The 82,141-nt window shown below is 70.3% G+C and carries 66 protein-coding genes and 1 riboswitch (1 of these 67 only partly in view); of the genes, 36 read left to right on the forward strand and 30 right to left on the reverse strand.

The features are described 5' to 3' along the window. A protein-coding gene (locus ABZ707_RS15260) for a response regulator (protein WP_360173596.1) crosses the window boundary here: on the reverse strand, positions 1-66 show its beginning. It extends 627 nt beyond the left edge of the window; the window shows 66 of its 693 coding nt (coding positions 1-66); its start codon is at positions 64-66; its stop codon lies off the left edge, out of view. Further along, positions 63-1,667: a sensor histidine kinase gene (locus ABZ707_RS15265; protein WP_360173599.1), complete on the reverse strand. Its 1,605-nt coding sequence runs from the start codon at positions 1,665-1,667 to the stop codon at positions 63-65. Before ABZ707_RS15265 ends, ABZ707_RS15260 begins: the two co-directional genes overlap by 4 nt. Before the next feature lie 130 nt (positions 1,668-1,797). Here ABZ707_RS15265 and ABZ707_RS15270 point away from each other — a divergent pair, with 130 nt between their 5' ends. After that, positions 1,798-3,168, forward strand: a complete 1,371-nt coding sequence (locus ABZ707_RS15270) for a cation:dicarboxylase symporter family transporter (protein WP_360173602.1) — start codon at positions 1,798-1,800, stop codon at positions 3,166-3,168. Between the two features lie 126 nt (positions 3,169-3,294). Here ABZ707_RS15270 and ABZ707_RS15275 read toward each other — a convergent pair whose 3' ends face one another. The 6 genes from ABZ707_RS15275 to ABZ707_RS15300 form a co-directional block, all read right to left on the reverse strand. Further along, a complete protein-coding gene (locus tag ABZ707_RS15275) occupies positions 3,295-4,500 on the reverse strand; it encodes a cytochrome P450 (RefSeq protein WP_360173605.1) in 1,206 nt (401 codons plus the stop codon). A gap of 232 nt (positions 4,501-4,732) precedes the next feature. Further along, positions 4,733-6,142: a glycoside hydrolase family 16 protein gene (locus tag ABZ707_RS15280; RefSeq protein ID WP_360173882.1), complete on the reverse strand. Its 1,410-nt coding sequence runs from the start codon at positions 6,140-6,142 to the stop codon at positions 4,733-4,735. A 336-nt stretch (positions 6,143-6,478) separates the two neighbouring features. After that, positions 6,479-7,306 carry an alpha/beta hydrolase gene (locus ABZ707_RS15285; protein WP_360173608.1) on the reverse strand — a complete coding sequence of 276 codons (828 nt, stop codon included), beginning with the start codon at positions 7,304-7,306 and terminating at the stop codon, positions 6,479-6,481. A gap of 193 nt (positions 7,307-7,499) precedes the next feature. Continuing rightward, the gene (locus tag ABZ707_RS15290; RefSeq protein WP_360173611.1) at positions 7,500-8,411 is read right to left on the reverse strand and encodes a hypothetical protein; all 912 of its coding nucleotides are present in this window, start codon (positions 8,409-8,411) and stop codon (positions 7,500-7,502) included. 274 nt (positions 8,412-8,685) lie between these two features. After that, a complete protein-coding gene (locus tag ABZ707_RS15295; RefSeq protein ID WP_360173614.1) occupies positions 8,686-9,351 on the reverse strand; it encodes a hypothetical protein in 666 nt (221 codons plus the stop codon). Next, entirely contained in the window at positions 9,348-9,743 is a 396-nt protein-coding gene (locus ABZ707_RS15300; protein WP_360173885.1) for an ATP-binding protein, read from the reverse strand. Before ABZ707_RS15300 ends, ABZ707_RS15295 begins: the two co-directional genes overlap by 4 nt. A 352-nt stretch (positions 9,744-10,095) precedes the next feature. Here ABZ707_RS15300 and ABZ707_RS15305 point away from each other — a divergent pair, with 352 nt between their 5' ends. The 3 genes from ABZ707_RS15305 to ABZ707_RS15315 are packed head-to-tail and all read left to right on the forward strand — an operon-like array spanning position 10,096 to position 11,391. After that, a complete protein-coding gene (locus tag ABZ707_RS15305; RefSeq protein ID WP_360173888.1) occupies positions 10,096-10,974 on the forward strand; it encodes a helix-turn-helix transcriptional regulator in 879 nt (292 codons plus the stop codon). 4 nt (positions 10,975-10,978) lie between these two features. Next, complete coding sequence (locus tag ABZ707_RS15310; RefSeq protein WP_360173617.1) at positions 10,979-11,191, forward strand: DUF397 domain-containing protein; 213 nt, start codon at positions 10,979-10,981, stop codon at positions 11,189-11,191. Further along, positions 11,188-11,391, forward strand: a complete 204-nt coding sequence (locus ABZ707_RS15315; RefSeq protein WP_360173620.1) for a DUF397 domain-containing protein — start codon at positions 11,188-11,190, stop codon at positions 11,389-11,391. Before ABZ707_RS15310 ends, ABZ707_RS15315 begins: the two co-directional genes overlap by 4 nt. Before the next feature lie 67 nt (positions 11,392-11,458). Here ABZ707_RS15315 and ABZ707_RS15320 read toward each other — a convergent pair whose 3' ends face one another. The 3 genes from ABZ707_RS15320 to ABZ707_RS15330 all read right to left on the reverse strand — a co-directional run bounded on the left by ABZ707_RS15320 (position 11,459) and on the right by ABZ707_RS15330 (position 14,184). Next, positions 11,459-12,298: a helix-turn-helix transcriptional regulator gene (locus tag ABZ707_RS15320; RefSeq protein WP_360173623.1), complete on the reverse strand. Its 840-nt coding sequence runs from the start codon at positions 12,296-12,298 to the stop codon at positions 11,459-11,461. Positions 12,299-12,385: 87 nt separating this feature from the next. Then, positions 12,386-13,336, reverse strand: a complete 951-nt coding sequence (locus tag ABZ707_RS15325) for an SDR family oxidoreductase (RefSeq protein ID WP_360173626.1) — start codon at positions 13,334-13,336, stop codon at positions 12,386-12,388. Positions 13,337-13,419: 83 nt separating this feature from the next. Continuing rightward, complete coding sequence (locus ABZ707_RS15330) at positions 13,420-14,184, reverse strand: SDR family oxidoreductase (protein ID WP_360173629.1); 765 nt, start codon at positions 14,182-14,184, stop codon at positions 13,420-13,422. Positions 14,185-14,590: 406 nt separating this feature from the next. On the opposite strand from ABZ707_RS15330, the gene ABZ707_RS15335 reads away from it, so the two are divergent. Beyond that, on the forward strand, positions 14,591-15,541 hold the full coding sequence (locus ABZ707_RS15335; RefSeq protein ID WP_360173632.1) for a helix-turn-helix domain-containing protein: 951 nt from the start codon (positions 14,591-14,593) through the stop codon (positions 15,539-15,541). A gap of 66 nt (positions 15,542-15,607) precedes the next feature. Here ABZ707_RS15335 and ABZ707_RS15340 read toward each other — a convergent pair whose 3' ends face one another. Next, a complete protein-coding gene (locus ABZ707_RS15340) occupies positions 15,608-17,134 on the reverse strand; it encodes a GMC family oxidoreductase N-terminal domain-containing protein (RefSeq protein ID WP_360173635.1) in 1,527 nt (508 codons plus the stop codon). 177 nt (positions 17,135-17,311) lie between these two features. On the opposite strand from ABZ707_RS15340, the gene ABZ707_RS15345 reads away from it, so the two are divergent. Together ABZ707_RS15345 and ABZ707_RS15350 are read left to right on the forward strand one after the other, a co-directional pair. Beyond that, positions 17,312-17,776, forward strand: a complete 465-nt coding sequence (locus ABZ707_RS15345; RefSeq protein WP_360173638.1) for a MerR family transcriptional regulator — start codon at positions 17,312-17,314, stop codon at positions 17,774-17,776. A gap of 22 nt (positions 17,777-17,798) precedes the next feature. After that, on the forward strand, positions 17,799-18,161 hold the full coding sequence (locus ABZ707_RS15350) for a thioredoxin domain-containing protein (RefSeq protein ID WP_360173641.1): 363 nt from the start codon (positions 17,799-17,801) through the stop codon (positions 18,159-18,161). Between the two features lie 262 nt (positions 18,162-18,423). On the opposite strand, the gene ABZ707_RS15355 is transcribed toward ABZ707_RS15350, so the two are convergent. Next, the gene (locus ABZ707_RS15355; RefSeq protein WP_360173643.1) at positions 18,424-18,801 is read right to left on the reverse strand and encodes a hypothetical protein; all 378 of its coding nucleotides are present in this window, start codon (positions 18,799-18,801) and stop codon (positions 18,424-18,426) included. Between the two features lie 99 nt (positions 18,802-18,900). Continuing rightward, positions 18,901-19,254 carry a hypothetical protein gene (locus tag ABZ707_RS15360; protein ID WP_360173646.1) on the reverse strand — a complete coding sequence of 118 codons (354 nt, stop codon included), beginning with the start codon at positions 19,252-19,254 and terminating at the stop codon, positions 18,901-18,903. 349 nt (positions 19,255-19,603) lie between these two features. Here ABZ707_RS15360 and ABZ707_RS15365 point away from each other — a divergent pair, with 349 nt between their 5' ends. The 3 genes from ABZ707_RS15365 (at position 19,604) to ABZ707_RS15375 (ending at position 23,815) form a co-directional block, all read left to right on the forward strand. Further along, complete coding sequence (locus ABZ707_RS15365) at positions 19,604-21,919, forward strand: UvrD-helicase domain-containing protein (RefSeq protein WP_360173649.1); 2,316 nt, start codon at positions 19,604-19,606, stop codon at positions 21,917-21,919. A 227-nt stretch (positions 21,920-22,146) separates the two neighbouring features. Continuing rightward, complete coding sequence (locus ABZ707_RS15370) at positions 22,147-22,659, forward strand: hypothetical protein (protein WP_360173652.1); 513 nt, start codon at positions 22,147-22,149, stop codon at positions 22,657-22,659. Further along, complete coding sequence (locus ABZ707_RS15375; protein WP_360173891.1) at positions 22,652-23,815, forward strand: nitric oxide synthase oxygenase; 1,164 nt, start codon at positions 22,652-22,654, stop codon at positions 23,813-23,815. Before ABZ707_RS15370 ends, ABZ707_RS15375 begins: the two co-directional genes overlap by 8 nt. Before the next feature lie 136 nt (positions 23,816-23,951). On the opposite strand, the gene glgB is transcribed toward ABZ707_RS15375, so the two are convergent. From glgB to ABZ707_RS15395, 4 genes are all read right to left on the reverse strand, one after another. Continuing rightward, a complete protein-coding gene (gene glgB / locus ABZ707_RS15380; RefSeq protein WP_360173894.1) occupies positions 23,952-26,180 on the reverse strand; it encodes a 1,4-alpha-glucan branching enzyme in 2,229 nt (742 codons plus the stop codon). A gap of 315 nt (positions 26,181-26,495) precedes the next feature. After that, positions 26,496-27,962, reverse strand: coding sequence for a maltokinase (locus ABZ707_RS15385; RefSeq protein ID WP_360173655.1), 1,467 nt, complete (start codon positions 27,960-27,962; stop codon positions 26,496-26,498). 207 nt (positions 27,963-28,169) lie between these two features. Continuing rightward, positions 28,170-29,897 (reverse strand): maltose alpha-D-glucosyltransferase, encoded by a 1,728-nt coding sequence (gene treS / locus ABZ707_RS15390; protein WP_360173658.1) that lies wholly within the window; start codon positions 29,895-29,897, stop codon positions 28,170-28,172. Then, positions 29,894-31,891, reverse strand: a complete 1,998-nt coding sequence (locus ABZ707_RS15395) for an alpha-1,4-glucan--maltose-1-phosphate maltosyltransferase (protein WP_360173897.1) — start codon at positions 31,889-31,891, stop codon at positions 29,894-29,896. Before ABZ707_RS15395 ends, treS begins: the two co-directional genes overlap by 4 nt. 523 nt (positions 31,892-32,414) lie before the next feature. On the opposite strand from ABZ707_RS15395, the gene glgP reads away from it, so the two are divergent. From glgP to ABZ707_RS15415, 4 genes are all read left to right on the forward strand, one after another. Then, positions 32,415-35,063: an alpha-glucan family phosphorylase gene (gene glgP, locus ABZ707_RS15400; RefSeq protein ID WP_360173661.1), complete on the forward strand. Its 2,649-nt coding sequence runs from the start codon at positions 32,415-32,417 to the stop codon at positions 35,061-35,063. A gap of 239 nt (positions 35,064-35,302) precedes the next feature. Continuing rightward, the gene (locus ABZ707_RS15405; RefSeq protein ID WP_360173664.1) at positions 35,303-36,535 is read left to right on the forward strand and encodes an alginate lyase family protein; all 1,233 of its coding nucleotides are present in this window, start codon (positions 35,303-35,305) and stop codon (positions 36,533-36,535) included. Positions 36,536-36,902: 367 nt separating this feature from the next. Next, a complete protein-coding gene (ctaD, locus tag ABZ707_RS15410) occupies positions 36,903-38,624 on the forward strand; it encodes a cytochrome c oxidase subunit I (protein WP_360173899.1) in 1,722 nt (573 codons plus the stop codon). A 51-nt stretch (positions 38,625-38,675) separates the two neighbouring features. Continuing rightward, positions 38,676-39,017: a hypothetical protein gene (locus tag ABZ707_RS15415; protein ID WP_360173667.1), complete on the forward strand. Its 342-nt coding sequence runs from the start codon at positions 38,676-38,678 to the stop codon at positions 39,015-39,017. Positions 39,018-39,072: 55 nt separating this feature from the next. On the opposite strand, the gene ABZ707_RS15420 is transcribed toward ABZ707_RS15415, so the two are convergent. The 5 genes from ABZ707_RS15420 to glgX all read right to left on the reverse strand — a co-directional run bounded on the left by ABZ707_RS15420 (position 39,073) and on the right by glgX (position 48,553). Then, entirely contained in the window at positions 39,073-39,708 is a 636-nt protein-coding gene (locus tag ABZ707_RS15420; RefSeq protein WP_360173670.1) for a hypothetical protein, read from the reverse strand. A 160-nt stretch (positions 39,709-39,868) separates the two neighbouring features. Then, positions 39,869-41,896 carry a M4 family metallopeptidase gene (locus ABZ707_RS15425; RefSeq protein ID WP_360173673.1) on the reverse strand — a complete coding sequence of 676 codons (2,028 nt, stop codon included), beginning with the start codon at positions 41,894-41,896 and terminating at the stop codon, positions 39,869-39,871. A 558-nt stretch (positions 41,897-42,454) separates the two neighbouring features. Then, on the reverse strand, positions 42,455-44,335 hold the full coding sequence (locus ABZ707_RS15430) for an ABC transporter ATP-binding protein (protein ID WP_360173676.1): 1,881 nt from the start codon (positions 44,333-44,335) through the stop codon (positions 42,455-42,457). Continuing rightward, positions 44,332-46,131: an ABC transporter ATP-binding protein gene (locus tag ABZ707_RS15435; protein ID WP_360173679.1), complete on the reverse strand. Its 1,800-nt coding sequence runs from the start codon at positions 46,129-46,131 to the stop codon at positions 44,332-44,334. The genes ABZ707_RS15430 and ABZ707_RS15435 overlap by 4 nt, the downstream gene beginning before the upstream one ends. 151 nt (positions 46,132-46,282) lie before the next feature. Beyond that, positions 46,283-48,553: a glycogen debranching protein GlgX gene (glgX, locus tag ABZ707_RS15440; RefSeq protein ID WP_360173902.1), complete on the reverse strand. Its 2,271-nt coding sequence runs from the start codon at positions 48,551-48,553 to the stop codon at positions 46,283-46,285. Between the two features lie 277 nt (positions 48,554-48,830). Between glgX and ABZ707_RS15445 the strand changes: the two genes are divergently transcribed. From ABZ707_RS15445 to ABZ707_RS15490, 10 genes are all read left to right on the forward strand, one after another. Then, positions 48,831-50,051 (forward strand): Ig-like domain-containing protein, encoded by a 1,221-nt coding sequence (locus tag ABZ707_RS15445; protein ID WP_360173682.1) that lies wholly within the window; start codon positions 48,831-48,833, stop codon positions 50,049-50,051. A gap of 332 nt (positions 50,052-50,383) precedes the next feature. Beyond that, complete coding sequence (locus ABZ707_RS15450; protein WP_360173905.1) at positions 50,384-51,574, forward strand: Ig-like domain-containing protein; 1,191 nt, start codon at positions 50,384-50,386, stop codon at positions 51,572-51,574. Between the two features lie 112 nt (positions 51,575-51,686). Beyond that, positions 51,687-52,457: an enoyl-CoA hydratase-related protein gene (locus tag ABZ707_RS15455; protein ID WP_360173685.1), complete on the forward strand. Its 771-nt coding sequence runs from the start codon at positions 51,687-51,689 to the stop codon at positions 52,455-52,457. A 210-nt stretch (positions 52,458-52,667) separates the two neighbouring features. Then, positions 52,668-53,234, forward strand: a complete 567-nt coding sequence (locus tag ABZ707_RS15460; RefSeq protein WP_360173688.1) for an ATP-binding protein — start codon at positions 52,668-52,670, stop codon at positions 53,232-53,234. Between the two features lie 352 nt (positions 53,235-53,586). Beyond that, positions 53,587-54,399 (forward strand): polysaccharide deacetylase family protein, encoded by an 813-nt coding sequence (locus ABZ707_RS15465; RefSeq protein WP_360173691.1) that lies wholly within the window; start codon positions 53,587-53,589, stop codon positions 54,397-54,399. 8 nt (positions 54,400-54,407) lie between these two features. Then, positions 54,408-55,589: a YncE family protein gene (locus ABZ707_RS15470; RefSeq protein ID WP_360173908.1), complete on the forward strand. Its 1,182-nt coding sequence runs from the start codon at positions 54,408-54,410 to the stop codon at positions 55,587-55,589. Positions 55,590-55,747: 158 nt separating this feature from the next. Next, a complete protein-coding gene (locus tag ABZ707_RS15475; protein WP_360173694.1) occupies positions 55,748-55,963 on the forward strand; it encodes an EF-hand domain-containing protein in 216 nt (71 codons plus the stop codon). Between the two features lie 249 nt (positions 55,964-56,212). Further along, entirely contained in the window at positions 56,213-57,262 is a 1,050-nt protein-coding gene (locus ABZ707_RS15480) for an ABC transporter permease (RefSeq protein WP_360173697.1), read from the forward strand. A 161-nt stretch (positions 57,263-57,423) separates the two neighbouring features. Beyond that, positions 57,424-59,568, forward strand: a complete 2,145-nt coding sequence (locus ABZ707_RS15485) for a protein kinase (RefSeq protein WP_360173700.1) — start codon at positions 57,424-57,426, stop codon at positions 59,566-59,568. A 132-nt stretch (positions 59,569-59,700) separates the two neighbouring features. Beyond that, complete coding sequence (locus tag ABZ707_RS15490; RefSeq protein WP_360173703.1) at positions 59,701-59,841, forward strand: hypothetical protein; 141 nt, start codon at positions 59,701-59,703, stop codon at positions 59,839-59,841. A gap of 60 nt (positions 59,842-59,901) precedes the next feature. Here the strand turns inward: ABZ707_RS15490 and ABZ707_RS15495 are convergent, their stop codons facing one another. Then, on the reverse strand, positions 59,902-60,672 hold the full coding sequence (locus ABZ707_RS15495) for a TetR/AcrR family transcriptional regulator (RefSeq protein WP_360173706.1): 771 nt from the start codon (positions 60,670-60,672) through the stop codon (positions 59,902-59,904). Positions 60,673-60,750: 78 nt separating this feature from the next. Here ABZ707_RS15495 and ABZ707_RS15500 point away from each other — a divergent pair, with 78 nt between their 5' ends. The 3 genes from ABZ707_RS15500 (at position 60,751) to gap (ending at position 63,451) form a co-directional block, all read left to right on the forward strand. Continuing rightward, positions 60,751-61,065: a DUF1330 domain-containing protein gene (locus tag ABZ707_RS15500; RefSeq protein WP_360173708.1), complete on the forward strand. Its 315-nt coding sequence runs from the start codon at positions 60,751-60,753 to the stop codon at positions 61,063-61,065. 297 nt (positions 61,066-61,362) lie between these two features. Next, positions 61,363-62,319, forward strand: coding sequence for a helix-turn-helix domain-containing protein (locus ABZ707_RS15505; protein ID WP_360173711.1), 957 nt, complete (start codon positions 61,363-61,365; stop codon positions 62,317-62,319). 133 nt (positions 62,320-62,452) lie between these two features. Continuing rightward, complete coding sequence (gene gap, locus ABZ707_RS15510) at positions 62,453-63,451, forward strand: type I glyceraldehyde-3-phosphate dehydrogenase (protein WP_360173714.1); 999 nt, start codon at positions 62,453-62,455, stop codon at positions 63,449-63,451. A gap of 84 nt (positions 63,452-63,535) precedes the next feature. On the opposite strand, the gene ABZ707_RS15515 is transcribed toward gap, so the two are convergent. Together ABZ707_RS15515 and ABZ707_RS15520 are read right to left on the reverse strand one after the other, a co-directional pair. Next, complete coding sequence (locus ABZ707_RS15515; protein ID WP_360173717.1) at positions 63,536-64,786, reverse strand: NAD(P)/FAD-dependent oxidoreductase; 1,251 nt, start codon at positions 64,784-64,786, stop codon at positions 63,536-63,538. Continuing rightward, positions 64,776-65,345, reverse strand: coding sequence for a helix-turn-helix domain-containing protein (locus ABZ707_RS15520; protein ID WP_360173720.1), 570 nt, complete (start codon positions 65,343-65,345; stop codon positions 64,776-64,778). The genes ABZ707_RS15515 and ABZ707_RS15520 overlap by 11 nt, the downstream gene beginning before the upstream one ends. Positions 65,346-65,542: 197 nt before the next feature. Between ABZ707_RS15520 and ABZ707_RS15525 the strand changes: the two genes are divergently transcribed. Then, positions 65,543-67,177 (forward strand): MFS transporter, encoded by a 1,635-nt coding sequence (locus ABZ707_RS15525; protein WP_360173723.1) that lies wholly within the window; start codon positions 65,543-65,545, stop codon positions 67,175-67,177. A 291-nt stretch (positions 67,178-67,468) separates the two neighbouring features. Here the strand turns inward: ABZ707_RS15525 and ABZ707_RS15530 are convergent, their stop codons facing one another. From ABZ707_RS15530 to gcvT, 4 genes are all read right to left on the reverse strand, one after another. Next, a complete protein-coding gene (locus tag ABZ707_RS15530) occupies positions 67,469-68,851 on the reverse strand; it encodes an L-serine ammonia-lyase (RefSeq protein WP_360173726.1) in 1,383 nt (460 codons plus the stop codon). Positions 68,852-69,144: 293 nt separating this feature from the next. Continuing rightward, the gene (gene glyA, locus ABZ707_RS15535; RefSeq protein WP_360173729.1) at positions 69,145-70,413 is read right to left on the reverse strand and encodes a serine hydroxymethyltransferase; all 1,269 of its coding nucleotides are present in this window, start codon (positions 70,411-70,413) and stop codon (positions 69,145-69,147) included. A 52-nt stretch (positions 70,414-70,465) separates the two neighbouring features. After that, the gene (gcvH, locus tag ABZ707_RS15540; protein ID WP_360173732.1) at positions 70,466-70,843 is read right to left on the reverse strand and encodes a glycine cleavage system protein GcvH; all 378 of its coding nucleotides are present in this window, start codon (positions 70,841-70,843) and stop codon (positions 70,466-70,468) included. Positions 70,844-70,931: 88 nt separating this feature from the next. After that, on the reverse strand, positions 70,932-72,080 hold the full coding sequence (gene gcvT / locus ABZ707_RS15545; protein ID WP_360173911.1) for a glycine cleavage system aminomethyltransferase GcvT: 1,149 nt from the start codon (positions 72,078-72,080) through the stop codon (positions 70,932-70,934). A gap of 148 nt (positions 72,081-72,228) precedes the next feature. Beyond that, a riboswitch (glycine riboswitch) is annotated at positions 72,229-72,326 on the reverse strand. Between the two features lie 218 nt (positions 72,327-72,544). Between gcvT and ABZ707_RS15550 the strand changes: the two genes are divergently transcribed. From ABZ707_RS15550 to ABZ707_RS15585, 8 genes are all read left to right on the forward strand, one after another. Beyond that, entirely contained in the window at positions 72,545-73,216 is a 672-nt protein-coding gene (locus tag ABZ707_RS15550) for an AAA family ATPase (RefSeq protein WP_360173735.1), read from the forward strand. 105 nt (positions 73,217-73,321) lie between these two features. Further along, positions 73,322-74,062, forward strand: coding sequence for an enhanced serine sensitivity protein SseB (locus tag ABZ707_RS15555; RefSeq protein WP_360173738.1), 741 nt, complete (start codon positions 73,322-73,324; stop codon positions 74,060-74,062). A gap of 285 nt (positions 74,063-74,347) precedes the next feature. Beyond that, positions 74,348-75,133: an enhanced serine sensitivity protein SseB C-terminal domain-containing protein gene (locus tag ABZ707_RS15560; protein ID WP_360173741.1), complete on the forward strand. Its 786-nt coding sequence runs from the start codon at positions 74,348-74,350 to the stop codon at positions 75,131-75,133. 540 nt (positions 75,134-75,673) lie between these two features. Further along, positions 75,674-76,672, forward strand: a complete 999-nt coding sequence (locus ABZ707_RS15565; RefSeq protein WP_360173744.1) for an ABC transporter permease — start codon at positions 75,674-75,676, stop codon at positions 76,670-76,672. Positions 76,673-76,729: 57 nt separating this feature from the next. After that, positions 76,730-78,487: an ABC transporter substrate-binding protein gene (locus ABZ707_RS15570; protein WP_360173747.1), complete on the forward strand. Its 1,758-nt coding sequence runs from the start codon at positions 76,730-76,732 to the stop codon at positions 78,485-78,487. Between the two features lie 72 nt (positions 78,488-78,559). Continuing rightward, entirely contained in the window at positions 78,560-79,567 is a 1,008-nt protein-coding gene (locus ABZ707_RS15575; protein ID WP_319680640.1) for an ABC transporter permease, read from the forward strand. Continuing rightward, positions 79,564-80,658, forward strand: a complete 1,095-nt coding sequence (locus ABZ707_RS15580; RefSeq protein ID WP_360173750.1) for an ABC transporter ATP-binding protein — start codon at positions 79,564-79,566, stop codon at positions 80,656-80,658. Before ABZ707_RS15575 ends, ABZ707_RS15580 begins: the two co-directional genes overlap by 4 nt. Next, positions 80,655-82,022, forward strand: a complete 1,368-nt coding sequence (locus ABZ707_RS15585; protein WP_360173753.1) for a dipeptide ABC transporter ATP-binding protein — start codon at positions 80,655-80,657, stop codon at positions 82,020-82,022. Before ABZ707_RS15580 ends, ABZ707_RS15585 begins: the two co-directional genes overlap by 4 nt. Positions 82,023-82,141 lie beyond the last annotated feature (119 nt).

The following is an 82,141-nucleotide window of genomic DNA, read 5'->3' on the forward strand; positions in this document are numbered from 1 at the left end:
GGCGTCGGCCGCCACCGGATCGTCCTCGACGACCAGGACCCGGATCGCCGGACTCGCCCCCGTCATGGTCTCGCCCCCGCGCCGGCCAGCGGCAGCCGTACGGTGAAGTCCGCGCCGCCCTCCGGCCCGCGCGTCAGCACCACCGTCCCGCGCGCGCGGTGCACGGTCTGCTGGACGAGCGCCAGACCGAGCCCGCGCCCGGGGCCCCGCGTCGACCAGCCGCGCCGGAACACCGCGTCCATGTCGCCAGGATCGACCCCGGCCCCCGTGTCCCGCACGCCCAGCAGCAGCTCGCTGCCGTCGGCCCCGGCCTCGACGAGCGCGGTCACGGTGACCCGCGCTCCCTCGCCGCCCTGCGCCGCGTCCATGGCGTTGTCGATCAGATTGCCCAGGATGGTCACCAGGTCGCGGGCCGGCAGTGTGGCGGGCAGGACACCGTCGTCGATACGGCTGTCCTCGGCGAGGACCAGCTCGACGCCCCGTTCGTTCGCCTGGGCGGCCTTTCCCAGCAGCAGCGCCGCGAGCACCGGCTCGCCGACCGATCCGACCACCCGGTCGGTGAGCGTCTGGGCCAGCTCCAGCTCCGCCGTGGCGAAGTCCACCGCCTGCTCGATCCGGCCCAGCTCGATCAGCGAGACCACCGTGTGCAACCGGTTGGCCGCCTCGTGCGCCTGCGAGCGCAGGGCCTGGGTGAAGCCGCGCTCGGAGTCCAGCTCGCCCGACAATGCCTGAAGCTCGGTGTGATCGCGCAGCGTGATGACCGTCCCGCGCTGCTCGCCGCCGACCACCGGGCGGGTGTTGACGACCACGACCCGCTCACCGGTCATATGCACCTCGTCGATCCGTGGCTCGGAGGCGAGCAGCGCGCCCGTCAGCGGAGCGGGCAGGCCCAGTGCGGCGACGGGGCGGCCGACCGCCGAGTCGTCCAGGCCGAGCAGCTCCCGGCCGCCGTCGTTCATCAGCGCGATCCTTCGCCGTCCGTCGAGCATCAGCAGCCCTTCGTGCACGGCGTGCAGCGTGGCCTCGTGATAGTCGTGGATCCGGCTCAACTCCACCGCGTTCATGCCATGGGTGTGCCGCCGGAGTCTCGCGTTGATCACAAAGGTCCCGAGACCGCCGAGCACCAGCGCCGCGCCCGCCGCCGTCGCCAGCGCCTTGACCTGCCGTGTCACCTGGGAGGAGATCCGGTCGACGGTGATGCCGACGCTGATCAGCCCGGTGATCCGGCCGTTGTCGCGGACCGGGGTGACGACGCGCACGGAGGGGCCGAGGGTGCCGGTGTAGGTCTCGATGAACGTGTGGCCGTGCACCGCGGGCGCGGTGCGGCCCAGGAAGGGCATGCCTATCTGGCGCGGGTCGGGATGCGTCCAGCGGATCCCCTTCGGTGTCATGATCGTGACAAAGTCCACCCCTGTGTCGTGTCGCACCCGCTCCGCGTACGGCTGGAGCGTGGCCGTCGGGTCCGGCTTGCGGATCGCTTCCCGTACAGAGGGCGAGTCGGCCATGGCCCGCGCGATGGCCGAAACCTGTGTGCGTGCGGTCTCGTCCGGGTGGGCACGACCTGTGACGTACGCGAAAATCGCGCAGCCCGCCACCACGGCCGCGATGAGCACGACCTGCATGGCGAAAAGCTGACCGGCGAGACTGCGCGGACGGGGCAGGTGCATGGCCCAAGTCTGCCTGGCCGAATTCTTATGAACGAAATGAACGCAAGGGTGACCGGCGTCACATCGTGATGGATAGTCGCCGGGACCCCTCGGGACGAGGGGCATTGCAGGGACGAGTCAAGGAGGACCCGTGGCCGCAGCAAGGCGGGACCGTACCCACTATCTGTACATCGCGGTGATCGTGGCCGTGGCGCTCGGCATCCTGGTGGGCTTTGTCGCCCCGGGTGTGGCCGTCGAGCTGAAGCCCATCGGCACCGGCTTTGTGAACCTGATCAAGATGATGATCTCGCCGGTCATCTTCTGCACGATCGTGCTGGGTGTCGGGTCGGTCCGGAAAGCGGCCAAGGTCGGTGCGGTCGGTGGGCTCGCTCTCGGCTACTTCCTGGTGATGTCGACGGTCGCGCTGGCGATCGGCCTGGTCGTGGGCAACATCCTGCACCCGGGCTCGGGCCTGCACCTCACCGACGCCGGCCGCGAGGCCGGAGCGGCCCAGGCCGAGGGCGCGAGCGAGTCCACTGCGGACTTCCTGCTCGGCATCATCCCCAAGACCATGGTGTCGGCCTTCACCGAGGGCCAGGTCCTCCAGACGCTGCTGGTCGCGCTGCTCGCGGGCTTCGCGCTCCAGGCGATGGGCAAGGCGGGCGAGCCGATCCTGCGCGGTGTCGGGCACATCCAGCGCCTTGTCTTCCGCATCCTCGCCATGATCATGTGGGCCGCCCCGGTCGGCGCCTTCGGTGCCATGGCCGCCGTGGTCGGCGAGACGGGCCTGGACGCGCTGAAGTCGCTCGCGATCATCATGATCGGCTTCTATGTCACCTGCGCGCTGTTCGTCTTCGTCGTGCTCGGCACGCTGCTGCGGGTCATCGCGGGTGTCAGCCTGTTCCCGCTGCTGAAGTACCTGGGCCGCGAGTTCCTGCTGATCCTCTCCACCTCCTCGTCCGAGTCGGCGCTGCCGCGTCTGATCGCGAAGATGGAGCACCTGGGTGTCAGCAAGCCCGTCGTCGGTATCACCGTGCCGACCGGCTACTCCTTCAACCTCGACGGCACCGCCATCTATCTGACGATGGCCTCGCTCTTCATCGCCGAGGGCATGGGCGACCCGCTGTCGCTCGGCGAGCAGATCTCGCTCCTCGTCTTCATGATCATCGCTTCCAAGGGCGCGGCGGGTGTCACTGGCGCCGGTCTCGCGACGCTGGCCGGCGGCCTCCAGTCGCACCGTCCCGAGCTGGTCGACGGCGTCGGCCTGATCGTCGGCATCGACCGCTTCATGAGCGAGGCGCGCGCCCTGACGAACTTCGCGGGCAACGCGGTCGCCACGGTCCTCGTCGGCACCTGGACGAAGGAGATCGACAAGGCGCGGGTGGACGAGGTGCTGGCCGGCCGGATCCCGTTCGACGAGAAGACGCTGCTGGACGACGGCGACGAGCCGCTCGGTGACGTCCCGCTGCCGCGTCAGGCGCCGGAGGCGCACGGCGCCGACAAGACCCAGGCCGGGGTCTGACCCCCCTCCTGCTCCCGGCCTCCCGAAGGACCGGCCCGTACGGACGCACCCGTACGGGCCGGTCTGTTGTCCCGCCCGTGTGACGGCCCGGCCCGCGCCGCCCGTACCGTCCGGCGGATCCGCCCGCTACCAGGCCACCGGCAGCTCGCGGGGAAAGCGCCGGATGGTCTCCGTGTCCCAGCGCAGCTCCTCGGCGGGGACCGCGAGCCGCAGCCCGGGGAAGCGGGCCAGCAGGCCGCCGATGGCGGCCTCCAGCTCCGCCATGGCCAGCGGAGCGGCGATACAGCGGTGTCCGCCCCAGCCGAAGGTCATGTGCGGTGTGGGCGGCCGGTTCAGATCGATGGTGTCGGGATCGGTGAACCGCTCCGGATCGCGGTTGGCCGTCAGATACGAGACATGCACGAAGTCGCCCGCGCGGATCTTCACACCGCAGATCTCCACGTTCTCGGTGGCGACGCGGGGGATGCCGACCCCCTTGCGGAACGGGATGTAGCGCAGCAGCTCGTCCAGCACCCGGGTGAGCGTCCCGGGGTGGCTTCTGAGGTGGTCCATCAGCTCGGGCCGGGTGAGCAGCAGATAGGCGATGTCGCTGATCTGGCAGGTCGCCGTGTCGTGGCCGCTCAGCATGAGGGTCAGCGCCATGACGGCCAGGTCCTGGTCGTCGAGGGTGTCGTGCTCGTGCTCGGCGGCGGCCAGCAGCGAGATCAGGTCGCCGCCGGGAGCGCGCCGCCGCTCCACCACCAGCTCGCCGAAGTACTCGCGCAGCTCCGCCTTGGCCACGGCGGCGGCCTCCCGGGTGTCCGGGGCCATGGAGAGCATCTGGTGCGCGTACCGCTGCATGCTGTGCTGGTCGGCCGCCGGGATGCCCAGCAGCTCGCAGATGGTCTGCTCGGGCAGCGGCAGGGACAGATGGGCGGCGAGGTCGGCCGGCGGGCCGTGCTCCTCCATGGCGTCCAGCAGGGTGCCGACGATGCCCTCGATGGCGGGCCGCATCCGGTCCACATGCCGCTTGGTGAACGCCTGCGAGGCGAGCTGCCGCAGACGGCTGCTGCGCGGCGGGTCCATCACATTGATCGACTCCGGGGAGACGATCGGTTCCGGGGTCAGGCGCGGATAGTCCCGGTCGATGATGCCCGCGCGGCTGAGCCGGTGATCGGTGGTCACCTGCCGCACGCCCTCGAATCCGGTCACCAGCCAGGCGTCCGCGTCGCCGTAGGGCAGCCGGATACGGGTGACGGGCCCCCGGGACATGAGCTCCGCCAGGGAGGGATCGAATTCCAGGCCCTCACTGAAGTCGAACGGGCAGGTGGTCGTTTCGCTGACATCGGTCATCGCGTACTCCAGGACGGGCGCGTACGGTCATCCGGCCCGGACAGGGCTGCGTGAGGGGCGGACGGTGCTGGCGAGAGATAGGTACCTCCGCCATTTCGGGGATATGCCTCGAACAAGGCAAATGGGCCCGTTCCGCGGGGGTGGCGCCCGTGTGGCGGTGCGACGGCCGTACGGACGGCCGGGCCGGTACGGACAGTCCCGTACCGGCCCGGCCGCGGGTCACCCCGGCGGATCAGCCGAAGGGGATGCGCACCACCGACTGATTGCCGATGCCGAGGGTGCCGGAGCCATTGCCGATGGCGTTCCACACCTCGATCCGCACCTTGCCGTTCACCAGGTTCCCGTGTGATCCGGTGGCCGATTGAAGACCTCTGGCCTGTGTGTAGTGCTCATAGCCGGGCACAGGGTCGGTCGCGAAGTACAGATAGGTCTCCGTGCGGTCCCAGGTCCCGTCGCCCGTACGGTCGTAACTCACCCTGACCTGCTGGCCGTTGCCCACGGTCGTGCCCGAGTCCACGAACAGGTCGAACTGCGTGGCGCCGCCGTTGTACGTCCGCGTGATCCCGCTCGACGTGAAGACCTGCGGGCTGTTCGGCGTCCCGTCGTGATTGGCGCCGCCGGCCGAGGTGATCGTGGCCGTCGCCGCCGATCCCGTGGAGTCGCCGAGTCCGGCGCCGGTCCGCGCGTAGAGCTGCGACGAGCCGGCCGGCGGGTCGGTGGGCGGGTCCGTCGGCGGCGGGGTCGAGCCGCCGCCACGGGTCCAGACCGCGACGTAATCCACCAGCATGGGCCGCCCGGGTACGGTCTCGGCGGTCGGTGTCCGGCCCGCCAGGGCGTCCGGGAAGGCGCCGCCGATCGCCACATTGAGCAGCAGGAAGTATCCGGCGTGGTCGGTCATGTTCGACCAGGTTGTGGCGTCGAACCGGTCCTGCCGCAGGCTGTGGAAGAGCTGGTCGTCCACATACCACCGCAGCTCGTTGGGGGCGACCGAGCGGTCCCACTCGAAGCGGTAGGTGTGGAAGGCGGACTGGCAACTCGACCCGGGGCAGGCGCGGTTGGCGCCGAGACCGGTGGTCTCGTTGCAGGGGCCGCCCGGATTCACACCGCAGTGCAGCACGCCCCAGACGGAGTTGATGCCGTTGACGTTCTCCATGATGTCGAACTCGCCGGTGCCCGGCCAGTTCCAGTAGTTGCCCCGGTACGGCGAGCCGAGCGCCCAGAAGGCGGGCCAGTAGCCGAGCGCGGCGTTGCCGGTGACGTTCGGCATCTGGATGCGGCCCTCGATGCGCAGCGTGCCGCCCGCCGGGGCCTTGAAGTCGGCGCGCCGGGTCTCGATCCGCGCCGAGGTCCAGTTGCCCGCGCCGTCCCTGAGCGGGGTGATACGGAGATTGCCGTTGCCGTCCAGGCTCAGATTGTCGGGGCTCGCGGTGTAGTTCTGGATCTCGCCGGTGCCCCAGTTGCCGGGTCCGCCGGGGTAGCCGTGTCCGGTGTCCGTCTGCCAGTTGGTGGCCGAGGGCGGTGTGCGGTCGGCGCCGTTGAAGTCGTCGCTCCACTGTAAATTCCAGCCGGGCGCGGGCGGTACGGCGCCGCGTGCGGTACCGGCGCCGGTGACGCCGACGAAACCGGCCAGCGCGACGGTCATGGCCAGGATCGCGGTGAGCAGCGGTGTACGTCTGATGCGGCTCGTGCTCAAGGAAACACCTCCGGTGCGGATGGTGCCGAGGGGGGTGGTGAGAGCGCTCTCAGTACGTCTTCTAGTGCGGCTCGGAGACCCCGTCAATGCTTTACGTCCCCTTGACTTTCCGAAGGCGGTGACGGCAGGGCGGTGTGCGAGGAGGGTGAGCGGGCGCGGTCGGCGCAACGGCGGCCGGGCGGCCGGGGCGCGGACGCGCGCTCGGCCGCCCGGCCGGTGGGGGACAGCGTCCCGGGTCGTACGGCTCGACGGCCTCGCCGTCGGCCGCTGATGAACGCCGGTGTGTCAGCTCTTGATGAAGGCGAGCAGATCGGCGTTGAACTTGTCCTTGTACGCGATGCTCTGCGCCATACCGTGCGGGGCGCCGGGATACACCTTGAGCGTGGCGTCCTTGACCAGCTCCGCCGACTTGGGGCCGGCCGCGACGATGGGCACGATCTGGTCGTCGTCGCCATGGATGATCAGCGTCGGCACGTCGAAGCGCTTGAGATCCTCGGTGAAGTCCGTCTCGGAGAACGCCTTGACGCAGTCGTACGCCCCCTTGTATCCGACCTGCATGCTCCACATCCAGAAGCTGTCGCGCAGCCCCTGCGAGATGTTCGAGCCCTTCCGGTTGGCGCCGTAGAAGGGCCCGCTGAGGTCCTGGTAGTACTGCGAGCGGTCGCTTCGCAGCCCGGCCCTGATGTCGTCGAACGCCTTCATCGGCAGCCCCTCCGGGTTGGCGTCGGTCTTGAGCATCAGCGGGGGTACCGCGCTGAGCAGCACGGCCTTGGAGACCCGGCTGGTGCCATGGCGGCCGATGTAGCGGGCGACCTCGCCGCCGCCCGTCGAGTGGCCGACGAGCACGGCGTCACGCAGATCCAGCGCTTCGAACAACTGCGCGAGGTCGTCGGCGTAGGTGTTCATCTCGTTGCCGTCCCACGTCTGGCCGGAGCGGCCGTGTCCACGGCGGTCGTGGGCCACCCCCCGGTAGCCGTTGTCGGCGACGAGATGGAGCTGCTCGTCCCAGACGTCCGCGTTCAGTGGCCAGCCGTGGCAGAACACGACCGGCTGCCCGCTGCCCCAGTCCTTGTAGAAGATGCTGGTGGAGTCGGTGGTGGTGATCGTAGGCATGGCTCGGCCTCCCAGGCGCGACAATGGGCTATAAGCGACGATAGGCCAGTTTTGTCCCCTTCGAGAGGTCGGGCGGACACCACCCGCGCACGTGCCGAACCGCCTCGCGGGGTCGACATTCCGCGCCTACCGCGCGTCGGTCAACGGCGTACCCGGGCCAGCGATCGGACCGGTCGGGGAGCCATTACCGGCGTCATGTCGTGTCCGGCCCGGTGTCGCCGCCGATGTCGCCGCCGACGTCGGTTCCGGACGACCCACCGGGCGCCGCATCGCGCCGTGATCTCTCTCTGACCGCCTGGAGTGCCGCTCGACGCTGCCGGACACCTGCGGCGGCTACGGCGTGACGACGCGAGCGGACGACCGAGACCAGCAGGATCGGCCACCACACTGCCGAGGCGACGAAGGACAGAAGGCTCGCGAGTACCGAAAGGACCAGGACGACGAGCATCTCGTCGCTCGAATCGGTGGAATCCATGAAACGGATGATGCTGAGGGAGAGGAAGGCGGACAGCGCGATCACCACGGGCAATACCACGAGCATGATGCGCTGGAATGTGCTCGGCTTCCCGTGCGGAACGGCGTCGGGACATCGCGCCAACAGCGTCCTGGCGACCACATGGCCATCGGCCACGCACCCGTCCACCCTCACCCGGGCACCGTCGGTGAACCGCACCGCGCACCGGACATGCCATCCCAGCCGCTGGAGGTAGCCATCCAGCGGAACAGCGGGGCGCGTGGAGGACGGCATGTCGACAGTGGCGCGCAGGACGGCGACCTCGTCCCAGGTCCAGCGGCGGACGACGCCCGACGCGCGGTGTCCGAGACCGTTCTCGTACAACTCGTAGGTCTCGCCCGGACTGCTCCGGACCGCACGGGTCAACTGCACCACGGCGACGGGCAGTCCGACGAGCGTGGGCAGCACCCCCAGGATCAGGAGCCGCTCGTCGAGGAAAAACGGGTGGGAGACGAGAAGCACCATGACGATTCCGCCGCCCACGACGCACGCGAGGGCGGCGGACCCGGTGCTGACGTACCGCCGACGGTTCACCGGGTGCGTACCGAGCAGGGCGCCGAGACGTTCGTCCGGCGATGTGTCACGTGACATGGCTCCCCCGATCCGGCACGCGGTGCGACCGTGCCCAGTCTGGCACTCCCTTTGCGGTGGGTCAGGACCTGTGGTGAGGATCGGGCGGTATCCGTCAGCGGGGTCCGTTGCCGTGCCCCACCGGGCGGCGGGGAGAGCCGACGCGGCCCCGGAACCACTGGGATGAGAATGGACAGCGGCGGCGCGGGTCACCAGCCGCGCCACACCGCCAGCACGATCGAGCCGCCCACCGCGCTCACCGCCGTCACATAGATGGCCTGCGCCAGGAAAGGGCTCACTGGCCGGCCTCCTCGGGACGCGGCTCCAACTCGCAGACCGCCCGGCGCAGTCGGTAGAGACCGGCGGCCGAACGGGTGACCGATGCCAGGGCCCGCATGTGGTCGTAGGCATAGCCGGGTGGAGTGTGCGCGGTGGGCCGGTTGTGCTGGTCGAGGAGCCGGTCGGCGTCCTCCCGCATCTCCCGGTACAGCGGTGTGCCGGGGTCACCGAGATCCTGGCGCAGCAGCAGTTCGAGATGGCCGCGGAGCTTCTTTGTGGTGATGTCCACCCAGGACCGTTCGGGAAGCGCGAGGCGACGGGCGAGGGCGCCCGCGACCGTGTGGGAGATCGTCAGGAGATCGATGGCATAGGCGGTTTGCTGAGGAGATTCTTCGATGCCTGCACTTCCGGCCTGCCGGCCGGTGGCTCTGGGCTCTTCTCCCGCTGCGTTCACCTGGTTCACCCGGCTGTCGCCTTTCTGGTCGGTGCTGCCCGGAGGAGTGGCGTGCCGCTCCGCGAGGTACCGGCGGCGCAGGCGGTGCAAGGCCGCCAGAAGCCGGCGGAGCGTCTCCGTGTCCGTGGCGAAGGGGGAGTGTTTTCGGGTCTCGGTCGCGGGCGGCGGCTGCCGGTCGCAGTGGGTACCGGGGAGACGGCGCTCGGGGCGGCTTCTCTGTGGTGTCATGAGGCACTCGCCGCCGCTGCCGTACTGACGGTGCACCAGGTGCAGGTCCCGCGTCGGCCCCAGTCGCGGGCGAGCGAGGCGACGAGGAACATGCCGCGTCCGTTCTCCTCCTCAGGACCGGGCCGCCGGACCTCCACCCGGCCGCGCGCGTAGTCGTCCACCTCGATCAGCACATCGCCGGACCGGTCGCACGAGAGTGAGAACCGGACACGGGGTCCGTGGCCGTGCAGCACGGCGTTGGTGACGATCTCGCTGACCAGAAGCTGTACGGTCGCCACCGCCTCCTCGTGCACACCGCACTGCTGGAGGAGCGTGCCGGTGATGCGGCGCATGTGCTCGACGCGACGGGGGCGGGGCTGGAAGGACAGGCTCAGCCGCAGGGTGTCTCGTATCTCAACACGAGCCGTAGAGGCTGGAGTTGCGCTCTGTGTGAGGGGAGACATGGCGAGTCCTTCCGTCGATCGCGTGGGAGTGCCGGGGCTGCCCACCGACCAACGCCCAGCAGTGCAGGCTCACTTAAAGTGCGGATTCGGTAGCGCTGCGTGAGTTGCAGGTATAGCCTCGCATCGGCGCGGCAGGCCCTGGAAGGGTTCTCGTGGAATTCCACCAACAAGTTCTGTCGTGAAATGCCGCCGGTTCAGGCGGAATTCGCGAGGAACCTCAGTAGCTACTGCTGGAACGCAGAACGTCTCGCGTGGAGACGGAAGGAACGCCGACATGCGCAGCACACCGGGAGGACAGCAGATGATCACAGACATGGAGTCGGCAACACCCGCTCTGTGCCGCTTGCAGTTGGGCAGTGAACTGCGGCAACTCCGGATAAGGGCTGGGCTGACATCCAGTCAGGTAGTCAGGAAGCTTCTCTGGAGCCCGTCTAAGCTGACCCGTCTGGAGACGGGAGAGAACTCGGCTGTGGAGCCGTCCGACATCATGGCGCTGTGCCAGATCTTCGAGGCGGACCCGGAAATGTGCGAGTTGCTGAAGGGCTACGCGGTCGTCACCAAGACGAAGCGTGAGTGGTGGCAGTCGGCGGTGTATCGGCCGGTCATCAGCCCTGGTTTCAAGGCGTTTCTGGGTCTGGAGGCGACAGCCTCATCCCTGCACAGCTATGAGTCCGACTATGTCCCCGGCCTGCTCCAGACAACCGATTATGTGCGAGCGATTCATCGGCGCGCGTACGAGGGCCTCACGGAAGAAGAGGTCGACCGTATGGTCGCCTTGCGGATGACACGGCAGGAAGTTCTGCGCCGTGATCCTCCACTGAAATTCGTGGCGATCCTCAGTGAGGCCGTCCTTCTTCGGCAGGTGGGAGGTCCGGCGGTGATGCGGGCACAGCTCGCCCACATTGTTGAGGCCGCTGCGGCGCCCAACGTCCGGATCCAGGTGATCCCCTTCAAGGCCGGTGCCCATCGGGGGATGAACGGGTCCTTCTCGACTTTCCAGTTCCGCGATCCGGCCGCACTCAGGCCCATCGTCTACCTGGAAAATATGGCCGACCACTGGGTGACGCGGCGTGAGGCGGATGTGGAGCTTTACGAGGACGCATTTGCCGATCTTCAAGCCCTTGCTCCGGGTCCAGAAGAGTCCCTGAGCATGATCAGGAAAGCAATGAAGGAGCACTGATTCGATGATGATCACCGACGCCCTGGCCGGAGCCGACTGGTTCAAGTCCAGCTACAGCAACGACCACGGTGGCAACTGCCTTGAGGGCGCCCGTCTCGCGGGTGGCGCGATGGCCGTACGTGACTCCAAGGACCCGCAGGGTCCTGCCTTCGTTCTTGCCGGTGGCGCGTGGACGACCTTTGTCGCCGCTCTCAACGGCGGTGAGTTCGGGGTATGACCGACGCCGACTGGTTCAAGTCCAGCTACAGCAACGCCCAAGGCGGCGAGTGCGTCGAAGGCGCCCGCCTCTCCGGCGGTGTGATGGCCGTACGTGACTCCAAAGTCCCGGACGGTCCCGCCTTTGTCCTCCCGGGCGGCGTCTGGACGGCCTTCCTCGACGCTCTCACCTGCGGAAAGCTCGACGGGGCTCGCTCGTAGACCGAGGCCGTCCCCGTACCTGCCTGTGGGCTGTTCCCTGCCGGGAGCAGCCCACTGGTGTGAGATCTCAGACGTGTGGCTGCCGGTCTCCCGTGACGGACAGGAGCTGGAGCTTCTCGTGGCTCTCGGTGCCGGGGGTGGCGGTGTAGACGAGGAGCGCCTGTGCCTGGTCGTCGTCGTAGAGGACCTGGCAGTGCAGTTCGAGAACGCCCAGGTCCGGATGGTGGATGCGCTTGGTTCCCTGGCGTTCGAGCCCGACCTCATGGGCGCTCCAGAGCTGCCGGAACTCCTCGCTCTGCTCCAGGAGCGCGTCGACGATCCGGCCCGCGCGGGAATCGGCGCCCTGGCGCGAGTAGGTGGCACGCAGTTGGGAGGTGAAGATCCGGCTGTGCGTCGGATGATCGGCCTCGGGATAGATACGGCGGGCGCGCGGGTCGGTGAACCAGCGGTACACCAGACTGCGGGACAGACCGGTGAAGTCGGTCTCGTTGCCGACGAGCGCGACCGCGAGCCTCGTCTGGACCAGTGTTTCCGCGAGAAGGGTGATGACCTGCGCGGGAGTGTCGTCGAGGCGGTCCAGGATCCGCATGATGCCCGGGTTGACGTGGTCGGAGCGCTGAGCCCGGCCCGGTGTGTTGTGTCCGGCCATCCGGAAGAGATGGTCGCGTTCCTCCAGCGACAGATGCAGACCCCGTGCGATGGCGGCGAGCATCGGCTCGGAGGGCTGCGGGCCGCGTTGCTGTTCGAGGCGGCTGTAGTAGTCGGTGGACATGCCGGACAGCGTGGCGACCTCTTCGCGGCGCAGGCCGCGCGTGCGTCGGCGCTGCCCTCGGGGCAGGCCCACGTCCTCGGGCTGGAGGGCTTCACGGCGGGTCCTGAGGAAGTCCGCCAGTTGTGCTCGGTCCATGTGCTGAGTCTCCCTCGCCGTGCGGCTGAATCACGAGATCGCCGGTTTGTCGCCCCGGCGGGCGGGGCGGGACCGGGGTGGGCGGGGTCAGACGCCCGGATACTCGACCTTGGCGAGGGCCTCGGAGACCTCCCAGATCCGCCGTGCGTCCTCCTCGCCGGCGGCGGACCGGTAGAGCGCCTGCTCGGTGGGAGGGCCGGTCAGATGTCCGGGCCCGGCCGGACCGTAGAAGGCGCCGCCTTTCGCCTGCGGGCTGGTCGCCGCGTACAGGGCGGGCAGGAGTCCACGGTCCACGGACTGCACGAGGAGCCCCGTACGGGAGAGCCGTCTGAAGACGGTGTCCATCCAGGTGGTCTCCTTCTCGCGGCCCATGTTCCGGCCCGAGGACTGAAGGTTTGTGGAGGTCAGCCCCGGATGCGCGACATTGCTGGTGATGCCCCAGCCGCCGGCCAGGGAGCGCCGGTGCAGTTCGAGAGCGAACAGCATCAGCGCCAGCTTCGACTGGTTGTACGCCTTCAGCGGCTCGTACTTCTGCTCGCTCTGCAGGTCGTCCCAGGCGAGGCGGCCCTGCCGCGCGCCGATGCTCGCCTGGGACGTGACCCGGCCGCCGGCGGCGCGCAGCAGCGGCAGAAGGTGCGCGACGAGTGCGAAGTGGCCGAGATGGTTGGTGGCGAATTGCAGTTCCAGAGCGCCGCCTTCGGCGGTGTGACGCGTGGCCGGTGTCATCACACCGGCGTTGTTGACGAGGATGTCGACGGGGCAGCCCTCGTCGTTCAGGGTGCGGCCGAGGGCGGCGACCGAATCGAGCGAGGAGAGGTCGAGTTCCCGCGTGGAGACCTTCGCCCAGGGCGCCTCGATCCGGATACGTTCCAGCGCCGCCTCGCCCTTGGCCGGGTTGCGTACGGGCAGGACGACCTCCGCGCCGGCCAGCGCGAGCCTGGCGGCGAGGCCGAGACCGACGCCGTCGCTCGCGCCGGTCACGACCGCCAGCTTGCCCGTCAGATCGGGGACGGTGGTGTCGAGGGTGGTGCGGGCCATGACTACTCCTCGGAAGAGAGCGGTGGTGACGGATCGCGGAAACGGGGCGCGCCGGTCGCGTGGCGGGGCCCGGCGGGAAGGACCTAGAGCAGGGTGCCGCCGGAGGCCTCGACGCGCTGGGCGTTGATCCATCCGGTGTGCTCGGAGAGCAGGGCCGAGACGACACCGCCGATGTCCTCGGGCTCGCCGACCCGGCCGAGGGCGGTCTGGCTGTTCAGCACGGCACGGAACTGCTCGTTGTCACGGACAGCGCCGCCGCCGAAGTCGGTGGCGGCAGGTCCGGGAGCGATTGTGTTGGCGGTGATGCCGCGCGGGCCCAGTTCCTTGGCCAGATAGCGGGTGAAGACCTCGATGCCGCCCTTCATCGCCGCGTAGGCGGAGGAGCCCTCCGAGGTGAAGCGGGTCAGGCCGGTGGACACATTGACGATCCGGCCGCCGTCCGCGAGCAGCGGCAGCAGCCGCTGGGTCAGGAAGTACACGCCACGGAGGTGGACATTCATCAGCTCGTCGAAGCCCTCCACCGTCATCTCGGCGATGGGCGCCGCGACATAGCCACCGGCGTTGTTGACCAGGAAGTCGAACGTTTCCCGGCCCCAGCCGTCCTTGAGCAGTCGGCGTACGTCGTCGGCGAAGGTGTCGAAGGTGTCGACCCGGCCGGTGTCGAGCTGGACGGCGAAGGCGGTCCGGCCCAGCGAGACGGCGGCCTCGACGACGGCCTCGGCCTCCTCGGCGTGTGAGCGGTACGTGATGACGAGGTCGACGCCGTCCTGGGCCAGCTTCAGCGCGGTGCTGCGGCCCAGCCCCCGGTTGGCCCCCGTGATGATGGCGATCCTGCTCTGCGCGGTCATGGAATGACTCCCCAAGCGGACGGGGATGGCCGTCGCGTGCCAATCACGCGGACTTCTGCGAACCATCACCGCCATGACCCACAGTGGTCCGCGCGCCGATCCGGATGAAGGACTCACTTGTCCAGGGATTGGCGGTCCCCCCACCGCCGTTTCGCGACCGCGCCGTGGTCTCGGAAACAGCGATCTCAACAAAACGGTCGTCCCACAAAATGGTCGTCCCACAAAACGGTCGTCTCAAAAATGTTGGTCTCACCAAAACATGCTCATCACATAGTTAAATTGCATTAAAGATCCTCATAATTAAAGATCCTCATAAGAGTGGAGATCACATATGCTTTAAGCGTGTTGTCCGGTGTGTCGTTTTCTCATGATCACACCGGGCGGTCGGGCGAAGGGAGGACATCCCATGAAGGCCGCGGCAGCCGGCCGCGAGCAGGCCGAGCGAGTGGAACACCTGGGATCCCAGGTGTTCGCCCCCCTCAGCGTTGTCCCGGACGGCGAAGACCGGGATTTCCGTGGCACCCTGCGGCACGCGACCGCAGGCGATGTCGTCGTGACCCAGGTCTGTGTCACGCCCTGCGACGTGCGGCGGTTGCCGACGCTCATCGGCTCCGGCGACCAGGAGCTCGTCAAGGTGACGCTGCGCGGCCATGGCCAGGTGGGTTTCGAGCAGGACAGCCGGCGATGCCTGCTGGGTCCGGACGAACTGGTCGTCTACGAGACCACCCGGCCGTACGCGCTGCGCTTCACCGAACCGGCCGATCTGGTCGTCCTCGGCATCCCGCGCACCCAGTTCGGACCGTACATCGACCAGGTGGCGGCCCGGACCGCCTGCGCCATACCCGTGGGCTCGGGCGCGCACCGGCTCGCGGTGACGCTGCTCCGGGAGGCGGCCGACGACCTGGACGGCCTCGCCGGCGGCAACGGTCCGCACCTCGCCGACGCCCTGGTCTCCCTCGCGCTGTCCGCGATCGCCGGGCCGTCCGTCGCGCCGCCCGGTCAGGAACTCGCCGACCAGGTGCTGGCCTACTGCCTGCGCCGCCTCTCCGATCCGGACCTGTCCGCGGAATCGGTGGCCGCGGAGCACCGGATCTCCCTGCGCTATCTCTACAAGATCCTGGAGCCGCGCGGCATCAGGCTGTCGGCCTGGATCCGCAGCCGCCGGATGGAACGGATCAGGCACGATCTCAGCGATCCCGCACTGGGCCACCGCGGCGCCGCGGTGATCGCCGCGGAGTGGGGCGTCCTGGACGCCACACATCTCAGCCGGGCGCTGCGGGCCGAATGCGGCCAGAGCGCGGCCGAGATCAGGCGCACCGCGCGGCTGCGCGGCGCGGGCCTCCAGCCGGGGGAGTGACACCGGCTCCGGGGCCCGGCCGCGCGACCGCGCCGATGGACTCGCCGATGGACTCAGCCTTCGGACTCAGGCTTCCGACAGGACGAGATCCGCGGCCTTCTCGCCGATCATCATCGACGGGGCGTGGGTGTTGCCGGAGGGAATGGCCGGCATGACCGAGGCGTCCGCGACGCGCAGCGACCGTACTCCGTGGACCCGCAGCTCCGGATCCACGACGGACATCGCGTCCTGGCCCATCCGGCAGGTGCCGACCTGATGGTGGTAGGTGGTGGCGGTGCTGCGCACGTACTCGCGCAGATCGTCGCGGGTCCTGGCCGCGGGGCCGGGAGCGACCTCCGCCCCGCGCCATTCGCGGAACGCCGAGGACTGTCCGATCTCCCGGCAGATCTCCACGGCGTCCACCAGTGTCTCCAGGTCGTGCGCTGCCTCCAGCACATGCGGATCGACCAGCGGCGCCCGCGCGGGATCCGCGGCGGCCAGCCGCAGATTCCCCCGGGACAGCGGCCGGACAAGGCCCGGCGCGATGGTGTATCCGTGCTCCGGCACCGGATAGCCGTCCGCCGGATACACCAGGTGGAGAAAGATGGGCTGGAGGTCGGGGCCGAGCAGTCGCGGATCGCTCTTCCAGTAGAGCTGGCTCTCCAGCGAGTTGTACCGGCCCGGAGGCATCGGCTGCGCCGACTCGTAGATGTTCGGGACAAGGAGGTGGTCGTGCAGATTCTCGCCCACGCCCGGCATGTCGTGCCGGACGTCGACGCCGACCTCCCCGAGGTGTCCGGCCGGCCCGATCCCGGACAGCAGGAGCAGCTTGGGCGAGCCGATGACACCGGCGCTGAGCACCACCTCGGCGGAGGCGTAGGCCCGGCGCAGCTCACCGCGCACGCTGTACTCGACGCCGACGGCCCGGTCGCCGTCGAAGAGGACGCGGTGTGCCTGCGCGAGCGTGGTCACGGTGACCTCGGGACGTCCCAGGACGGGCGTCATGAAGGACCGCCAGGTCGACATGCGCCTGCCGTCCTTCATGGTGAGGTGGTTGAATCCCGCGCCCAGCGGATGCTCACCATTGAAGTCGTCGGTCTTCGGGAAACCACTGGAGACGGCCGCGTCGACAAACGCCGCCGAGGTGGGATGAGGGTCCCGGATCCGGCAGACCGGCTGAAGACCTCCCGCTCCGTGCCACTGGCTCGCGCCGTCCTCGTGGTCCTCGGACTTCAGGAAATACGGAAAGACACTTTCCCCGTCCCAGCCGGTCGCGCCGCCGTAACTCCAGTCGTCGTAGTCACTCGGGACCCCGCGCATATAGATCATGCCGTTCAGCGAGCCACAGCCGCCCAGGACCTTGCCCCGGGGCATGCGCAGGGAACGGCCCTTCGCGTATTCCTGCGGGACCGTCCGCACCGCCCAGTCGAGTTCGCTGTCGAACAGCCGGGGCCAGGAGGAGGGCCTGTGCACCGATTCGCTGGTGTCCTCCGGCCCGGCTTCGAGAATATGGACACTGTGGCCGCGGTCGAGCAGCCTCCGGGCGATCACACTGCCCGAGGAACCGGCCCCCACCACGACATATTCATGTTCCACTCGCTTGCGTTCCGACATGGTCCGCTCCTTGTCCGGTAGCTCATTCCTCCCTGCTTTCGACGGTAGGCCGGGGAGAGCACCGGAATTCGCCTCGGGGCGCACGCGTACTCGCCATTACGAGCACGGGTCCGGGCGGGCGGGGGCAGGTGCGGGCGCCTTGCCTTGACGTGGGCGTCAAGCCCTACCGTCGTCGGCATGCGAATCGGCGAACTGGCGGAGCGGGCCGGGACGACCACCCGCGCTCTGCGGTACTACGAGTCACGCGGGCTGCTGCCCGCCCGGCGCGCGGTGAACGGCTACCGCACGTACGACGACGACGATCTGCGGCTGCTCCGGCAGATCAGGACCCTCCAGGACTTCGGGTTCGATCTGGAGGAGACCCGGCCGTTCGTCGAGTGCCTGCGCGCCGGGCATCCGGCCGGGGACTCCTGCCCGGCCTCGCTTGCCGTCTACCGGAACAAGCTCACCGAGCTGGACGGCCTGATCGGCCGGCTCCAGTCGGTCCGGGCCCAGGTCGGGGCGCAGCTCGCGCAGGCCGAGGAGGCACGGGCCGGACTCGCGGCCGGAGCCGCCGAGCCACGGTGCGAGCTGACACAGACGCTCAGCCAGGACGCTTACGCGACTGATGACGCTTACGCCACTTACGCCACTGATGACTGATGACTGATGAAAGAGACGGAAAATGATCGGTATCGAGGGCGTCGACGCGGTGACGGACGCGGACTTCGACGGTGAGGTGCTGAAGGCGGGACTGCCGGTGCTGGTGGAGTTCACCGCCGACTGGTGCCCGCCGTGCCGCCGGCTCGCGCCAGTGCTCGCCGCCGTGGCGGAGGAGGAGGCCGGCCGGCTCAAGGTCGTACAGATCGACGTGGACACCAATCCGGAGATCACCGGCCGGTACGGCGTACTGGCGATGCCCACGCTCATCGTGTTCCAGGGAGGAGAGCCGGTGAAGTCGATGGTCGGCGCCCGGCCGAAGCGCAAGCTGCTGCGGGAGCTGGAGGACGTGATCCGAGGTCCGGCGGGATCCGTTGACGTCCGTTGACGTCCGCTGACATCCGGCGGCCGTGGGCGTTCACTGACAGCGGTCGGCGTCCGGCGTCCGCCGTCCGGCGACGGCCCGGTGTCCCGGCGGGGGCGCGGCGCGCTCGTGCCGGACCGCGGTGCGCGCGATCCCGCCATGGCCACGCCGGGGTGCGCCCGCCGGGAATTCCGGGACCGCCTCGGACTCGGGACACTCACCGGGCCGGGCAGCGCCCGGCCCGGCTCATGCCGCGACGCGGGTCATTCCGGCCGGTGGCATCCGCTCAACCGGGCTGACCACAGCTCGGGACGGAGCCGGAGGGCGTGGTCAGGTACGGGCTGTAGATCCACGCGTGGTCGGTGTAATACCACACGTTGTTGGACGAGTTGGTGTACTTGCATTCAATCCTGACGAAGGTGCCGAAGGCGAGGTGGTCGCCCACGGCGCAGGCCGCGGCCGGCCCGGAGTGAGTCGCCGCCTGGTCCTTGGTGACCATGACGGAGGCGCCGCGCGGGCCATCCGGGAACCAGAGGCACACATCGGCCGCGGCGGCGTCCGCCACCGCCGGGAGGGCGCTCGCCGGTGTGGTGACGGCGGCCGACAGCGCCAGGCCGAGTGCGGCGGCGGCCGCGAGGAGGGGTGCGGTGAACGTGCGGATCATTGTCTCTCCCGTGAAAGCGGTTGTCGGATTTCCGGTGCGGTGAATCCGGCCGGACTGCTGCGCGTATTTCCCTGGCGGTGTGCGCGGCTCAGCCGGCATTCACCACTTGCCGCCGCACCCCGTGCCGTCGCCCGTGCAGGCGCGGAGATAGGCGGTCCGGGCGTTGTCGAATCCGCCGGCGCCAAAGGTTCCCTTGCCGCCGAGGGTCTTCCACGCGCCGCCGTTTATCTGGACCTGCACATAGGCGGTGGAGGTGACGATCTCGTACTCGCCGTCGTAGAGACTGCCGTCCTTCCAGTAGTCCCCGCACACATACGCCTGGCCGCCGCTCGTGCCGTAGAGCGTGGTGCAACTCCAGTTGTCGCCGATGGCCTGGGCGGTGGTCGGTGTGAGGGTCACGGCGGCCAGAGCCGCTCCGGAAGCGGCCACCATGCCGAGCTTGCGTCTGATCATGATGTGCTCTCCTCGGTTCGCCGGCTGTTGGGGCGTCACCCTGCCGGGGCGACCGTGGAGAATCCTTGAGAAGATCTTGAATCCGCTGGTGAGAGCCCGAAGAGGGCGCCGCTGCGAGCGGGGCGGGGCAGGGGCCTTCGATGTCCGTGCCGGTGGGGAACGCTCCGGAGGAGCCCCGGCTCGCGGACCCGGGAGCCGGTCGCGCGTCATCACCAGGAGACAAAAAAATGCCCCGGCTCCGAATTGACGGCCGGGGTGTTTCTCTGCGTATATTGGTGGTTTCCGTGTCCCTGGATAAATATGGGCATGGGCCAGGTCACTGGAAACAGCGTATCGGACAGGGGCTGAATTGTCAACCGAGGAATTGCAGAACGAGCAGCAATTCGTCTCCCTTCTCTATGAGCGGCTGGATGCGCTCAGGGAGCAGGCCGAGGCCGCCGTACAGACGTCGATCGGCCAGGTCAACAGCGTGCGACAGGCCCGCGTCGAGCGCGATATCAGTGTCGCTGAACAGTCCGGCCGGGTGTCCTCGCTGAATGCCGTGGAATCCGGTCTGTGTTTCGGCCGGATCGATCTCGGCGAAGGCGCGACGGCCGGCACGACCCATCACATCGGGCGTATCGGAATGCGGCGGGACGACGAGGAACGCACTCCGCTGCTGATCGACTGGCGGGCCCCGGTGGCACGGCCGTTCTATCTCGCCACCGGCTTCTCCCCGATGGGACTGCGGCGGCGCCGGCACATCACGACCCAGGAGCGCCGGGTGACCGCGCTCCACGACGAGATCATGGATCTCACCGACACGACCCGCACTGGTTACGAGGACCCGGACGGCGACGCCGTGCTGCTCTCCGCGCTGAACTCCGCGCGCACCGGGCGGATGAGCGACATCGTGCAGACCATCCAGGCCGAGCAGGACCGCATCATCCGCGCGCCGCACCGGGGCGTGCTGGTCGTCGAGGGCGGTCCCGGCACGGGCAAGACCGCCGTGGCGCTGCACCGCGCCGCGTATCTGCTCTACGCCCACCGGGAGCAACTGGCCCGCCGCGCCGTGCTGATCGTCGGCCCCAACCCGGCCTTCCTCGGCTATATCGGCGAGGTGCTGCCGTCGCTCGGTGAGACCGGTGTGCTGCTGGCGACGGTCGGCGAGCTGTTCCCCGGCGTCCGGGCCACCGGCACGGACACACCACGCGCCGCCGAGGTCAAGGGCCGGGCGGCGATGGCGCGGGTGCTCGCCGAGGAGCTGAGCGACCGGCAGACGCTGCCCGACCCGGTGCTGGAGATCGAGCACGAGGACCACGGCACACTCCTGCTCGACCGGGAGACCGCGGCCGAGGCCAGACGGCTCGCCCGCGAGACCGGCCTGCCGCACAACCTGGCGCGTCCGCACTTCGCCTTCCGGATCATCGACGCGCTCACCGAACAGCTCGCCGCGCGGATCGGTGAGGACCCGCTCGACGGCGGGAACCTGCTCGACCCCGCCGACATCGCCCAGCTCGGCAAGGAGATCGCGACCAGCCCCGAGGTGCAGGCGGCGATCGAGGCGCTCTGGCCGGCGCTCACCCCGCAGCGGCTCGTCGCCGACTTCCTGGCGGACCCCCGCCGTCTCGGCCCGCGCGCCGCCGCCGCCGTGCACCGGCCTGGCCCGCGCACCGGCACCGACGCGCCGGACGAGTGGACGCCCGCCGATGTGCCGCTGCTCGACGAGGCCGCGGAACTGCTCGGTGAGGACGACACCGCGGCCCGCACCGCCGCCGCGCTGGAACGCCAGGAGCGGATCGCCTACGCGCAGGGCGTGCTGGAGCTGTCCTACGGCTCCCGTACCCAGGAGTTCGAGGACGAGCAGGAGTCGGAGGTGCTCGCCGCGCACGACATCATCGACGCCGAGCGGTTCGCCGACCGGCACGAGGAGACCGACACCCGCAGCGCCGCCGAACGGGCCGCCGCCGACCGGACGTGGGCCTTCGGCCATATCGTCGTGGACGAGGCGCAGGAACTCTCCGCCATGGCCTGGCGGCTGCTGATGCGCCGCTGCCCGAGCCGCTCCATGACGCTCGTCGGCGACCCGGCCCAGACCGGCGACGCGGCGGGCTGCGACTCCTGGCAGCAGATCCTGGGCCCGTACGCGGGTGAGCGCTGGGAGCTGGCGAAGCTCGGCGTCAACTACCGCACCCCCGCCGAGATCATGGAGGTCGCCGCCGAGGTGCGGCGGATGACGGACCCGCTGTTCGAGCCGCCGAAGTCCGTCCGCTCGACCGGGAACGGCCCGGTGGTGCGCGCCGTCGACCGGACCGCGCTCGCCGGTACGGCGGCCGCGCTGGCGGCGGAGCACCCGGGCGGGGGACGGCTGGCGGTGATCGCCCCGGCCGCGCTGCTGCCCGGACTCGCGGTCGCGCTGCCCGGCGCGTCCTGGGGCGCCGTGCCCGATCTGACCCGGCCCGTGGTCCTGCTGGACGCCCGGCAGGCGAAGGGGCTGGAGTTCGACACGGTGCTGGTCGTCGACCCGGAGGGGATCATGGACGGCTCGCCGCGCGGGATCAACGACCTCTATGTGGCGCTGACCAGGGCGACCCAGCGGCTCGGGATCGTACGCGACCGCGAGGTGCCGTCCCGGCTCGCGTCGGTGCGGACCGCGCCGGAGGAGTGGGCGGTCGCGGAGGCGTAGGCGGCCCCGTCGGAGCGGTCCTGCGGGGCCGCGCGCGGGACAGCGGGGCCCCGGCGGGCCGGCCGGGGCCCCTCGACCGGGTGAAGGACGGCGCTGTTCGGGTGAACATCCCGCCAGACGGTTTGTCCCGCTCGCCCCGGCGGGCTGAAGTGACGTCGCACCCGTTCCGGGTGACGCCCGGCGGGAGCCTCCCCTCCGGGCGGCGTTCCCTCTCCTCTGGAGGTCAGGTGTCCCGTACGTCCTTCTCCGCGCGTCCGTCCCGCGTTGTCCTGGCGCTGGCCGCCACCACCGCGATGACCGCCGCCGTCGTCACCTACGCGGGTGCCGCGCCCGCGCCCGAGCGGGCCTCCGCGAAGGCCGCGACCACGCTCAACTGGATCGGTGTGAAGAAGGTCGACACCGAGCCCAGGAGCGCCAGGGCGGGCGCCAGTTGGACCACCTTCCTGGAACTGCGCGAGGACAGCCGCGGCCGTCCGGGGAAGGTCATCGGGGACGGCAGCGCCCGGTGCGGCACGGTGCGGGTCACCAGCAACGGCTCGACCACCCAGTGCCAGCGGGTACTGCGCACCTCCAAGGGCTTTATCGCGCTCAGCGCCATGATCGACCGATTCGGCCGGGGGCCGTACAAGGGCGCGTCCGTCGTCGTCGGCGGCACCGGGTCCTACGCCGGAGCGCAGGGAGAGGCGGAGATCGTCCTGGACGGGAAGCAGGTCCGCTTCCGTATCCACCTTGGTGGCTGAGACCGCGATGCCGGGAGCGGCGGACACGGCGCGCCCCCGGTGCCCCGTCCAGGCGCGGCGGACGGACGGCGTGGCCGGTGTCACCGAGCTGTCCGCCGAGGCCCGGCGCTTCCTGCTGGACGACGAGACACCCGTGGACGGCGACCGCGAGCAGCGGCTCGCCGCCGCGCTGGCGGAGATCCGCGCGACGGGTGGCTACCGCCAGACGACGGCCGAGCTGGCCCACGGCTGCCGGGTCGCCTGGCGCAACCACGCGCGCTGCGTCGGCCGGCTGCACTGGAAGGCGCTGCGTGTGGTGGACCGCCGCGACGCGGCCAGTGCCGAAGAGGTCTTCGCCGCCTGTGTGGACCATCTCCGGCTGGCCACCAACGGCGGCCGGCTCCAGCCCGTCGTCACCGTGTTCGGCCAGCGGTCACCCGACGGCTCCGGGCCCCGGATCTGGAATCCACAGCTTGTGCGCTACGCCGGATACGCGCGGCCCGGCGGCGGTGTGGTGGGCGACCCGCTGCATGTCGAACTCACCGCTGTGGCAGGGTCGCTGGGCTGGCGCGGCACCGGCGGGCCCTTCGACGTACTGCCGCTGATCGTGCAGATGCCCGGCGAGGAGCCGCGGTGGTTCCCGCTGCCCGGGGACGCGGTCCTGGAGGTGGAGCTCGTCCATCCGGACCTGCCGTGGTTCGCGGAGCTGGGGCTGCGCTGGCACGCCGTCCCGGCCATCTCGGACATGCTGCTGGAGATCGGCGGTGTGGAGTATCCGGCCTGCCCCTTCAACGGCTGGTACGTCGGATACGAGATCGGCGCGCGCAACCTCGCCGACACCGACCGGTACGACATGCTGCCGCGGGTGGCCGCCGGGATGGGCCTGGACACCGGCCGCGACGACACCCTGTGGAAGGACGTGGCGCTGATCGAGATCAACCGGGCGGTGCTGCACTCGTTCCACCGTGCCGGTGTGCACATTGTCGACCACCACACCGTGACCCGGCAGTTCGTCACACACGAGGAGCGCGAGAAGCGCCGCGGCAGGGCCACACCCACCGACCGCGACTGGATCGTGCCGCCGCTGTCCGCCTCCACCACACCGGTGTTCCACCGGACGTACACCAACGCCGCCGTACGGCCGAACTACCACCGGCAGCCGCCGGCCTGGCGGTGAGCCGGTGGTGCGGGCGGCCACCGGGCCGGGGGCGGACGGTGATCCTCCACCGTCCGCCCCCGGGCGGCCCCCCGGGACGGTGCCATGGCCACGCCGGAGCGGATGTGGCGTGGCCAGAGCCATATATGAGGGTACGTCAGACGGGCCGCAGCCAGATCGTCGCCAGCGGCGGCAGGGTGAGCTGGATGCTCGCGGGCCGGCCATGCGCGCCCACCGATTCGGGTTTCACCGGCTCCGGGTTGAGCACATCACCGCCGCCGTAGCGCGCCGCGTCCGTATTGAGGACCTCGGTCCAGGCCGAGAACTCCTCGGGCACACCGATGCGGTAGTCGTGCCGGACCACCGGCGAGAAGTGCGAGACCGCCAGCAGCGGCGCGCCGGCCGCGTCGAAGCGCAGGAAGGCGAAGACATTGTCCTCGGCGGCGCCGCCGTCCACCCAGGAGAACCCCTCGGGCACGGTGTCCCGCTCCCAGAGCGCGGGCGTCCTGCCGTACACCGTGTTGAGATCGCGCACCAGATCGCGGACCCCCTCGTGGTCGGCCGCCGCCGCGTAGGACGGGTCGAGCAGCCACCAGTCCGGGCCGTGGCTCTCCGACCACTCCGCGCCCTGGGCGAACTCCTGCCCCATGAACAGCAGTTGCTTACCGGGATGGGCCCACATGAAGCCCAGGTAGGCGCGGTCGTTGGCCCGCTGCTGCCACCAGTCGCCGGGCATCTTGGAGACCAGCGCCCGCTTGCCGTGGACCACCTCGTCGTGGGAGATCGGCAGGACGTAGTTCTCGCTGTACGCGTACACCATGGAGAAGGTCATCTCACCGTGGTGGTACTTGCGGTGGACGGGCTCCTTGGCGACATAGTCCAGCGAGTCGTGCATCCAGCCCATGTTCCACTTCAGCCCGAAGCCGAGACCGCCGAAGCCGTCCGGGCCCACCAGATGCGTGGCGCGGGTGACGCCGTTCCAGGCGGTGGACTCCTCGGCCACGGTCACCACACCGGGACAGCGGCGGTAGACCGTGGCGTTCATCTCCTGGAGGAAGGCGACGGCGTCCAGATTCTCCCGGCCGCCGCGCTCGTTCGGAGACCACTGGCCCGCCTCGCGGGAGTAGTCCAGATAGAGCATCGAGGCGACCGCGTCGACCCGCAGCCCGTCGATGTGGAACTCCTCGCACCAGTACACGGCGTTGGCGACCAGGAAGTTACGGACCTCCGTGCGGCCGTAGTCGAATTCCAGCGTCCCCCAGTCGGGATGCTCGGCGCGCTGCGGATCGGCGTGCTCGTACAGCGGGCGGCCGTCGAACCGCGCCAGCGCCCACTCGTCCTTCGGGAAGTGCGCGGGCACCCAGTCGACCAGCACTCCGATGCCCGCCTGGTGCAGCGCGTCCACCAGGTACCGGAAATCGTCCGGGGTGCCCATCCGGGACGTCGGCGCGTAGAAACCGGTCACCTGGTAGCCCCAGGAGCCGCCGAACGGATGCTCCGCGACCGGCATCAGCTCGACATGGGTGAAGCCCAGATCCCTGACGTAGGCGGGGAGCTGAACGGCGAGCTGACGGTAGGTCAGGCCGGGCCGCCAGGACGCCAGATGGACCTCGTACACGGAGAACGGCGCCTCGTGCGCGGGCCGGTCGGCGCGGTGCGCGAGCCACTCCTCGTCGTGCCACTCGTGCTGGGACTCGGTCACGATGGAGGCGGTGGCGGGCGGCACCTCGGTGCGCCGCGCCATCGGGTCGGCGCGCAGTGTGTGCGAGCCGTCGGGGCGGGTGATGTCGAACTTGTAGAGCGCGCCGTCACCGATCCCGGGGACGAACAGCTCCCACACACCGGTGGAGCCGAGCGAGCGCATCGGCAGGCTCGTGCCGTCCCAGTAGTTGAAGTCGCCGGCGATCCGCACGCCCCGGGCGTTGGGCGCCCAGACGGTGAAGCGGGTGCCGGCCACGCCCTGGTGCGTCATGGGGCGGGCGCCGAGGGCCTTCCACAGCTCCTCGTGCCGGCCCTCGCCGATCAGATGGAGATCGAGATCTCCGAGCGCGGGCAGGAAGCGGTACGGATCGCCCACCTCCAGCTCATCGGTCTCCGCCGGGCTCGCGCCGCTCTCCGCCGTGGCGTCGCCGTACCGGACGAGCAGGGTGTACGCGGGCACCTCGCGCAGCGGCAGGACACCGGAGAAGAGCCCGTCGCCCTCGTCGTTCAGCTCGGCCCGCACCCCGTCGGCCAGCACGGTCACGGCCCGCGCGTAGGGCCGCAGGGTCCTGAAGGCCACACCGTCGTTCACCGGGTGCGCTCCCAGCAGCCCGTGCGGATCGTGGTGCGCACCGGCGAGCAGCCGCTCCCGGTCACCGCCGTCCAGCGGCTGTGCGGCGCGCACGTCCCGGCCGGCCGGGTCCTCGCGCGGCCGGGGAGCCTCGGTGGAGCCGCCCGGCCGGCCGCGGCCCGGAGACTTCCGCCTCCCGGACGGAGCGGGCGGCGGGACCGGGAGGGTGGTGGGCTCGGGTTCGGACTTGCGGTGGGACGGCGGACGGGCGGTCACGGGGCTGCCTCCTCGGCGGGCTTCGCTTCTGTGGGCGTCGGGGGTGGGGGAGTGCCGGCGGGCGGGCCACCGGCGGCCGGGCACGGCCGGGCGGCGCACGGCACCGGAGGCCGGGAGGCGGCGCCGCCACCGGAGCGGGCGCCGCCTCCCGGGTCAGACCTCGCCGGCCAGACGGCGGATCGCCGCCATCGGGACGGGCAGCCAGTCGGGGCGGTGCCTCGCCTCGTACAGGACCTCGTAGACCGCCTTGTCCGTCTCGTACGCGCGCAGCAGCTCGGGCTCCGCGCGCGGGTCGACGCCCGAGGCCGCGGCGTATCCCTCGCAGTACGCCGCCCGGCACCGCTCCGCCCAGTCCGGGCGCCACGGCTCGTGGGAGCGGGCCGCGTAGTCGAAGGAACGGAGCATCCCCGCCACATCGCGGACCGGCGGCTGGGGCCGGCGGCGCTCGGCGAGCGGCCTGGCGGGCTCGCCCTCGAAATCGATGAGCGACCATCTGCCGTCCGGGGTGCGCAGGGCCTGCCCCAGATGCAGATCGCCGTGCACACGCTGGGCCGGCCTGCCGCGGCCGGCCTCGTCGAGACCGGCGAGCGCCGCGAAGGCGGTGCGCAGCCCGGAGACGTAGGGACGCAGCGAGGGCACCGCCTGGGCCGCGAGGTCCAGGCGGTCGGCCATCTGGCTCGCGAGCTGCGCCGTCTGGCTGCGGCCCAGGGTGACGGTCGGCAGCGCGTCGGCGAGCGCGGTGTGCACCTCGGCGGTGGCCCGGCCCAGCGCGCGGGCCTCCAGGGTGAAGTCGCGGCCGTCCGCCAGCGCGGCCAGCGCGAGCTGCCAGCCGTCCTGGGAGCCGCGCAGATAGGGCTGGAGCACGCCGAGGGTGAGGGATTCCCCGCTGCCCGACGGGTCCCCGGCCTCGAACCAGGCGACCGGTGCGGGCACCCGCTCGCAGCCCTCCGCCGCCAGCGCCAGCGGAAGCTCCAGATCCGGATGCGGTCCGGGGAAGACCCGGCGGAGGATCTTGAGGATGAAGGCGTCCCCGTAGACCAGGGAGGAATTCGACTGCTCGGCGCCGAGCAGCCGGCCGGTGAGCCCCACCGGGACCGGACCCGCCCGGTCGAAGCGCAGCGGTCCCTGGGCACCGGCGGAGCCCAGCCGCTCCAGCAGCAGTTCGGCGAGGCGCGGATCGTGCAGCCCCTCGTAGGCGGTGAGACCGGCCAGCGGCCCCTCCGCCACATGGCCGATCAGCGCGGACGCCAGATACGGCGGCAGCGTCTCGCGGATGCCGAGCAGGAGCTGGTAGCAGTCACCGGCCGACGCGGCGGCCGGGGCGGGGGTCGACGAGGACGGAATCGACGGCGGGGGCCCGGAGGCACCCCGCTGCTCGACCCGTACGAGCAGATGCAGCAGCCACGGACCCCCCGCGTTCATCGGCAGCAGCTCGGTGACCGTCACCGGCACGAAGCCGGTGATCTGCCGGCCCTTGCCCGCGAACCAGCGCTGGCGGGGCAGCCAGTCGTGGAGCAGCGGCGTGAGCGAGCTGACCAGCGCTCTCGCGTCGGCGGGTGACACGGCGGGCGAGGCGGCGGCGAGGCGCGGGGTAGTCCGGGTGGATGCAGCCTTCGACATGGCATCGCGTCCTTTCCCCGGGCACACCACAGGATGCGCAGAGTGTCCCGGATTGCGGCAATGGCTGTCCGGCTGTGCGGGACGTGTCGGGTGAGGATGATCCGTACGGCTTGATTTCGTACGAACTCGAACGATCGGGATGTCGGGAGAGTGCCCCGTGCGAGGCGGCGGAAACCGGCTCGCACGGGGTCGTGCGTCACGACCGCGTCAGACGACGGGCGCGATGTCCTTCCTGAGGCGGAACCAGTAGAAGCCGTGGCCCGCGAGGGTCAGGAGATAGGGCCACTCGCCGATGGCCGGGAAGCGGACGCCACCGATCAGCTCCACCGGGTGACGGCCGCTGAAGGCCCGCAGATCCAGCTCCGTGGGCTGGGCGAACCGCGAGAAATTGTGCACACAGAGCACCAGGTCGTCGCCGTCGCCCTCCTCGGAGGGAGCCTCGCGCAGGAAGGCCAGCACGGCCGGGTTCGACGAGGGCAGCTCGGTGTAGGAGCCGAGACCGAAGGCGTGGTTCTGCTTCCGGATCTCGATCATCCGGCGGGTCCAGTGCAGCAGCGAGGAGGGCGACGCCATCGCCGCCTCCACATTGGTGACCTGGTAGCCGTAGACCGGATCCATGATCGTCGGCAGATAGAGCCGGCCCGGGTCGCTGGAGGAGAAACCGGCGTTCCGGTCCGGTGTCCACTGCATCGGGGTCCGGACCGCGTCCCGGTCGCCGAGCCAGATGTTGTCGCCCATGCCGATCTCGTCCCCGTAGTAGAGGATCGGCGAGCCGGGCAGCGACAGCAGCAGGGCGGTGAACAGCTCGATCTGGTTGCGGTCGTTGTCGAGGAGCGGGGCGAGCCGCCGCCGGATGCCGATGTTGGCGCGCATCCGGGGATCCTTGGCGTACTCCGCGTACATGTAGTCGCGCTCTTCGTCCGTGACCATTTCGAGGGTCAGCTCGTCGTGGTTGCGCAGGAAGATGCCCCACTGGCAGCCGGTCGGGATCGCCGGGGTCTTCGCCAGGATCTCCGAGACCGGGTAGCGGGACTCGCGCCGCACGGCCATGAAGATCCGCGGCATCACCGGGAAGTGGAACGCCATGTGGCACTCGTCGCCGCCGGCCGCGTAGTCGCCGAAGTAGTCGACGACGTCCTCCGGCCACTGGTTGGCCTCGGCGAGGATCACCGTGTCGGGGTAGTTGGCGTCGATCTCCTTCCGGACCCGCTTGAGGAAATCGTGGGTGGCCGGGAGGTTCTCGCAGTTGGTGTTCTCCTCCTGGTACAGATACGGCACGGCGTCCAGCCGGAAGCCGTCGATGCCCAGGTCGAGCCAGAACCGCAGCGCCGAGGTGATCTCCTCCTGGACCGCCGGGTTCTCGTAGTTGAGATCCGGCTGGTGGGAGAAGAACCGGTGCCAGTAGTACTGCTTGCGCACCGGGTCGAAGGTCCAGTTGGACGTCTCGGTGTCGACGAAGATGACGCGGGCGTCCTGGAACTGCTTGTCGTCGTCGGCCCAGACGTAGTAGTCGCCGTACGGCCCGTCGGGGTCCTTGCGGGACTCCTGGAACCACTCGTGCTGATCGCTCGTGTGGTTCATGACGAAGTCGATGATCACGCGCATGCCGCGCTGGTGCGCGGCGTCGACGAACTCCACGAAGTCGGCGAGATCGCCGAATTCGGGCAGCACCGCCGTGTAGTCGGACACGTCGTAGCCGCCGTCGCGCAGGGGCGACTTGAAGAACGGCGGCAGCCAGAGGCAGTCGACGCCCAGCCACTGGAGATAGTCCAGCTTGGCGGTGAGCCCCTTGAGGTCACCGATGCCGTCGCCGTTGCTGTCCTGGAACGAACGCACCAGGACTTCGTAGAAGACGGCCCGTTTGAACCAGTCGGGATCGCGGTCCTTGGCGGGAGTGTCCTCGAAGGTGTCGTGGACGGGCTCATTGACGATCATGTTGTGGGTGACCCTCCGATCGGCGGGGACGGTCGCAGCACCACGATGTGCGCGGGCGTGACGCCAGGCTCCAGGCGCACATAGTTGGCTCTGCCCCAGTGATAGGTCTCGCCGGTGAGCTCATCGCGCACCGGGACGGTCTCGTGCCAGTCGAGGCCGAGCCGCGGCATGTCCAACGAGACCGTCGCCTCCTGGGTGTGGTGAGGGTCGAGGTTGACGACCACCAGAACAATGTTCGACCCCGACCGCTTGCTGTACGCGATGACCGCTTCGTTGTCGGCGTGGTGGAAGTGGATGTCGCGCAGCCGCTGAAGGGCGGGGTGGCGGCGCCTGATCCGGTTGAGTGTCGTGATGAGCGGGGCGATGGTGCGGCCCTCACGCTCGGCCGCCTCCCAGTCACGGGGCTTCAGCTGGTACTTCTCCGAGTCAAGGTACTCCTCGCTGCCGGGCTTGGCAGGACTGTTCTCGCAGAGTTCATATCCCGCGTACACGCCCCACGACGGGACCATCGTCGCGGCCAGCACCGCCCGCACCTCGAAGGCCGGACGCCCGCCCTCCTGGAGATAGGCGTGCAGGATGTCAGGAGTGTTCACGAAGAAGTTGGGCCGCATGTACGAGGCCGCCTCACCCGACAGCTCGGTGAGGTACTCGGTCAGCTCCTGCTTGGTGTTGCGCCAGGTGAAGTACGTATACGACTGCTGGAAGCCGATCGCGGCCAGCGTGTGCATCATCGCGGGCCGGGTGAACGCCTCGGCCAGGAAGATCACATCGGGGTCGGTGCGGTTGATGTTGCCGATCACCTTCTCCCAGAACAGCACCGGCTTGGTGTGCGGATTGTCCACGCGGAAGATCCGCACCCCGTGCGCCATCCAGTAGCGCAGGACCCGGGTGGTCTCGCGGACCAGTCCACGCAGATCGGTGTCGAAGGCGATCGGATAGATGTCCTGGTACTTCTTCGGCGGATTCTCGGCGTAGGCGATGGAGCCGTCCGCGCGGTGGTGGAACCAGTCCGGGTGTTTCGTGACCCATGGATGGTCCGGCGAGCACTGGAGCGCGAAGTCCAGCGCGATCTCCATCCGCAGCCCGCGCGCCGTCTCCACGAAGTGGTCGAAGTCCTCGATCGTGCCCAGGTCCGGGTGGATCGCGTCATGGCCGCCGTCGGCCGAGCCGATCGCCCACGGCACACCGACATCCTCGGGGCCGGGCGTGAGTGTGTTGTTCGGGCCCTTGCGGTGTGTGGTGCCGATGGGATGGATCGGCGGCAGATACACCACGTCGAACCCCATGGCGGCGACCGCGGGCAGCCGCTCCGCGGCCGTCCTGAAGGTGCCGCTGACCGGCGGCTCGCCCGCCCTGACGACCGCGCCCTCGGAGCGCGGGAACAGCTCGTACCAGGAGCCGTAGAGCGCTCGCTCGCGCTCGACCAGCAGCGGCGCCGGGCGTGAGGCGCTGACCAGTTCGCGCAGCGGATGACGGGCGAGGGCGGCCTCCGTGTCGGCGGAGAGCGCGGCGGCGAGCCGGTCCCGCGCCGACAGCGAGCTGTCGCGCAGGGCGTCGACGGAGGCGAGTACGGCCTCCCGTCCCTCGCCCTTCGGCACGCCCGCGGCGGCCCGCTCGAACAGCTCCGCGCCCTCCGCGAGGACCAGCGCGACGTCGTGTTCGTCGGCGGCGGCGGGGATCTTGATCAGGGCCGCGTGGCGCCAGGTGGCGACGGGATCGCTCCACGCCTCGACGGTGTACGTCCAGCGGCCTTCCTCGGTGGGAGTGACCTCGGCGCCCCAGCGGTCGGTGCCGGGGGCGAGCTCACGCATGGGGGTCCAGGGGCCGGGGCGGCCACCGGGGTCCATCAGGACGACATTCGCCGCGACGGCGTCATGCCCCTCGCGGAAGACGGTCGCGGTGACCTGGAAGGACTCACCGCTCACCGCCTTCGCGGGGCGTCTGCCGCAGTCGACGAGAGGGCGTACGTCCAGGACGGGAATGCGACCAATCAGCGGTTTCACTGGATCACCTGAGGGCTGTGCGGGCGTGACAGGCAGGGAAGGTTGAGCAAGTTGAGCAAGTCGAGCAGGTCGGTCGGGTGGGGATGGGCGAGGACTTTTGTCGCTTTTACTAGGTTTTGATGTTCTTTGTAGCTGCTCGGTAGACGACTGGGAGGCTGCGGGCATGGCCGCTCCTGTCCGCGTTCACTCGAATAGCGCTGGAAAAGCGCTGGAATCGTGTGGGAACGCGCTCGTGTGCCGTGCGTACCGGGGGAGCATTCCCATCGTTTTCGGTGGGGCAATCCGGTGGTTCGCTGACTACCGGGGCGTAGGAACGGGCGGGGGACACGGGAGAAGACGAAAGCCGTACTCAATCTCTTTATCGGGTGCCCCGCAAGGGCGCGGAAACCCGTCCCCGTGTGCACATGTGCGCCGTGGTTGTGGAGGGCGGGGTGCGACTACCGTCGGGGGGAGGCGGGACGCACACCGTGGCGCGTCCCCTCCGGCTCGTAAGTCCCCTGCGAAGGTGGAACACGTGAAGGCAATCCGTCGGTTCACCGTCCGCCCCGTCCTGCCCGGACCACTTCAACCGCTCAGCGACCTCGCCCGCAATCTGCGCTGGTCCTGGCACACCGAGACCCGCCAGCTCTTCGAAGCCGTCGACCCCGACGGCTGGAGTGCCGCCGGCGGCGACCCCGTACGGCTGCTCGGAGCCGTGTCCGCCACCCGCCTGGCCGAGCTGGCCGGCGACCTCCCCTTCCTGGACAGACTCTCCGCGGCCGCCGCCGATCTCGACACCTATCTGAGCGGCGACCGCTGGTATCAGCAGCGCGACGGCCAGGGCGCGGAGCTGCCCGCCGCCATCGGCTATTTCTCCCCCGAATTCGGTGTCACCGCGGCCCTGCCCCAGTACTCCGGCGGTCTGGGGATCCTCGCCGGGGACCATCTCAAGGCCGCCAGCGACCTCGGCGTCCCGCTCATCGGGGTCGGTCTGCTCTACCGGCACGGCTACTTCCGCCAGTCGCTCTCGCGGGACGGCTGGCAGCAGGAGCAGTATCCCGTCCTCGACCCCAACGAACTCCCGCTGACCCCGCTGCGTGAGGACGACGGCTCACCCGCCCAGGTCGTCCTCACCCTGCCGGGCCGGCGCTCGCTGCGCGCCGGTATCTGGCTGGCGCACGTCGGCCGGGTCCCGCTGCTGATGCTCGACTCGGACGTCGAGGAGAACGGCCCCGGTGAACGCGATGTCACCGACCGGCTCTACGGCGGCGGCAGCGAGCACCGCCTCCTCCAGGAGATGCTGCTCGGTATCGGCGGGGTCCGGGCCGTGCGTACGTACTGCCGGCTCACCGGGCATCCCGGGCCCGAGGTGTTCCACACCAATGAGGGCCACGCCGGATTCCTCGGCCTGGAACGCATCCGCGAGCTCACCGGCACCGGGCTGGGCTTCGACGCCGCGCTGGAGTCCGTCCGCGCGGGCACGGTGTTCACCACCCACACGCCCGTACCGGCCGGGATCGACCGCTTCGACCGCGAGCTGGTGGCGCGTCACTTCGGCGACGACGGCGAGCTGCCCGGCCTGGACGCCGAGCGGGTCCTCGCCCTCGGTCTGGAGACCTATCCCGGCGGCAGGCCGAACCTCTTCAACATGGCCGTGATGGGACTGCGCCTCGCCCAGCGGGCCAATGGCGTCTCCACTCTGCACGGCGCGGTCAGCCGCGAGATGTTCGCCGGGCTCTGGCCCGGCTTCGACCCGGACGAGGTGCCGATCACCTCCGTGACCAACGGTGTGCACGCGCCGACCTGGGTCGCGCCCGAGATCGCCGGGCTCGGGGCCGGCGCGGCGGGCCGCGGTGAGAGCGCCCAGGTCGCGGGGGCGCCCGCCGCGGACGGAGATCCGCCGCGCTGGGACGCCTTCGCCGAGATCCCCGACGGCGACGTCTGGAAGGTCCGCAAGCTCCTGCGCGAGCGGCTCGTGCTGGAGGTGCGCGAACGGCTGCGGGCGTCCTGGCGGCTGCGCGGTGCCCAGGCCGCGGAGCTGGGCTGGATCGACGGCGTCCTCGACCCGGACATCCTCACCATCGGCTTCGCCCGCCGCGTCCCCTCGTACAAGCGCCTCACCCTGATGCTCCGCGACCGGGACCGGCTGCGGGAGCTGCTGCTCCACCCGGAGCGGCCGGTCCAGATCGTCGTGGCGGGCAAGGCTCATCCGGCGGACGACGGCGGCAAGCGGCTGATCCAGGAGCTGGTGCGGTTCGCCGACGATCCCCGGGTGCGCCACCGCATCGTCTTCCTGCCCGACTACGGGATGGCGATGGCGCAGAAGCTCTACCCCGGCTGCGACGTCTGGCTGAACAATCCGCTGCGCCCGCTGGAGGCCTGCGGCACCAGCGGGATGAAGGCCGCGCTCAACGGCTGCCTCAACCTGTCCGTCCTGGACGGCTGGTGGGACGAGTGGTTCGAGCCGGACTTCGGCTGGGCCATCCCCACCGCCGACGGACTGGCCGCCGACGAGAACCGCAGGGACGAGCTGGAGGCGAACGCCCTCTACGAGCTGATCGAGGACCGGGTCGCGCCCCGCTTCTACGACCGGGGCACCGGCGGTCTGCCGGACCGCTGGATCGAGATGGTCCGCCGCACCCTGGTCACGCTCGGGCCGAAGGTGCTCGCTGACCGGATGGTCCGCGAGTACGTCGAGCGTCTCTACGCGCCGGCCGCGGGAGCCCGCCGCGCGCTGGACGCGGACACCGCGACGGAGCTGGCGGCCTGGAAGGACCGGACGCGCGCCCGCTGGCCGCAGGTCGCGGTCGACCGGGTCGAGGCCGTCGCGGCGACCGCCGCTGGCGGTTCGGCCGAGCTGGGGTCCACGCTGTCCCTGCGGGTCCGGGTCGGCCTCGGCGAGCTCCGCCCCGACGAGGTGGAGGTCCAGGCCGTCGCGGGCCGGGTCGGCTCCGACGACACGATCGTGGACGCGCAGGCCGTGCCGCTCAAACCGGCCGGAGGCCCCGACCTGGAGGGCCGCTGGGTCTACGAGGGACCGCTCGCGCTGGACCGCACCGGCCCGTACGGCTACACGGTCCGGGTGCTGCCGGCCCACCCGCTGCTGGCCACCAGCGCGGAACTGGGGCTGGTCGCGCTGCCGACGGAGGCGACGGGCGAGGGCGCGGGGGTGCTGCTGCGCTGAGCGCGCGGCGCGACGGGGGGCCGGGCCGGGCACCGGGGGGCGGTGCCCGGCCCTTCCCGTGCCCGGTTTCCGCGTGCCCGCGCCCGGTGCGCGGCGGCGGGCCTTCCATAGGTCCAGACCTTGACGTGTCCATGGGATGGTCCTAAGTTCCTCACTCAATAACGGGTTCACAACTCCACTCAATGTTCATATGGGTGAATGGAGTTGAGGGACGTCCCCTGACCGGAAGGCACCCCCACATGCGCCCCGGATCCATTTCCAGAGTTCTTGGACTCTCCGCCGCCCTGGCCGGTGTGATCGCCGCGGCCTTCATGGCACCCGCCTCCGCCGACCAGGCCGCCCCGGCGCGGACGGCGGCTGCAGCCCCCGCGGTCGCGGCCGCCCCGGCGAACTTCACCCACCCCGGGGTGAACCTGAACACCGCCCAGCTCGACTTCGTACGCGCCAAGGTGCAGGCCGGGGCGCAGCCCTGGAAGGCCGCGTACGACCAGATGATGGGGAGCAGGTACGCCTCCCTGTCACGCACGGCCAAGCCCCGCGCCGTCGTCGAGTGCGGCTCGTACTCCAACCCCAACAACGGCTGCACGGACGAGCGCGAGGATGCGATCGCCGCCTACACCGACGCGCTGGCCTGGTACATCACACGCGACGACCGGTACGCGCAGAAGGCGATCCAACTTATGGACGCCTGGTCCGGCAGCATCCAGGACCACACCAACAGCAACGCCCCGCTCCAGACCGGCTGGGCCGGATCCTCCTGGCCCAAGGCCGCCGAGATCATCAAGCACGTCTACGGCAACTGGCCGAACGCCGGGCGCTTCAGCACCATGCTGCGCACTGTCTATCTGCCCGAGATCATCAATGGCTCCAACTCCAACGGGAACTGGGAGCTGACCATGATGGAGGCGGCGGTCAGCATCTCCGTCTTCCTCGACGACAAGGCCGCCTACGACAAGGCGATCGGCATCTACCTGACCCGGGTGCCCGCGTACATCTATCTCTCGTCCGACGGGGCGCTGCCCAGGACGGTGCCGAGCCAGAACCTGAACACCCGCGACAAGATCGTCAGCTACTGGCAGGGCCAGGGGACCTTTGTCACCGGCCTCACCCAGGAGACCTGCCGCGACTTCGTGCACACCGGCTACGGCATCTCGTCCGTCTCGCATGTCTTCGAGACCGCGCGGCTCCAGGGCCAGGACCTGTTCCCGCAGGTCGGTGAGCGGCTGCGGCAGGCGCTGGGCTTCCAGTCCAAGTACGAGGTGCAGGCCGAGCCCGTGCCCTCGTCGCTCTGCGGCGGCAGTGTGCAGCGCGGCCTCGGGCCCATCACCGAGGTCGGGTACAACGCCCTCAACACCCGGCTGGGCTACGCGATGACCAACACGCAGCGGCTCACCGAGCAGCAGCGGCCCTCCGGGACCAACAACCTGTTCGTGGCCTGGGAGACCCTGACCAACGCGCAGAACCCGAACTGACCGCGGGCCGGGACAGCGGGTCCACCCCGCTTCCCGGACCTGAACACCCGCGCCGGGGCACCCCGTACCCGTCGCCGGACCCGGTCCGACTCCCTTGCGGAGAAGGACACTTCGGGCCCGGCGGCGGGTACGTCGCGTTGTCGGGACGGTGAGCCGCGGGCTCCCGCGCCCGCCCGGCCGCCCAGCCCGCACCGCGGGCGAAGGAGCCTTCTCGGGGCGCGCGGCGCCCGCCCCGGAGGAGGAGCGGAGGCCGGTCCGCCGCGACGCGCCGGGAAGGAGGAGGTCGCACCGAGCCGGTGGAAGCAACGCCATGCTGCTTGCCGAGTCCACAGGCGACCGTTGACGGAGGAGCGTTGCAGTGACGACGATGGGTACGGAAGGGCCGGCCGAGGCCGACGAAACCTACGCCGACGAGGTGCCGGTACGCCGCAAGCGGCCGGGCAGTGTTGTCGTGGGGTGGCTGACCACCACCGATCACAAGACCATCGGCACGCTGTATCTCACTACGTCATTCGGGTTCTTCATCGGCGGCGGCGCGCTGGCCCTGATCATGCGCGCGGAGCTGGCCCGTCCCGGTACGCAGATCATCTCGAACGAGCAGTACAACCAGGCGTTCACCATCCATGGCACGATCATGCTGCTGCTGTTCGCGACGCCGCTGTTCGCCGGATTCACGAACTGGATCATGCCGCTCCAGATCGGCGCGCCCGATGTGGCCTTCCCCCGGCTGAACATCCTCGCCTACTGGCTCTATCTCTTCGGCGGGCTGATCGTCGTGGGGGGCTTCCTCACCCCGAACGGCGCGGCCGACTTCGGCTGGTTCGCCTACTCTCCGCTCACGAACGGGACCCGGTCGCCGGGCGTCGGCGGCGATTTGTGGATCATGGGCCTGGCGCTGTCCGGATTCGGCACGATCGTCGGCGCGGTCAACTTCATCACCACGATCATCTGTATGCGGGCCCCCGGCATGACGATGTTCCGGATGCCCATCTTCACCTGGAACGTGCTGCTGACCTCGCTGCTGGTCCTGTTCGCCTTCCCGGTGCTGGCCGCCGCGCTGCTGGTGCTGGAGGCGGACCGTAAATTCGGCGCGCATGTGTTCGACGCGGCCAATGGCGGGCCCCTGCTGTGGCAGCACCTCTTCTGGTTCTTCGGTCATCCCGAGGTGTACATCATCGCGCTGCCCTTCTTCGGTATCGTCACCGAAATCCTTCCGGTCTTCAGCCGCAAGCCGATCTTCGGTTATATCGGTCTGGTCGCGGCGACCATCTCCATTGCCGGTCTCTCCATTACGGTCTGGGCGCACCACATGTTTGTGACCGGCGGTGTGCTGCTGCCGTTCTTCTCCTTCATGTCCTTCCTGATCGCGGTGCCCACCGGGGTGAAATTCTTCAACTGGGCCGGGACCATGTGGAACGGTTCACTGTCCTTCGAGACCCCCATGCTCTGGTCCATCGGATTCCTGGTCACCTTTCTCTTCGGTGGCCTCACCGGCGTCCTGCTGGCATCGCCGCCGATGGACTTCCATGTGTCCGACTCGTACTTCGTCGTCGCGCACTTCCACTATGTCGTCTTCGGTACCGTGGTATTCGCGATGTTCGCCGGATTCCATTTCTGGTGGCCGAAGTTCACCGGTAAGATGCTGGACGAGCGGCTCGGCAAAATCACCTTCTGGACGCTGTTCATCGGTTTTCACGGCACCTTCCTGGTGCAGCACTGGCTGGGCGCCGAGGGCATGCCGCGGCGTTACGCGGACTACCTCGCCTCCGACGGCTTCACCGCGCTGAACACGGTCTCCTCGATCAGTTCCTTCCTCCTCGGCCTGTCACTGCTGCCGTTCTTCTACAACGTCTGGAAGACCACCAAGTACGGCAAGAAGGTCGAGGCCGACGACCCGTGGGGCTACGGCCGTTCGCTGGAATGGGCGACATCCTGCCCGCCGCCGCGGCACAACTTCCTCACCCTGCCGCGCATCCGCTCGGAATCCCCGGCGTTCGATCTGCACTACCCGGCGATCCGGACACTCGACGACGCGCGCAACAAGCCCCACCGCTCCCAGACCGTGGCGCCGGGAGACAAGCAGCAGTGAGGGCGCCGCGACGAATGGGGACCCGCCCGAGCCGGCAGCCGGGAGCACCGTGTGGAGCGCGATGAGGAGACCGCCCGCGGGCTGGCCCAGTGCGAGGGCTATCTCCTGTGGAGCGCGGAGGTGGCGGACGCGGGGCGCCGGGCGGCCCGGTTCACCGAGCAGCTCCCGTGGCTCACGACGGCGCAGCGAGCGGACGTGGAGCGCGTCTACACCGCGGACCGGCTGGCCGCCGCCCGGGAGACGCTCGTACGCGTCACCGAACGCGCGGCCGAACTGCGCGGCGAGTACACGGAGCGTTACCGGCGGCTCAGGACGCGCTGTGTGGCGGCGGCCGTCGTGGCCTCCGGCGCGGTGAGCGGCGTCTGCGCGGCGCTCACGCTGCTCACGCGCTGAGCCGCCCGGGGCGACGGCGCCCCGGGCGGCTCCGGCGGACACCAACCCCGGCCGGTCAGCCGCCGGGCAGCGAGTAGTTCAGCGAGATGTTGAGCGTCGTGGCGAAGGTGAGATACATCAGCCAGAGCCCGGTGGCGACGTGGAAGAACCCGAGCGCCCGCTCTCCCGGATTGTTCGGCGCCGGCGCGTGCTCATTGGCGGTGGTGGGCACCCGCGCGCCGATCCGGAAGCTGGCGAAGAACTCGCTGAGATACACGCCGGTCAGTCCGGCGAACAGCACGCCCAGCGGCCATGAACCGACGGAGAAGAAGACCACCATGCCCAGCACCGAGATGATGACGAAGGCGATCGACATAAATCCGGTCGGCCGGACGTCATTTCCCTGATAGCGATTCCATCCCAGCGCGAACCAGTGAATACCGTACGCCGAGAAGGCGAGGGCGGCGGTATAGAGCGCCGGTTCCTTGAGGGATTCGAACCAGGCGAGCGCGACAAACAGGTAGACACCTGTGATGAACTGGCAGAAGCCCGGCAGCCAAATGCCCCATACACCGGTCGCGCGGTCGACCGAAGGGTTTCGCTGCGGGAAGCGGAAGAGCTCCTGAGGCCCGTAGATGAGATAGCCGGTGCCCAGACCGAAAAAGCCCAGCACTACCGGCGCAAACGTTGTCGTTGCGAACGAAACGCTCATCGACGCCCCCAAATCCTGAGGATATCCGGGTCATTCTCGATGATGCTTCCGGCCCGGTGATCGCGCAAATGGAGGCGGCCCCGGCACACGCGGAGCCGCCCGGGGTGCGGAACACCCCGGGCGGCTCACACGGTCAGGTGCGGTGGGACGGACGGACGGCTCAGAAGGTGAGCTTGAATCCGTTGATGCGGCCGGTGTCCTGCGCCGCGACATCCTGGACCCGCAGCTTCCAGGCGCCGTTGGCCACCTCGGAGGAGGCGTTCACGAGGTACTCCTCCACCACGTTGTCGGCGGAGTCGCTGCCGCTGGAGTTCTTCAGCCGGTAGGCGGTGCCGTCCGGCGCGACCAGGTCGATGACCAGGTCACCGCGCCAGGTGTGGGTGATGTCCACGTTCACCTGGAGGTCGGTCGGCGCGTTGCCGGTGACTCCGGTGACGTTGACCGTCGAGGTGATCGCCGCGCCGTTGTCCGGGATGGCGACGGAGGTGGTCGACTCGAAGACCGGGCCCGGGTTGGGGTCGGAGCCGGGACGGCGGCCGACCGCGATGCCGGCCCAGGCGTCCTGGACGGCCGTGTACTCCGCGCTGGTGGTGCCGTACAGCTCACCGGCGACCGCGAGCGTGCCGGTGCGGGCCGCCGCGTAGTTCGTCGTGGAGGTGAACTTCGTGGCGAGCGCCTTGAACCAGATCTGCTCGGCCTTCGCCCGGCCGATGCCGGTCACCGGCAGACCGTCGGCGGTCGGCGAGTTGTAGGAGACGCCGTTGATGACCTTGGCGCCGCTGCCCTCGGAGAGCAGGTAGAAGAAGTGGTTGGCCGGGCCCGACGAGTAGTGGACGTCGGTGCTGCCGATGCCCGAGTACCAGCTGTCCGGCGAGATGCCGTCGCGGCTCGGCTTGTCCTGGTAGCGCAGCGGGGTGCCGTTGCCGTTGATGTCGATCTTCTCGCCGATCAGGTAGTCACCCGGGTCCTGGGGACTGTTGGCGTAGAACTCGACGGCGGTGGCGAAGATGTCGGAGGTGGCCTCGTTGAGGCCGCCGGACTCGCCGCTGTAGACCAGGCCGGCCGTGGCGGCGGTGACGCCGTGGGACATCTCGTGGGCGGCCACGTCGATGGACGTCAGCGGCTTGGCGTTGCCCGCGCCGTCGCCGTACGTCATGCAGAAGCAACTGTCCTGCCAGAAGGCGTTGACGTAGCCGCTGCTGTAGTGGACGCGGGAGTACGCGCCGACGCCGTCACCGCGGATGCCGGAGCGGCCGTGCACGTTCTTGTAGTAGTCCCACGTCTCACCGGCGCCGTAGGCGGCGTCGGCGCCCGCGGTCTCCAGGTTGGCGGCGGCGCCGTTGCCCCAGACGTCGTCGGGTCCTGAGAACAGGGTGCCGGTGCCCGAGGTGCCGCGGTTCAGGTTGTACGTCTTGTGGTTGCCCCGGGCGGAGTCGGTCAGGTTGTACGTCGAGCCCGACTGGACGGAGCCGAGGGTGACCTGGCCGCTGTACTGGGTGTTGCCGACGCCCGTCTCGACGCCCTGCCACTCGTACAGCTTCGCGCCGGAGGCGGCGTCGGTGACGACGTGCAGCTCGTTCGGCGTGCCGTCGTGCTGGAGTCCGCCGACGACCGTCTCGTAGGCCAGGGTCGGCGCGCCCTGCGCCATCCACACGACCTTGCGCGGCGCGCGGTCGGCCGCGGTCTTCTTCGAACCGTCCGCGGCCGCGGCGCTCAGCGCCTGCTTCTCCGCGGTGGCCGGTGCCACCTCGGCGGTGGTGGCGATGTTCTTCAGGACCGACGTGGACGCCTTGCTGACGGCCTTGGTCGTGCCCGCCTCGGTCGCCGCGACCACGAGGTCACCGCCGAGGACCGGGAGGCCCTGGTAGGTGCGCTCGTACCGGGTGTGCGTGGTGCCGTCCACGTCCTGGACGACGTCACGTACGACAAGCTTCTCCTGCGCGCCGAGGCCGAGTTCCTTGGCGGTGGCCGCCTTGGAGGCGTCGGCCTCGCGTATCAGCGCGGCGCGCTGGGCCGGAGAGAGATCGCGCGGCAGCGCGCCGGGGTTGGCCTTCCCGGCGACGGCTGCGGTGGGTGCGCTGTCGGGCCGCGCGACGGCGGTTCCCGACTGCACACCGACGGTGAGCAGTGCTGCTGCGGCGATCAGAGCGCCGGTCGCGGTGGCGCGACGGCTGGGCGTGGATCTCACGCGAACTCCTTCTGCGAGGGGGGTACCGGGCCGCTGGGTGGGCCGCCCGGACAGTGCACGCGGAGCGATTGGTGCGAAGAACGGGGGAAGAGTGGCAGTCGCGGCGCCTTCCTGTCAGGAGCGCGTCAAGAAGTTGGCCGGAAACCGTTCGCTGCCCGACAGGCCCTGTTCATTAAGCGGACGTTTCGCCGGTGATCATGACGGTGCCTGCCGTTTCTCGGCGCGGCCCGAATTTCAAAGTGTCGGAGGAGTCCTGGGGGATCTTGTTCGAAGATGACGAATATGAACGGAGTTTTGAGTGGTCGTGGGGCGGCGCCCGCCGGAGCCGACGCGAAGTGTGGCTCATTCCCTGCCGTCGTCCCCGGCGGACACGCCCGGCGTGACACCCGACCGGACCCGGGGACACCGGCAGACGGAGCGCGCCCACGCGGCGCGGCCCGCGCCCGCCGCGGCCGGACCGGACCACCGGGGTGTCATCGCTCTCGGTGACCGGCCGGGGGCACGCCGGATGCCGGTGCGGGGCGCCGGAGGGACCGGCCGGGGCCGCCGGACGGCCGCTCAGGCCAGGCTGTCCCGCCAGGCGCGGTGCAGGCCCGCGAACCGGCCCGTACCGGCGATCAGGTCGGACGGCGTGCCGTCCTCGACGACCCGGCCGTGCTCCATCACCAGCACCCGGTCCGCGATCTCGACCGTCGACAGACGGTGGGCGATCACCACCGCCGTACGGCCGCGCAGCACGGTGTCCATCGCGCGCTGCACGGCCCGCTCGCCCGGGATGTCCAGGGAACTGGTCGCCTCGTCGAGGATCAGGACGGCCGGGTCGGCGAGCAGCGCGCGGGCGAAGGCGACCAGTTGGCGCTGGCCGGCGGAGATACGGCCGCCGCGCTTGCGCACGTCCGTGTCGTAGCCGTCCGGCAGGGAGCGGATGAAGTCGTCGGCGCCGATCGCCTTGGCCGCCGCCTCGATGTCCTCGCGGGAGGCGTCGGGACGGCCGATGGCGATGTTCTCGGCGACCGTGCCGGAGAAGAGGAACGCCTCCTGAGTCACCATCACGACGCCGCGCCGCAGCTCCGGTGTGTCCAGCTCGCGCAGATCGACGCCGTCGAGCAGGACCCGGCCCTCCGTCGGGTCGTAGAACCGGGCCAGCAGCTTGGCCAGGGTGGACTTGCCGGCGCCGGTCGAGCCGACGACGGCGACGGTCTGGCCGGCCGGGATCGTCAGATCGAAGCGGGGGAGGACCTCGCCGCCCGTGCGGTACGAGAAGCTCACCCCGGCGAAGACGACCTCGCGGCCGGGGAAGCCGCCGGTGAGGGCGGGCAGCGGCCGGGGACGCGACGCCTCGGGCACCGAGGGCGTCTGCGCCAGCAGCCCCGCGATCTTCTCCAGGGAGGCGGCGGCGGACTGGTACGAGTTGAGGAACATCCCGAGCCGGTCGATCGGGTCGTACAGCCGCCGCAGATACAGCACGGCGGCGGCCAGCACCCCGAGGGCCAGCGTGCCGTCCGCCACCCGGTAGGCGCCCCAGAGCACCATCCCGGCGACGGCGGTGTTGGCGACGAGCCGTGAGCCGACCACATAGCGGGCCATCTCCATCAGCGCGTCGCCGTTGCTGCGCTCATGGCGGTGGTTGAGCGCGTGGAAGTCCGCGTCGTTGGCCCGCTCGCGCCGGAACGCCTGCACCGGCCTGATGCCGTTCATCGTCTCCGTGAACTTCACGATGACGGCGGCGATCGCGGTGGAGCGCCGGCCGAAGATCAGGCCCGCCCGGCGCTGGTAGAGCCGTACCAGCAGATACAGCGGTATGAAGGAGGCCACGGCCAGCGCGCCGAGCCCTATGTCCAGATAGAGCAGCATCGCCGAGATGTAGACAAAGGCGAGCACCACCCCCAGCAGTTCCTGGAGGCCCTCGCTGAGCAGCTCGCGCAGCGACTCCACATCGGTGGTGGACCGGGAGATCAGCCGCCCGGAGGTGTACCGCTCGTGGAAGTCCACACTCAGCGCCTGCGCGTGCCGGAAGATACGGGCGCGCAGATCGAGGAGCGCGTCCTGATTGATCCGCGCGGAGGCCCGGATGAAGGCGAACTGGAAGCCTCCCGAACCGAGCGCGCAGATCAGATAGCCCGCGCCGACGGCGACCAGCGGCCCGTGGTCGCCGTCCCGGAAGGCGGGCACACCGCGGTCGATGGCGTACGCGACGATCAGCGGGCCGGTCTGCGCGGCGGCCTGCTGGAGCAGCAGAAGCAGCGCGGCCACGACGACCCGGCCGCGCCGGGCCCGCAGCAACGACCGCAGCAGGGCGCCCGTGGCACCCGGGGGTGTGGGCAGGTCGTCCTGGTCGAACGGGTCACCGGCCGGGACGGGAGCGCCGGGGAGCGCCCGCTCGTCCTCGGTGCCGGCCGGCGCCGGGCCGGTGATCCCCGTGGTGGCCGACGTGGTCATCGGACTCCCTCCTCGACGGCCGTGGAGCCCGACATCAGCCAGGCGTACTCCTCGCTGCCGCGCAGCAGTTCCTGATGGGTGCCGACGGCCGCGATCCGGCCCCGGGAGATCAGCGCCACCCGGTCGGCGAGCAGCACCGTCGACGGCCGGTGCGCCACCACCAGCGCGGTGGTCTCCTGAAGCACCCGGCGCAGCGCCGCCTCCACCAGCGCCTCCGTATGGACGTCCAGCGCGGACAGCGGATCGTCCAGCACCAGGAAGCGGGGCCGCCCGACCACCGCTCTGGCGAGCGCGAGCCGCTGCCGCTGGCCGCCGGAGAGGCTCAGCCCCTGCTCGCCGACCTGGGTCCGCACGCCCTGGGGCAGGTCCATCACGAAGCCGGCCTGGGCCACCTCCAGCGCCCGCAGCAGCGCCTCCTCGTCGGCGTCCGCCGAGCCCATCAGCACGTTCTCCCCGACGCTCGCGGAGAACAGCGTGGGCTCCTCGAAGGCCACCGAGACGAGTTCCCGCAGCCGGTGCCGCTCCATCAGGGTGATGTCCTCGCCGTCGAGCGTGATCCGGCCGCCGGTCGCCTCGTGCAGGCGCGGGACGAGCGCGGTGAGCGTCGTCTTGCCCGAACCGGTGGCCCCGACCAGGGCCATGGTCTCGCCGGGCCGGATGTGCAGATCGACCGCGGCCAGCACGGGCGGGGAATCCGGGTCCGCGTCCGGGTAACGGAACGAGACCCCCTCGAAGCGCAGCCCTCCGGTGTCCGGCCGCGTCCCGCCCGCGCCGGGGGTGCGCGCGGGCTCCGTGCCGCCGGTCTCCTCCGGTACGTCCATCACCTCGAAGAAGCGCTCGGTCGCCGTCGCCGACTCCTGGCTCATCGCGAGCAGGAACCCCATCGACTCCACCGGCCACCGCAGCGCCAGCGCCGTCGACAGGAACGCGACCAGGGTGCCCGCCGAGAGGTCGCCGTCCGCCACCTGGACCGTGCCCAGCACCAGCGCCGCGCCGATGGCCAGCTCCGGAAGGATCATGATGAGCGCCCAGATGCCTCCCAGCAGCCGGGCCTTGCCCAGCTCCGTGGCGCGCAGCCGCTCGGCGAGCGCGCGGAAGGCGAGGGACTGGCTGTGGTGGCGCCCGAAGCCCTTGACGATCCGGATGCCGAGCACGCCCTCCTCGACCACTGTCGTCAGATCCCCGACCTGGTCCTGCGCGCGGCGCGCGACCAGTGAGTACCGCGACTCGAAGAGCGAGCACAGAATGACCAGCGGGACGACCGGGGCCAGCAGCACCAGCCCGAGCGACCAGTCCTGCACCAGCAGAATGACGAAGCCCGCCAGGATCGTCGTCGCGTTGACCAGCAGGAAGGTGAGCGGGAACGCCAGGAACATCCGCAGCAGCATCAGATCCGTCGTCCCGCGCGACAGGAGCTGTCCCGACGGCCACCGGTCGTGGAAGGCGACCGGAAGCCGCTGGAGGTGCCGGTAGAGATCGGCCCGCATCGCCGCCTCCACACCGGCCAGCGGCCGGGCCACCAGCCAGCGCCGCAGGCCGAAGAGCAGCGCCTCGGCGATGCCGAGCGCGAGCAGGAACAGCGCTCCGAGCCATACGCCTCCCGGGTCGCGGTCCGTGACCGGTCCGTCGACCATCCACTTCAGTACGAGCGGGATCACAAGGCTGAGACAGGACGCGACTATCGCGACGAACGCCGCGGTGGCGAGACGCGTTCGCACCGGGCGTACGTACGGCCACAGCCTGAGCAGTGAACGCACGGAGGACCGGTCCTTGGTGGCTGCATGTGTTTCGGGCATCAGGGGTGAGCCTACGGTTGACCACTGACATCGCTCATGTGATTTTCCCGTCACTGTCGGCCGGTCGCACTCCTCATATCAGCCGATCGGTTGATATGAATTTGAGCGCGGCCAGGCCCAGGTCACCCCCGCCGCTCCGGCCCCTCCCGGCTCACCCCCGTACCGTGAAGAGCAGCACGGACCGGGCCGGCACCGTGACCGTCGCGCCCCCCTCGTGCACCGTCCCCGGCGCCCGCCCCTGCTCCTCCAGCGACGTGTCGACCACCAGCTCGTACGACTCCGCCCAGGGCGGGCCCGGCAGCGTGAAGCCGGCCGCCCGGTCGCCCGCGTGCAGGACCGTCAGGAAACTGGCGTCCGTGATCTTCTCTCCCCGCGCGTCCCGCCCCGGGATGTCCCGCCCGGACAGGAAGAGCCCGAGCGTCGACGCCGGCGCGTACCAGTCCTCCTCCGTCATCTCCGTGCCGTGCGGCGAGAACCACGCGAGGTCCCGCAGCCCGTCGGCCGCCTGTGGCCGGCCGGAGAAGAAGGCGCGGCGGCGCAGCACGGGATGGGCGTGGCGCAGGGCGAGCAGCCGGGCCGTCAGCCGGTGCAGCCCCTGCCCGTCCGGCCGCTCCAGCAGCGACCAGTCGAGCCAGCTCACCTCGTTGTCCTGGCAGTACGCGTTGTTGTTGCCGCCCTGCGTACGGCCCATCTCGTCGCCCGCGACCAGCATCGGCACCCCCGTCGACACCAGCAGTGTGGTGAGCAGATTGCGCAGTTGCCGCCGCCGGAGCGCGTTGATCCGCTCGTCGTCGGTCTCGCCCTCGGCGCCGCAGTTCCAGGACCGGTTGTCGTTCGTCCCGTCCCGGTTGCCCTCGCCGTTGGCCTCGTTGTGCTTCCGCTCGTACGACACCAGGTCGCGCAGCGTGAATCCGTCGTGCGCCGTGATGAAGTTGACGGAGGCGTACGGCCGCCGCCCGCCCCACGCGTACAGGTCGCTCGACCCCGACAGCCGGTAGCCGAGATCCCGTACGTCCGGCAGCGCGCCCCGCCAGAAGTCCCGTACCGCGTCCCGGTAGCGGTCGTTCCACTCCGTCCACAGCGGCGGGAACGCCCCCACCTGATAGCCGCCGTTGCCCACGTCCCACGGCTCCGCGATCAGCTTCACCCGGCGCAGCACCGGATCCTGGGCGATCACCGCCAGGAACGGCGAGAGCATGTCGACGTCGTGCATGGAGCGGGCGAGGGCCGCCGCCAGGTCGAAGCGGAAGCCGTCGACGCCCATCTCGGTGACCCAGTAGCGCAGCGAGTCGGTGATCAGCCGCAGCACATGGGGCTGCACCACATGGAGGGTGTTGCCGCAGCCGGTGTAGTCGGTGTAGCGGCGGGCGTCGGACGGCAGCCGGTAGTAGCCGCGGTTGTCGATGCCCCGCAGGGACAGCGTGGGCCCCTGCTCCCCGGACTCCGCCGTGTGGTTGTAGACCACGTCGAGGATGACCTCTATCCCGGCCGCGTGCAGCGCCCGGACCATCTCCTTGAACTCCTCGACCTGCTGTCCGCGGGTGCCGCTCGCCGCGTAACCGGCGTGCGGCGCGAAGTAGCCGATGGAGTTGTAGCCCCAGTAGTTGCGCCGGCCGCGCCGCAGCAGATGATCCTCGTGGGCGAACTGGTGGACGGGGAGCAGCTCGACCGCCGTCACCCCGAGGTCCCGGAGATGGCCGATCGCCGCCGGGTGCGCGAGACCGGCGTAGGTGCCGCGCAGCTCCTCGGGGACACCGGGGTGCAGTTTCGTGAAGCCGCGTACGTGCAGCTCGTAGATGACCGAGTCGGCCCAGGGGGTCTTGGGCCGCCGGTCGTCGGCCCACTCGTCGTCGGGCGCCTCGTCGTGGACGACGACGCCCTTGGGGACGTACGGAGCCGAGTCACGGTCGTCGCGCACGGTGTCCGCGACCTGCTGCTGCGGCCAGTCGCGGACATGGCCGTAGACCTCCGCCGGCAGCCGGCCGTAATCATGCCCCCCGGACGCGTCGACCGCGCGGGCGTACGGGTCGAGCAGCAGCTTCGCCGGGTTCCAGCGGGCGCCGGTCCAGGGGTCCCAGCGGCCGTGCACCCGGAAGCCGTAGCGTTGTCCGGGACGGACGCCCGGCACGAAGCCGTGCCAGATCCCATGGGTCAGCTCGGTCAGCGGCAGCCGGGTCTCGACGTCGCCGCGGTGTCCGTCGCCGTCCGGGCCGCCGCGCTCGGCCGGTCCGTCGCCCGCGTCGTCGAACAGGCAGAGCTCGACCGCCTCCGCGCCGCCCGCCCAGAGCGCGAAGTTGGTACCGGCCACCCCGTCAGGTCCGGTGCGGTAGCGCGCTCCGAGCGGGTTGGGCGCTCCCGGCCACACCGTGCGCCGGTGCGTGCCCGGCTTTCTGCGGCGGCCGTTGGACCCGGGCGCGGGCAGAAAACCGGCCCGCCCCCTCCGTACGGCCTGCTCCGTCCCCTCGGCCCCTTCCGTCACGTCCGTCGCTTCCAGCGCCGACTCCTGCGCCGACTCCTGCACTGCCTGCTGATCGGCTGCGCTCGCCACCTGTCCGGCCTCCCGCGGCTCGTCGGCCTCGCGGATCGGTGCGCACGGCGTCCCGGCCGCGGCTCTCCTCGCGTGGTCCTTCTCCCTGTTCTTCCCTCAAGAGGCCCTGCCCTCACGTTTCCCCCGGAGGGGGGTGGTCGTTGGGCGGGGCGTGAGACACGTACTGAAGCGGGCAGGGACCGGCGTGGCCGCGGCTCTGGCATGGGCAGGACTGATCGCGGGACTGGCCGGTCTGGCGGGATGCGGCAGCGAGGAGGAGTTCACGGACGCCAAGCCGGGGCGGGGAGCGGACACGATCCAGGTCCTTCCCGGGGACGGCGCGCGGGGCGTCGGCCAGACCGACCGGATCCGGGTGAGCGTGTCCGACGGCAGGCTGGAGCGGGTGACGGTGGCCCAGATCGAGGACGCCACGCCCACCGGACTGCCCGGCCGGATCTCGCGCGACGGCAGTACCTGGCGGCCGGACGGCCAGGTGCGGATCGCCCCGGCCGCCAAGTACCGCGTCGACGCGGTGGCGGTGGACGCGCGGGGCCGTCGCTCGGCCCGGCACACGACCTTCACGACGGCTGTCCCCACGGCGCGGTTCGTCGGCTACTTCACCCCGGAGAACCGCGCCACCGTCGGCGCCGGGATGATCGTCTCCTTCGACTTCAACCGGAAGATCCGGGACCGCGCCGCCGTCGAGCGTGCCATCACGGTGACCTCGGACCCGCCGGTGGAGGTCGTGGGCCACTGGTTCGGCGACGAGCGCCTCGACTTCCGCCCGCGGGAGTACTGGGAACCGGGCACCAAGGTCACGGTCGATCTGGCACTGCGTGATGTCCAGGCGGCGCCGGGCGTGTTCGGCATCCAGCGCAAGACCGTCGGTTTCACGGTCGGCCGGTCGCAGGTCTCACGCGTCGACGCGGCGCGACACACCATGGAGGTCCGGCGCGACGGAGAGCTGCTGTCGACCCTGCCGGTCACCACGGGCGGCCCCGAGACCCCGACGTACAACGGGAAGATGGTGGTCTCCGAGCTGTACGACGTCACGCGGATGAATGGCATGACCGTCGGCTTCGGCGGCGAGTACGACATCAAGGACGTCCCGCACGCGGTACGGCTCACCACCTCCGGGACCTTTCTGCACGGCAACTACTGGGCACCCGCGCGGACATTCGGCTCGGAGAACGTCAGCCACGGCTGTGTCGGGCTGCGCGACATCAGGGGCGGCGGGGCCGACACCCCGGCCGGCTGGTTCTTCGAGCGCACCCTGATCGGTGATGTCGTGGAGGTGGTCAACTCCCGGGACGACACGGTCGCGCCGGACAACGGCCTCAGCGGCTGGAACCTCAACTGGCCCGACTGGAAGGCCGGTTCGGCCCTCACCTGACCCCGCGCCACCTCTCGCCACCGCGCGGCAGGACTTCTCGCCCGCGCGGAGGCGCCCCGTATGACCTGCGCTGTCACCGGTCTGTTGGGACGGAACGGTGACATTCGCGGTGGCTTCGCCCGGCCTGCGGTGTGATTATCTTTTGCTGTGCGCGTGGACTCAACGCGCGGGGGTGCGGGCCGTGGCGGGGCCAGGCCGTGCGAGGGGAGACGACCATAGTGAACGGGCTGCCGATATCGGGGACATCGGCCGGGCCTGGCGGGGGACCGCAGGACTCGGGGGCGCGGGGCCGGAGGCCGGGGGGACGGCGGACGCACGGGAGCACGGGGCCGCTGGCCCTGCTGCTCGGCGCGCTGCTGCTGGCGGTCACCGCGTGCGGCGGCGGGGGCGGCGGCTCCGAGGCCGCCGCCGACGGCAAGGCGGGCAGCAAGGGCGGCGCGGCGAAGGTGGAGAACGCCGCCTCCGTGGCGGTCGTGACGATCGCGCCGAAGGACGGCGCCAAGGCCGTCGCCACCACCGGCGCGCTCAAGGTCTCGGCCGCCAGAGGGAAGCTGACGACGGTCACCGTCCAGGACGACAAGGGCGAGCGGGTCGAGGGGAAGCTGGCCGCCGACGGCGCGAGCTGGGAGCCCCTCCAGCATCTCGCCGGTGCCACCAAGTACAAGGTGCACGCCATCGCCAAGGACGCGGAAGGCCGGGAGTCCGCCAAGGACACCGCCTTCACCACGCTTGTCCCGAAGAACACCTTCATCGGTCAGTACACGCCGGAGAACGGCTCGACGGTCGGTGTCGGCATGCCGGTATCGATCAACTTCACCCGGGGCATCACCGAGCCCGACGCGGTGGAGAAGGCCATCACGGTGACGGCGAGTCCGCCCGTGCCCGTCGAGGGGCACTGGTTCGGCAACGACCGGCTGGACTTCCGCCCCGAGAAGTACTGGGCGGCGGGCACGAAGGTCACCGTCAAGCTCAATCTGGACGGCGTCGAGGGCCGGCCCGGGGTGTACGGCAAGCAGGCCAAGACGGTGTCCTTCACCATCGGCCGCAGCCAGGTCTCCACCGTGGACGCCAAGGCGCACACGATGAAGGTCGTCCGGGACGGCAAGCAGATCAAGAAGATCCCGATCACCGCGGGCGCCCCCTCGACCACCACGTACAACGGTCAGATGGTCATCAGCGAGAAGTACGAGGTGACCCGGATGAACGGCGCGACGGTCGGCTTCGGCGGTGAGTACGACATCAAGGACGTGCCGCACGCGATGCGCCTGTCGACCTCCGGCACCTTCGTCCACGGCAACTACTGGGCGCCTTCCGGCACCTTCGGCTCGTCGAACGTCAGCCACGGCTGTGTGGGACTGCGGGACCGGCGCGGCGGCGGCGCCAACGGCACGCCCTCGGCGTGGTTCTACAGGTCCTCGATCATCGGTGATGTGGTGATCGTGAAGAACTCCAAGGACAAGCAGATCGCGCCGGACAACGGTCTGAACGGCTGGAACATGTCCTGGGCGGAGTGGACCCGGTAACGGGTCGCCCGCTTGTCGAAGGACCCGGCACGCCGTGAGCGTGCCGGGTCCTTCGCCGTCGGCACGGCCGGCGGCCGTGGAGATCGCGGAGACAGACCCTAACCTCCTCCGTATGGCAACCGTGAATCTCGAAGTCTCGGGCGGCGTGGGTACGATCCGGCTCGACCGCCCGCCGATGAACGCACTCGACACCTCCATCCAGGACCTGCTGCGGGAGGCGGCCGAGGAGGCCGGCCGGCGGGAGGACGTACGCTCCGTCATCCTCTACGGCGGTGAGAAGGTCTTCGCGGCCGGCGCCGACATCAAGGAGATGCGGGAGATGGACCATGCCGCGATGGTCGTCCGCTCCCGCGCGCTCCAGGAGTCGTTCACCGCAGTGGCCCGTATCCCCAAGCCCGTCGTCGCGGCGATCACCGGCTACGCGCTGGGCGGCGGCTGCGAGCTGGCCCTCTGCGCCGACTTCCGGATCGCCGGCGACAACGCCAAGCTCGGCCAGCCGGAGATCCTGCTGGGCCTGATCCCGGGAGCCGGCGGCACCCAGCGGCTCGCCCGGCTGATCGGCCCGTCCCGGGCCAAGGACCTCATCTTCACGGGCCGTCAGGTCAGGGCGGAGGAGGCGCTGGCGCTCGGTCTGGTCGACCGGGTGGTCCCGGCGGCGGAGGTGTACGAGCAGGCGCACGCCTGGGCGGCGAAGCTGGCGCAGGGTCCCGCGCTCGCGCTGCGGGCCGCCAAGGAGGCGATCGACGTGGGCCTCGGCACGGATCTGGAGACCGGTCTCGCCCTGGAGCGCAACTGGTTCGCCGGCCTGTTCGCGACGGAGGACCGGGAGCGCGGCATGCGGTCCTTTGTGGAGGACGGCCCCGGCAAGGCCAACTTCCGCTGAGAAACGCTTTGTTGAGGACAAAGTGACGCCGCGTCAACTCCGTGCACGGGATGGACGCGACGTGTGAAAAATTTCGGGAGACGCGGCGGAACGGGGCTCGGACGGCCGGCCCGCCGTGATGCGTTGTCGCAGGTCAGAGCGCCTCTCGCCGGGCACGCAGTGCCAGTGGCATATGCCATTCGGACCCTCGGGGGTGACGTGTTCCGGTGGATGGATTCCCCGGGAACGGCCCCCGGGGGTCTCCTGGGCCGCCATGATGGGGGCATGGCGGGCCTGGAGGGTGTGGAGCAACCGCGGCAGCGCGGTGAGGCGGCCGGGACACGGTGGTTACCGGTCGTCGAGGACGAACAGGCGCTCAGAGCGATCGAGTTGTTCGGCAATCCGACGGAGTGTGAAGTCCGGCTGCCGTCCCGCCCGGAGTCCGCCTCGGCCGCCCGCCGGATCACCCACGGTGTGGTGCTGCGCCAGTGGGCGCTGTCGCCGTCGACGGCGGAGTCCGCCGTCCTGCTCGTCTCCGAACTGGTGGGCAACGCCGTACGGCACACCGGGGCGCGGGTCTTCGGACTGCGGATGCTGCGCCGGCGCGGCTGGATCAGGATCGAGGTGCGGGATCCCTCCCGGGGTCTGCCGTGCCTGCTGCCGGTGCACGAGCTGGACATCAGCGGGCGCGGGCTCTTCCTGGTGGACCGGCTCTCCGACCGCTGGGGTGTCGATCTGCTGCCGCGCGGCAAGACCACCTGGTTCGAGATGCGGGTCGCCGACCGCCAGGCACCCTGAATCCCGCCCGGCGCCGACGCACAGAAGCCCTCGGGTGGCCGGGATGCGGCGCCGAGGGGCTTCTGTGCGGGCGCCGTGGACAAGGGGTGTGTCCACGGCCGCTCTGACGACCGGGCCCGGGTCAGTGGAGGTCGTACTCATGACTATGGCAGACGAGCGGCTCCCGAGCCAGCAGCGTCCAGATGAATCGCAGGTGAAGTGTGCCACTCACCTGGTAATTATCGACTGAAGCGCAGATGTCGCGGCTGAATCATTGATCATGTCTGCGACAGGTGGGGCCGGGGGCGACCCGCGAACGCGATGAAGCCCGTCAATCATCATCTTTCGTGCATATAAGCCTTTTAATAAGGGCGTGAACCCCCCGATCGACCGTCGCGATGCTCTGCGCGCAGCAGTCGGCACGGCCGTTACGGGCGCCTTCGCCACCGGCTGTACGGACAGCGCCCCCGCCGGGCCCGCCCGTGCGCCCTCTTCCGTACCGCCCTCCGGGCCCAGCTCAGGAACCGCCTCCGGGGCCGCCCGGCCCGCGGCCCGTACCGCTCCGTCGCCCAGGCGCTTCGCGGGCCGGCCCGCCGAGATCGCGCACGGCCCGCGCGACCGCGCGCGGGTCGCCCTCACCTTCCACGGGCAGGGCGACCCGGCCACCGCCCGAGCCGTACTGGCCGAGGCCGAGCGCGGCGGCGCCCGGATCACCGTCCTCGCCGTGGGCGGCTGGCTCGACGAGAACCCGGCCATCGCCCGCCGGATCCTCGACGGCGGCCATGATCTCGGCAACCACACACTGCGCCATGTCGACATCAACGCGATGGACGCCGCCTCGGCGTACGCCGAGATCACCGGCTGCGCCCAGCGGCTGCGCCGGCTCACCGGCTCCATCGGCTCCTGGTTCCGTCCGTCCCGGGCGGCGCACGCCACCCCGCTCGTCCAGCGGCTGGCCCGGCGGGCGGGCTATCCGCATGTCCTCTCCTACGACGTCGACTCCCTCGACTTCACCTCGCCGGGCGCCCCGGCCGTCACCCGCACCGTCACCGAGCAGATCCGCAACGGATCCGTGGTGAGCCTGCACTTCGGTTACGCGGACACGGTCGCCGCGCTGCCCGCCCTCCTCGACGCACTGGAACGCCGCGGCCTGCGCGCGGTGACGACCACGGAGCTGCTGACCTGATGCACCGGATGCCTCCCCTCACCACGCGGGCCGCCGCCCTGCTCGCGACGGGGACCCTCGCCCTGTTCGCGGGCTGCGCGGGACCCGACCCCGCGCGCACCGCGGCCAGCGCCGGCCCGGCCACCACCCGGCCCGTCGTCTCCAGACCGGCCGGGCCGCCGGGCCTCCCGGGCATGCCCCCGGTGCAGGACCCGAAGGACATCTACGCCGCCGACCGGCCCAACGCGCTCTCGCCGGTCGTCCGGGGCTTCCCGTCCCGCGTGTACGTCCCCAACACCAACTCCGACACGGTCTCGGTCATCGACCCGGCGACCTACAAGGTCATCGAGACCATCCCGGTCGGCCGGCAGCCGCAGCACGTCGTACCGTCCTGGGATCTCAAGACCCTCTGGGTCAACAACAACCGGGGCCATACGCTCACACCGATCAACCCGGCCACGGGCGCCGCGGGGAAGCCCGTCGACGTACACGACCCGTACAACCTCTACTTCACGCCCAACGGCAGGTACGCGGTCGTCATGGCCTCGCTCGACCGTGAGCTGGTCTTCCGCGACCCGCACACCATGAAGATCAAGAAGACCGAGCCGGTCACCTGCGCGGGCGTCAACCACGCCGACTTCTCCGCCGACGGCCGCTACTTCGTCGTCTCCTGCGAGTTCTCCGGGGAACTCCTCAAGGTCGACACCGAGCGGATGCGGGTCGTCGGCCAGCAGAAGCTCCCCTTCGAGGGCGCCATGCCGCAGGACGTGAAGATCTCGCCCGACGGCACGACGTTCTACATCGCCGACATGATGGCCCACGGCGTATGGGTGCTGGACGGCAAGAAGTTCACCACCCCCCGGCTGATGCCCACCGGTAACGGCGCGCACGGCCTCTATGTCAGCCGTGACTCCAGGGAGATGTACATCTCCAACCGGGGCGAGGGCTCCATCTCCATTTTCGACTTCACCCAGAACAAACTGACCAAGAAATGGCGGCTGCCGAACGGCGGCAGCCCCGACATGGGCGGTGTCTCGGCGGACGGCAAGGTCCTCTGGCTGTCCGGGCGTTACAACGCCGAGGTGTACGCGATCGACACGAGGACCGGTCAACAGCTCGCCCGGATCCCGGTCGGCGGCGGCCCGCACGGACTCGCGGTCTATCCGCAGCCCGGCCGCTACTCGCTGGGCCACACGGGCGTCTTCCGCTGACGGCGGGCCCGCCGGGAGCGGGCCGGTCCCGGCCGCCGCGCCGCCGGTGTCCGGCCCGCCCGCCGTCCGCCGCCGACGGCCCCGGGCCCCCGCCGAACAGGTGAACCGGAGCGGATAATCTGACCCCGTCCATACGGCACCACGAAGGGGCGGAAACAGTGGCGGAGATCGACGACGCGCGCAAGGCGTTCGACCGGTTCGACGCGGACGGCGACGGGCTCATCACCGCGGCGGAGTACAAGAGCGCGATGGCGCAGCTCGGTGACTTCCATGTGACCGAGAGCGTGGCGCAGGCCGTCATCAACGCCCATGACGCGAACTCGGACGGGCTGCTCACCTTCGACGAGTTCTGGGCCGCCCGCAAGGGAGAGTGACCCCGCGCCGGAGCCGGAGCCGGAGCCGGAGAGACGGACGGCGGGCCGCGCGGCGGTGACACCGGCCGCCGCCGGCCGCCCGTGGCGTGTCGCGGCGGCCGGCGGCGGACGGCCACCCGCCGTACCGGGGGCGCTGTCGGCCCCCGTTCCGGGTGCGCCGCGCCGGGGTTGCCGGGAGGCTGGCCTGAGCGGGGCCGCGCTCTTCCCGCCCGGGGCGCGGATCCGGACCAGCGCTCTCACGGAGGCCGTATGACCCGTCGTACCGTCCTGGAGCGCCGGCGGGCGTTCGTGGAGTCGCGGTTCTACCCGGCGGCGGTGATCGTCTTCATCGTGTCCGTCGCGGCGGGCCTGTTCGCGGGCTCGTACACGTACGCCATGGCCAATCCGACCCCGCGTGACATCCCGACCGCCGTTGTCGGCGCCCCGAAGTCGGAGGCCCGGCGCGCCGAGTTCGTCGAGGGGATGGAGCGGGCGCTGGGCGCCTCGCTGCGGCTGCGCCAGTATCCCGACTACGCCCGGGCCCGTCAGGCGGTCGAGGAGCAGCAGGTGTTCGCCATCCTGCGCGACCACCGGGGCCGCCCCGAGCTGGATGTCTCCAGCGCGTCCGGCGCCTCGGTGGCGGAACTGCTGGCGCAGGAGGCGCCGCTGGTCAGCAGGAAGGTCGGCAGGCCCGTCCTGGTGCGGGACATCAAGCCACTGCAGCACGGCGACCCGCGCGGCCTGGCCATCTTCTACATCTCGCTGGCCTCGGTGGTGGTGGGCTTTGTGGGCGCCGCCCAGTTGAGCGTCCACGCGAAGGAGCTTCACCCGGCGGAGCGGATCGCCTTCACCGTGGCGTACGCGCTGCTCGGCGGGTTCGCCATCGCGGCGGTGACCGACTGGGGGCTGGGGGCGCTGCGGCTGCCGTTCCTGGAGTCCTGGCTGATCCTGGCGCTGACCATGTTCACCTCGGGCATGGTCTTCTCGATGTTCAACACCCTGATCGGGCGGTGGGCGCTGCTGCCGACCTGGGGGCTGATGGTGCTGCTCGGCAATCCGTCGTCCGGCGGCGCGGTCTCCTGGCCGCTGCTGCCGTCACTGCTGGGGACGATCGGCCGCTGGCTGCCGCCGGGCGCGGCGGTGAACGCCCAGCACACGGCCGTCTACTTCGGCGGCCACCAGCATGCTTTCCCCTTTGCCGTCCTCGCGGTGTGGGCGGCGGTGTCGAGCGCCGTCTTCTGGTTCTGGCGGCGGCGCCATCCGGGCGGCGAGACCGTACGGGAGGCCGGGAAGCCGGGCAGCGAGGCGGCGCCCTCCTGACGGGCACCGGCCGGGAGACGGCCGGCCCCGGGGCCCGTCGCGACGCGGTTGTCGCCCATCTCCTCGCAGACCGACGGGTGTTCGGGATACGGTACCCGCCCATTCCACGGGATGACGGGGACCGGTGTGGCAAACGGCGCGGGAGCGGAGGGGGTGAGCGGGTGCCGCTGAGTACGGTGGATCCGGATTCGATCGGCGGTTACCAGCTCCTGGAGCGGCTCGGCTCCGGCGGCATGGGAGTGGTCTATCTGGCGCGCTCCGCGTCCGGCAGACGGGTGGCCGTCAAGGTCGTGCACGCGCAGTTCGCGCAGAACGAGGAGTTCAGGACCCGCTTCCGGCAGGAGGTGGCGGCCGTCAGACGGGTCAGCGGGGCCTTCACCGCCTCGGTGGTGGACGCCGACCCGGACGCCGCGCTGCCCTGGATGGCCACGCTCTACGTACCCGCCGCCACACTGTGGGACCGGGTGGACAAGCAGGGGCCGCTGGCGGCGGCGGAGGTGCTGCGGCTCGCGCGGGGGCTGGTGGAGGCGCTGGGCGACATCCACCGCGCGGATGTGGTGCACCGCGATCTGAAACCGGCCAACGTCCTGATGGCGCAGGACGGACCACGGGTCATCGACTTCGGGATCTCCCGGGCGGTCGACCACGAGTCGCTCACCTTCACCGGGCACATCATGGGCACTCCGCCGTTCATGTCGCCGGAGGCGCTGAGCCGTCCGCGCGAGGTGACCGCGGCCTCGGACATCTTCTCGCTGGGCGCGCTGCTGGTGTACGCGGCGACCGGGCGGGGGCCGTTCGACGCGGAGAGCCCGTATCTGACGATGTATCAGGTGGTGCACGAGCCGCCCGCGCTGGACCGGGTGGCACCGGCGCTGCGCGGGATCGTCGAACGCTGCCTGGCGAAGGACCCGGTGGACCGGCCGGGGCTGGAGGAGCTGGCCCGGATGCTGGACGGGCTGCCCGCGAGCGGCCTCGCGGACGACGCCCCGGGGCCGCCGGTCCGGCCGTCCCCGCGCTGGTCACGGCCGCTGCGCGGCAGGTCCTCGCGGGGTCTGGCGGCCGTGGCGGCGGCGGTCGCCCTCGTGGTGGCCGTGGGGGTGCTCGCGAACAGCGGGAACATTACGGACACCGGGAGCACCGCGGACACCGGGAGCACCGCGGACGACCGGCCTCCGGCCGCGTCCACGGGCCACGCCGGCCGGACCGCGCCGGTGCGGGAGGCCGCGCTGCCGCCGGGCTGGCGGCCCTGGGAGCTGACCCTGCCCGGCCGCGACGGAGAGACCGACACCATCACGGAGTGCCGCGCGTACGAACTCGCCGTCTACTGCAACGGCGGCACCTTCCACGCGGCCCGCATCGACGCGGCGACGGGGCATGTCGACTGGCGTGTCCCGTCCACGGAGCCCGGGTGGTCCAGCGGTATCGAGGTGCGCGCCGGGCGCGTCCTGCTGCGGGGCGCCGCCTCCCCGGACGGTTCGCAGCGGCAGGATCTGATGGTTCTGGACGCGAGGACCGGCAAGAACCTCTGGACACGGCGGGCGGCCTTCACCGGGCGGGTCACCTTCTTCGGCCGCGCGGTGCTCTCCAGCGACGGCATGGAGGACGGCTCGCTCGTCGGGCGCGACGCCGGGACCGGCGCCGAACTGTGGTCCACGCCCTGGCCCGGTACCGGGCTCGTCTGCGATCCCCTGGTCTTCGACGACGCGCCGTACGCCGCGTGTTCCGGCACACCGGAGGAGGGGACCACCTTCCTGCGGCTGGACCCGGAGAACGGCACCCCGAAGAAGATCATCCATGTGAAGGGTGTCACCACCGCGATCGGTGTCGACGGCGGCGAGCTGCTCATCCTGACGTCGGAGGCCGGGGACAGACCTCAGAGCGGGTTCCGTTCCCTGCTCCGCGTCGACATCGGGACGGGCCACCGGCGCACAGTGAAGCTGCCCGAACATCCGCTCAGCACGGCGACACTGGCCGGCGGCCGGCTCTTCCTCGTCCAGGACACCGGCCGGGTCACCGCGCTGGACCCGGCCACCGGCAGGCAGGTGTGGAGCGAGGACACCGCCGTGGACCTGCTGGGCACGCCGATCGTCTCCGAGCGGGAGAACGCGGTGTATCTGTCGAGCTACAGCGGACGGCTGGTCGCGCTGGATCTGCGGACGGGCCGCAAGCGGTGGCAGACAGCGGCGATGGGCGCGAACGCCTCGGGCACGACGGGCGGAGAGCTGACGTTACGGGTCGGCGGTTCCCTGGTGACCAGGGCGAACGGCAGCCTTCGCGCCGTCGACCCGCTGCGTCCGAACGGCTGAGGGCTGCACCGACGCCCCGGCGTCCGGTGCGGGACGTGCTCACGACTGACGACCGAGGGCCGGCCGGCGACCACCGGCCGCTACCGGCTCAGGAGCGCGGGACCACGGCCACCGGGCGCGGTGGATGACGGCATGAGTCACCCGTCCCAGTGGAGAGCTGATCGGATGCTGGGCCTGCGGGCGCCCGTCACCAGCAGATCCGCGTGTTCGGCCGCCTCGGCGGACGACTTCGTGATCGTCGAGCAGGAAGACCCGGACCGGATTCTCCGGTGAGAAGCGCCGTACCTCGCTCATGGTGTGCCTCCACGCTGGTGGACCGGCTCCGTCACCTGCTCATCGTGACTCCGGCGAACCGCTTGGAACAGGGCCGAACGGGTCCGGCCGGGCCAGCCCCAGCGACCTGACCAGGTCAAGCATCTCGGCCCGGTGCAGCGCCGCCGGATCGCCCGCGACGGGATGGATATGGCCGTCGATCTCCAGGGCCACCAGACCGTGCATCCGGCCCCAGACGCGCAGCGCGAGCGCCGCCGCGGCGGGGGGCACGTCCGGCAGGTCCGCCCGGATCTTCGCGACGTAGTCCGGATGCAGATCGGACCAGGAGGTGTCCTCGGGCTGGTGGTGCCGGGCATGCGGCCACGCGGCGGCGACCAGGCGGGTGAGGTCGCGGCACACCCGGCGCGCCGTCTGCTCCACCGGCCCGTCGTCCGGCGGCCGGTAGCCGGGGACGGGACGGCCGTAGAAGAGCCGGAAGCTCTCCGGGTGAGCCAGCGCCCATTCCCTCAGGGCCTGGCCCCAGGCCAGCAGTCCCGCGCCGGGATCGGTGTCGGGCACGGAGTCGCGGGCGGTCTCCACCACCTCCGCGAGCGAGGCGGCGATCCCGCTGATCAGCGCCGTGATCAGGTCGTCGCGGGTGGGGAAGTAGCTGTAGATCGCGCGCGGCGTCATCCCCATCTCGCGGGCGATACCACGCAGCGAGATCGCTCCCGGCCCGGCGTCCGCCAACTGCCGCAGCGCGATGGCCCTGATCTCCTGGTTCGTCTCCAGCCGCAGCCGCTCCCGGCGGCTCATCACCGGCCCGGCGCGCCCGCCCTCGTCCTTGGTCACGTCGGTGAGGTTACAGGAGTGCGTTAGTCTGCGCCGTGGTAAAAGTACACGCCGTGTCCAAAGGAAGCAGGGGAACCCGTGCCCGCTTATGTCATCGTCGGAGTCGACGTCCTCGACGAGGAGGCCTGCCTGGCCTATGCCGCCGTGGCCCAGCCGTCCGTCCTGAGCCACGGCGGCCGTTACCTGGTCGCGGGCCCCACGCCCGAGCCCGTCGAGGGCACCTGGGACTTCGCCCGGCTGCTGGTCATCGAGTTCCCGGACATGGCCGTGGTCCAGGAGTGGTACGGCTCTCCCGAGTACCGGCGGGCCCTGGAGATCCGGAAGGGTGCGGCCCGGGTGCGGATGCTGTTCGCCGAGGGGTCGCCGCCGGAGGGGTTCTCCCTCCCGGCGTAGGGGCGGTGCCCGGCGGAGCCTCCGTGCGGACGGAGGTGGCCGCCGGGGACCGAGGCGGGCCGTGGAGGGGGAGATCCGGTGCCGCTGGACCGCGAAGCCGGGGACCCCGGGGCGTACGCCGGCCGAACGTCTGCGCGCCTGAGGACCGCCGGACGGCACCCGGGCCACTGGCCGGACCCCGGCCGCGCAGGGGGGAACCGGGCCGCGCCCCCGGCCCGTGCCGACGCCGAGTCCGGCGGTCCCTGCTCCGGAACAGGGCTGACGCACCCCCACGCGCCCTCCCGTACCCTCGTCCCCGTGCCCGCTTCACCCCTGCATCGTGTCGCCGTCCTTGTGCTCGAAGGGGCGAAGCCTCTCGATGTCGGAATTCCCGCGCAGGTGTTCACGACCCGCGCGAGCATGCCGTACGAGGTGCGGGTGTGCGGCGCGGCGCCGGGGCTTGTGACCGGCGGCGACGGCCTCTCGTACTCCGTCGCCCATGGCATCGACGCACTCGCGTGGGCCGACATCATCTTTGTCCCCGGCTACCGGCACCCGGACCGTGACGACCCGCCGCGGGCCGTCGTCGACGCGCTGATCGCCGCCCACCACCGGGGCGCGCGGCTCGCCGCCATCTCGACGGGCGCGTTCGCGCTCGCCGCCACGGGCCTGCTCGACGGCAAGCGCGCCACGACACACTGGCATTACACACGGGCACTCGCGGCGAAGCGTCCGCTCGTCCGGGTCGACGCGAACGTGCTGTTCGTCGACGAGGGCAGCATGCTGACGTCGGCCGGCGCCGCCTCGGGCATCGACCTCTGCCTGCACATTCTGCGGGGCGATCTGGGGGTGGCCGCCTCCAACCACGCGGCGCGGCGCCTGGTGGCGGCCCCCTACCGCAGCGGCGGGCAGGCACAGTACGTGCCGCGCAGTGTGCCCGAGCCGCTCGGCGAGCGGTTCGCCGCCACCCGGGAGTGGGCACTGCACCGGCTCGGTGAGCCCCTCACCCTCGAAGCGCTCGCCCGGCACGCGGCCGTGTCGCCGCGTACGTTCTCGCGGCGCTTCGTCGAGGACACGGGGTACACACCGATGCAGTGGGTCATGCGAGCCCGCATCGACGTGGCCCGTGAGCTGCTCGAACGTTCCCAGCGGGGCATCGAGCAGATCGCCGCCGACGTCGGTCTCGGCACCGGCTCGAATCTGCGGCTGCACTTCCAGCGCATCCTCGACACCACGCCGAGCGAGTACCGGCGCACGTTCGCCCAGGGGCAGTAGCCCGGCATCACCACCGGGCGTGATCCCCCCTGGCAGTCCCCTGGCGTGATCCTTGTGGACCATGGCGATCACGCCGCTGTCACCGGCGGACGCCGCGCGAGAGCCTGGTGGTGAACCAGAAGGGACACCATTCATGACTCGCATCGCCATCAACGGATTCGGCCGCATCGGACGCAATGTGCTGCGCGCACTGCTCGAACGCGACAGCGACCTGGAGATCGTCGCCGTCAACGACCTCACGGAGCCCGCCACCCTCGCGCGGCTGCTCGCCTATGACACGACGGCGGGCCGGCTCGGCCGCCCGGTGACCGTGGACGGGGACGCGCTCGTCGTCGACGGCCGCCGTATCACCGTGCTCGCCGAGCGCGAACCGGCGCGGCTGCCGTGGGCGGAGCTCGGCGTCGACATCGCGCTGGAGGCGACCGGCCGCTTCACCTCGGCCAAGGCCGCCCGCGCCCATATCGACGCGGGCGCGAAGAGGGTACTCATCAGCGCGCCGGCGGACGGCGCCGATGTCACCCTGGCGTTCGGGGTCAACACCGACGCGTACGACCCGGCCGCGCACACGATCGTCTCGAACGCCTCGTGCACGACCAACGCCCTCGCGCCGCTGGCCGCGGTGCTCGACGGCCTCGCCGGTATCGAGCACGGATTCATGACGACGGTGCACGCTTATACGCAGGAGCAGAACCTGCAGGACGGTCCGCACCGCGACGCCCGCCGCGCCCGCGCCGCCGCCGTCAACATCGTGCCGACCACGACAGGGGCCGCCAAGGCGATCGGCCTTGTGCTGCCGAACCTCGACGGCAAGCTGTCGGGCGACTCGATCCGCGTGCCGGTTCCGGTGGGATCGATCGTCGAGCTCAATACGACCGTTGCCCGTGACGTGACGCGCGAGGACGTGCTGGCGGCGTACCGCGACGCGGCGCGGGGATCGCTCGCGGGCGTACTCGAATACTCGGAGGACCCGCTCGTGTCGTCCGACATCACGGGCAACCCGGCGTCGTCGATCTTCGACTCGGCTCTGACCCGCGTCGACGGCCGCCATGTCAAGGTGGTCGCCTGGTACGACAACGAGTGGGGCTTCTCGAACCGCGTGATCGATACGCTCGAACTCCTCGCCACCCGCTGACCGGAATCCGGGGCGGCCCGCCCGTGGGGGCCGCGCCGCCCCGCGCCCGCCCGACCGGATCCCCGGCTCCCCCCGGGGATCCGGTCAGGGGCGGAGATGGTCCCTGACGCGCTCCGCGGTACGCGCGGCGTCCGTGCCGATGCCGTAGAGGACACCGGAGGCGCGGTGTGTCATCCAGGGAATCCCCACCGCGTGCACGCCGGGACAGGGCGTCACGCCCCGCTCGTGCTTCAGGGCGCCGTTGGCATCGCGGAGGGCGTCCGGGAGCCACCCGGTGTCCGGTCGCATTCCGGTGCAGAACAGCAGGGTGGAGATGCCCTCGGCGGCGATGTCGAGTTCGGCGGGCGTCGGGGGCGCCGCGGCGAGGGGTCGCTCGGAGGGATCGGCGGCCGGCTCCGGCAACGACGGGTCGGGGTGCTCCCGCAGGTGCGCGTCCACCCTCTCGCGGAACCGCTCCGAGAATTCGTCCGCGATCCGCATGTTGTGCGCGAGGTCCCCGGCGAAGAACAGCCGGCCGTTCTCCGCGCCGGTGAGCCGCCCCAGCAGGGTGACGCCCTCCCGGGCGAGCTGCTGGAGCGCCAGGGTCCGGACACTGCTGACAGCCGGCTGCGGCGCCCGGATCACCTCCGCGGGAGCCTGCTCGGTGGGCAGGTCGAGGAAGCCGGTGTCGCGCAGCCAGGCGAAGACGTCCCGGCCGCGGTAACGGCGGGGCACACGCCCGACCGGACTGGTGGCGAGGAACACCCGCCGGCCCGCGCGGCGGAGCCCGTCGGCGATCTGAGTCCCCGACTGGCCGCTGCCCACCACCAGCACCGCGCCGGGCGGCAACTGCTCCGGCCGGCGGTAGTCAACCGCGTGCACGGTCGTCAGGCCGGGCTGCGGCTCGATCCCGGCGGGCACGCGCGGCTCTCGCCGCGCACCGGCGGCGATCACCACGGCGCGGGCGGACCAGTCGCCCTCGGAGGTGGCGAGCCGGTAGCCCGCGCCGTCCCGCCGGAGGGAAAGGACCTCGACGCCACGCCTTACGGGAAGATCCGCGTCGCGTGCGTAGGAGTCGAGCAGCTCGACGAACTGGTCACGCGTCAGGAACCCGTCCGGATCCCCGGAATGCCCGGGCCGGCCGGGGAGCCGCACCGACCAGGTCGGGGTGACGAGGGTGAAGCTGTCCCAGCGTGAGCGCCAGGTGGCACCTACGGTGTCCCGCTCAAGGACCACATGGCCGACCCCGAGGGATCTCAGATGCCAACTCGTCGCCAGCCCGGCCGGACCGGCCCCCACGACGATCGCGGGAACGCTCCGGCGTGAGCCGCTCGCCGGGGCGTCGTCACGCCTCATTCGCGGGCACGCTCCTGAGCCGGGCGCCGGAGCCGGGCCGGTGCGTGACCTCGTCGGCCGAGGTGACGGGATGTCCGTCCGCGCAGCGCAGGTGCGCCAACACCGCGGCCCCGCAGTCGCGGTGCAGCATGACCAGCGGAGGCCCCTCGGGGTCGGCCTCGTAGCGGTCGCCCCACTGCCTCATGGCCACCAGGACCGGATAGACGTCCGAGCCCTTGGCGGTGAGCACGTATTCGGCGCGGGGCCGCACTCCGGGTTCCCGGTAGGTCTGCTTGCTGAGGATGCCCCGTGAGGTGAGGGCGGACAGCCGGTTCGAGAGGACCTGGCGGGGGATCCCGGTCTGGGCGATGAAGTCCTCGAACCTGCGCACACCCCGGAACGCGTCCCTGAGGACCAGGAATGTCCACTTCTCGCCGAGGACCTCCAGGGTGCGGGCGATGCTGCAGTTCTCCATCGGGTGGATCCGCGCACCCGCGCCGTCCCGTGGAGCCTCGCTCGCCTGCCCGGTCGGCGCTTGACCTGCGTCGAGGGGCGGGGGGCCGACCTGTCTCTGAGCCATGCCGTTCACCTTAAGTCTTCTTGACAGACCCAGCAACAACCGTGAAGCTGAGTCCGCGAAAGAGACTTAATCGGAGTCTTCCGCAGCCGGCGGAGCCGGCACGCGTCCTGACTTTCCGTCCGCTCTTTCCCGTTCCACTTTTTCGCTTGCCCTCTTTTGTTCTCCCTTGTGTTCTTCCTCTTTCGAAAGAGCGTGTTGTGTCTCTCGCACCTTCCCCTCCCCCCGCGGCACCGCGCCCGGACCGTGCCTCCCCGTCCGAGGCCGGCGGCAGCCGCAACCGGTGGCTGAGCCTTGCCGTGGCATGCCTGGGCATGATGATGACGTTCTTCAACATCACGGCCACGATCTCGGTGCTCGCGCTGATACAGGCCGATCTCCATGTCTCCACGTCCTCGCTGATCTGGGTGAGCAGCGCCTACACCCTGCTGGTGGCGAGCCTCGTCCTGTCGGCGGGTACGTTCGGTGACGTCTTCGGCCGCCGCAAGGTGTTCCTCATCGGGATCGTGCTGATCGGCGCGGGCAGCCTGCTGGCCTTCCTGTCCGGTTCCCTCGGTGTGCTGATCACCGCCCAGGCGGTGATGGGCATCGGCGGCGCGCTGGTCCTGCCCAACAGTCTGTCGCTGGTCACCGGGGCCTTCAGCGATCCGCACGAGCGGACCGAGGCAGTCAGCATCTGGGCCGGGTGCTCCGGCATCGGCCTGGCCGTGGCGCCGCTGCTGGCGGGCGTACTGCTGCTGCACTTCTCCTGGCACAGCGTCTACCTCCTCAACGTCGGTATCGCCCTGGTGGCGGCGGTCCTCACGCCGGTCCTGGTGGCCGAGTCCCGTCATCCCGACCGGGCCCTGGACCCCGTCGGCCTGATCCTCGGAACGGTGACCATCGGCCTGCTCACCTTTGCCGTGATCGAGAGCGGCGGCGCCGGCTACACCGACGCCCGCGTCGTCGGGGCCTTCGCCGGCTTCCTGGTCGCCCTCGGGATGTTCCTGTGGTTCGAGGCACGGCACCACGATCCGATGCTGGACCTGCGGCTCTTCCGGTCCGCCTCCTTCAGCGCCGTGATGGCGGTGGCCGCCGGCGTGATGTTCGCCTTCACCGGTGTGGCGCTGCTCCTGGTGCTGTACTTCGAGAAGGTGCGGGCCCTGTCCGCGCTCGACACGGGATGGCGCCTGCTGCCGCTCTTCGTGAGCTATATCGCCGTCAGCTCGGTGGCGGGACGGATCGTGCGCCGCACGGGGTTCAGGACCACCCTCACGGGGGGACTGCTCATCGCCGGCGCCGGCGTCCTTCTCCTGCTGATCGAGGGCCCCGACAGCAGCTACCACGCGATATGGCCGGGCATGACCGTCCTCGGCCTGGGCTCAGGACTGCTCATCGCACCCAGCACCGCCGCCGCGATGATCAGCGTGCCGCACACGCAGACGGGCATGGCCAGCGGCGCCGTCAATATGTTCCGCCAACTCGGCAGCGTCCTCGGCACCAGCATCCTGGGCACCATCCTGACGACCCGCATGGACACCAACCTCGCCGACCGGCTCCGGGACGCGCGGGTACCCGGGCCGGTCGCCGACACGGTCCGCGAGGCCGCCTCGGACGGGACCCCGGCGGGCACGCTGCCCCCGGACCTCGCCGCCCGGGTGACAAAGGCGGTCGCGCACGCCTTCACCGACGCCCAGCACACCGGATTCCTCGTCGCCGCCCTCCTGCTGTTCGCCACGGCCGTGCCCACGGTGCTGTTCGTACGGAAACGGCAGGCCGCCGCGCCCCCGGCCCCGGGCGGCGGCGCGGTCCCGCCCGCCGGAACCGCTCCGGCGGCCCGCCACTCCCGGCACTGACGACCCCGGCAATGACGACCCCGGCACTGACGCGAAAGCCGACTGCGGGCACCCCTCAGGTGGACCCAGGGGACCGATTCAATACGTCCAGTGGTGGGCGAGCGGTGTATCAGGCGTTGATCACATACCGCGAACCCGCAGGCCAAGAGCCCCTTCCATGGGGACTTCCCAGGGACTTTTCAGGGACTTCCACGTCTGTCCCAGGGAGGTCTCAGGGACTTTCCACCGTGTGGGCAGGGGAGGCCCCGACAGCGCCAAAAGGCACGAACACGCTGGTCAGGGCCCACATCCTCAGCACTCGATGATGTTCACCGCGAGGCCGCCGCGCGCCGTCTCCTTGTACTTCACGGACATGTCGGCGCCGGTCTCCTTCATGGTCTTGATGACCTTGTCCAGGGAGACCTTGTGGCTGCCGTCGCCGCGCAGCGCCATCTTCGCCGCCGTGACCGCCTTCACCGCCGCCATGCCGTTGCGCTCGATGCACGGGATCTGCACCAGGCCGCCGACCGGGTCGCAGGTCAGGCCGAGGTTGTGCTCCATGCCGATCTCGGCGGCGTTCTCCACCTGTTCCGCGCTGCCGCCGAGCACCTCGGCGAGCGCGCCCGCCGCCATCGAGCAGGCCGAACCGACCTCGCCCTGGCAGCCGACCTCGGCGCCGGAGATGGAGGCGTTCTCCTTGAAGAGCATGCCGATCGCGCCCGCCGCGAGGAGGAAGCGGACCACGTTTTCCGCCTTCTCCTCGTCGGTGGCCCCGCCCGCCGCGAAGTTCATGTAGTAGTGCAGCACGGCCGGGATGATGCCGGCGGCGCCGTTGGTGGGGGCGGTGACAACACGGCCACCCGCGGCGTTCTCCTCGTTCACGGCCATGGCGTAGAGCGTGATCCACTCCATGGCGTGGCCCCGCGGGTCGCCCTCCGCGCGGAGCTGGCGCGCCGAGTGGGCCGCGCGGCGGCGGACCTTGAGGCCCCCGGGCAGGATGCCCTCGCGGGCCATGCCGCGCGAGACGCACGCCTGCATCACCCGCCAGATCTCCAGCAGGCCGGCCCGGATCTCCTCCTCCGTGCGCCAGGCCCTCTCGTTCTCCATCATCAGCGCGGAGATCGACAGGCCCGTCTCCCGTGACAGGCGCAGCAGCTCGTCACCGGTGCGGAAGGGATGGGTGAGCACCGTGTCGTCGAGCTTGATCCGGTCCTCGCCCACCGCGTCCTCGTCCACCACAAAACCGCCGCCGACCGAGTAGTACGTCTTCTCCAGGAGCAGCCCGCCGTCGGCGCCGTACGCGGAGACCGTCATGCCGTTGGCGTGGTACGGCAGGGCCTTGCGGCGGTGCAGGACCAGATCCTCACCGGCGTCGAAGGCGATCTCGTGCGTCCCGAGCAGATTGAGCCGGCCGCGGGCGCGGATACGTTCCGCCTGTTCGTCGGCGCTCTCCACGTCGACCGTGCGCGGGGAGTTGCCCTCCAGGCCGAGGAGGACGGCCTTCGGGGTGCCGTGGCCGTGGCCGGTCGCGCCGAGCGAGCCGTACAGCTCGGCCCGTACCGACGCGGTGTGGACGAGCAGGCCCTCGTTCTTGAGGCGGCGGGCGAACATCCGGGCCGCGCGCATCGGGCCGACGGTGTGTGAGCTGGACGGGCCGATGCCGATCGAGAACAGGTCGAAGACCGAGATGGCCACGGGGGTACTCCTCTGACGGGTAGACGCCGTTGTCTGCCGGGGTGGCGCAGAAACCGCACGTACACAGATACGTTTCCGCGGGGTACGCGGACACGGGGCACACGGATACACGGATGGACGAATACGCGAACAACGCGAGCAATGCGAGATACATGGTGCGGGGCACCGCGCGTACACGGTCGGGTGTGCGCGCGGTGCCCCGTGGGTCGTGCCGTGCCCCTCGGAGGGGCCGTTCTTCTCGAAAAGGCCGTTTCCCTTGAAAGGCCCCGCGAGGGCCAATCGCTCCGGAATCCTCAGAGACCAGGGTAGAGCGGGTGCTTCTCGGCCAGTACGGAGACCCGGCCTGCCAGCTCGGCGCGGTCGAACGACGGCTTGAGCGCCGCCGCGATGATCTCCGCGACCTCGCTGAAGTCCTCCGCGCCGAAGCCGCGGGTGGCGAGCGCCGGGGTGCCGATCCGCAGACCCGAGGTGACCATCGGGGGCCGCGGGTCGTTCGGGACGGCGTTGCGGTTGACCGTGATGCCGATCTCGTGAAGGCGGTCCTCGGCCTGCTGACCGTCCAGCTCGGAGTGGCGCAGGTCGACCAGGACCAGGTGGACGTCCGTACCACCGGAGAGGACGGAGACGCCCACCTCGGCGACGTCCGGCCGCACCAGGCGCTCGGCGAGGATACGGGCGCCCTCCAGGGTGCGCTGCTGGCGCTCCTTGAACTCCTCCGTGGCCGCGACCTTGAAGGCGACCGCCTTGCCGGCGATGACATGCTCCAGCGGGCCGCCCTGCTGGCCGGGGAAGACCGCGGAGTTGATCTTCTTCGCCAGCTCCTGCGTGGAGAGGATCACTCCGCCGCGCGGGCCGCCGAGGGTCTTGTGCGTGGTCGTGGTGACGACATGCGCGTGCGGCACCGGGTTGGGGTGCAGGCCCGCGGCGACCAGACCGGCGAAGTGCGCCATGTCGACCATGAGGTACGCGCCGACCTCGTCCGCGATCCGGCGGAAGGCCGCGAAGTCGAGCCGGCGGGGATACGCCGACCAGCCGGCCACGATCAGCTTGGGCCTGGACTCCTTGGCGAGCCGCTCGACCTCGGCCATGTCGACCTGGCCGGTCCCCTCGTCGACGTGGTAGGCGACGACGTTGTAGAGCTTGCCGGAGAAGTTGATCTTCATACCGTGGGTCAGGTGCCCGCCGTGGGCGAGGTTCAGACCCATGATGGTGTCGCCGGGAGAGAGCAGCGCGAACATCGCGGCCGCGTTCGCCTGTGCGCCCGAGTGCGGCTGTACGTTCGCGTGCTCGGCCCCGAAGAGCGCCTTGACACGGTCGATGGCGATCTGCTCGACGACATCGACGTGCTCGCAGCCGCCGTAGTAGCGGCGGCCCGGGTAGCCCTCCGCGTACTTGTTGGTCAGTACGGAGCCCTGGGCCTCCATGACCGCGACCGGAGCGAAGTTCTCCGAGGCGATCATTTCGAGGGTGGACTGCTGACGGTGGAGTTCGGCGTCGACAGCGGCGGCGACGTCCGGGTCGAGCTCATGGAGCGAGGTGTTCAGAAGCGACTTCGAAGACATCACAGTCCCTGGGGTCTCAGTTGCCGTGGGCACGTCGGTGCCCGCAAGCACGTCAGTTGCCGGAGAACTCTGTGTACTCGTCGGCGGAGAGCAGGTCCTTCGGCTCCTCCGCGACGCGCACCTTGAACAGCCAGCCGCCCTCGAACGGGGCGGAGTTCACCAGCGAGGGCTCGTCCACGACGTCCTGGTTCGTCTCGACGACCTCACCGGTCACCGGGGCGTACAGATCGCTGACCGACTTGGTCGACTCCAGCTCGCCGCAGGTCTCGCCCGCGGTCACTGTGTCACCCACCTCCGGAAGCTGGACATACACGACATCGCCGAGGGCGTTGGCCGCGTGCTCCGTGATACCGACCGTCGACACGCCGTCCTCGGCGGCCGTCAGCCACTCGTGCTCCTTGCTGTAACGAAGCTGCTGGGGGTTGCTCATGAGGTGAATTCTCCTGTACGCGGGGGAGTGCTGAGGAACGGATGTCTTACGGACCGAGACGGCCCCGGGCGTACCCGGGACCGGCGGGTCACTTCTGACGCTTGTAGAAGGGCAGTGCGACGACCTCGTACGGCTCGTGCGAGCCGCGGATGTCCACTCCCACACCGGCCGTGCCGGGCTCGGCGTGCGAGGCGTCGACGTACGCCATGGCGATCGGCCTGCCCAGGGTCGGGGAGGGGGCGCCGGAGGTGATCTCGCCGATGGTCACTCCGCCGGCGACGACCTGGTAGCCGGCGCGCGGGACCCGGCGGCCCTCGGCGACCAGGCCGACCAGCTTGCGCGGCGGGGCGGACGCGGCGCGCTCGGCGGCGGCCTCCAGCGCCGGGCGGCCGACGAAGTCGCCGTCGTTCGACGTCTTCTCGAACTTGACCACCCGGCCCAGGCCCGCGTCGAACGGGGTCAGGCCGGTGGTCAGCTCGTTCCCGTACAGCGGCATGCCCGCCTCAAGACGGAGGGTGTCGCGGCAGGACAGCCCGCAGGGCACCAGACCGACGCCCTCGCCGGCCTCGGTCAGCGCCTGCCACAGCCGCTCCGCGTACCGGGGCTCGACGAAGAGTTCGAAACCGTCCTCGCCGGTGTAGCCCGTACGGGCGATCAGGGCGGGCACACCGGCCACGGTGCCGGGCAGGCCCGCGTAGTACTTGAGCTCGTCCAGCGGGGCGTCGGTCAGCGACTTCAGGATGCCCGGGGACTCCGGGCCCTGGACCGCGAGCAGCGCGTACGCGTCGCGGTCGTCGCGCACCCCGGCGTCGAAACCGGCCGCGCGGGCGGTCAGCGCGTCCAGCACGGTCTGGGCGTTGGAGGCGTTGGCGACGACCAGGTACTCGTCCTCGCCGAGGCGGTAGACGATCAGGTCGTCCAGGATCCCGCCGTCCTCCTGGCAGATCATCGTGTAGCGGGCGCGGCCCACCGCGACAGCGCCGATATTGCCGACCAGCGCGTAGTCGAGGAACCGGGCCGCCTCAGGACCCGAGACGGTGATCTCGCCCATGTGGGAGAGGTCGAAGAGGCCGGCCCTGGTGCGGACGGCGTTGTGCTCGTCGCGCTCACTGCCGTACCGCAGCGGCATGTCCCAGCCCGCGAAGTCGGTCATGGTCGCGCCCAGGGCGCGGTGTACGGCGTCGAGCGCCGTACGGCGCGGGCTGCCGGGGGTGCTGCTCGGCGGGACATGGCTCATCGGTGTGGCTCCCAGGGCATGACGGGCGAGGACGGTCCTCCCCATCTGTCATCGGAACCTGAGAGGTTCACCACGACCGCGCGTACGGACGGTCGTGACTTGCACCTTGGGTGGGGCCGCAGCACTGCGGCCCGCTTTTCAGATCTGCCTCATCCACGCGGTACGGGGCCTGAGAGATTCAAGGGAGGAACTTGCTCCTTCGGCGCCCGGCGCACACGGTGACCGGGACTCTCCCGCGTGGATTCAAACGGCCGGTATGCAGTTGGCGGGCACATCATCGCACGCGTCGGCGCCGAGGGCGCGATGGAGCCCGTGGACCGGGCGGGACTTCCGGACCGCCCCGGCGGCGCGCCCGGCCCCTGACGCGCCGGGCGCCATGAAAAGCTTGTACGGCATTACCATTTCTTTACACTTCATGGGGAAGGGACATGTGCCAGGGTGACTGAGCTGACAGGGGGACGGCGATGAGGTCGCACGGGGTCGGCACGTATGCGGCGACGGCGGGGGTGCCCGCCCGGCGGGAGGCCCGGGAGGCGATGACGCGGCCCGCGCCGCTGGTCCGGGACCTGCGGGCGCGAGACGGCCGGGGGCCGACGGGCCTCGCCTTCGCCGCCGGAGACATAGTGGTCGTCTCGGGGCTGCCGGGCAGCGGCAAGTCGACACTGATCCGGCGGGCCGCCGCGGGCGGCGGAATCGATTCGCAGGACGCCAGGGACCGCTGGGAGCGACGGCTTCCCGGGCGGCTGCCCTACGCCGTCTACCGCCCGCTCGTCCGAATCGCGCACTACGCGGGGCTGCGCCGCGCGCTGCGCTCCGGCGAGAGCGTCGTCGTCCATGACTGCGGTACGCAGACCTGGGTGCGGCGCTGGCTGGCCCGGGAGGCCCGCAGGCGCGGCCGGCGGCTCCATCTCGTCCTGCTGGACGTCGCACCCGAGGTCGCGCGCGCGGGCCAGCGGGAACGCGGCCGCGGTGTCTCCGGTTACGCGTTCGCCCGGCACCGCCGCGCGGTGGGCGGTCTGATCGCCGCGGCCGAGACGGGACGCCTCCCGCGCGGTTGCGCCTCCGCCGTCCTGCTCGACAGGCAAGCGGCGGGAGCGCTGGGCAGCATCGCGTTCCCGGCGCCGCGCGGAGAGTGAGCGGCGGCCCGGCGCCCCGGCCCCGGCTCTGCGCCCGCCTGGCCCGCACGGGGCCCGTCCCGCGGCGTTAGGGTCAGCGGCAGCAACGTGGGCGGAGGGAAGACCGTGAATACAGCATGGCCGGGCAATGAGCTCGAAGAGGTGCTCAGCGCCTCGCTCGGGAGCGACGCGGCGGGCGGGCGGCTGGTCGAGGTGCTCGGCAGAAGCCAGATCTGGGTGCCGCTGCCCAACGGCGGCGGGCCCGAAAGCCCCCATCTCGATCTGCCGACGATCGAGCTCGAAGGCGCCCCGTACGTCCCGGTGTACAGCTCCGAACAGCAGTACCTCCAGTGCGTCGGCGCCCATATGTCCTTCACCGTCGCACCGGCCCGCGACTTCGCCCGGGGGCTGCCGCCGGGGCTCGGTATCGCCGTCAATCCGGGCGGCGCGGTCGGCGCGCCGCTGCCGCCGCTCGCCGTGGCCGAGCTGTGCCGGACGGGCCGCAGCCCGCTCGACGGCCCCGCGTCCGGCGGACGCGTACGGCTCTTCGAGCCGGACTGGCAGGAGGATCCGGTTGATTTCCTCACCGCCGCCGCGGCCGAGTTCGAGGCGGCCGGTGTGGTGCTGTCCGCCCGCCGCGCGCTCGCCAGCGTCGAGGGCGAGTCCCCGGTGCTGTTCATAGGCGTCCAGCTCTCCTCCTGGGAGGCGGCCGAGCGCAATGTCCCGATGGACGCGCTGGGCCGGGCGCTGGGCCGGGTCCAGGTCGGCTGGCCGGTCAATCTCGTCCTGCTGGACGTGGCCCAGGACCCGGTCGGCGACTGGCTGCTGGCGAAGGTGCGTCCCTTCTATCAGCGCGGGTACGTCTGAGCCCGGCCGGAACGGGCAGGTGCCGTTCGTCGGCGCGGTGGACACGGCGCCGGTATAGCGCCGGACATATCAGTCGTCAAGTCTGTGTCAGCACCGCCGCCTAAGCTGGTTTGATGGTCGGCGCGGCCGGTGCGGCCGTGGCGGGGATCCCGGCGGCCGTCGCCGGACGCGGTGTCCCCGGGGCCGCCGCACCGCCCGGCCGGACCCGGCACGAAGGACGGCCGGCGCCGCCGGGACCTCGGGGGAGCTGGCCGAATGGTGGATCGAAGAGGGGCGGGACCCAGAGTGAGCGCGTCAGGCACCGCTGCGACCGGGCAGGTCGAGCACATGCTGAGCCAGGTGACGCCGGGGCGCTACGACGCGTACGAGGCGCTCCTGCACGCTCTCGCCGAGGACAGCGTCTGGATGCTGCTCTGGCACGGCCGGGCCGGTTCGCCCGAGGCCCAGTACGGCAACATGGAGATCGACGGACTGGGCTACGCGCCCTGCGTCACCTCCGCCCAGGAGCTCGCCGTCAGCGGCTGGAACCGCGCGCACGAGGTGGTCACGGGCCGTGACATCGCCCGCGCCCTCTACCCCGACCGCTGGGGGATCTGGCTCAATCCGCACGCTCCCGGCGGCGGCGTCGGCATCCCCTGGCTCGATCTGCGCCGGATCGCCACCGGCCTCGACCGGATGCCGGCCGGCCCGCTGCGGCTCTCGGACCCGGCCATCGAGCTTCCGCAGTTCTACGCCCAGCTCACCCAGAACGCGCACCGCACCCCCGTGGTGCGCTCGCTGCGCCGCGCCTGGGTGCAGCCGGCGCTCGGCGCCCCGTATCTCGCGATCGGTCTCGACCTCTACGACACGAGCCCGGCCGCCGTGGACTCCGTACGCGCGATGATGCGGCAGTCGGTCGCCGCCGTCCCGGACGGGCTGCCCGTCTCCACGGTCGCGATGTCCGACGAGTACGACCCCGTGACCATGTGGCTGCGTGTCAACTCCCGTCCGTTCTACGACCGCGAGGCGCACGCCGCCCCGGAGTCGCCCACCGGCTACGGCTACCCGCCGCCCGCCCAGCGCCCGTACTGAACACCGGACGTACACACGCGGAACACGTGTCGTACGGCCGCCGGTGCGTGAGGACGCCCGGTCGACCGCCGGAAACATCCGCTTATGTCCCACTTGTCCGTGATGCGGCCCTCCGGCCCCCGGTCGCTGTTACCGGCGGGCACCCCGTGTCGTGTCGGGGGAGTAAACCGCGCACTCCGGGCGGATCACTCCGCCGAACGCTTCCATACGTCCCCAATTCCCTGGTTTATAGGGTCCTTTGGGGGACATGCCCGACCTATTGGATGTGTGGCGGGGTCGGTCCGCTGAGGAGGTCACGGTGTTCGGATAACGGAAACCCTATAAACGCATCACGGTTGAGCAACCATTCCCCTGCGGGGCTGGCGGGTGATCGCAAAGTCCCTGAAGACTCCACGGAGCAAGTGGTTTAAGTCGTGTGCGATGCGCTTTACAGAAGCGGTTCCCGCCACCGGCAAGCCACGAGTACCAACGATCTGAACGTGCCGCTACTGCGGCGGTCATGAGCCGACCACCGTCGGCCAAGAGAGGTCTCCAGCACACATGACGGCACCTATCGAGACCACCGGGCCGGCGGCGAACGCGCAGCCCGAGGCCGTGCTGAAGGGCGTCGAGTCCAAGCAGATCGAAGGCCGCTCGCTCGGACGAATCGCCTGGACCCGCTTCAAGCGGGACAAGGTGGCGGTCGCCGGTGGTGTCATCGTCGTGCTGCTCATCCTGATCGCGGCCCTGTCCCGCCCGATCCAGTCGCTGCTCGGCCTCGACCCGAACGCCTTCAACCAGGACCTCATCGACCCCAACACCACCCTGCCCAAGGGCGGGTTCGGCGGAATGAGCTGGGACCACCCGCTGGGCGTGGAGCCCAAGTTCGGCCGCGACATCTTCGCGCGGATCATCGAGGGTTCCTGGGTCTCCCTGGTGGTGGCCTTCGGCGCCACCGTGCTCTCCAACGCCATCGGCGCCGTCCTCGGCGTTGTCGCGGGCTACTACGGGGGCCGGGTCGACACGGTCATCAGCCGGATGATGGACACCTTCCTGGCCTTCCCGCTGCTGCTCTTCGCGATCGCCATCTCGGCCACCCTCCAGGGCGGTGCCTTCGGCCTTTCGGGCCTGCCGCTCCACATCTCCGTACTGATCTTCGTGATCGGCTTCTTCAACTGGCCGTACATGGGCCGGATCGTCCGCGGTCAGACGCTGGCGCTGAGGGAGCGGGAGTTCGTGGACGCGTCGCGCGGGATGGGTGCGCGCGGTCCGTACATCCTCTTCAAGGAACTGCTCCCGAACCTCGTCGGGCCGATCATCGTCTACTCGACGCTGCTCATCCCGACCAACATCATCTTCGAGGCGTCGCTCAGCTTCCTCGGCGTGGGGATCCAGCCGCCGCAGGCTTCCTGGGGCGGCATGCTCAACCAGGCAGTCGACTTCTACCAGGTCGACCCCCAGTACATGGTCGTACCGGGCCTCGCCATCTTCGTCACCGTGCTGGCGTTCAACCTGCTCGGTGACGGCCTGAGGGATGCGCTCGACCCGCGCAGCCACTGACGTCTGCCGGACCGAGCCTTTGTCCGATTTTCAATTACGAAGGGGTAACCGACCATCATGCGAAGGTCAGCCGTGACCGCACTCGTGGTCATCAGCAGCGCGAGCCTCCTGCTCGCAGGCTGCAGTAAGGCCGAGGACAAGGGCGGTGACGGTAACGGCGGAGCCAAATCCGCCGGAGCCAACGCCGCCACCAAGGAGGTGACCAACGTCTCCGACAAGAAGGGGGGCACGGTCACCTACGCGATGGCCGACGTGCCGGACTCCTTCGACCCCGGCAACACGTACTACGCGTACATGTACAACTTCAGCCGGCTGTACGCCCGCCCGCTGATGACCTTCAACCCGGCTCCCGGCGCGAAGGGCAACGAGCTCGTCCCTGACCTCGCCGAGTCCAAGGGCACGCCCAGCGACGACGGCAAGACCTGGACGTACAAGCTCCGCGCGGGCGTCAAGTACGACGACGGCACCGCCGTCACCTCGAAGGACGTCAAGTACGCCGTCGAGCGCTCCAACTTCGCCCGTGACGTGCTGTCCCTCGGTCCGAACTACTTCCAGCAGCTCCTGGAGGACAAGGACAAGTACAAGGGCCCGTACAAGGACAAGAGCGACAAGGGCCTGGCGTCCATCGAGACGCCGGACGACCAGACCGTCGTCTTCCACCTGAACAAGTCCTTCGCGGACTTCGACTACCTGGTCAGCGCCCCGCAGACCGCTCCGGTGCCGAAGGCCAAGGACACGGGCGCGGACTACGTCAAGACCATCGCGTCCACCGGTTCCTACAAGTTCCAGAGCTACGAGGACGGCAAGCAGGTCGTCCTCGTCAAGAACCCGAACTGGGACGCGAAGACGGACCCGCTGCGCAAGCAGTACGCGGACAAGATCGTCGTCAACCTGAAGGTCGCACAGGAGACCATCGACAAGGACCTCCTTGCCGGTAACACCCAGGTCGACCTCACGGGCGTCGGCGTCGGGACCCAGACCCAGGCGCAGATCCTGAGCGACCCGAAGCTGAAGGCCAACACGGACAACACGACCGGTGGCCGTCTCGTCTACATGGCGATCAACTCCAAGGTCAAGCCGTTCGACAACGTCGAGTGCCGCAAGGCCGTGCAGTACGCCGTCGACAAGGTCTCCGTGCAGACCGCGATGGGCGGCCCGATCCGCGGCGACATCGCCACCACCGTGATGCCGCCCGACGTCATCGGCTACCAGAAGTTCGACACGTACCCGACCCCGGGCAACAAGGGTGACGTCGCCAAGGCGAAGGAGCACCTGAAGGCCTGCGGTACGGAGAAGATCTCGACCTTCATCACCGCGCGCAGCGACCGTCAGAGCGAGGTCGACGCCGCCACCGCGATCGTCGCCGCGCTGAGCAAGGTCGGCATCGACGCCAAGATCAAGCAGTACCCCGCCGGCAAGTACTTCACCGACTACGCGGGTGTGCCGAAGTTCACCGTGGACCAGAAGATCGGTCTGATGATGATGCAGTGGGGTGCCGACTGGCCGACCGGCTACGGCTTCCTGCAGCAGATCGTGCACGGCAAGGCCATCGGCCAGTCCGGCAACACGAACCTCTCGCAGCTCAACGATCCGACGATCAACAAGCTGCTGGACACCGCGATCTCCAACACGGACGAGGCGGCCCGCAACACGGCCTACAACGAGATCGACAAGAAGGTCATGGACCAGGCGGTCATCGTCCCCCTGACCTACTTCAAGGTCCTGCTGTACCGCTCGCCCGCCGCCACCAATGTCACCTCGACCGCTGCCTTCAGTGGTCAGTACGACTACCTCAACATCGGCACCACGAAGTAGTAGCCCCGGAAGGCAGGTGAAGGCATTGATGCCCGCGGGCCATTCGGCCCGCGGGCATCAGCGCCGGTCCCCGTGATCTCGTACATCATCCGCCGGTCGATCGCCGCAGTGATCCTGCTGCTGGTCGTCAGCGCGGTCACCTTCGGCATCTTCTTCCTGCTGCCGAGAATGGCCGGGCAGAGCGTCGATCAACTGGCACAGCAGTACATCGGCAAGAACCCCACGCCCGAGGACATCGTGGCGATCAAGCGGAACCTCGGCCTGGACCAGCCCCTGTACGCGCAGTACTGGGACTTCATCAAGGGGATTGTGGTAGGCGCCAATTACGATCTCGGCCCCACCACCGCGCACTGCAACGCACCGTGCTTCGGCTACTCCTTCAAGACTCACGTCGAGGTCTGGCCCCAGATAACGGACCGGCTGCCCGTCACCATCTCGCTCGCGGCCGGCGCGGCGGTCATCTGGCTGCTCTCCGGTGTCACCATCGGCGTCATCTCCGCGCTCAAGCCCGGGTCGTTCTTCGACCGCGCGGCCATGGGCGTGGCTCTCGGCGGCGTCTCGCTGCCCATGTTCTTCACCGGGCAGGTCGCCCTGCTGCTCTTCACCTACCAGTGGCCGATCTTCGGCCGCGAGTATGTGCCCTTCACCGAGAATCCGTCGCAGTGGGCCAACACCCTGATCCCCGCGTGGTGCTCTCTCGCTCTGCTCTACTCCGCGATCTACGCCCGGCTCACCAGGGCCGGGATGCTGGAGACGATGAGCGAGGACTTCATCCGCACGGCCCGGGCGAAGGGGCTGCGCGAACGGAACGTCGTCACACGGCACGGCCTGCGGGCCGCGCTCACACCGATCGTCACCGTCTTCGGTATGGACCTCGGTCTGCTGCTCGGTGGAGCGCTGATCACCGAGACCGTGTTCTCGCTGCACGGCGTCGGTGAGTACGCGGTCCAGGCGATCACCGACAACGACCTTCCCAAGATCCTCGGCGTCACCCTGCTGGCCGCCTTCTTCGTTGTGATCTGCAATCTCCTGGTGGACCTGCTGTACGCCGCCGTCGACCCGCGGGTGAGGCTCTCGTGACCGAACTGTCCAAGACCGGCGCCCCCGTGGCGGAACCCGTCGTCGACTCGCCCGCACCCACCGCGTTCCTCGAAGTACGGGACCTCAAGGTCCATTTCCCCACCGACGACGGTGTGGTCAAGTCCGTCGACGGGCTGTCCTTCCAGTTGGAGAAGGGCAAGACCCTCGGCATCGTGGGTGAGTCCGGCTCCGGCAAGTCGGTCACCTCCCTCGCCGTGATGGGCCTGCACCGCCAGGGCGCCCGCAGCAAGAACGTGCGGATGTCCGGCGAGATCTGGCTGGACGGCAAGGAGCTCGTCTCCGCGGACCCGGACGAGGTCCGCCGGCTCCGCGGCCGCGAGATGGCGATGATCTTCCAGGACCCGCTGTCCGCGATGCACCCGTACTACACGGTCGGCAGCCAGATCGTGGAGGCGTACCGCGTCCACAACAAGGTCAGCAAGAAGGCCGCGCGCGCCCGCGCCGTCGAGATGCTCGACCGGGTCGGCATCCCCGAGCCGCACAAGCGCGTGGACGGCTATCCGCACGAGTTCTCCGGCGGTATGCGCCAGCGCGCCATGATCGCGATGTCGCTGGTCAACAACCCCGAGCTGCTGATCGCGGACGAGCCGACCACGGCGCTGGACGTCACCGTCCAGGCGCAGATCCTCGACCTCATCCGCGATCTCCAGAAGGAGTTCGGCTCGGCGGTCGTCATCATCACCCACGACCTGGGTGTGGTGGCGGAGATCGCCGACGACATCCTGGTGATGTACGGCGGCCGCTGCGTCGAGCGCGGCCCGGTCGACAAGATCTTCTACGAGCCGCAGCACCCCTACACCTGGGGCCTGCTCGGCTCGATGCCGCGCATCGACCGTGAGCAGACCGACCGTCTCATCCCGGTCAAGGGCCAGCCGCCGAGCCTCATCAACGTCCCCTCGGGCTGCGCCTTCAACCCGCGCTGCCCGTACGCGGACGTACCCAAGGGCGGGATCACCCGCATCGAGCGCCCCGAACTCCGCGAGGTCGGCAGCCGGCACTTCTCCGCCTGCCACATGTCGCAGGAGGAGCGCGGGCGGATCTGGACCGAAGAGATTGCGCCGAACCTGTGAGCGAGACAAAGAAGAACTCCGGGACCGTCATTCCCCAGCAGGGCGCGGCCTCGGCTGAGCCGCTGCTCAAGGTGGAGGGTCTGGTCAAGCACTTCCCCATCAAGAAGGGGGTGCTGCAGCGCCAGGTCGGCGCCGTCAAGGCCGTCGACGGCCTCGACTTCGAGGTGCTGCCCGGGGAGACCCTGGGTGTCGTGGGCGAGTCGGGCTGCGGCAAGTCGACGATGGGCCGTCTCATCACCCGGCTGCTCGAACCGACCGGCGGCAAGGTCGAGTTCGACGGCAAGGACATCACGCATCTCGGCACCGGCGGGATGCGCCCGATGCGCCGTGACATCCAGATGATCTTCCAGGACCCGTACGGCTCGCTGAACCCGCGCCACACGGTCGGCTCGATCGTCTCCGCTCCCTTCAAGCTCCAGGGCGTCACGCCCGAGGGCGGTGTGAAGAAGGAGGTCCAGCACCTCCTGGAGCTGGTGGGGCTCAGCCCCGAGCACTACAACCGCTATCCGCACGAGTTCTCCGGCGGCCAGCGCCAGCGCATCGGTATCGCGCGGGCACTGGCGCTCAAGCCGAAGCTGGTCGTCGCGGACGAGCCGGTCTCGGCGCTGGACGTGTCGATCCAGGCGCAGGTGGTCAACCTGCTGGACGACCTCCAGGAAGAGCTGGGTCTGACGTATGTGATCATCGCCCACGACCTGTCGGTGATCCGCCATGTCTCGGACCGGATCGCGGTGATGTACCTCGGCAAGATCGTCGAGCTGGCGGACCGCAAGTCGCTGTACGAGTCGCCGATGCACCCGTACACCAAGGCGCTGCTCTCCGCCGTGCCGGTGCCGGACCCGCGCAGCAAGACCAAGAGCGACCGGATCCTGTTGCAGGGCGATGTGCCGTCGCCGATCTCCCCGCCGAGCGGCTGCCGCTTCCACACCCGCTGCTGGAAGGCGACGGAGGTCTGCAAGACGACCGAGCCGCCGCTGATCTCGCTCGCGCCGGGCCACCAGGCCGCTTGCCACCACCCGGAGAACGCTCCGGACCAGCGTCCGCAGGACACGGTGTCGGTGGCGTCGCGCCAGACGATCGAGCTGGCGGCGGCCGAGGCCGCCGCACCGGCCGCCACCGACGCCCCGGCGAAGACGGCGGCCCCGGCTCCCGTCGAGGCGGCGGCCCCGGTCGTGACGGAGCCGGTCGCGACGGAGGCTCCGGTCAAGGACGGGACCCCCGTGGTGGCGGAGGTGCCGGCCGTGGCCGACGCTCCGGCCGGGCCGGCGGCGGACGCGGCCGAGTCGAAGTCCAAGTCCAAGTCAGGGGAAGAGACCGGCGGCGCCGCCGGGTCCCCGGGCACGGAGACTCCGGACAAGAAGTAGCCGGACGAGCGGGGGGGGGGGGGGGGGTGGTGGTCATGAAATAACGGCACGCCCCCACCCCCCCCCCCACCAACAAAAAATAACAAAAAAAAATAAAAAAACAAAAAACACAAACACAC

The organism is Streptomyces sp. NPDC006923 (genome assembly GCF_040635655.1).
Taxonomy (GTDB): Bacteria; Actinomycetota; Actinomycetes; order Streptomycetales; family Streptomycetaceae; genus Streptomyces.

Excerpts from the sequence above, each read along its gene's own strand:
- ABZ707_RS15265 (WP_360173599.1), bottom strand. The coding sequence starts at position 1,667 with ATGCACCTGCCCCGTCCGCGCAGTCTCGCCGGTCAGCTTTTCGCCATG.
- ABZ707_RS15275 (WP_360173605.1), bottom strand. The coding sequence starts at position 4,500 with ATGACCGATGTCAGCGAAACGACCACCTGCCCGTTCGACTTCAGTGAG.
- ABZ707_RS15280 (WP_360173882.1), bottom strand. The coding sequence starts at position 6,142 with ATGACCGTCGCGCTGGCCGGTTTCGTCGGCGTCACCGGCGCCGGTACC.
- ABZ707_RS15285 (WP_360173608.1), bottom strand. The coding sequence starts at position 7,306 with ATGCCTACGATCACCACCACCGACTCCACCAGCATCTTCTACAAGGAC.
- ABZ707_RS15290 (WP_360173611.1), bottom strand. The coding sequence starts at position 8,411 with ATGTCACGTGACACATCGCCGGACGAACGTCTCGGCGCCCTGCTCGGT.
- ABZ707_RS15295 (WP_360173614.1), bottom strand. The coding sequence starts at position 9,351 with ATGACACCACAGAGAAGCCGCCCCGAGCGCCGTCTCCCCGGTACCCAC.
- ABZ707_RS15305 (WP_360173888.1), top strand. The coding sequence starts at position 10,096 with ATGATCACAGACATGGAGTCGGCAACACCCGCTCTGTGCCGCTTGCAG.
- ABZ707_RS15310 (WP_360173617.1), top strand. The coding sequence starts at position 10,979 with ATGATGATCACCGACGCCCTGGCCGGAGCCGACTGGTTCAAGTCCAGC.
- ABZ707_RS15315 (WP_360173620.1), top strand. The coding sequence starts at position 11,188 with ATGACCGACGCCGACTGGTTCAAGTCCAGCTACAGCAACGCCCAAGGC.
- ABZ707_RS15320 (WP_360173623.1), bottom strand. The coding sequence starts at position 12,298 with ATGGACCGAGCACAACTGGCGGACTTCCTCAGGACCCGCCGTGAAGCC.
- ABZ707_RS15325 (WP_360173626.1), bottom strand. The coding sequence starts at position 13,336 with ATGGCCCGCACCACCCTCGACACCACCGTCCCCGATCTGACGGGCAAG.
- ABZ707_RS15330 (WP_360173629.1), bottom strand. The coding sequence starts at position 14,184 with ATGACCGCGCAGAGCAGGATCGCCATCATCACGGGGGCCAACCGGGGG.
- ABZ707_RS15335 (WP_360173632.1), top strand. The coding sequence starts at position 14,591 with ATGAAGGCCGCGGCAGCCGGCCGCGAGCAGGCCGAGCGAGTGGAACAC.
- ABZ707_RS15340 (WP_360173635.1), bottom strand. The coding sequence starts at position 17,134 with ATGTCGGAACGCAAGCGAGTGGAACATGAATATGTCGTGGTGGGGGCC.
- ABZ707_RS15345 (WP_360173638.1), top strand. The coding sequence starts at position 17,312 with ATGCGAATCGGCGAACTGGCGGAGCGGGCCGGGACGACCACCCGCGCT.
- ABZ707_RS15350 (WP_360173641.1), top strand. The coding sequence starts at position 17,799 with ATGATCGGTATCGAGGGCGTCGACGCGGTGACGGACGCGGACTTCGAC.
- ABZ707_RS15355 (WP_360173643.1), bottom strand. The coding sequence starts at position 18,801 with ATGATCCGCACGTTCACCGCACCCCTCCTCGCGGCCGCCGCCGCACTC.
- ABZ707_RS15360 (WP_360173646.1), bottom strand. The coding sequence starts at position 19,254 with ATGATCAGACGCAAGCTCGGCATGGTGGCCGCTTCCGGAGCGGCTCTG.
- ABZ707_RS15385 (WP_360173655.1), bottom strand. The coding sequence starts at position 27,962 with ATGTCGAAGGCTGCATCCACCCGGACTACCCCGCGCCTCGCCGCCGCC.
- treS (WP_360173658.1), bottom strand. The coding sequence starts at position 29,897 with ATGATCGTCAATGAGCCCGTCCACGACACCTTCGAGGACACTCCCGCC.
- ABZ707_RS15405 (WP_360173664.1), top strand. The coding sequence starts at position 35,303 with ATGCGCCCCGGATCCATTTCCAGAGTTCTTGGACTCTCCGCCGCCCTG.
- ctaD (WP_360173899.1), top strand. The coding sequence starts at position 36,903 with ATGGGTACGGAAGGGCCGGCCGAGGCCGACGAAACCTACGCCGACGAG.
- ABZ707_RS15420 (WP_360173670.1), bottom strand. The coding sequence starts at position 39,708 with ATGAGCGTTTCGTTCGCAACGACAACGTTTGCGCCGGTAGTGCTGGGC.
- ABZ707_RS15430 (WP_360173676.1), bottom strand. The coding sequence starts at position 44,335 with ATGACCACGTCGGCCACCACGGGGATCACCGGCCCGGCGCCGGCCGGC.
- ABZ707_RS15435 (WP_360173679.1), bottom strand. The coding sequence starts at position 46,131 with ATGCCCGAAACACATGCAGCCACCAAGGACCGGTCCTCCGTGCGTTCA.
- ABZ707_RS15455 (WP_360173685.1), top strand. The coding sequence starts at position 51,687 with ATGGCAACCGTGAATCTCGAAGTCTCGGGCGGCGTGGGTACGATCCGG.
- ABZ707_RS15460 (WP_360173688.1), top strand. The coding sequence starts at position 52,668 with ATGGATTCCCCGGGAACGGCCCCCGGGGGTCTCCTGGGCCGCCATGAT.
- ABZ707_RS15470 (WP_360173908.1), top strand. The coding sequence starts at position 54,408 with ATGCCTCCCCTCACCACGCGGGCCGCCGCCCTGCTCGCGACGGGGACC.
- ABZ707_RS15480 (WP_360173697.1), top strand. The coding sequence starts at position 56,213 with ATGACCCGTCGTACCGTCCTGGAGCGCCGGCGGGCGTTCGTGGAGTCG.
- ABZ707_RS15490 (WP_360173703.1), top strand. The coding sequence starts at position 59,701 with ATGAGTCACCCGTCCCAGTGGAGAGCTGATCGGATGCTGGGCCTGCGG.
- gap (WP_360173714.1), top strand. The coding sequence starts at position 62,453 with ATGACTCGCATCGCCATCAACGGATTCGGCCGCATCGGACGCAATGTG.
- ABZ707_RS15515 (WP_360173717.1), bottom strand. The coding sequence starts at position 64,786 with ATGAGGCGTGACGACGCCCCGGCGAGCGGCTCACGCCGGAGCGTTCCC.
- ABZ707_RS15520 (WP_360173720.1), bottom strand. The coding sequence starts at position 65,345 with ATGGCTCAGAGACAGGTCGGCCCCCCGCCCCTCGACGCAGGTCAAGCG.
- glyA (WP_360173729.1), bottom strand. The coding sequence starts at position 70,413 with ATGTCTTCGAAGTCGCTTCTGAACACCTCGCTCCATGAGCTCGACCCG.
- gcvH (WP_360173732.1), bottom strand. The coding sequence starts at position 70,843 with ATGAGCAACCCCCAGCAGCTTCGTTACAGCAAGGAGCACGAGTGGCTG.
- gcvT (WP_360173911.1), bottom strand. The coding sequence starts at position 72,080 with ATGAGCCATGTCCCGCCGAGCAGCACCCCCGGCAGCCCGCGCCGTACG.
- ABZ707_RS15550 (WP_360173735.1), top strand. The coding sequence starts at position 72,545 with ATGAGGTCGCACGGGGTCGGCACGTATGCGGCGACGGCGGGGGTGCCC.
- ABZ707_RS15565 (WP_360173744.1), top strand. The coding sequence starts at position 75,674 with ATGACGGCACCTATCGAGACCACCGGGCCGGCGGCGAACGCGCAGCCC.
- ABZ707_RS15570 (WP_360173747.1), top strand. The coding sequence starts at position 76,730 with ATGCGAAGGTCAGCCGTGACCGCACTCGTGGTCATCAGCAGCGCGAGC.